Source organism: Cytobacillus sp. GQ23 (assembly GCF_059758675.1).
Genome location: NZ_JCAXER010000002.1, coordinates 57,499 through 172,841, shown reverse-complemented (window position 1 = coordinate 172,841; position 115,343 = coordinate 57,499). Strand labels below are relative to the sequence as shown.

Annotated in this window: 109 protein-coding genes, 1 tRNA gene, 1 riboswitch and 6 other annotated features (1 of these 117 running past the window's edge); of the genes, 101 read left to right on the top strand and 9 right to left on the bottom strand. The window is 42.0% G+C overall.

The genetic code is table 11. The annotated features are described in order from the left end of the window. Positions 1 to 24: 24 nt before the first annotated feature. From ytxC to AC6CHU_RS02525, 7 genes are all read left to right on the top strand, one after another. A complete protein-coding gene (ytxC, locus tag AC6CHU_RS02555) occupies positions 25 to 909 on the top strand; it encodes a putative sporulation protein YtxC (RefSeq protein WP_159863388.1) in 885 nt (294 codons plus the stop codon). 48 nt (positions 910 to 957) lie between these two features. After that, positions 958 to 1,177, top strand: a binding site (T-box leader). Between the two features lie 90 nt (positions 1,178 to 1,267). Beyond that, entirely contained in the window at positions 1,268 to 3,199 is a 1,932-nt protein-coding gene (thrS, locus tag AC6CHU_RS02550; protein ID WP_251283942.1) for a threonine--tRNA ligase, read from the top strand. Positions 3,200 to 3,448: 249 nt separating this feature from the next. Next, positions 3,449 to 3,572, top strand: a sequence feature (ribosomal protein L20 leader region). Between the two features lie 176 nt (positions 3,573 to 3,748). Next, a complete protein-coding gene (infC, locus tag AC6CHU_RS02545) occupies positions 3,749 to 4,252 on the top strand; it encodes a translation initiation factor IF-3 (RefSeq protein WP_159863386.1) in 504 nt (167 codons plus the stop codon). A 15-nt stretch (positions 4,253 to 4,267) separates the two neighbouring features. After that, positions 4,268 to 4,468 (top strand): 50S ribosomal protein L35, encoded by a 201-nt coding sequence (gene rpmI, locus AC6CHU_RS02540; RefSeq protein WP_009333215.1) that lies wholly within the window; start codon positions 4,268 to 4,270, stop codon positions 4,466 to 4,468. 26 nt (positions 4,469 to 4,494) lie between these two features. Next, positions 4,495 to 4,854: a 50S ribosomal protein L20 gene (gene rplT / locus AC6CHU_RS02535; RefSeq protein WP_009333214.1), complete on the top strand. Its 360-nt coding sequence runs from the start codon at positions 4,495 to 4,497 to the stop codon at positions 4,852 to 4,854. Positions 4,855 to 4,971: 117 nt separating this feature from the next. Next, positions 4,972 to 5,244 (top strand): DUF1294 domain-containing protein, encoded by a 273-nt coding sequence (locus AC6CHU_RS02530; RefSeq protein WP_159863385.1) that lies wholly within the window; start codon positions 4,972 to 4,974, stop codon positions 5,242 to 5,244. A gap of 62 nt (positions 5,245 to 5,306) precedes the next feature. After that, complete coding sequence (locus AC6CHU_RS02525) at positions 5,307 to 5,876, top strand: TVP38/TMEM64 family protein (protein ID WP_159863384.1); 570 nt, start codon at positions 5,307 to 5,309, stop codon at positions 5,874 to 5,876. 141 nt (positions 5,877 to 6,017) lie between these two features. Here AC6CHU_RS02525 and AC6CHU_RS02520 read toward each other — a convergent pair whose 3' ends face one another. Beyond that, on the bottom strand, positions 6,018 to 6,461 hold the full coding sequence (locus AC6CHU_RS02520; RefSeq protein WP_251283943.1) for a sigma-w pathway protein ysdB: 444 nt from the start codon (positions 6,459 to 6,461) through the stop codon (positions 6,018 to 6,020). 110 nt (positions 6,462 to 6,571) lie between these two features. Between AC6CHU_RS02520 and AC6CHU_RS02515 the strand changes: the two genes are divergently transcribed. Together AC6CHU_RS02515 and AC6CHU_RS02510 are read left to right on the top strand one after the other, a co-directional pair. Beyond that, entirely contained in the window at positions 6,572 to 7,063 is a 492-nt protein-coding gene (locus AC6CHU_RS02515) for a dUTP diphosphatase (RefSeq protein ID WP_159863382.1), read from the top strand. 107 nt (positions 7,064 to 7,170) lie between these two features. Continuing rightward, positions 7,171 to 8,256, top strand: a complete 1,086-nt coding sequence (locus AC6CHU_RS02510) for a M42 family metallopeptidase (protein ID WP_159863454.1) — start codon at positions 7,171 to 7,173, stop codon at positions 8,254 to 8,256. Between the two features lie 37 nt (positions 8,257 to 8,293). On the opposite strand, the gene sspI is transcribed toward AC6CHU_RS02510, so the two are convergent. Then, positions 8,294 to 8,500: a small acid-soluble spore protein SspI gene (sspI, locus tag AC6CHU_RS02505; RefSeq protein ID WP_035330267.1), complete on the bottom strand. Its 207-nt coding sequence runs from the start codon at positions 8,498 to 8,500 to the stop codon at positions 8,294 to 8,296. Positions 8,501 to 8,640: 140 nt separating this feature from the next. Here sspI and AC6CHU_RS02500 point away from each other — a divergent pair, with 140 nt between their 5' ends. From AC6CHU_RS02500 to pheT, 3 genes are all read left to right on the top strand, one after another. Further along, on the top strand, positions 8,641 to 9,390 hold the full coding sequence (locus tag AC6CHU_RS02500) for a TrmH family RNA methyltransferase (protein WP_498119945.1): 750 nt from the start codon (positions 8,641 to 8,643) through the stop codon (positions 9,388 to 9,390). Positions 9,391 to 9,466: 76 nt separating this feature from the next. Next, positions 9,467 to 9,740 (top strand) — a binding site (T-box leader). Positions 9,741 to 9,805: 65 nt separating this feature from the next. Then, a complete protein-coding gene (gene pheS, locus AC6CHU_RS02495) occupies positions 9,806 to 10,843 on the top strand; it encodes a phenylalanine--tRNA ligase subunit alpha (RefSeq protein WP_159863380.1) in 1,038 nt (345 codons plus the stop codon). Between the two features lie 98 nt (positions 10,844 to 10,941). Beyond that, positions 10,942 to 13,356: a phenylalanine--tRNA ligase subunit beta gene (pheT, locus tag AC6CHU_RS02490; RefSeq protein ID WP_159863379.1), complete on the top strand. Its 2,415-nt coding sequence runs from the start codon at positions 10,942 to 10,944 to the stop codon at positions 13,354 to 13,356. A 168-nt stretch (positions 13,357 to 13,524) separates the two neighbouring features. Here pheT and rnhC read toward each other — a convergent pair whose 3' ends face one another. After that, on the bottom strand, positions 13,525 to 14,463 hold the full coding sequence (rnhC, locus tag AC6CHU_RS02485; protein ID WP_498119943.1) for a ribonuclease HIII: 939 nt from the start codon (positions 14,461 to 14,463) through the stop codon (positions 13,525 to 13,527). Positions 14,464 to 14,619: 156 nt separating this feature from the next. Here rnhC and zapA point away from each other — a divergent pair, with 156 nt between their 5' ends. The 13 genes from zapA to AC6CHU_RS02420 all read left to right on the top strand — a co-directional run bounded on the left by zapA (position 14,620) and on the right by AC6CHU_RS02420 (position 30,380). Next, complete coding sequence (gene zapA / locus AC6CHU_RS02480; protein WP_159863377.1) at positions 14,620 to 14,886, top strand: cell division protein ZapA; 267 nt, start codon at positions 14,620 to 14,622, stop codon at positions 14,884 to 14,886. Positions 14,887 to 14,888: 2 nt separating this feature from the next. After that, positions 14,889 to 15,431 carry a CvpA family protein gene (locus AC6CHU_RS02475; protein ID WP_159863376.1) on the top strand — a complete coding sequence of 181 codons (543 nt, stop codon included), beginning with the start codon at positions 14,889 to 14,891 and terminating at the stop codon, positions 15,429 to 15,431. Between the two features lie 277 nt (positions 15,432 to 15,708). Beyond that, a complete protein-coding gene (gene polX / locus AC6CHU_RS02470) occupies positions 15,709 to 17,427 on the top strand; it encodes a DNA polymerase/3'-5' exonuclease PolX (RefSeq protein ID WP_498119941.1) in 1,719 nt (572 codons plus the stop codon). Positions 17,428 to 17,457: 30 nt separating this feature from the next. Then, positions 17,458 to 19,815 (top strand): endonuclease MutS2, encoded by a 2,358-nt coding sequence (locus AC6CHU_RS02465; RefSeq protein WP_498119940.1) that lies wholly within the window; start codon positions 17,458 to 17,460, stop codon positions 19,813 to 19,815. Positions 19,816 to 19,879: 64 nt separating this feature from the next. Next, positions 19,880 to 20,287, top strand: coding sequence for a DUF350 domain-containing protein (locus tag AC6CHU_RS02460; protein ID WP_159863373.1), 408 nt, complete (start codon positions 19,880 to 19,882; stop codon positions 20,285 to 20,287). 347 nt (positions 20,288 to 20,634) lie between these two features. Then, positions 20,635 to 22,338, top strand: a complete 1,704-nt coding sequence (locus tag AC6CHU_RS02455) for a long-chain-fatty-acid--CoA ligase (protein ID WP_159863372.1) — start codon at positions 20,635 to 20,637, stop codon at positions 22,336 to 22,338. A 276-nt stretch (positions 22,339 to 22,614) separates the two neighbouring features. Then, positions 22,615 to 23,199: a fatty acid metabolism transcriptional regulator FadR gene (gene fadR / locus AC6CHU_RS02450; protein WP_159863371.1), complete on the top strand. Its 585-nt coding sequence runs from the start codon at positions 22,615 to 22,617 to the stop codon at positions 23,197 to 23,199. A 37-nt stretch (positions 23,200 to 23,236) separates the two neighbouring features. Then, on the top strand, positions 23,237 to 24,010 hold the full coding sequence (locus AC6CHU_RS02445; protein WP_498119937.1) for an enoyl-CoA hydratase: 774 nt from the start codon (positions 23,237 to 23,239) through the stop codon (positions 24,008 to 24,010). 257 nt (positions 24,011 to 24,267) lie between these two features. Further along, the gene (locus tag AC6CHU_RS02440) at positions 24,268 to 25,041 is read left to right on the top strand and encodes an electron transfer flavoprotein subunit beta/FixA family protein (protein WP_159863369.1); all 774 of its coding nucleotides are present in this window, start codon (positions 24,268 to 24,270) and stop codon (positions 25,039 to 25,041) included. A gap of 41 nt (positions 25,042 to 25,082) precedes the next feature. Further along, entirely contained in the window at positions 25,083 to 26,060 is a 978-nt protein-coding gene (locus AC6CHU_RS02435) for an electron transfer flavoprotein subunit alpha/FixB family protein (RefSeq protein ID WP_159863368.1), read from the top strand. Between the two features lie 177 nt (positions 26,061 to 26,237). After that, positions 26,238 to 26,552 (top strand): thioredoxin, encoded by a 315-nt coding sequence (trxA, locus tag AC6CHU_RS02430; protein ID WP_159863367.1) that lies wholly within the window; start codon positions 26,238 to 26,240, stop codon positions 26,550 to 26,552. A gap of 303 nt (positions 26,553 to 26,855) precedes the next feature. Then, positions 26,856 to 28,649 (top strand): excinuclease ABC subunit UvrC, encoded by a 1,794-nt coding sequence (gene uvrC, locus AC6CHU_RS02425; RefSeq protein WP_251283951.1) that lies wholly within the window; start codon positions 26,856 to 26,858, stop codon positions 28,647 to 28,649. A 130-nt stretch (positions 28,650 to 28,779) separates the two neighbouring features. Next, positions 28,780 to 28,959, top strand: a riboswitch (Lysine riboswitch). A gap of 191 nt (positions 28,960 to 29,150) precedes the next feature. Next, positions 29,151 to 30,380: an aspartate kinase gene (locus AC6CHU_RS02420; protein ID WP_159863365.1), complete on the top strand. Its 1,230-nt coding sequence runs from the start codon at positions 29,151 to 29,153 to the stop codon at positions 30,378 to 30,380. A 63-nt stretch (positions 30,381 to 30,443) separates the two neighbouring features. Here the strand turns inward: AC6CHU_RS02420 and AC6CHU_RS02415 are convergent, their stop codons facing one another. Beyond that, positions 30,444 to 30,896 (bottom strand): YslB family protein, encoded by a 453-nt coding sequence (locus AC6CHU_RS02415; protein ID WP_159863364.1) that lies wholly within the window; start codon positions 30,894 to 30,896, stop codon positions 30,444 to 30,446. 349 nt (positions 30,897 to 31,245) lie between these two features. On the opposite strand from AC6CHU_RS02415, the gene AC6CHU_RS02410 reads away from it, so the two are divergent. The 29 genes from AC6CHU_RS02410 to AC6CHU_RS02270 all read left to right on the top strand — a co-directional run bounded on the left by AC6CHU_RS02410 (position 31,246) and on the right by AC6CHU_RS02270 (position 64,309). Further along, positions 31,246 to 31,854 (top strand): succinate dehydrogenase cytochrome b558 subunit, encoded by a 609-nt coding sequence (locus AC6CHU_RS02410; protein WP_159863363.1) that lies wholly within the window; start codon positions 31,246 to 31,248, stop codon positions 31,852 to 31,854. Positions 31,855 to 32,039: 185 nt separating this feature from the next. Further along, entirely contained in the window at positions 32,040 to 33,800 is a 1,761-nt protein-coding gene (gene sdhA, locus AC6CHU_RS02405) for a succinate dehydrogenase flavoprotein subunit (RefSeq protein WP_035330247.1), read from the top strand. Between the two features lie 3 nt (positions 33,801 to 33,803). Next, a complete protein-coding gene (gene sdhB, locus AC6CHU_RS02400; protein ID WP_159863362.1) occupies positions 33,804 to 34,571 on the top strand; it encodes a succinate dehydrogenase iron-sulfur subunit in 768 nt (255 codons plus the stop codon). Positions 34,572 to 34,790: 219 nt separating this feature from the next. Beyond that, positions 34,791 to 35,255, top strand: a complete 465-nt coding sequence (locus tag AC6CHU_RS02395; protein WP_159863361.1) for an acyl-CoA thioesterase — start codon at positions 34,791 to 34,793, stop codon at positions 35,253 to 35,255. 147 nt (positions 35,256 to 35,402) lie between these two features. Continuing rightward, positions 35,403 to 35,627: a helix-turn-helix domain-containing protein gene (locus AC6CHU_RS02390; RefSeq protein WP_009333184.1), complete on the top strand. Its 225-nt coding sequence runs from the start codon at positions 35,403 to 35,405 to the stop codon at positions 35,625 to 35,627. Positions 35,628 to 35,786: 159 nt separating this feature from the next. Then, positions 35,787 to 36,245, top strand: a complete 459-nt coding sequence (locus tag AC6CHU_RS02385; RefSeq protein WP_159863360.1) for a MarR family winged helix-turn-helix transcriptional regulator — start codon at positions 35,787 to 35,789, stop codon at positions 36,243 to 36,245. A 10-nt stretch (positions 36,246 to 36,255) separates the two neighbouring features. Further along, on the top strand, positions 36,256 to 37,050 hold the full coding sequence (gene racE / locus AC6CHU_RS02380; protein WP_159863359.1) for a glutamate racemase: 795 nt from the start codon (positions 36,256 to 36,258) through the stop codon (positions 37,048 to 37,050). Positions 37,051 to 37,387: 337 nt separating this feature from the next. Continuing rightward, a complete protein-coding gene (gene recQ / locus AC6CHU_RS02375; RefSeq protein ID WP_498119932.1) occupies positions 37,388 to 39,574 on the top strand; it encodes a DNA helicase RecQ in 2,187 nt (728 codons plus the stop codon). 299 nt (positions 39,575 to 39,873) lie between these two features. Next, on the top strand, positions 39,874 to 40,941 hold the full coding sequence (locus AC6CHU_RS02370; RefSeq protein WP_498119930.1) for a GerMN domain-containing protein: 1,068 nt from the start codon (positions 39,874 to 39,876) through the stop codon (positions 40,939 to 40,941). A 137-nt stretch (positions 40,942 to 41,078) separates the two neighbouring features. Then, a complete protein-coding gene (gene rph, locus AC6CHU_RS02365) occupies positions 41,079 to 41,849 on the top strand; it encodes a ribonuclease PH (RefSeq protein ID WP_159863357.1) in 771 nt (256 codons plus the stop codon). 1 nt (position 41,850) lies between these two features. Beyond that, on the top strand, positions 41,851 to 42,462 hold the full coding sequence (locus AC6CHU_RS02360) for an XTP/dITP diphosphatase (protein WP_159863356.1): 612 nt from the start codon (positions 41,851 to 41,853) through the stop codon (positions 42,460 to 42,462). Beyond that, entirely contained in the window at positions 42,459 to 42,965 is a 507-nt protein-coding gene (locus tag AC6CHU_RS02355; protein ID WP_251284739.1) for a metallophosphoesterase family protein, read from the top strand. The genes AC6CHU_RS02360 and AC6CHU_RS02355 overlap by 4 nt, the downstream gene beginning before the upstream one ends. 155 nt (positions 42,966 to 43,120) lie before the next feature. Continuing rightward, positions 43,121 to 43,197: transfer RNA gene (locus tag AC6CHU_RS02350), tRNA-Arg, on the top strand. 431 nt (positions 43,198 to 43,628) lie between these two features. After that, positions 43,629 to 43,884: a binding site (T-box leader), on the top strand. 79 nt (positions 43,885 to 43,963) lie between these two features. Next, the gene (gene ilvB, locus AC6CHU_RS02345; RefSeq protein WP_159863354.1) at positions 43,964 to 45,685 is read left to right on the top strand and encodes an acetolactate synthase large subunit; all 1,722 of its coding nucleotides are present in this window, start codon (positions 43,964 to 43,966) and stop codon (positions 45,683 to 45,685) included. Continuing rightward, positions 45,682 to 46,200 (top strand): acetolactate synthase small subunit, encoded by a 519-nt coding sequence (ilvN, locus tag AC6CHU_RS02340; protein WP_061791486.1) that lies wholly within the window; start codon positions 45,682 to 45,684, stop codon positions 46,198 to 46,200. The genes ilvB and ilvN overlap by 4 nt, the downstream gene beginning before the upstream one ends. Positions 46,201 to 46,243: 43 nt before the next feature. Further along, positions 46,244 to 47,266 (top strand): ketol-acid reductoisomerase, encoded by a 1,023-nt coding sequence (gene ilvC, locus AC6CHU_RS02335; protein WP_159863353.1) that lies wholly within the window; start codon positions 46,244 to 46,246, stop codon positions 47,264 to 47,266. Next, positions 47,253 to 48,797 carry a 2-isopropylmalate synthase gene (locus AC6CHU_RS02330; protein WP_159863352.1) on the top strand — a complete coding sequence of 515 codons (1,545 nt, stop codon included), beginning with the start codon at positions 47,253 to 47,255 and terminating at the stop codon, positions 48,795 to 48,797. The genes ilvC and AC6CHU_RS02330 overlap by 14 nt, the downstream gene beginning before the upstream one ends. An 87-nt stretch (positions 48,798 to 48,884) precedes the next feature. Further along, positions 48,885 to 49,997, top strand: a complete 1,113-nt coding sequence (gene leuB, locus AC6CHU_RS02325; protein WP_251284717.1) for a 3-isopropylmalate dehydrogenase — start codon at positions 48,885 to 48,887, stop codon at positions 49,995 to 49,997. Between the two features lie 98 nt (positions 49,998 to 50,095). Continuing rightward, positions 50,096 to 51,511, top strand: a complete 1,416-nt coding sequence (gene leuC / locus AC6CHU_RS02320) for a 3-isopropylmalate dehydratase large subunit (RefSeq protein ID WP_498119926.1) — start codon at positions 50,096 to 50,098, stop codon at positions 51,509 to 51,511. Between the two features lie 16 nt (positions 51,512 to 51,527). After that, on the top strand, positions 51,528 to 52,121 hold the full coding sequence (gene leuD / locus AC6CHU_RS02315) for a 3-isopropylmalate dehydratase small subunit (RefSeq protein ID WP_251284716.1): 594 nt from the start codon (positions 51,528 to 51,530) through the stop codon (positions 52,119 to 52,121). 101 nt (positions 52,122 to 52,222) lie between these two features. After that, entirely contained in the window at positions 52,223 to 53,251 is a 1,029-nt protein-coding gene (locus tag AC6CHU_RS02310) for a tetratricopeptide repeat protein (RefSeq protein WP_498119924.1), read from the top strand. A gap of 159 nt (positions 53,252 to 53,410) precedes the next feature. Further along, positions 53,411 to 54,697, top strand: coding sequence for a trigger factor (gene tig / locus AC6CHU_RS02305; protein ID WP_159863347.1), 1,287 nt, complete (start codon positions 53,411 to 53,413; stop codon positions 54,695 to 54,697). 520 nt (positions 54,698 to 55,217) lie between these two features. Then, positions 55,218 to 56,483 carry an ATP-dependent protease ATP-binding subunit ClpX gene (clpX, locus tag AC6CHU_RS02300; RefSeq protein ID WP_076257323.1) on the top strand — a complete coding sequence of 422 codons (1,266 nt, stop codon included), beginning with the start codon at positions 55,218 to 55,220 and terminating at the stop codon, positions 56,481 to 56,483. A gap of 157 nt (positions 56,484 to 56,640) precedes the next feature. Next, a complete protein-coding gene (gene lonB / locus AC6CHU_RS02295; RefSeq protein ID WP_498119922.1) occupies positions 56,641 to 58,308 on the top strand; it encodes an ATP-dependent protease LonB in 1,668 nt (555 codons plus the stop codon). A gap of 269 nt (positions 58,309 to 58,577) precedes the next feature. After that, the gene (gene lon, locus AC6CHU_RS02290; protein WP_159863345.1) at positions 58,578 to 60,905 is read left to right on the top strand and encodes an endopeptidase La; all 2,328 of its coding nucleotides are present in this window, start codon (positions 58,578 to 58,580) and stop codon (positions 60,903 to 60,905) included. Beyond that, entirely contained in the window at positions 60,902 to 61,483 is a 582-nt protein-coding gene (gene yihA, locus AC6CHU_RS02285) for a ribosome biogenesis GTP-binding protein YihA/YsxC (RefSeq protein WP_251284713.1), read from the top strand. The genes lon and yihA overlap by 4 nt, the downstream gene beginning before the upstream one ends. 563 nt (positions 61,484 to 62,046) lie before the next feature. After that, positions 62,047 to 62,829 carry a transporter substrate-binding domain-containing protein gene (locus AC6CHU_RS02280; RefSeq protein ID WP_159863343.1) on the top strand — a complete coding sequence of 261 codons (783 nt, stop codon included), beginning with the start codon at positions 62,047 to 62,049 and terminating at the stop codon, positions 62,827 to 62,829. Between the two features lie 81 nt (positions 62,830 to 62,910). After that, the gene (locus AC6CHU_RS02275) at positions 62,911 to 63,558 is read left to right on the top strand and encodes an amino acid ABC transporter permease (RefSeq protein WP_251284712.1); all 648 of its coding nucleotides are present in this window, start codon (positions 62,911 to 62,913) and stop codon (positions 63,556 to 63,558) included. A gap of 13 nt (positions 63,559 to 63,571) precedes the next feature. Then, the gene (locus AC6CHU_RS02270; RefSeq protein ID WP_159863341.1) at positions 63,572 to 64,309 is read left to right on the top strand and encodes an amino acid ABC transporter ATP-binding protein; all 738 of its coding nucleotides are present in this window, start codon (positions 63,572 to 63,574) and stop codon (positions 64,307 to 64,309) included. Between the two features lie 47 nt (positions 64,310 to 64,356). Here AC6CHU_RS02270 and AC6CHU_RS02265 read toward each other — a convergent pair whose 3' ends face one another. Further along, entirely contained in the window at positions 64,357 to 64,842 is a 486-nt protein-coding gene (locus tag AC6CHU_RS02265; protein ID WP_159863340.1) for a LiaI-LiaF-like domain-containing protein, read from the bottom strand. Between the two features lie 227 nt (positions 64,843 to 65,069). Here AC6CHU_RS02265 and hemA point away from each other — a divergent pair, with 227 nt between their 5' ends. The 8 genes from hemA to ysxE all read left to right on the top strand — a co-directional run bounded on the left by hemA (position 65,070) and on the right by ysxE (position 74,325). Next, positions 65,070 to 66,419 (top strand): glutamyl-tRNA reductase, encoded by a 1,350-nt coding sequence (hemA, locus tag AC6CHU_RS02260; protein WP_159863339.1) that lies wholly within the window; start codon positions 65,070 to 65,072, stop codon positions 66,417 to 66,419. A gap of 14 nt (positions 66,420 to 66,433) precedes the next feature. Beyond that, the gene (locus tag AC6CHU_RS02255) at positions 66,434 to 67,267 is read left to right on the top strand and encodes a cytochrome c biogenesis protein (RefSeq protein ID WP_159863338.1); all 834 of its coding nucleotides are present in this window, start codon (positions 66,434 to 66,436) and stop codon (positions 67,265 to 67,267) included. A gap of 172 nt (positions 67,268 to 67,439) precedes the next feature. Then, positions 67,440 to 68,375 (top strand): hydroxymethylbilane synthase, encoded by a 936-nt coding sequence (gene hemC, locus AC6CHU_RS02250; protein WP_159863337.1) that lies wholly within the window; start codon positions 67,440 to 67,442, stop codon positions 68,373 to 68,375. Further along, on the top strand, positions 68,372 to 69,154 hold the full coding sequence (locus AC6CHU_RS02245) for a uroporphyrinogen-III synthase (RefSeq protein WP_498119918.1): 783 nt from the start codon (positions 68,372 to 68,374) through the stop codon (positions 69,152 to 69,154). The genes hemC and AC6CHU_RS02245 overlap by 4 nt, the downstream gene beginning before the upstream one ends. Beyond that, positions 69,154 to 70,134 (top strand): porphobilinogen synthase, encoded by a 981-nt coding sequence (hemB, locus tag AC6CHU_RS02240; RefSeq protein ID WP_498119917.1) that lies wholly within the window; start codon positions 69,154 to 69,156, stop codon positions 70,132 to 70,134. The genes AC6CHU_RS02245 and hemB overlap by 1 nt, the downstream gene beginning before the upstream one ends. A gap of 54 nt (positions 70,135 to 70,188) precedes the next feature. Next, the gene (gene hemL / locus AC6CHU_RS02235; protein WP_498119915.1) at positions 70,189 to 71,475 is read left to right on the top strand and encodes a glutamate-1-semialdehyde 2,1-aminomutase; all 1,287 of its coding nucleotides are present in this window, start codon (positions 70,189 to 70,191) and stop codon (positions 71,473 to 71,475) included. Positions 71,476 to 71,929: 454 nt separating this feature from the next. Further along, positions 71,930 to 73,174 carry a stage VI sporulation protein D gene (gene spoVID / locus AC6CHU_RS02230; protein ID WP_251284495.1) on the top strand — a complete coding sequence of 415 codons (1,245 nt, stop codon included), beginning with the start codon at positions 71,930 to 71,932 and terminating at the stop codon, positions 73,172 to 73,174. A 92-nt stretch (positions 73,175 to 73,266) separates the two neighbouring features. Then, entirely contained in the window at positions 73,267 to 74,325 is a 1,059-nt protein-coding gene (gene ysxE, locus AC6CHU_RS02225) for a spore coat protein YsxE (RefSeq protein WP_498119913.1), read from the top strand. A gap of 13 nt (positions 74,326 to 74,338) precedes the next feature. Here ysxE and AC6CHU_RS02220 read toward each other — a convergent pair whose 3' ends face one another. Next, positions 74,339 to 74,530 carry a YszA family small membrane protein gene (locus AC6CHU_RS02220; RefSeq protein WP_236566176.1) on the bottom strand — a complete coding sequence of 64 codons (192 nt, stop codon included), beginning with the start codon at positions 74,528 to 74,530 and terminating at the stop codon, positions 74,339 to 74,341. Between the two features lie 218 nt (positions 74,531 to 74,748). Then, positions 74,749 to 75,006, top strand: a binding site (T-box leader). 47 nt (positions 75,007 to 75,053) lie between these two features. Between AC6CHU_RS02220 and AC6CHU_RS02215 the strand changes: the two genes are divergently transcribed. The 25 genes from AC6CHU_RS02215 to pheA all read left to right on the top strand — a co-directional run bounded on the left by AC6CHU_RS02215 (position 75,054) and on the right by pheA (position 97,946). Next, complete coding sequence (locus AC6CHU_RS02215; RefSeq protein ID WP_498119911.1) at positions 75,054 to 77,699, top strand: valine--tRNA ligase; 2,646 nt, start codon at positions 75,054 to 75,056, stop codon at positions 77,697 to 77,699. 70 nt (positions 77,700 to 77,769) lie between these two features. After that, positions 77,770 to 79,092 carry a bifunctional folylpolyglutamate synthase/dihydrofolate synthase gene (locus tag AC6CHU_RS02210; protein WP_498119909.1) on the top strand — a complete coding sequence of 441 codons (1,323 nt, stop codon included), beginning with the start codon at positions 77,770 to 77,772 and terminating at the stop codon, positions 79,090 to 79,092. Positions 79,093 to 79,304: 212 nt separating this feature from the next. Then, positions 79,305 to 79,523 carry a hypothetical protein gene (locus AC6CHU_RS02205; RefSeq protein WP_251284492.1) on the top strand — a complete coding sequence of 73 codons (219 nt, stop codon included), beginning with the start codon at positions 79,305 to 79,307 and terminating at the stop codon, positions 79,521 to 79,523. Positions 79,524 to 79,934: 411 nt separating this feature from the next. Then, positions 79,935 to 80,099 carry a hypothetical protein gene (locus AC6CHU_RS02200; protein WP_498119907.1) on the top strand — a complete coding sequence of 55 codons (165 nt, stop codon included), beginning with the start codon at positions 79,935 to 79,937 and terminating at the stop codon, positions 80,097 to 80,099. A gap of 54 nt (positions 80,100 to 80,153) precedes the next feature. Next, the gene (locus AC6CHU_RS02195) at positions 80,154 to 80,372 is read left to right on the top strand and encodes a hypothetical protein (RefSeq protein WP_498119905.1); all 219 of its coding nucleotides are present in this window, start codon (positions 80,154 to 80,156) and stop codon (positions 80,370 to 80,372) included. Further along, positions 80,369 to 80,746, top strand: a complete 378-nt coding sequence (locus tag AC6CHU_RS02190; RefSeq protein ID WP_498119903.1) for a GGDEF domain-containing protein — start codon at positions 80,369 to 80,371, stop codon at positions 80,744 to 80,746. Before AC6CHU_RS02195 ends, AC6CHU_RS02190 begins: the two co-directional genes overlap by 4 nt. A 515-nt stretch (positions 80,747 to 81,261) precedes the next feature. After that, positions 81,262 to 82,014: a prepilin peptidase gene (locus AC6CHU_RS02185; protein WP_498119901.1), complete on the top strand. Its 753-nt coding sequence runs from the start codon at positions 81,262 to 81,264 to the stop codon at positions 82,012 to 82,014. Between the two features lie 605 nt (positions 82,015 to 82,619). Continuing rightward, a complete protein-coding gene (locus AC6CHU_RS02180) occupies positions 82,620 to 83,699 on the top strand; it encodes a hypothetical protein (protein WP_159863329.1) in 1,080 nt (359 codons plus the stop codon). Between the two features lie 232 nt (positions 83,700 to 83,931). Next, positions 83,932 to 84,504: a Maf family protein gene (locus AC6CHU_RS02175; protein ID WP_159863328.1), complete on the top strand. Its 573-nt coding sequence runs from the start codon at positions 83,932 to 83,934 to the stop codon at positions 84,502 to 84,504. Positions 84,505 to 84,556: 52 nt separating this feature from the next. Further along, entirely contained in the window at positions 84,557 to 85,246 is a 690-nt protein-coding gene (gene radC, locus AC6CHU_RS02170) for a RadC family protein (RefSeq protein ID WP_159863327.1), read from the top strand. Positions 85,247 to 85,406: 160 nt separating this feature from the next. Next, the gene (locus AC6CHU_RS02165) at positions 85,407 to 86,429 is read left to right on the top strand and encodes a rod shape-determining protein (RefSeq protein WP_035331317.1); all 1,023 of its coding nucleotides are present in this window, start codon (positions 85,407 to 85,409) and stop codon (positions 86,427 to 86,429) included. A gap of 177 nt (positions 86,430 to 86,606) precedes the next feature. Further along, positions 86,607 to 87,491 (top strand): rod shape-determining protein MreC, encoded by an 885-nt coding sequence (gene mreC, locus AC6CHU_RS02160; protein ID WP_159863326.1) that lies wholly within the window; start codon positions 86,607 to 86,609, stop codon positions 87,489 to 87,491. After that, entirely contained in the window at positions 87,488 to 88,003 is a 516-nt protein-coding gene (gene mreD, locus AC6CHU_RS02155; RefSeq protein ID WP_498119897.1) for a rod shape-determining protein MreD, read from the top strand. The genes mreC and mreD overlap by 4 nt, the downstream gene beginning before the upstream one ends. A gap of 249 nt (positions 88,004 to 88,252) precedes the next feature. Next, entirely contained in the window at positions 88,253 to 88,930 is a 678-nt protein-coding gene (gene minC / locus AC6CHU_RS02150) for a septum site-determining protein MinC (RefSeq protein WP_159863324.1), read from the top strand. 1 nt (position 88,931) lies between these two features. Beyond that, complete coding sequence (gene minD, locus AC6CHU_RS02145; RefSeq protein ID WP_159863323.1) at positions 88,932 to 89,735, top strand: septum site-determining protein MinD; 804 nt, start codon at positions 88,932 to 88,934, stop codon at positions 89,733 to 89,735. A 135-nt stretch (positions 89,736 to 89,870) separates the two neighbouring features. Further along, positions 89,871 to 90,647 (top strand): M23 family metallopeptidase, encoded by a 777-nt coding sequence (locus AC6CHU_RS02140; RefSeq protein WP_159863322.1) that lies wholly within the window; start codon positions 89,871 to 89,873, stop codon positions 90,645 to 90,647. After that, entirely contained in the window at positions 90,640 to 91,506 is an 867-nt protein-coding gene (locus AC6CHU_RS02135; protein ID WP_159863321.1) for a M50 family metallopeptidase, read from the top strand. The genes AC6CHU_RS02140 and AC6CHU_RS02135 overlap by 8 nt, the downstream gene beginning before the upstream one ends. Positions 91,507 to 91,560: 54 nt before the next feature. Then, on the top strand, positions 91,561 to 93,009 hold the full coding sequence (locus AC6CHU_RS02130) for an Rne/Rng family ribonuclease (RefSeq protein ID WP_498119894.1): 1,449 nt from the start codon (positions 91,561 to 91,563) through the stop codon (positions 93,007 to 93,009). A gap of 189 nt (positions 93,010 to 93,198) precedes the next feature. Beyond that, positions 93,199 to 93,278 (top strand) — a sequence feature (ribosomal protein L21 leader region). Between the two features lie 13 nt (positions 93,279 to 93,291). Next, positions 93,292 to 93,600, top strand: a complete 309-nt coding sequence (gene rplU, locus AC6CHU_RS02125; RefSeq protein ID WP_159863320.1) for a 50S ribosomal protein L21 — start codon at positions 93,292 to 93,294, stop codon at positions 93,598 to 93,600. A gap of 14 nt (positions 93,601 to 93,614) precedes the next feature. After that, the gene (locus AC6CHU_RS02120) at positions 93,615 to 93,953 is read left to right on the top strand and encodes a ribosomal-processing cysteine protease Prp (RefSeq protein WP_251284487.1); all 339 of its coding nucleotides are present in this window, start codon (positions 93,615 to 93,617) and stop codon (positions 93,951 to 93,953) included. Next, the gene (gene rpmA, locus AC6CHU_RS02115) at positions 93,954 to 94,247 is read left to right on the top strand and encodes a 50S ribosomal protein L27 (protein ID WP_009333115.1); all 294 of its coding nucleotides are present in this window, start codon (positions 93,954 to 93,956) and stop codon (positions 94,245 to 94,247) included. Positions 94,248 to 94,470: 223 nt separating this feature from the next. Continuing rightward, positions 94,471 to 95,022 carry a sporulation initiation phosphotransferase B gene (locus tag AC6CHU_RS02110; protein WP_159863319.1) on the top strand — a complete coding sequence of 184 codons (552 nt, stop codon included), beginning with the start codon at positions 94,471 to 94,473 and terminating at the stop codon, positions 95,020 to 95,022. A gap of 139 nt (positions 95,023 to 95,161) precedes the next feature. After that, positions 95,162 to 96,454 carry a GTPase ObgE gene (gene obgE / locus AC6CHU_RS02105; protein WP_159863318.1) on the top strand — a complete coding sequence of 431 codons (1,293 nt, stop codon included), beginning with the start codon at positions 95,162 to 95,164 and terminating at the stop codon, positions 96,452 to 96,454. A 25-nt stretch (positions 96,455 to 96,479) separates the two neighbouring features. Further along, positions 96,480 to 96,935, top strand: coding sequence for a transcriptional regulator ThrR (gene thrR, locus AC6CHU_RS02100; RefSeq protein ID WP_159863317.1), 456 nt, complete (start codon positions 96,480 to 96,482; stop codon positions 96,933 to 96,935). 132 nt (positions 96,936 to 97,067) lie between these two features. Continuing rightward, positions 97,068 to 97,946 (top strand): prephenate dehydratase, encoded by an 879-nt coding sequence (gene pheA, locus AC6CHU_RS02095; protein WP_251284486.1) that lies wholly within the window; start codon positions 97,068 to 97,070, stop codon positions 97,944 to 97,946. A gap of 56 nt (positions 97,947 to 98,002) precedes the next feature. Here the strand turns inward: pheA and AC6CHU_RS02090 are convergent, their stop codons facing one another. Then, positions 98,003 to 98,545, bottom strand: coding sequence for a transcription repressor NadR (locus AC6CHU_RS02090; RefSeq protein WP_159863315.1), 543 nt, complete (start codon positions 98,543 to 98,545; stop codon positions 98,003 to 98,005). Positions 98,546 to 98,608: 63 nt separating this feature from the next. After that, positions 98,609 to 99,760 carry an IscS subfamily cysteine desulfurase gene (locus tag AC6CHU_RS02085; protein ID WP_251284485.1) on the bottom strand — a complete coding sequence of 384 codons (1,152 nt, stop codon included), beginning with the start codon at positions 99,758 to 99,760 and terminating at the stop codon, positions 98,609 to 98,611. A gap of 134 nt (positions 99,761 to 99,894) precedes the next feature. Here AC6CHU_RS02085 and nadB point away from each other — a divergent pair, with 134 nt between their 5' ends. From nadB to AC6CHU_RS02045, 8 genes are all read left to right on the top strand, one after another. After that, complete coding sequence (gene nadB / locus AC6CHU_RS02080; RefSeq protein ID WP_498119890.1) at positions 99,895 to 101,478, top strand: L-aspartate oxidase; 1,584 nt, start codon at positions 99,895 to 99,897, stop codon at positions 101,476 to 101,478. Then, positions 101,447 to 102,283: a carboxylating nicotinate-nucleotide diphosphorylase gene (gene nadC / locus AC6CHU_RS02075; protein ID WP_251284483.1), complete on the top strand. Its 837-nt coding sequence runs from the start codon at positions 101,447 to 101,449 to the stop codon at positions 102,281 to 102,283. Before nadB ends, nadC begins: the two co-directional genes overlap by 32 nt. A gap of 27 nt (positions 102,284 to 102,310) precedes the next feature. Continuing rightward, on the top strand, positions 102,311 to 103,417 hold the full coding sequence (gene nadA / locus AC6CHU_RS02070) for a quinolinate synthase NadA (RefSeq protein ID WP_159863312.1): 1,107 nt from the start codon (positions 102,311 to 102,313) through the stop codon (positions 103,415 to 103,417). Positions 103,418 to 103,841: 424 nt separating this feature from the next. Beyond that, the gene (gene safA / locus AC6CHU_RS02065) at positions 103,842 to 105,794 is read left to right on the top strand and encodes a SafA/ExsA family spore coat assembly protein (protein WP_159863311.1); all 1,953 of its coding nucleotides are present in this window, start codon (positions 103,842 to 103,844) and stop codon (positions 105,792 to 105,794) included. Next, complete coding sequence (locus AC6CHU_RS02060; RefSeq protein ID WP_159863448.1) at positions 105,778 to 106,770, top strand: phosphotransferase; 993 nt, start codon at positions 105,778 to 105,780, stop codon at positions 106,768 to 106,770. Before safA ends, AC6CHU_RS02060 begins: the two co-directional genes overlap by 17 nt. Before the next feature lie 113 nt (positions 106,771 to 106,883). Then, positions 106,884 to 107,621 carry a YhcN/YlaJ family sporulation lipoprotein gene (locus tag AC6CHU_RS02055; protein ID WP_159863310.1) on the top strand — a complete coding sequence of 246 codons (738 nt, stop codon included), beginning with the start codon at positions 106,884 to 106,886 and terminating at the stop codon, positions 107,619 to 107,621. Positions 107,622 to 107,789: 168 nt separating this feature from the next. Further along, on the top strand, positions 107,790 to 108,338 hold the full coding sequence (locus AC6CHU_RS02050) for an intercompartmental signaling factor BofC (RefSeq protein ID WP_159863309.1): 549 nt from the start codon (positions 107,790 to 107,792) through the stop codon (positions 108,336 to 108,338). A 133-nt stretch (positions 108,339 to 108,471) separates the two neighbouring features. After that, entirely contained in the window at positions 108,472 to 109,056 is a 585-nt protein-coding gene (locus tag AC6CHU_RS02045; protein ID WP_498119887.1) for a tyrosine-type recombinase/integrase, read from the top strand. Between the two features lie 54 nt (positions 109,057 to 109,110). On the opposite strand, the gene AC6CHU_RS02040 is transcribed toward AC6CHU_RS02045, so the two are convergent. Then, a complete protein-coding gene (locus tag AC6CHU_RS02040) occupies positions 109,111 to 109,797 on the bottom strand; it encodes a universal stress protein (RefSeq protein ID WP_236566174.1) in 687 nt (228 codons plus the stop codon). A gap of 243 nt (positions 109,798 to 110,040) precedes the next feature. On the opposite strand from AC6CHU_RS02040, the gene AC6CHU_RS02035 reads away from it, so the two are divergent. The 6 genes in view from AC6CHU_RS02035 to AC6CHU_RS02010 are tightly spaced (at most 41 nt apart) and all read left to right on the top strand, a layout consistent with a single transcriptional unit that may run on beyond the window. After that, a complete protein-coding gene (locus AC6CHU_RS02035; protein ID WP_498119884.1) occupies positions 110,041 to 112,440 on the top strand; it encodes a Na+/H+ antiporter subunit A in 2,400 nt (799 codons plus the stop codon). Next, on the top strand, positions 112,424 to 112,849 hold the full coding sequence (locus AC6CHU_RS02030; protein WP_159863305.1) for a Na(+)/H(+) antiporter subunit B: 426 nt from the start codon (positions 112,424 to 112,426) through the stop codon (positions 112,847 to 112,849). The genes AC6CHU_RS02035 and AC6CHU_RS02030 overlap by 17 nt, the downstream gene beginning before the upstream one ends. A 2-nt stretch (positions 112,850 to 112,851) precedes the next feature. Next, positions 112,852 to 113,190: a Na(+)/H(+) antiporter subunit C gene (locus tag AC6CHU_RS02025; RefSeq protein WP_048011602.1), complete on the top strand. Its 339-nt coding sequence runs from the start codon at positions 112,852 to 112,854 to the stop codon at positions 113,188 to 113,190. After that, positions 113,183 to 114,673, top strand: a complete 1,491-nt coding sequence (locus AC6CHU_RS02020) for a Na+/H+ antiporter subunit D (RefSeq protein WP_159863447.1) — start codon at positions 113,183 to 113,185, stop codon at positions 114,671 to 114,673. Before AC6CHU_RS02025 ends, AC6CHU_RS02020 begins: the two co-directional genes overlap by 8 nt. A gap of 41 nt (positions 114,674 to 114,714) precedes the next feature. Next, positions 114,715 to 115,194 carry a Na+/H+ antiporter subunit E gene (locus tag AC6CHU_RS02015; protein WP_159863304.1) on the top strand — a complete coding sequence of 160 codons (480 nt, stop codon included), beginning with the start codon at positions 114,715 to 114,717 and terminating at the stop codon, positions 115,192 to 115,194. After that, on the top strand, positions 115,191 to 115,343 hold the 5' portion of the coding sequence (locus AC6CHU_RS02010; RefSeq protein WP_159863303.1) for a Na(+)/H(+) antiporter subunit F1. 132 nt of this gene lie beyond the right edge of the window; the window shows 153 of its 285 coding nt (coding positions 1-153); the start codon lies at positions 115,191 to 115,193; the stop codon falls past the right edge of the window. The genes AC6CHU_RS02015 and AC6CHU_RS02010 overlap by 4 nt, the downstream gene beginning before the upstream one ends.

Genomic DNA, 115,343 nt, shown 5'->3' with positions numbered 1-115,343 from the left:
GATTTGTATAAAGGGGGGATTTGGTTGATCGAAATCATTTTCCAGAGCAGCACAGATGCTCGAAATTTTCATGAGCATCTTTCAGAACAGCTGCAGTCTTTTTGTCAAAGTGATAATAATATTCTTCATTTTGAAGATCAACATATAGTCAGAGTTTCTGCTGAAAATAGCGGCAATATCCTGAATACTGTTAAGACAGCATTTTTTCAATTTATCGTGAACCAAAAGCAGGATGATTGGTTTAAACGGATACTGATGGAGCATTATTATTATGAGGATGAAGGCGAGCAGCAGCAAATTCTAGAAATTATTCACTCTATCCTGGAAGGAAACCGCGAGGATCTTGCTGCGTTTGTCAGTGGCCTGGATGTTAAAGAAAATTTAAAAAGTGCAATTGATCAGTTGTTTCAAGATCATATTTCCTTTTCTTTTGATTCATTCGTAAAATTCCGGATGCGCCCGCTCATGAATGAAATGACCAAATATGTGGAAGTTTCCATCGATGAGTACAAAATGGAACAGGAATATCAGATGTTCATCCATACTTTGAGGGATTTCCTGTCAGGCAGGCAGCCCAAAATCGATACAATCCATGTCTTAATGGATGAAGGTGTTTATTTTTATGATGAGCAATTGCGTGAAATTAAACGCGGAGAGCTCTTAAGAATGATTGACCGCAAGCTATTATCCAATCATCCAGTATATGTGGATTCTGGTACGATTGCACCGCTGCTCTCAATCGCACCTTCAGCTATTTATCTCTATTCAGATGATTTTGACCAGCCTCTGGTCAGAACAATCCGCAATATTTTTGAAGAAAGGCTTCAATTAAGCTCTCTTACTGCTTTTTATCATGATCGAAACACCCATTCTTATGCTGATGATGAAAAATGTAAAAGATACCCTTGATTTTCCTGAAATAACAAACTATAATAACGTACATATTACAATAACCAAGCAAAAGTTGCGATGAGGATAAGGGTATTCTAATACGGTTTAAAGAGAGGGAAGGCAAGGCTGAAACCTTCCTAACACGATTTGAATGCTTACCGCCTCTGAACTCCAGCCAGGAAATGGGCTGGCGGGAAAAGACCGTTATCTTACTACAGAGTCGTTTGTCTTTTTTGAAAACGAGAAGTAGGGTGGAACCGCGTGTTAATAATAACTCGTCCCTTTTTTAGGGACGGGTTTTTTTATTTTTTAAGTGTAAAGCGCAGCAGCATCTGATTCAGATGTCTTGCGTTAACATAAAAAGGGAGGAAATATCATGTCAGAAGTTGTTAAAGTTTCGTTTCCAGATGGGGCTGTAAAGGAGTTTCCAAAGGGAACGACAACAGAAGATATTGCAGCTTCGATCAGCCCGGGCCTGAAGAAAAAGGCGATTGCCGGCAAGCTGGATGGAGAAATGTATGATCTTCGACGTCCAATCGAAAACAATGGTGCGATTGAAATTGTCACAGCGGACTCAAGCGATGCGCTGGAGGTTCTTCGCCATAGCACCGCCCATTTGATGGCTCAGGCGATCAAGCGTTTATATAAAAATGTAAAGCTTGGGGTAGGACCCGTTATTGAAGGCGGATTCTATTATGACATCGATCTGGAAGAATCACTTTCACCAGAAGATCTTTCAGTGATTGAAAAAGAAATGAAAAAGATTATTAATGAAAATCTTGATATTGTTCGCAAAGAAGTCAGCCGCAATGAAGCAGTTCAGATGTACAAGGAAATTGATGATGAATATAAGCTTGAACTGATCGAGGCAATTCCTGAAGATGAAACAGTGACTATTTACGAGCAGGGCGAATTTTTTGACCTCTGCCGCGGTGTCCATGTACCTTCTACTGGCAAATTGAAGGAGTTCAAACTATTAAGCATTGCCGGAGCCTATTGGAGAGGCGACAGTGATAACAAGATGCTTCAGCGTATTTATGGAACAGCTTTCTTCAAGAAAGAGGACCTGGCTGAGCATTTGCGTCTCCTTGAAGAGGCAAAAGAGCGAGACCACCGCAAAATCGGCAAAGAGCTTAACCTGTTCATGAATTCGCAAAAAGTAGGCCAGGGGCTCCCAATGTGGCTTCCAAAAGGGGCAACAATCCGCCGCAATATCGAGCGATACATCGTCGATAAGGAAGAAAGACTGGGCTATGACCATGTGTATACTCCGATCATGGGAAGCGTGGATCTTTATAAAACATCCGGCCACTGGGATCATTATCAGGAAGACATGTTCCCTGTCATGGAGATGGATAACGAACAGCTTGTCCTTCGTCCAATGAACTGCCCGCATCATATGATGATCTATAAGAATGGCATCCACAGCTACCGCGAATTGCCTATCCGTATTGCAGAGCTTGGAACAATGCACCGCTATGAAATGTCAGGAGCCCTATCCGGCCTTCAGCGTGTGCGGGGCATGACTCTGAATGATGCACATATTTTTGTTCGTCCTGACCAGATCAAGGAAGAATTTAAGCGTGTAGTGCATCTAATTCTTGAAGTATATAAAGACTTCGATATCAATGACTACTCATTCCGCCTTTCTTACAGAGATCCTCAGGATACTGAGAAGTACTTTGATGATGATGAAATGTGGGAAAAAGCACAGGCCATGCTTAAAGAAGCGATGGATGAAATCGGCCTCGATTATTTTGAGGCAGAAGGCGAAGCAGCTTTTTATGGTCCTAAATTGGATGTCCAAGTTAAAACTGCGCTTGGCAAGGATGAGACTTTATCAACTGTCCAGCTGGACTTCCTGCTTCCTGAGCGATTTGATCTGACTTATGTAGGGGAAGATGGAAAGCCTCATCGCCCGGTAGTAATCCACCGAGGTGTCGTTTCTACTATGGAGCGTTTTGTAGCATTCCTGATTGAGGAATATAAGGGAGCATTTCCAACTTGGCTTGCACCAGTTCAAGTCCAGGTTATTCCGGTATCCCCTGATATCCACTTTGATTATGCAAAAAAAGTGCAGGAGCAGCTTCAGGCAGAGGGCTTCCGTGTTGAGCTCGATGACCGCAATGAAAAAATCGGGTATAAGATCCGTGAAGCCCAAATGCAAAAAACTCCATATATGCTTGTTGTAGGAGACAACGAAGTAGCTGAAAAAGCTGTCAATGTCCGCAAGTATGGAGAGCAAAAATCTGAAACTGTTTCATTTGAGGACTTCATCTCTGCACTAAAAACTGAAGTAAAACGCTAATAATGAAAAAGGGCTGCACGTGCTGCAGCCCTTTTTATGGTCATTTGTAAATCAAGTAAAACTATAATTTTATGAGCAGGAAGGAAAAAATGAAAAAGTTGGGATTAAATTCATTTCGAAAAAATATTAAAATCATATTGCCAAAAGCAATTAATTTTGTTATGCTTTTCTTCGTTGTGATAAAAGTTATTCGTTTGACACGGAGTCATTCTTTGTGATATAGTTGCTAAGGTAAATTGAATACAGTTTGAGGAAAAGAAGAAGCACCCGCTTCTCACCTGATTGACGCAAAGTGCAGTTGGCAGGTTTTACGTGAACATTTTCTGTTTATATACGTAAGTGTGGGTGTTTTCATCCGCACTTTTTTATTTGGTTAAAAACAGCTCTGATTCCGTCACGGAAGAGAAATGTTGCATAACTTGCGATTCAGCTTTGGTCCGGTGCAGCTGACAGCTTTTAAGTTGTCTGCTAAGCAGGCGCTTGCGCTTTTCTTGACCCAAACGTTGTGTTCGCATTAAACCTTGGAGGTGTCTAGCTATTAGCAAAGATATGTTGTTAAACGAGGGCATTCGCGCCCGCGAAGTCCGTCTTATTGACCAAAACGGCGAGCAGTTAGGGATTAAATCAAAATTCGACGCACTTGAAATTGCTTCTCGTGCCAATCTTGATCTTGTTCTGGTTGCACCGAGTGCGAAGCCTCCTGTAGCCCGTATCATGGACTACGGAAAGTTCAAATTCGAGCAGCAGAAGAAAGAAAAAGAAGCTCGCAAAAACCAGAAGATTATCAGTATTAAAGAAGTTCGTCTTAGCCCGACTATTGAAGAACATGACTTTAATACAAAACTTCGCAATGCTATTAAATTCCTTGAAAAAGGCGATAAAGTAAAAGCATCGATCCGATTTAAAGGACGTGCCATTACGCATAAGGAAATCGGCCAGCGCGTATTAATCCGCTTTGCACAAGCATGCAATGAAGTTGCAACAGTGGAATCACATCCGAAAATGGATGGCCGAAGCATGTTTATGGTCTTAGCACCGAAAAACGACAAGTAAGAGGAGGAATTCCCAATGCCAAAAATGAAAACTCACCGCGGCGCTGCTAAGCGTTTCAAAAGAACAGGTTCTGGTAAACTGAAGCGTTCTCATGCTTACAGAAGCCATATGTTCGCGAACAAATCTCAAAAGCAAAAGCGTAAGCTTCGCAAAGGAACTCTTGTTTCTTCAGGCGATTACAAGCGCATCCGTAACTTATTAGTAAATCTTAAGTAATATCTCGAAATTAGGAGGGAAATAATATGCCACGTGTAAAAGGCGGTACAGTTACTCGCAAACGTCGTAAAAAAGTCATCAAATTAGCTAAAGGTTATTTCGGTTCAAAACATACATTATACAAAGTTGCTAACCAGCAGGTTATGAAATCCCTAATGTATGCTTACCGCGATCGTCGCCAGAAAAAGCGCGACTTCCGCAAACTTTGGGTTACTCGTATTAACGCAGCAGCTCGCATGAACGGTCTTTCTTACAGCCGTTTAATGCACGGTTTAAAGCTTGCTGGCATCGAAGTTAACCGTAAAATGCTTGCTGAATTAGCAATCGCTGACGAAAAAGCATTTGCTGAATTAGCATCAGTTGCAAAGCAGCAGCTTAGCAAGTAATAATTCCTGCAATAGCCATTCCCTAAGGGGATGGCTTTTTATTTTGCTTTTGATGGACAGAAAGCTTCCATTTCATTTAAGCTCAATAGTGACTTAAAACATAAAAGGAGAAAGCTCATGATTAAAACAATAGCTCTTATCTATCTGATCATGAATGTGATTGGTTTCTGCCTGATGCGGCTTGATAAAGAAAAAGCAAAACGGAATGAATTCCGTATAAGCGAGAAGAACCTCTGGATCACAGCCTTCTTGAGCGGGGCAGCGGGAATGACTCTTGGTATGAAGACTTTCAGGCATAAAACGAAGCATGTTCAGTTTAAATGGGGGCTGCCACTTTTGGCGTTGCTTGAGACTGGCTTGCTTTTGTACCTTGTTATTCAATTGTCATAAACAGTCAGCGGCTTCCATAAGCTTTAGAGAACAGCAGGAACGTCATCGGGAGAGGTGAAGGCATGAATGAACAATTGACTTTATTGTTTGCTATGGCAGAGACTGCTGGAATTCTTGCTCCCTTTGCTTTTATCTTTTTTCATATCATCCGGCAGTTTCTATTTATTCCGGTACCGCTTGTCTGCATAACCGGTGGAGTTCTCTTTGGCAGTTTTTTTGGCTCTGTTTTCTCGCTTGCAGGGTTAATGATCAGCAGTATTCTTTTTTATTTTCTAATCACCAAAATGCCGGGGACACATGAAAAACTCTCTTTATTAAAAAAGCGGTGGTTTGGAGAGTATCGGAATTTAACTGTCGGCCAGGTTGCAGTATTAAGGCTTATCCCTTTTATTCATTATCATTTATTGAGTTTTTGTCTGATGGAGAGAAATAAGGGGTTCAATCAATATCTGAAAAATTCATGGATCACCAATTTGCCGCTGGCTGTTTTTTATACCGTTTTTGGAGAGTTCATCAGCAGATTTACGCCTTCTATGATTGTTCTGATTTTGCTGTCACTTTCTGTTTTAGTTTTTGTATTGAGGGAGAAGGTGACGGTTATAAAATGGAAGGAATTCTTCAAAGCAGCATAAAAAAACGTTCGGAGCTGCCGAACGTTTTTTTAGAGAGGGTGTTTTGTAAATTCTGTTGCTTTTCGTAACTTGACTTAATTTACTGAGTTGATTTTCGCTGCAATCAACGGACAAAAACAACAAGCTTTTAGAAAAGAGCCTTTAGAGATGATCTTTAATTTCCTCGCCTGGAGAAGCTGTTTTATGCATGAACTCCTTAACAGGGCTTTTCCAGTCTATTTTTGCAGTAGGATATGTCTCGGTTATCTTTTTTTCAATAAAAAGAAAATCCTCCCTTACCATCCCCTTAAGGGCCGATAAATTGTGCGGCCAGATAAATATAGAGACCACATCAAAAGAATTGTCAGTCGTTCCCAGGTACTTTTCGCCTTCAAATAAAACCCCTTTATACGTAATCAGGAAGTTCTTCCTGACATTTTCCTGATCATCCCAAAAATAATATCGTTTCTGTTCGTGGGCAAGTTCCAGCTTTCTCTTGGAATTCAAAAGGTATTTTACCGCGGTGTATATGAGAAAAAGAATCAGTGCAAACAATAGCATTCTAAGGAGCCACATAATAACCAGCCCTCCATTATTATTTTCCATACTATACGGATGAGCTTTAAAAAAGTTTCAACTTTTTTTCGATTTGTTATAATTTTTTTTGATGAGATTTATAATGAAGTTAATCTTTAAATATTATAGGATGGTGGAAAATGAATTATCAGCAATTGTTCCAAATGCAAAAAGGGCTGGACAGGCATATAGAATCAAACCATGGTTTAGAGGAAGAAGATTTATTTGACCGTAAGATACTGGCGCTGCTTGTTGAATTGGGGGAGCTTGCAAATGAGACAAGATGCTTTAAGTTTTGGAGCCTTAAGCCTTCCTCCCCTCAGGAAACAGTATTGGAAGAGTTTGTAGACGGTATACATTTCATTTTATCAATTGGAATTGAATGTGGATTTGATGGGGAAAAGGACTTTGCTGTTCCGGTGGAAAAGGCGGTTTCATTGAATGGCCAGTTCTTATCGGTTTATGAAGCGATTGGAAAGTTTCGGACTAGCCGTTCTTTAACGGATTATAAAGAGCTTATCGCAGTTTACTTGCATTTGGGAGAAATGCTTGGATTTAACTCTTCTCATATAGAAAAAGCATATATAGACAAGAATGAAGTAAATTATAAAAGGCAGGCTGAAGGATACTGATTATTTCTTCCGCCTTCCGCCTTAGGGAATATCCGTCTGATAATTCTTTATATTGAATCGGATGTTCGGTATAATATGTTTAAATAAATATTAAGGGAGTCGAAATGATGGCTAAATTAGATGAAACGTTAACGATGCTCAAAGACTTAACAGATGCAAAAGGGATTCCGGGAAATGAGCGCGAACCGCGCGAGGTTATGAAAAAATACATAACAGCCTATGCTGATGAAGTGACAACAGATGGATTAGGAAGCCTGATTGCAAAAAAAATGGGCAAAGAAGGCGGCCCTAAAATCATGGTGGCCGGCCACTTGGATGAAGTTGGATTTATGGTAACAAGCATTGATGATAAAGGTTTCATCCGCTTCCAGACGGTTGGCGGCTGGTGGTCGCAGGTTATGCTGGCACAGCGGGTGACGATTGTAACATCGAAAGGAGATGTTACCGGAGTAATTGGCTCAAAGCCGCCGCATATCTTATCACCGGAGGCTCGCAAAAAGCCTGTTGAAATTAAAGATATGTTCATTGATATTGGTGCTTCAAGCCGTGAAGAGGCGAAAGAATGGGGAGTAAAGCCTGGTGACATGGTGGTTCCATATTTTGAGTTTACGGTGATGAATAATGAAAAAATGCTTTTGGCAAAAGCCTGGGATAATCGCATTGGCTGCGCAATTGCAATAGATGTGCTTAAGCAATTGAAAGATGCAGAACATCCGAATGAAGTTTATGGTGTGGGAACCGTTCAGGAAGAGGTTGGTCTTCGCGGAGCCCGTACTTCTGCACAAAAAATCGCACCGGATATCGCATTTGGTGTAGATGTGGGAATTGCAGGCGACACACCTGGGATCTCTGAAAAAGAAGCCATGAGTAAAATGGGTAAAGGGCCGCAAATCATCCTTTATGACGCATCAATGGTTTCTCATAAAGGCCTGCGTGACCTTGTAACAGACACGGCAGATGAACTGAATATCCCTTATCAATTTGATGCCATTGCTGGCGGAGGAACAGATTCAGGAGCCATTCATGTTTCACATAATGGAGTACCATCTCTTTCCATCACGATTGCAACACGGTATATCCATTCCCATGCAGCCATGCTTCACCGCGATGACTATGAAAATGCTGTAAAGCTGATCGTTGAAGTGATTAAGAAGCTGGACAGGGAAACAGTTGATAAGATTACATTTGAATAAAATAAAAAAACTCCGGGCTTTTCCGGAGTTCTTCATTTTATTTAAGACTGCTCTCCAAGGTTTGAAGCATTTCAAGCTTGTCTTCTTCAGAGGAGTTTTTCCAAATTACCTCAAATAAAACACCCAAGCCAGGCAGCATTTTTTCTTCCCCATTTTGAATGGCATCCACGATTGTATCTTTCAATTCATCTTGAGAGTTGCCTGATACATTGTGTAAAATGGCATTGCGCAGGTTTAAATTCACCTTGATGCACTCCTTCCAGATTTAATTCGTTATTATCTTCTCTAATTTTGCTTTTATTATGTATTTCTAATAGGCTATAATGAAAAAACTGCACAGAAAAATTCCGGTAGTTCCGGATTTCTTTTAAAGGAGAGACGTTGTTGAAGCACATACAGTCTGCAAAAAACCAAAAAGTTAAAGAATGGAAAAAACTTCTGTCCAGGAAAGAGCGTGACAAAACAGAAACCTTTTTAGTTGAAGGATTCCATCTGGTGGAAGAAGCACTTAATGCCAATAAAATAACAGAAATAATTATTAGTGAGAATAAAGACATGCCTCCCGTATGGGATTATGGAGACATCCCTGTGACGATGGTAACAGATGAAATCATCGGGCTGCTGGCGGATACGGAAACACCGCAGGGGATCTTTGCAGTATGTCATCAGGAACCGTCCACTGGGGAAGTAAATGGAAAACGGTTTTTATTAATTGATGCCGTACAGGATCCCGGCAATCTGGGGACAATGATCAGGACGGCTGATGCTGCTGGTATCGATGCTGTTATTATAGGTGAAGGCAGCGTAGACGCCTATAATCCAAAGGTGCTCCGCTCTGCACAGGGGAGTCACTTTCATCTGCCGGTTTTAAGAGGAAACCTGTCTGACTGGGTCGGCAGACTTTCAGACATAAATGTTCCAGTCTATGGAACCGCGCTGGAAAATGCCCGTGAATACACACAATATGAAGCCTCTGATTCCTTCGCCCTGCTGGTTGGAAATGAAGGGAACGGGGTGAACAAAGATCTTCTGGCTAAAACAGCAGCAAACCTGTATATACCGATTTTCGGAGAAAGCGAATCGCTTAATGTGGCGGTGGCTGCCGGAATTCTTCTGTATCATCTAAGAAAGTAGAAAATGGGCTGCTATTTTTTGAAAACCGTTTGAAACAGTCTCGAGAATATAATATAATTAACAGCAAAATTATAAAAACAAAACGATGACGGAGACCAGTACCTTGCAGTAAGCCTTACCAGGGAGAAAATGCCTAAGACTGAAAGCATTTTTAAAGGAAATGCAAGAGAAACTTCACCTCCTGAGTTGGCATCGGGACCATTGAAAAGCTATGGCTTCACTAAACGGGCCACTTCCGCTTTTCGATGTAAAGATGTACCGGCATCAGCCGTTATCCCAATGAAGTGAACACGTGCATGAAGTACATATATGTGTTAAAAAGGGTGGTACCGCGAAACCTCGTCCCTTTATGGGGATAGAGGTTTTTTATTTTGGCCAAAAAAGTAAAAGGATTAATTTCAAGGAGGATTTTTTGATGCAAGAGCGTTTAAAAGAACTGCAAACAGAAGCGTTAGAAAAGATCAGCGCGGCAGCTGAATTGAAAGAGCTAAATGATATTCGAGTATCCTATTTAGGTAAAAAAGGCCCAATTACTGAAGTTCTTAAAGGAATGGGTAAATTGTCTGCGGAAGAGCGTCCAAAAATGGGGGCCCTTGCAAATGAAGTAAGAGACAGCATTGCTGCCGGGATTGAGGAAAAGCAAAAACATCTGGAGGAAGCAGCTGTTCAGGAAAAACTGGCTGCAGAAAAAATTGATGTCACTCTTCCAGGAAGACCTGTTAAATCAGGTAATCACCACCCGCTGACACGCATTATCGAAGAAATTGAAGACATGTTCATTGGAATGGGCTATACAGTAGCTGAAGGCCCTGAAGTTGAAAAGGATTACTATAATTTTGAAGCATTGAATCTTCCTAAAGGCCATCCTGCGCGGGATATGCAGGATTCCTTCTATATTACAGAAGACATTCTCCTTCGTACCCATACTTCACCGGTACAGGCAAGAACAATGGAGAAGCATGAAGGCAAAGGGCCAGTTAAAATCATCTGTCCAGGTAAAGTATACCGACGTGATAATGACGATGCTACACACTCCCACCAGTTCATGCAAATAGAGGGGCTTGTGGTAGATGAAAACATCCGAATGACTGATTTAAAGGGAACATTGGAGGTTTTTGCGAAGAAAATGTTCGGTGATGACAGGGAAATCCGCCTTCGCCCAAGCTTCTTCCCATTTACAGAGCCATCAGTGGAAATGGATATTTCCTGTAAAATCTGCGGCGGAAAAGGCTGCAGTGTATGTAAAGGGACCGGCTGGATTGAAATTCTTGGTGCCGGGATGGTACATCCAAATGTTCTTGAGATGGCGGGCTTCGACTCTAAGAAATATACAGGCTTCGCATTCGGAATGGGTCCTGAGCGAATTGCCATGCTGAAGTATGGTGTAGATGATATTCGCCACTTCTATACAAATGATGTGCGTTTCTTGAAGCAATTTTCAATTCATGAATAAAAGCTGTCAGCAAGGCTGTTCTTTAACCTTTATGGCAGAATGGCTTATGGCCTGGAGGGGTTAGGAGCCGGCTGGACAATTATTAAGGAGGATCACAAATGTTCGTTTCATATAAATGGCTGCAGGAATATGTTGATTTATCAGGAGTTACACCTGAAGATCTTGCAGAAAAGATTACGAAGAGCGGTATTGAAGTTGAAGGTGTAGAGGTTTTAAATGAAGGCATCAAAGGTGTGGTTGTAGGGCATGTCCTTGAAAGGGAACAGCACCCTAATGCTGATAAACTGAATAAATGTTTAGTTGATACTGGGGCTGGTGAGCCTGTACAAATCATTTGCGGTGCCCCGAATGTGGATAAGGGACAGAAAGTGGCCGTGGCTACAGTAGGAGCTGTGCTTCCAGGCAATTTTAAAATAAAGCGTGCCAAGCTTCGCGGCGAGGAATCGAATGGAATGATCTGTTCGCTGCAAGAGCTCGGCATTGAAAGCAAGCTGATTGCAAAGGAATACTCTGAAGGCATTTATGTTTTTCCTAATGATACAGAGGTTGGCCAGGATGCCCTTGAGCAGCTTAATCGTGATGATCAGATTCTGGAGCTTGGATTGACACCAAACCGTTCAGATTGCTTAAGCATGCTGGGTGTTGCTTATGAAGTAGCGGCTATCTTAGGAAGGGAAGTAAAGCTTCCTGAGCCGCAGGCTGAGACCACTTCTGAACGTGCTTCTGATTACATTGACGTTCAGGTGGACGCAAAAGAAGATAATCCTCTTTACGTTGCAAAGGTTGTAAAAAATGTAAAGATTGGCCCATCTCCTGTATGGATGCAGGCCCGTTTGATGGCAGCAGGCATTCGTCCTCACAATAATGTGGTGGATATCACAAACTATATTTTACTTGAATACGGCCAGCCTCTTCACGCTTTCGATTATGACCGGCTGGGATCGAAGCAAATTCTTGTCCGCAGAGCAAATGGTGGCGAAGTGATTGTCACTCTTGATGATGCAAAGCGTGAGTTAACAACAGACCATCTTTTGATAACAAATGGGACAGAGCCAATTGCACTTGCCGGTGTGATGGGGGGAGCAAATTCTGAAGTGCAGTCTGATACGAAAAATGTGATTATCGAATCAGCTTATTTTAAAGGTGCAACGGTAAGAAAAGCATCAAAAGACCATGGATTAAGAAGTGAAGCGAGTGCCCGCTTTGAAAAAGGGGTGGATCCAAACAGAGTGAAAGCTGCTGCAGAAAGAGCTGTTCAGCTGCTTTCGCAATATGCAGGCGGGGAAGTGCTTGAAGGTTCAGTGGAAGCAGATGCACTGCAAGTGGAGCCAGCGGTGGTGTCTGTAACGCTTGAAAAAATAAACCGCGTTCTAGGCACGGAATTATCTATGAATGAAGTAGAGGCTATTTTTGCCCGCCTTCAATTTGAAACAAATACTGATAACGATACGATTACCGTTACAGTTCCAACACGAAGAGGCGACATCACGATTGAAGAAGACCTGATTGAAGAAGTTGGCCGCCTATTTGGCTACGATAACCTGGCATCAACTTTACCGGTTGGATCGTCTACACCAGGGCATCTTACCCAATACCAGAACAAACGCAGATTGGTCCGCCGCTACCTTGAAGGTGCGGGACTTTATCAGGCAGTAACATATTCCTTAACAAGTGAAGCAAAAGCGACTCAGTATGCACTGGAAGAGCGCAAACCCGTGCAGCTGGCAATGCCTATGAGTGAGGATCGCCGCCTCCTTCGTTTGAGCATTGTTCCCCAGCTTCTGGAGGTATTAAAATATAACTCTGCACGCCAGAACGACAGCCTGGCTGTTTATGAAACAGGAGCAGTGTTCCTTTCAAATGGGGAAGAGGAACTGCCTGAAGAGCGTGAGCATCTTGCCGGTGCGGTTACTGGCCTATGGCACAGCCATCCATGGCAGGGAGAAAAGAAGCCGGTTGATTTTTATACTGTTAAAGGAATTCTCGAGGGATTATTTGATAAGCTGGGAGTTTTAGATAAAGTTGAATTCCGCCAGGCACAGAAGGATGGAATGCATCCTGGCAGAACAGCAGAAGTATTGCTTACAGGGGAGTCAGTGGGATTTGTCGGACAAATCCATCCGACTGTCGAAAAAGAGCTTGATCTGAAAGAAACATATGCATTTGAGCTTTCATTAAAAGCCATTCTGGAGGAAGAAGTTTCACCATTGCAGTATGAAGCTATTCCTCGTTTCCCATCAATTACAAGGGATATTGCACTTGTAGCAGATCAGGAAACAGCTGCGGGTCAGCTTAAAGACATTATTAAAGAAGCTGGCGGCAAATTATTGAAAGACGTGCATGTTTTTGATCTGTACGAAGGCGAAAGGATGGAGCCAGGCAAAAAATCGCTGGCTTTCTCCCTAAAATACTTCGACCCTGAACGTACTCTTACCGATGAAGATGTAACAAAAGCGCATGACAAAGTATTGGAAGCTGTGAAGGAAAAAGCCGGAGCAGTATTGAGAGGATAAAAATGAGGAGAAGGCAGTCCCGGGGCTGCCTTCTCTTTGTTTGGCCGGTAAATAAACAAAAATGGCCGGTAACAACGGATTATTGGAAGATAAATACATATTCATAAGGATTAAACTCTTTTAAACAGTAAAAAAGCAGCCAATTTTCCCCAATTGGCTGCTTTATTATCATTTATACTTCCTGTTATAAAGTTTCATTGCCTTTTCAGTATTTGCAAAGTGCAGTTTTACAAAAAGAGGCAATGCCTCACGCCCTTTTTCCCTGATAAGCCTGGCAGCTGCCTCATCAACCTTCGGGCCAGCGCCTTTAGTGAGCCTGAAACCTGCTTTTGTGCTTAGGTTTTCAAAGTGGCGCACAAACGCATAGCGTGCCAGAATGGATGCTGCTGCAACTGCCAGATGGATTCCTTCAGCTTTTGTGCTGAAAAAGACCCGCTCCCTTTGTATGGTCTTCTGGTTTTTCAAATAATTGTAGTAAATCTCTTCTTTGGCAAATTGATCAATCAGAATGGCTTCAGGCTTTTCAGGAGAAATTTTACCTAAAACATGCCCAATGGCCTGATTGTGCAGCAATGCTTTGATTTTACCCTGTGACATCCCTGCTTGCTGAAGCTTATTGTATTTTTCATTATGCAATGTTAACAGGCTGTGGGGAACGATATTTTTAATCTGTTTTGCAATTTCAATGATTCTTTCATCCCCCAGATTTTTTGAATCCTTCACACCAAGCTCCTTCAGCAAAGGGATTTGATCTTTTTTCACATAAGCTGCAACCACTGTAATGGGGCCAAAATAATCCCCGGTACCTACTTCATCGGAACCTATGACAGAAAGGGAACTTATATTTTCGGGAAGACCGGCAGCAGTGGGGCTGGTTTTCTTGCTGGGCTGTCGACTGCGTGAGGTATCTCCCCATTTTTTAGCCTCAGCTTCACATCCGCTTCCTTGGAAGAGAACCTTGCCTGAGTTATAGGCAGTGATCGAACATCCTGGAACTTTTGCAGCAAAAACACTTCCTGGAGGCTGCTTATCATTTAGGCTGCCAGAATAATGATCCTTCATTTTAGCGATTTCACTTGTTTTTTTTAAGAGTACTACCTGGCTCATATTCATTCTCCTCATCGTAGTGTATTGTTGGTTTTGTTTCCTCTATTTGGAATCGATTTACATTAACTGAGCTATTCTGACATGCTTTGGCTTCCCACCAATATGTGTTCATGTTATGATATTGATTAGGATTCTTTAAAGAAGGGGGCATGGACGTTGTCAGAGATACAAAGAAACCGAACAAGTGTAGATATTTATGGACAGCAGTATGTAATAGTTGGCACAGAAAGCTCCAGCCATGTTCGCCTTGTCGCTTCGCTGGTTGACGATAAAATGCGTGAGATCAGTTCGAAGAATCCATCACTCGACATTAGTAAGTTAGCCGTGCTAACCGCAGTCAATGCTGTTAATGATTATATAAAGCTAACAGACCGTCTGGAACGGCTGGAAAACGAATTAAATAGAGTAAAGGACGGAAAGTAGTCATGCTGGATCTTGCAATTATTATTATTTTGGTTTTTGGTTTTTTAATAGGCCTGAAAAGAGGATTTATCCTGCAATTAATTCATTTGACCGGATTCATTATTGCTTTCATTGTAGCCCGTATGTATTACAGTGAGCTGGCGCCTAAGCTGACCTTATGGGTTCCATATCCAAGCTTTAGCAGTGACTCGGCGATAAAGACGTTATTTGAGAATGCAGATCTTGAAGATGCTTACTATCGCGCCATTGCATTTGTCGTGATTTTTTTTGCCGTAAAAATATTACTGCAGATTATTGGAAGCATGCTCGATTTTGTTGCCCATCTTCCGGTACTAAAACAGCTGAATGTTTGGGCTGGAGGAATTCTCGGATTTATCGAAGTCTATCTTATCATGTTTATTGTATTATACATAGCAGCACTCGTTCCAATCGAAGTCCTGCAGGGACCGATCAATAATTCCTTTATGGCAGAATTAATGGTTAAGAACACGCCTGTTCTCTCTAACCAGTTCAAAGAAATGTGGGTTGAATATATAGGTGCGTAACTTCTCTATCTTAGAGAAGTTTTCTTTTTGAAAGACAGTTTAAAAGCTTTGCGGATATTAAATCTTTATACCAGTGATTTCACTTAGTGGGGTGAAGGAGCTGCGGACATGCAGGGGAAGACGAGGAGTCCTGGGAGCTCTGTGTTTTTTGCGGATAGCCGTATAATGGGTACTTTTACTTTTTAAGTAAGGTGCTTTAAATATCCATGATTTGAAGTTATACAGCAAAATAAGAGATAATACGTTTACGAATATTGTTACGGACAGGTGGGGTTTCATGAGTATAAATAAAAAAGATGTCGTCAGACTTTTAGAGACTATTGCTGTTTATATGGAGTTAAAAGGAGAGAACCCATTCAAAACAGCTGCGTTCCGAAAAGCGGCACTCGCACTTGAATCAAATGATGAGAGCTTGACTGAAATTGATGACTTTACAAAGCTATCCGGCATCGGTAAAGGCACTGCTGCTGTAATTGAGGAGTACATTAAAGAAGGAATGTCTTCTGTTCTTGATGAGCTGAAAGAAGAAGTCCCTGCTGGTTTAATTCCCCTGCTTCAGCTCCCGGGACTTGGCGGCAAGAAAATCGCCAAGCTATATAAAGAGCTTGGCGTCGAAAATGCTATAGATCTTGAAGCGGCTTGCCGCAATAAGAAGGTCCGGGGACTGGCAGGCTTCGGGGAAAAATCTGAAGAGAAGATACTCGCTGCACTTGAAAATGCAGGAACCAGACCGGAACGGCTCCCGCTTGCATTCATGCTGCCAATTGCAGAAGGCATAGAAGCTGCGCTTTCAGAAATGAAGGATATTGAAAAGTACTCAAGGGCAGGTAGCTTAAGGAGAATGAGGGAAACCATCAAAGACCTCGACTTTATTATAGCTACTGACAATCCTGCTTCTGTCAAAGAGCAGTTATTAAGCCTGGCCGGCATCAAAGAAGTAATTGCCGCAGGAGATACAAAGGTTTCGGTTGTGTTTCAGCATTCTTATGATATATCTGCTGACTTCCGACTAGTTGAGACGCATGAATTTGCCACAACACTCCATCATTTTACTGGATCAAAGGATCATAATGTCAGAATGCGCCAGCTTGCCAAAGAGCGCGGGGAAAAAATCAGTGAGTATGGAGTCGAAAATACAGAAACAGGGGAAATCCTTACATTTAATAATGAAGAAGAATTTTACGCCCATTTTGGGCTTCCATTCTTTCCTCCTGAAATTAGGGAAGATGGGAAAGAAGTAGATGAATACACGCAAGGCATGGAACTTATCTCTCTAGAAGATATTAAGGGTGATCTTCATATGCACTCAACCTGGAGTGATGGCGCCTATTCCATAGAGGAAATGATCGAAGCGTGCCGTGCCCGTGGCTATAAATACATGGCGATTACAGACCATTCCCAATACCTGAGAGTGGCGAACGGTTTGACAGCCGAAAGGCTTCGCAGTCAAAAGGAAGAAATAAAGCGGCTAAATGAGCAGTTTGATGACTTCACGATTTTATCAGGGGTGGAGATGGATATTCTGCCTGACGGATCGCTGGATTATGACGATGAACTCCTCGAAGAGCTGGACATCGTCATTGCTTCCATTCATTCTTCTTTTTCACAGCCGAAGGAAAAAATCATGGCACGCTTGAAAACGGCGCTGCAGAATGCTCATGTTGACATTATCGCCCACCCCACCGGAAGATTGATCGGTCGCAGGGAAGGCTATGATGTAGACATGGAAATGCTTATCGAGCTAGCCAAGGAAACAAATACAGCCCTTGAGCTGAATGCGAATCCGAACCGGCTTGATCTTGCTTCCGACCATATCAGACAAGCTCAGGAAGCAGGTGTGAAAATAGTGATTAACACAGATGCACATAAAATAGACACTTTAAATCACATGGAAATCGGTGTTTCTGCGGCAAAGAAAGGATGGATCAAGAAAGAATCCGTTCTAAATGCCATGGAAACAGAAGATTTGCTCAAATTTCTTAAAGAACGCCAATAGGAAAATTGGGCATGAAAGGGGAAAGTCCTCATGCAAGATAGAGTATTAAAGATACTTGAGTTCAATAAAGTGAAGGAACAGCTGCTGGAACATGTTTCTTCATCCTTGGGTAGAAAAAAGGCCTTAAATATTCTTCCTTCAACTGAGTATGAAGAGGTAATCCGCAGGCAGGAAGAAACAGATGAAGCCGTTAAAGTGCTTAGAATTAAAGGGAATGTACCGCTTGGCGGCATTTTTGATATTCGTCCTCATGTGAAGCGGGCGGTTATTGGCGGAATGCTAAGTCCCCAGGAACTTAACCAAATATCCAGCACAATTCATGCAAGCAGGCAGATGAAAAGATTCATCGAGGAATTTGCTGAGGAAGAAAGCAGTTTGCCTATCTTATCTGGATATACTGATAAAATTATTGTCTTGGCAGACTTGGAGACCTCTATCCGCAATGCGGTTGATGACAATGGAGAAGTACTTGACAGTGCAAGCGAGACTCTCCGTTCGCTTCGAAATCAGCTTCGTACCAAAGAATCGCGTGTAAGGGAGCGGCTGGAGAGCATGATTCGGTCTTCCAGCGCACAAAAAATGCTTTCCGATGCAATTATTACAATAAGAAATGACCGATTTGTCATCCCTGTAAAGCAGGAGTACCGGGGACATTATGGCGGCATTATCCATGACCAAAGCTCATCCGGCCAGACATTATTCATTGAGCCTGCGTCCATAGTCCAGTTGAACAATGAATTACAGGGCATAAGGGTGAAAGAACAGCAGGAAATCGAACGGATCCTCATAGTGCTCTCGGGACAGACAGCTGAGAGCAGCAGTGAACTGGAAACCATTGTAGATGTGCTCGGAGAAATCGATTTTACTTTTGCAAAAGCCAGATACAGTAAACGAATAAAAGGATCTAAGCCGAAAATTAATAATCAAGGGAAAATATCATTATTCAAAGCCCGGCATCCGCTTATTCCAATTGATGAAGTAGTGGCAAATGATGTTAAGCTTGGTGATGATTATTCAACCATAGTCATTACGGGACCGAATACAGGCGGGAAGACAGTAACTTTAAAAACAGTAGGACTCTGCACTTTAATGGCACAGGCAGGTCTGCAAATCCCGGCGCTTGATGGGTCTGAAACGGCTGTCTTCGGAAATGTTTATGCTGATATCGGAGATGAACAATCAATTGAACAAAGCTTAAGTACCTTCTCTTCACACATGGTGAATATCGTGGAAATTCTTAACGAGGTTGATTTCAATAGCCTGGTATTATTCGATGAGCTTGGTGCAGGCACAGATCCGCAGGAAGGTGCTGCCCTGGCAATTTCCATTCTTGATGAAGTATACAAGCGGGGGGCAAAAGTTATTGCCACCACTCATTATCCTGAACTTAAAGCGTACGGCTATAACAGAGAAGGAGTAATCAATGCCAGTGTAGAATTTGATATTGAAACGCTAAGTCCAACCTATAAGCTGTTGATTGGAGTTCCTGGCCGAAGCAATGCCTTTGAAATATCCAAACGGCTTGGGCTTAATGATCAAGTGATTGAGACCGCACGATCCTATATCGGAGCAGATACCAATCAGGTTGAAAATATGATTGCTTCCCTGGAGGAAAGCCGCAGACAAGCAGAAGCTGACATGTCAGAAGCCAATGACTTTTTGAAAAGTGCAGAAAAACTTCATAAAGATCTGCAAAAGCAAATGGCTGAGTTTTATGAGCAAAAAGATGCGATGCATGAGAAGGCTGCAGAGAAGGCCGGCGATATCGTTGAGAAAGCCAAGGCTGAAGCAGAAGAGATTATCCGTGACTTAAGAAAGATGCGGCTGGAAAAACATGCTGAGGTAAAGGAGCATGAGCTGATAGAAGCGAAGAAACGCCTGTCCGAAGCTGCACCTCAGATGAGCACAGCCAAAAATAAACTAAAGCCAAAGAATAATAAACACGTTTTTGAAGCAGGTGATGAGGTAAAAGTTCTGAGTTTTGGGCAAAAAGGGCACCTGCTTGAAAAGGTGTCTGAGAACGAATGGCAGGTTCAGATTGGTATCCTGAAAATGAAAGTGGCCGAAAAGGATCTGGAATACATTAAAAGCACTAAACCTGTGGAAACAAAACCAGTGGCAACGGTGAAAGGAAGGGACTTTCATGTAAGCCTTGAGCTTGATTTACGGGGCGAGCGCTATGAAAACGCACTCTTAAGAGTGGAGAAATATATCGATGATGCCCTGCTGGCTGCATATCCCCGTGTCTCCATTATTCATGGTAAAGGGACTGGTGCATTGAGGCAGGGGGTTCAGGAATATTTAAGGAATCACAGATCTGTAAAGAAAATCCGGTTTGGTGAAGCTGGAGAAGGCGGCACAGGGGTTACGATCGTTGAATTCAAATAAGCTTCCCTTCCCCTAGGTCTACTCTGAGGGGGAGGGGATTCTAATAACGGCGGGGAGAGTCTAAATGAGAGAATTTTGGGAAAATGAGTTTATCCAAACAGCTGCCTATTACAGTGTTGTCATTTTATGTATGATTGTTTTTTTAGCAGTCTTTGAACTGGTCACCAAGTATCGCAATTGGGAAGAAATAAAAAACGGCAATGTTGCTGTAGCGATGGCGACCGGCGGGAAAATTTTTGGGATTGCTAATATCTTCAGGCACTCCATCATGCATAATGATACCTTGCTGACAATGATTACCTGGGGAGTATTTGGCTTCTTTCTTTTGTTAATCGGCTATTTCATATTTGAATTTTTAACACCAAAGTTTAAAATTGACGAAGAAATTGAGAATAATAACAAAGCTGTCGGCTTTATTTCCATGGTGCTGTCAATCGGTTTGTCTTATGTCATTGGTGCAGGTTTAATATAAGGAGAGAATTTACATTGGAAAAGTTAGCAAAGGTTCTGCTGGTTCTTAGCGGAGTGTTTCTTCTTATAGGGGCCATTTATATATTCTTTATTGCATAACATTTTTGTGAAATAGGGAAATAAGAAAATCGCCAATTCAAATGGCGATTTTTTTTATTTTTATCCTGTGCTGTATTATACAAAATAGACTGGACAACCCTCGAAAAAAATCTGCCTAAGTGTAAGGTCTTATTCTAATTGTCATAGAACCAGCATTATATTATAATAAGGTCGAACAGTTAGAATGTTCTAAAAATTTTGAGGCTGCTCATAGTTTTTCAAATGGGCTTGAAACAAAGGAGGGACAAAATGGCAGAAGCAAAACCATGGCTTAAGCAATACCCGGCAGAAATCCCCTCAACCTTGTCATATCCAAAACAGCCGGTACAGGATTATTTAAAGAATGCTGCAGAAGAATTTCCGGAGAAAACAGCCATTCATTTTATGGGAAAGGAATTCACATATAAATATATATATGAATCTTCCCTGAAGCTTGCTGCATATCTGCAGAGTCTGGGAATTGAAAAGGGAGACCGAGTGGCGATTATGCTCCCGAATACGCCGCAGTCTGTTATCAGCTATTATGGAATTCTGATGGCTGGCGGGATCGTTGTCCAGACAAATCCGCTATACATGGAACGGGAATTGGAATATCAAATGAAGGATTCAGAAGCAAAAGCGATCATTACAATGGATATCTTATTTCCCAGAGTGACCAAAGTGATGCCGCAGACAGAATTGAAGCATATTATTGTAACGGCAATCAAAGATGCCCTTCCATTCCCTAAAAATCTTATATATCCTTTTATCCAGAAAAAACAGTATGGCATTGTTGTAAATGTAAAACATGATGGTCATAATCATTTATTGACAGAAATACTAAAAAGCCCTGCTGAGCCTCTTAAAATCCATGACTTCGATTTTGAAGAAGACTTGGCGTTATTGCAGTATACGGGCGGCACTACCGGTTTTCCGAAGGGTGTCATGCTATCGCACAGCAACCTGGTATCCAATACAGCAATGTGCAAGGCCTGGCTTTATAAGTGCAGGCGCGGCGAGGAGGTAGTGCTTGGCATACTGCCATTCTTTCATGTATATGGAATGACAACAGTCATGATTTTATCAGTAATGGATGCGCATAAAATGGTCCTTCTCCCGAAGTTTGATCCCGAAACAACCTTGAAAACCATTCATAAACAAAGGCCGACCTTATTTCCCGGAGCGCCTACGATTTACATCGGCTTATTGAACCATCCGGATATAAAAAAATATAATCTATCCTCTATAGACTCCTGCATTAGCGGGTCTGCCGCGCTGCCAGTTGAAGTCCAGCAGAAATTTGAGGAAATAACAGGAGGCAAACTTGTCGAGGGTTACGGTTTGACTGAATCATCACCTGTGACTCATGCAAATTTCTTATGGGATCGCCCCCGCGTCAAAGGCAGTATAGGCGTGCCCTGGCCTGATACAGATGCAGCTATTTTTTCACTGGAGACAGGAGAAGAACTTCCGGCAGGAGAAGTTGGCGAAATTGCAGTTAAAGGGCCTCAGGTAATGAAAGGATATTGGAAACGCCCTGAAGAAACGGAGCAAACTTTAAAGGGTGGCTGGCTGCTCACCGGTGATCTGGGCTATATGGATGAAAATGGGTATTTCTATGTGGTGGACAGGAAGAAAGATATGATTATTGCAGGAGGATTTAATATTTACCCCCGTGAAATAGAAGAAGTACTATATGAGCATCCAGCTGTACAGGAAGTGGTTGCCGCCGGAATACCCGACCCGTATCGAGGAGAAACAGTCAAGGCTTATATTGTGCTGAAGGAGGGAAAAGAGGCAACAGAAGAAGAACTTGATCAATTTGCGAGAAAACATCTGGCAGCCTATAAAGTTCCAAGGCTATATGAATTCCGTGAAGAGCTTCCTAAGACAGCGGTTGGAAAAATACTGAGAAGGGCATTAGTTGATGAAGAAAAAAAGAAATTTAAAGAAGAAGAGGAAAAGCGGGCTTAACTTCAGGGACCGATTTTCAATCGGCTCTTTATTTTTGATGCAATAGGCTTGTCCAGGGATAAAGGAAATGCAATAATAAAATATATTTACAGGGAATTTCTTGACACAAATGAATTGTCCTACTATTATAAAAATACGAATGATGATTCATTCATTATTAGTGGTCCAAAAATAAATCAAGTGAATTGGCTAATCCCTGCTGCAGGTAAATAATTTTTTCCCCCTGCGGCTCTTTAAAAATTAATGCCCCCGTTTTTTCTGAAAGGAGGGAGCCACATGAAAAAAACAAAGCCTAAATACCGGCAGATTATTGATGCAGCTGTAGTCGTGATCGCAGAAAATGGCTATCACCAGGCTCAGGTATCAAAAATCGCCAAACAGGCTGGTGTCGCAGATGGCACCATCTACTTATATTTTAAAAACAAAGAAGATATATTAATATCCCTCTTTCAGGATAAAATGGGCTACTTTGTTGAGAAAATTGAAGAAAAAATTGCAGGAAAAGAGAAAGCTGCAGAGAAACTATTAATGATGGTAGAATCGCACTTTAGAATGCTCTCGGAAGACAGGCACCTGGCAATTGTAACCCAGCTCGAATTGAGGCAGTCCAATAAAGACCTTCGCCATAAGATCAATGAAGTGCTCAAAGGTTACCTCACTTTAGTGGAAAGGATTCTTGATGACGGCAGGAAGAGCGGTGAGTTTCCAGCTGACCTGGACATCAGGCTGGCGCGCCAGATGATTTTTGGCACAATGGACGAAACAGTGACCACATGGGTAATGAACGAGCAGAAATATGATCTTACTGCATTGGCAGAGCCTGTTCATAAACTTTTAATCAGCGGGTGCGGAAGGCCTTGAAATGATAAAGTGCTAATAAAATGGTAGGAGGGATAGGATGGAATACCTGAAATGGTCCCATAATGACTTTATAGCAACGATTACAATTGAACGTCCGCCTGCGAATGCTCTTTCATCAGGTGTATTAAAAGAGCTTTCAGCTGTCCTGGACGAAGTTAAAGATAATAATGATGTCAGAGTTATCCTAATTCACGGAGAAGGCAGATTCTTTTCAGCAGGTGCTGATATAAAAGAATTTACAACTATTGAAAGCGGAGAGGATTTCTCAAGCTTAGCGACCTATGGACAGAATCTTTTTGAGCGAATGGAAAAGTTCCCTAAGCCAATTATTGCAGCCATTCATGGTGCGGCGCTTGGCGGCGGCCTGGAGCTTGCAATGGGCTGTCATTTCCGACTTGTAGCTGATAACGCAAAGCTCGGTCTGCCGGAGCTTCAGCTTGGATTGATTCCCGGATTTGCGGGAACTCAGCGGCTTCCCCGCTATGTAGGTGCAGCCCGTGCAGCGGAAATGCTTTTCACAAGTGACCCAATTACCGGGCTGGAAGCAGTGCAATACGGCTTGGCTAACCATTCTTATCCTGAAGAGCAGCTTTTGGAAAATGCCTATAACTTGGCAAAGAAAATTGCCAAGAAAAGCCCTGGCTCCATTAAGGCAGCCATTGAGCTATTAAACTATGGAAAAACGGGACAATTCTACGAGGGTGTAAAAAAAGAAGCGGAATTATTCGGAGCAGTATTCGTATCTGAAGATGGGAAGGAAGGTATATCAGCGTTTATTAATAAGCGGGAGCCAAACTTTGCCGGAAAATAGTGCTTAAAAGATTTGAGCTGAAAGATTACATTCATCCTAATAATCTATTATAATAGATATGTAAGCGTTTTATTTAATTTTTCACAAGTTTTGTTATGGTCTGTGAGCGAGCGCCCGCTCAATTCTAAAATAAGCGGGCAGTTCCAGGCAGATCAGCCTTTCTGTACGCTTTAAATTTTTTTAATCTTTTGAAGTGAAGAAATGTTTTAATTAATGGCTTTGTTTTCTGACACTGCCTAATTACTAGGAGGGAAATCATGAACATCTACGTATTAATGAAGAGAACATTTGATACTGAAGAAAAAATTACAATCTCCGGCGGCAAAATCAATGAAGATGGCGCTGAGTTTATCATTAATCCATATGATGAATATGCAATTGAAGAAGCAATCCAGGTTCGTGATGCGAATGGCGGAGAAGTAACAGTTGTTTCTGTGGGAACAGAAGAAGCTGAAAAGCAGCTCCGTACCGCTCTTGCGATGGGTGCAGATAAAGCAGTTTTAATAAATACAGAAGATGATATTGAAAATGGGGATCAGTTCACGACGGCAAAAATCTTATCCGAATACTTGAAGGACAAAGATGCTGACTTAATCATTGCTGGAAATGTAGCAATTGATGGTGGATCTGGACAGGTTGGACCGCGTGTAGCAGAGATTTTGGGCATTTCCTATGTAACAACGATTACTAAGCTTGATATTAATGGCAGTTCTGCCACAGTAGTGCGTGATGTTGAAGGGGATTCAGAAGTAATTGAGACATCTCTTCCATTATTGGTCACTGCCCAGCAGGGTCTGAATGAGCCTCGCTATCCATCCTTGCCGGGAATTATGAAGGCGAAAAAGAAACCTCTTGATGAGCTTGAGCTTGACGATCTTGATCTTGAAGAGGACGATGTTGAAGCTAAGACAAAGACAATTGAAATCTATTTGCCGCCTAAAAAAGAAGCGGGAAAAGTTCTTGAAGGCGAATTGGAAGATCAAGTTAAGGAACTGGTGAAGCTTCTTCATACTGAAGCTAAAGTTGTCTGATCATCAATAACTGATTAATAATAACGCAGGGGGTAAAACATATGGCTAGAAAAGTATTAGTGTTAGGTGAAGTCCGTGACGGTTCATTGCGTAATGTATCCTTCGAAGCTGTTGCAGCCGGAAAGACTGCATCAGAAGGCGGAGAAGTTGTAGGTGTTTTAATTGGTGACTCTGTAAGCGCTTTAGCTAATGAAATGATCCACTATGGTGCTGACCGTGTTGTAACAGTTGAAGATGAGAAGCTGAAGCAGTATACTCCAGATGGTTTTTCACAGGCGATAATGGCTGTGATTGATTCCGAGAGTCCGGATGGCCTGATTTTTGGACATACAGCATTGGGAAAAGACCTTGCTCCTAAAATTGCTGCCAAGCTTGAGTCTGGTTTAATCTCTGACGTAACAAGCCTTGAAGAAGCAGGAGGCAACCTGGTCTTTACACGCCCGATTTATTCAGGCAAAGCATTTGAGAAGAAAATTGTGACAGATGGCCTTCTGTTTGCAACCATTCGTCCAAATAATATAGCTCCTTTGGAAAAGGATGAATCAAGATCAGGAGATGTTGCTTCTGTTGCTGCTGAAATCAAAGATCTTCGCACAATCATTAAGGAAGTTGTCCGCAAAGCGAGTGAAGGTGTTGATTTATCTGAAGCTAAGGTTATTATTGCTGGCGGCCGCGGTGTTAAGAGTGAGGAAGGTTTTGAGCCATTAAAAGAGCTTGCTGCTGTTTTAAACGGAGCTGTAGGGGCTTCACGCGGTGCCTGCGATGCAGATTATTGCGACTATTCATTGCAAATTGGACAGACAGGTAAGGTGGTAACACCAGATCTGTATATTGCATGCGGTATCTCTGGAGCTATTCAGCATTTAGCAGGGATGTCCAATTCCAAAGTAATCGTAGCCATTAACAAGGATCCGGAAGCCAATATTTTTAAAGTAGCTGATTACGGTATTGTCGGAGACCTGTTCGAGGTTGTTCCGATGCTGACAGAAGAGTTCAAAAAGCTAAAAGTAAACGCATAAGATAGTTGAACCAATGGGCGGCAATTGGCCGCCCATTATACATAATGTCATGCTGAAAGAAAGAGAATAATCTCCATTAAACAGGGTAAATTACGATCGAGCAGATTATTCGCAACATAGTATAAACGATGATATACTGTCGTTAGTATTTGAGTTAAATTTTAGGAGGCATATCAAATGGCTATTACACACGCAACTGACCAAAACTTCACTGCCGAAACTGGTTCGGGATTAGTATTGGCAGATTTCTGGGCTCCTTGGTGCGGCCCTTGTAAAATGATCGCTCCTGTATTAGAAGAACTTGATTCTGAAATGGGCGATAAAGTGAAAATTGTAAAACTCGATGTCGACGAAAATCAGGAAACAGCCGGCAAGTTTGGCGTAATGAGCATCCCAACTCTAATCGTTTTTAAAGACGGTGAAGTGGTTGATAAAGCGGTTGGATTCCAGCCCAAAGAAGCTCTTGCTGAATTACTTTCAAAGCATGCTTAATCTATAAAGAAAATCCCGGTGTCCCATGCGGACATCGGGATTTTTTTATCATGTGTGCTTAGCTGTTATGCTGCAGGTCCCCGAGCTGATATAATAAGTATGCAGCCTTTCTATGCAAACTAATCTTCATGGCCAGCTTGTAAATCAAGTTGTGACGAAGTTTTTTAATAAGGTAAATTTAATCTTTGCCCAAGGCTGTTTTTGCAACTGACAACATTGATAATTGGAAAACCACAAATTATATAAAAAAACCTTGCTAAAAGGCTTGTAATAGAAATTTTTAATCCGGGGAGGTGGAGAGCCATGAATGAAACGATAAAAAATAAGCTGATGCTGCTTCCTGCTCAGCCAGGCTGCTATTTAATGAAGGACAGGCAGGGAACCATTATCTATGTGGGGAAAGCTAAAATCCTCAAAAACCGGGTCAGATCCTATTTTACAGGCTCACATGACGGTAAAACACTGAGACTTGTTAATGAGATTGTAGACTTTGAGTACATTGTCACTTCTTCAGACATGGAAGCACTAATACTTGAGATGAATCTGATTAAGAAATATGATCCCAAATATAATGTAATGCTGAAGGACGATAAAAGCTACCCTTTTATTAAATTGACGGCAGAGCGCCATCCCCGTCTGATTACAACCAGAAAAGTAAAAAAGGACAGGGGAAAGTATTTCGGCCCTTATCCCAATGTGCAGGCTGCCAATGAAACAAAAAAGCTGCTTGACCGTATTTATCCCCTCCGCAAATGTTCAACTCTTCCGGACAGAGTTTGCCTTTATTATCACTTAGGCCAATGTCTTGCACCGTGTATAAAGGAAGTAAGTGAGGATCAATACAAGCTAATGACAGATGAAATTGCGAAATTTTTAAATGGCGGATACAAAGAGATTAAAAAAGACCTTACTGCAAAAATGACAGCTGCGGCTGAAGAACTTGACTTTGAAAGAGCAACTGAACTCAGGGATAAAATTGCCCATATAGATGCAACGATGGAAAAGCAAAAAATGACAATGACGGATTTTACCGACCGGGATGTATTTGGATATGCGGTTGATAAAGGGTGGATGTGTGTACAGGTCTTCTTCATCAGACAGGGCAAGCTCATCGAACGGGATGTATCTATGTTCCCGATTTATAATGAGCCGGAAGAAGAAATTTTAACGTTCCTCGGCCAGTTTTATACTAAAGCGAATCACTTTAAACCACGTGAAATATTGGCACCCGATTCTGTTGATTCAGTCATGGCAGAGCAGCTTCTAGACGTAAAAGTACTAAAGCCCCAGCGCGGGCAAAAAAAAGACCTGGTGAAGCTTGCATATAAGAATGCAAAAATTGCTCTTCAGGAGAAGTTCTCATTAATAGAGCGTGATGAAGAACGGACTATTAAAGCTGTGGAAAATCTGGGGGAACAGCTTGGAATTTATACTCCTCACCGGATTGAAGCATTTGATAATTCAAATATACAGGGAACAGACCCTGTTTCAGCCATGATTGTCTTTATTGATGGGAAACCGGAGAAAAGAGAGTACCGTAAATATAAAATAAAGTCCGTCAAAGGTCCTGATGATTATGAATCCATGAGAGAAGTAGTCCGGCGCAGATATACACGGGTGCTGAAAGAAGAACTGCCGCTTCCGGACTTAATCTTAATTGATGGAGGAAAGGGGCATGTTGAAGCCGTACGGGATGTTCTAGAAAATGAGCTTGGTCTGGATATTCCGATTTCAGGCCTGGTGAAGGATGAGAAGCACCGAACTTCACAGCTTTTATATGGTAACCCTTTACAAATTATTCCGCTCGCAAGGAACAGCCAGGAATTTTACCTGCTGCAGAGAATTCAGGATGAAGTGCATCGCTTTGCGATTACTTTTCATCGCCAGCTTCGCGGAAAAAGCGCCTTTCAGTCTATTTTGGATGAAATTCCAGGCATAGGCGAAAAGCGAAAAAAACAGCTGCTGAAGGCCTTTGGATCTGTAAAGAAAATGAAAGAGGCGTCAATTGAGGAGTTTAGAAAAATAGGTATACCCGCGAATGTAGCTGAAGAGTTAAAGCAGAGGCTTGAGGAACAAAATGGAAATACTAAGTCTTAAATGGATATAGACAGAAAAATTCAGACATGTTATACTAATTGAAACTTTATATCAATATCACTTTATAGCGATAAAGCACATGTCCTTTTAGTTTGAATAATAAAATCAAAACTATTGGACTTAATCGTTAAGTGAAGGTAGAGGTGCGAACTTCATCAGTAAAAGCTTGGAGAAGAATGAGCTTCCATGAAAAGCTTTGAAAGGGTATGTTTGCCGAAGTGGGGAAAATCTCATCATTTTTTCTGCTGGTTCTGCATTGAATAAATGCAGGATTGTCAGGACATTGCCGTCCTGGAGAGCTATCTCACTGTGTTTGCTCACTTATACATTTTGGCTGCACAGCAATGGGATAGTTTATCTATTCCATTGCTTTTTTTATTGCCAAAAAGGGCAGGTTACATTTTAGGCCATTGTCAAATACAGCAGAGTCAATTGTCATGCTTCACTTACATAGGACGGCAAATCAACAAATTACGAGTTCTTCAGAAAGAAGGGAAAGCTGTGGGTATCATTGTGCAGAAATTTGGAGGCACGTCCGTAGGGACTGTAGACAGAATTCAAAATGTCGCCAATCGGGTAATTGAAGAAAAAAAACGGGGAAACGATGTGGTTGTGGTAGTTTCAGCAATGGGCAAAACAACTGATCAGCTCGTTGGCATGGCAAGGGAGATCTCTCCCTCACCAGATAAACGGGAAATGGACATGCTGCTTACAACGGGTGAACAGGTAACCATCTCTTTATTAGCGATGGCATTAAATGCAAAAGGACATCCAGCCGTTTCTTTTACAGGATGGCAGGCAGGTATTAAGACAGAAGCCGTTCATGGCAATGCGAGAATAGTGAATATTGAACCAGAGATCATTCAGGGGGAATTAAACCAGGGGAAAATTGTAATTGTAGCAGGCTTCCAGGGGATGACTGAAAATGGTTCCATCACAACACTTGGCCGCGGCGGGTCTGATACAACAGCTGTTGCACTGGCGGCAGCACTTAAAGCTGATAAATGTGATATTTATACAGATGTTACCGGCGTGTTTACAACCGACCCCCGCTTTATAAAGAATGCCCGAAAGCTGCATTCTGTTTCCTATGATGAAATGCTTGAGCTGGCTAATTTGGGTGCTGGTGTACTTCATCCAAGAGCAGTTGAATTTGCTAAAAACTATGGCCTTCCGCTTGAAGTGCGTTCAAGCCTTGAGAAGGAAGCAGGAACAATCATTGAGGAGGAAGTAAAAATGGAACAAAATTTAGTCGTGCGCGGTGTAGCTTTTGAAGATGACATAACAAGGGTAACGATTATCGGTCTTCCGAACTCACTGACTGGGCTGTCTACTATTTTCTCGGCGCTTGCCAAAAATCACATTAATGTTGATATCATTATCCAGAGCATGACAGAAGCCCAGACAACTAACCTATCATTCTCAATTAAGAATGAAGATTTGACAGATACAGTGAAAGTTATGGAAAAGCACAGAGAACAATTAAATTATGAACGCATTGAGTGGGAATCCGGACTTGCCAAAGTTTCGATTGTCGGCTCAGGCATGATTTCCAACCCGGGTGTGGCTGCAGAAATGTTCGAAGTGCTTTCAGCGAACGAAATTCAGGTGAAAATGGTAAGCACGTCAGAAATTAAAGTGTCGGCGGTTGTGGAGAACGGCAGAATGATTGATGCGGTTGATGCTTTACATGAAGCATTCAACCTGACTGTTTCTGCAGTTAAGGCGTAATTCAGAAGATATGAACAATAAGCTATCATAACTTGATAGCTTATTGTTTGTACATATGAGGTGTTAATCAGCAGGGTCCTTTTTATCCCATTTCACCGTAATAAGAATTTTGCCGGTTTTCTTGCGGGGATGTTCGAATGCCTCACAAACAACTTCTTTTTGAAATTCAATCTGCTGGGCAATAAAACCAGCCTCAAGCTGAAATGTGCTGTTATTGTTTTTTTGCAGGCGGTCAGCAATCAGCGGGCTTGATAATATCATTTCAAGTTCATGTTTAGTTTCGTTTGCGATTAAAAGGCTGCCCCAGCCGGCATTTATAAAAAACTCGGCAATCTGTTCAGCTGTTTCCAGAGGATACATGCGTGCAAGCCTTTTGCCGGCCCAATATAAAATTTCCGGTGCTTCATTTCCTAAAAGGTCATGCAAAAGCACTTCCCGGATTAGTTCATAGCCAAATGCCGGTACTGACTGTATAGGATCTTCATTAGTGGATTTCGCAGATGCTAATTCGCTCAATAGTCTCCCCTCTTTCTATGTTTCTATTATATACAATATGCATGGGGAGTTAATATCAATTCGGGAAAAAATAGAACGATTTGCATAGAAATAATTACTATTTCAGTATACTGGAGAGCAGCATTTAGGTCATATAGAACCTCAGAGATTTATATGTTTTTCAGCTGCTTCTATTTTTTAAAAATTTTATTAATATGGAACATTTTATGTATCCGTTTTCTTGACGCTCTATTATCTTGGGAGTAAAATGGACATGTCACATAATTGTAAGAAAATGAATAACATTTTCGAGATGATGTCCTGAGCGGGGGCTCAGCATCGTTTTTTTAAAATCAGGGGGGGAAAGTTTATGGCAGGTAATCGTGAGTTTTTTAATCGCAGATTGCATTCATTACTTGGAGTAATACCGGTTGGATTGTTTTTGATGCAGCACCTTGTAGTGAACCATTTTGCAACAGGGGGAGAGGAATCTTTTAATAATGCGGCGCATTTTATGGAAAGTCTTCCATTTAGAATTTTCCTTGAAACGTTTGTAATCTATTTACCACTGCTGTTCCACGCAATCTATGGCCTTTATATTGCTTTTACTGCGAAAAACAACACAAGCAGATATGGATATTTCCGCAACTGGATGTTTATGCTTCAGCGTGTTTCAGGTGTCATTACGCTGGTATTTGTTGCATGGCATGTTTGGGAAACACGTGTGCAGGCTGCCTTTGGAGCAGAAGTTAACTTTCAGATGATGGAGAATATCCTGTCTAATCCATTTATGTTCTGGTTCTATATTATTGGAGTTATTTCTGCAATTTTCCACTTTGCTAATGGGCTTTGGTCATTCTTTGTCAGCTGGGGAATTACAGTATCTCCTCGTTCACAAGTTATTTCCACTTACGTAACAATCGGAATTTTCATTGCACTATCTATTGTTGGTGTACGTGCTTTGACAGCATTTATTTAATTGACTTGAGAGATTATTAGACTTGATCGGATAAAAAGGGAATTGGGCATTTGCCCGGCTCCGCATCATTGAAAGCGCAAAGCAAAATGCATCACTTATGGCAGATTAAACGATCGGCCAGCCATTGAAGTGCCGTCAAGCGGGTGCTTGCGCTTTTTTTACAAGTATTAAGGGAGTGAGTCACGATGGGTAAAGGAAAAGTTATAGTTGTCGGCGGCGGACTAGCCGGTTTGATGGCGACAATTAAAGTAGCAGAATCTGGGACTCCGGTTGAGTTGTTTTCTCTGGTACCGGTTAAACGTTCTCACTCTGTTTGTGCCCAGGGCGGCATCAACGGAGCGGTAAATACAAAAGGGGAAGGCGATTCTCCTTGGATTCATTTTGACGATACAATCTATGGCGGAGACTTCCTGGCAAACCAGCCGCCTGTAAAAGCAATGGCAGAGGCTGCACCTGGCATTATTCATTTATTTGACCGGATGGGTGTAATGTTTAACCGCACACCTGAAGGACTGCTCGACTTCCGCCGCTTTGGGGGAACGCAGCATCACCGTACTGCGTTTGCAGGTGCTACAACTGGACAGCAGCTGCTTTATGCAATGGACGAGCAGGTCCGCCGCCATGAAGTAGCTGGATTAGTGACAAAGTATGAGGGATGGGAATTCTTAGGGGTTGTTATTGATGATGACGGAGCTTGTAAAGGCGTCGTTGCCCAGAACCTGACTTCTATGGAAATTAAGTCTTTCGCCGCAGATGCCGTTATTATGGCTTCCGGCGGACCGGGAATTATTTTCGGAAAATCCACTAACTCTGTCATTAACACAGGCTCAGCGGCTTCCATCGTTTATCAGCAAGGTGCTTATTATGCAAATGGGGAATTTATTCAGATTCATCCAACAGCTATTCCTGGTGATGATAAACTTCGCCTTATGAGTGAATCTGCACGTGGTGAAGGCGGACGAGTATGGACATATAAGGATGGAAAACCATGGTACTTCCTTGAAGAGAAGTATCCTGCATATGGAAACCTGGTGCCTCGTGATATTGCAACCCGTGAAATTTTTGACGTGTGTGTTAATCAGAAGCTTGGTATAAATGGGGAGAACATGGTATACCTTGATCTTTCTCATAAAGACCCGAAAGAGCTTGATATTAAGCTTGGCGGAATCATCGAAATCTATGAGAAATTCCAGGGCGAAGACCCGCGTAAAGTTCCAATGAAAATCTTCCCTGCTGTCCATTATTCAATGGGCGGATTATGGGTTGACTATGATCAGATGACAAATATTCCTGGCTTGTTTGCAGCGGGTGAATGTGATTATTCACAGCACGGTGCTAACCGTCTTGGAGCCAACTCTCTTCTATCAGCGATTTATGGAGGTATGGTAGCAGGACCGAATGCGGTCAAGTATATCAGCGGCTTAGATAAGAGTGCTGAAGATCTGCCATCATCATTATTTGATCGCCATGTAAAACAGGAAGAAGAAAAATGGAATAATATCATGTCACTTGACGGCACAGAGAATGCATATGTCCTTCATAAAGAGCTTGGTGAGTGGATGACAGACAATGTAACGGTTGTCCGCCATAACGACAGGCTTTTGAAAACAGATGAGAAGATTGTTGAACTTATGGAGCGCTATAAAAACATTAATATTAATGATACTGCAAAGTGGAGCAATCAGGGTGCAAGCTTTACGCGCCAGCTGCAGAATATGCTTCAATTGGCACGTGTTATTACAATTGGTGCCTATAACCGTAATGAAAGCCGCGGTGCACACTATAAGCCGGACTTCCCTGAACGTAATGATGAGGAATTCATGAAAACAACAATGGCGAAGTTTGTTGATGCCAACTCTGCTCCTGCATTCCATTATGAAGACATTGATGTAAGCTTAATTCCACCGCGTAAGCGTGACTATTCCAAAAAGAAAGGGGAGAACTAAACCATGCAAGAAACAAAAACTAAAACAGTCCGTTTTGTAATCAGCCGCCAGGATACTCCTGATTCAGCCCCTTATCAGGAAGAGTTTGAAATTGAATATCGTCCGAACATGAACGTTATTTCAGCCCTTATGGAAATCCGCCGTAATCCGGTTAACGTGAAGGGTGAAGAAACGACTCCAATCGCGTGGGATATGAACTGCCTTGAAGAAGTATGCGGTGCTTGTTCTATGATTATTAACGGAAAGCCGCGCCAGTCATGTACAGCACTTGTAGATCAGCTCGAACAGCCGATCCGTCTTGAGCCGATGCGCACGTTCCCTGTAGTCCGTGACCTGCAGGTCGACAGAAGCCGTATGTTTGATTCCCTGAAAAAGGTTAAAGCATGGATTCCGATCGATGGCACGTATGATTTGGGACCGGGACCGCGTATGCCTGAGAGAAAGCGCCAATGGGCATATGAACTTTCAAAGTGTATGACATGCGGTGTTTGCCTGGAAGCATGTCCGAACGTTAACAGCAAATCTGACTTTATTGGACCAGCTCCTTTATCACAGGTTCGCTTGTTCAATGCTCATCCAACTGGTGAGATGAATAAAGCTGAACGTCTGGAGCAAATCATGGGTGATGGCGGACTTGCCAATTGTGGAAACTCTCAAAACTGCGTACAGTCCTGCCCGAAAGGAATTCCTTTAACAACATCCATTGCGGCACTAAACCGCGATACAACATTCCAGTCTTTCAAAAACTTCTTTGGAAGCGACCAAATCTAAACATGATAAAGCCCCTTTCCTTTTGGAGAGGGGTTTTTGGTCTATATCCATATACTTTGTTTCTTGCAAAAATGCAATCTTCGTGTGGTGTATACTCAAGGAAGCATAAGAAAAGAGTTATTATTTATATATGATCCAAGGTTTTCAAATAATTCAAAAAACATTATAATTAGTACAGCAGAGTGAATGCTCATTCATAGTTAATCGGGAGGAATCAGCATGAAAAAATTGAGCTATATAAACGATTTTAAAAAATGGGAGGAAGAATTCATTTTCTTTCATCCGGTAAAAGTCAGATTTTCTGAAACTGATATGTTCGGACATTTGAACAATACCGTTCCATTTACATATTATGAAGAAGCACGGATAGAATTCTTCAAAAGCAAGGGCTTGATGCAGGACTGGGTAAAGCCAAACAATGAAACCATACCAGTCGTAGCAGACCTTCAATGCGATTTTATCAGCCAGGTTTTCTTTGATGAAGAGATACAGATTTATGTAAAAGCTGCTTCAATAGGGAATTCCTCTGTTGATCTTCATTATATGGGCAAAAAATCAGATGGTTCAGTCTGCTTCACCGGCAGGGGGACGATGGTGCAGATATCAAAGGTGACAGGCAAGGGTGTGCCTTGGACAGAAAATGTGAAAGAAATGCTGAATAGCGGGGTTAAAGTACGAGCCTAGCGTCACATTGGCACATTTCCTGAAAATAACTTTCTCCTTTCACTAAATATAGTCACTTCGGCTGTTTTGCTGACATATGATATGGTGACTAAATATATACCCATCCCGCGGTTCATAGCTGGCGAAAGGCAAGGAGGGTTACAATACTTGAAGGAGAATGAATATACTCACAAGCCGTTACTCACCAAACGAGAAAGAGAAGTATTCGAATTGTTAGTACAAGATAAAACAACAAGGGAAATCGCTGGTGAATTGTTTATTAGTGAAAAAACGGTTCGAAACCACATTTCTAATGCCATGCAAAAGCTTGGTGTAAAGGGGCGATCACAAGCTGTTGTAGAGCTCCTTCGAATGGGAGAGCTAGAACTTTAATTTTAGACCGGCTATCCTTCTGGGAGGCCGGTTATCACATTTATACAGGGATCATTTCATTATTGGATTTATTTCTATCTTGAAATTTATACGGAAAAAGGTGAAAATAAATGCACAAGGGCAGAAACATCGTAAAAGCTTAAATGGGAGTGTTTATGAATGAAGCTGGAAGATCCTAAAACAAATGAAATTAATGATGTTGTAGCTGAAATTGAAAAAGACTTGAGATACATATCTGGAATTATCAAGCAAAAGGGAAGGGAAATTCTTAGTGATTTTACCATTACCCCTCCTCAGTTTGTGGCATTGCAATGGCTGTTTGAAGAAGGCGATATGACCATCGGAGAGCTGTCCAATAAAATGTATCTTGCGTGCAGCACGACAACAGATCTTGTTGACCGAATGGAGAAAAACAGCCTTGTAAAAAGAGTGAAGGATCCTAATGACCGAAGAGTAGTCCGGATTCACCTGCTTGATGAAGGAGAACGGATTATTGAAGAAGTGATTAAAAAACGCCAGGATTACTTAAAAGAGGTTCTTAAAGATTTTTCACATAATGAGGTCTTGTTCTTAAAAGACAACCTAATGAAATTACACCATGATATGCGCGGAGAATGAGGCGGTATTTTTGAAACAACCAATAGGAATAATTGACTCCGGAGTGGGAGGCTTAACGGTCGCAAAAGAAATCATGAGGCAGCTTCCAAATGAAGATATTGTATACGTCGGAGATACAGCACGCTGCCCGTACGGACCGCGGCCTGGGGAAGAGGTGAAATCCTTTACCTGGCAAATGACGGAGTACCTGCTTAAAAAGAACATTAAAATGCTGGTTATAGCATGTAATACAGCTACTGCTGTTGCTCTGGAGGAAATACGCAGGGAATTGCCGATACCGGTTATCGGTGTCATTTTTCCCGGCGCAAGAACAGCTATTAAAGTGACAAAAAATCATATAATTGGTGTCATTGGTACAGAGGGCACAGTCAAAAGCAAGGCATATGAAAATGCGCTGATTCAAATCAACAGCAGGTCTGCCGTGCATAGTCTGGCATGTCCAAAATTCGTTCCCCTTGTAGAGAGCGGGGAGTATGAAGGCTCAGTTGCCAAAAAAATAGTGGCTGAGACTCTTCAGCCTTTAAAAGGAAAAGGAATGGATACACTCATTCTTGGATGTACTCATTATCCTTTATTAGAACAGATTATTAAAAAAGTAATGGGTAAAGATGTAAAGGTGATCAGCTCCGGAGAGGAAACAGCAAGGGAAGCAAGTACCATTCTGCACCACTACGGCCTTCTTAAAGCTGTGAATGAGAGTCCTGAATATAAGTTCTGTACAACTGGCTCCACGGCCATTTTTTCTAAAATTGCTTCCAAGTGGCTGGGGTTCTCTGTTGATGCTGTAGAAAAAATTTCGCTTTAATAATAGCAGACACCTTCTGAACTTTTTCAGAAGGTGTTCTTTTAGATAGGCTGTTTGGTAAAGTTTATTGCTTTTTCATAAGCCAGTTTAATTTACTGAGTTGATTGTAGCGGAAGGTGCGAGACTACAGCGGGAGTAGCGGGACATGTGAGACCCCTCAGACGCGCAGCGTCGAGGTGACTCAACGCTTGCCCCGCGGAACGCTTGAGCCTCCCTACGCTGCAATCAACGGACAACATCGATATCGAAAAACAACAATCTCTACAAAAAGAGTCTTTAGATATAAGTGAAATTTGTACCCTTCTTTTAGATTACTTTTAAAAAAAGCTTTGGTATCATGGTACTGAAAGGCAAACTATACTTAATTGAGTTGGTGATCAATTTGCTGGCACAAGCCGAAAACTATTTAAAAAAATATTTTGGATATACTTCTTTCCGTCCCGGCCAACAGGAGATTATTCAGAATATCCTCTCACAGACCAATACTCTTGGCATTCTCCCAACTGGAGGCGGAAAGTCAATCTGCTTTCAAATCCCCGCTCTTGTACTCCCCGGAACGGCCATTGTGATTTCTCCCTTAATTTCCCTGATGAAGGATCAAGTAGATGCCCTCAGAACTGCAGGCATTCCGGCTGCTTATATTAACAGTACATTGTCGTCTGAAGAATATCAGCACATTTCAGCTGGAATACGCAATGGAAAATATAAGCTCGTGTATGTGGCTCCGGAACGGTTCGGGTCCATGGCCTTTTTGGAGTTGTTAAACAATATTTCAATAAATGCCATTATATTTGATGAAGCACATTGCATTTCGCAATGGGGGCATGACTTCCGGCCAAGTTATCGTTCCGTTGTTTCAGAGCTGGGCAATTTGAATCAGGAACCTGTGATCGCTGCTTTGACCGCAACAGCAACACAGAATGTCGCAGAAGATATTCGCAGGCTACTGAACATTAGCGAGGACAATACGTTTGTTACTGGTTTTGCAAGGGATAACCTATCCTTTCAAGTGCTGAAAGGTGTTAACAAAAGAGATTTCATACTGCAGACCCTAAATAAACATAAAAACGAAGCTGGAATTATTTATACTTCAAGCCGTAGAGAGACAGACCAGCTGTACCAGTTTTTAAAAGGCAGGAACTGCTCAGTTGCCAAATATCATGCAGGCTTAAAGGAAGAAGAACGAAAAAAAGCACAGGATGCCTTTGTCTTCGATGAATCAAATATTATGGTCGCAACAAATGCTTTTGGAATGGGGATTGATAAATCCAATGTCAGATATGTTATCCACTATAATCTTCCGCGGAATATTGAAGCTTATTATCAGGAAGCGGGAAGGGCGGGAAGAGATGGAGAGGATAGCATATGTTATTTGCTGTTTGCCCCTCAGGATATCCAGCTGCAGAAATTTTTGATAGAGGAAAGCAGTCTTGACCCACGTAAGATGGAGCAGGAATATAGTAAGTTAAAGGATATGATTAATTACTGCTATACTGAAAAATGTCTTCAATCCTATATCATTGATTACTTTGATGAGAATGCTGAAGCTATCCGCTGCGGCAAATGCAGCAGCTGCATGGATGAACGGACAAGCATTGATATTACTCAGGAAGCTTTAATGATTTTTTCGTGCATAAAACGGATGGGAGAAAGATTTGGTGTTTCAATGACAGCCCAGGTTTTGAAAGGCTCTGGCAATAAAAGAATCCGTGAACTTAATTTTAATAAACTATCAACATTTGGGCTGATGAAAAACCGCAAAGAAAAAGAGATTGCTGATATGATCAATTATTTGCTTGCTGAGGGTTATCTTGTATTAACAGATGGGAAATATCCGACAGTAAGGCTTTCAGAAAATGCCATACCTGTCTTAAAAGGACAGAAAAAACTGTCCATGAAAATTAGTAAGCCTGTACTGGTTCAGGAAGCAGATGAAAACATTGAACTTTTTGAGATGCTGAGAAGGCTCAGGAAAGAGATTGCAGATAAAGAAAATGTGCCTCCTTTTGTTGTGTTTGCTGATACCGCATTAAAAGAAATGTGCCGTTATTTTCCTGTGACTAGAGATATGATGTTGAATATAAAAGGTGTAGGACAAATGAAGTTTGATAAGTATGGGGAGTATTTTATTCAGGCAATCAAAGAATTTGCCGAAGAACATGATATTTCTCCCATGCCTTCAGCAGAGCCGCCATCAATGACAGAGGAATCACAGGATGACCGTCCAAGCTACCAGATTTCCTATGAATATTATATGGATGGGATGTCCATAAGAGAAATAGCCAAAAAACGAAACTTTTCACCCATAACGATTCAGGAGCATATCTTCCGGTCGGTCAAAGAAGGCAACGCAATTGACTGGTCTGATATTTTTAACGAAACGGAAGAAAAGCTTGTTTTGCAGGCAGCTGAGAAAGCTGGAAAAGACAAGCTTAAGCCAATTAAAGAAGAACTTCCGGATGAAATAGATTATTTTAAAATCAAAGCAGTCCTCGTAAAAGACGAACTACAGAAACAAAATTGACCATGAAGCTCCTTTTTGGGGCTTCTTTTTTATATGTTTCATAACTTGGTTTGAGCTGCTGAGCTGATCCTCGCTTTGTGCCTTTCGCTGCAATTAACGGACAGAATTCATAAACCAAAACAACAATTCTTTAGAAATGAGCCTTGAAAAATGAGTCTTTTTAAATGGCTGTATTGCAGGATTTTCTCGGTTTGTCCAAATTTGTCAAAAATCTATTCACACTTTTATCCCAAAAGACGGTCTAAATTACAGATAGGCTCGTATACATGTAGTACAAACTGTCTCAGGGGGGATTATGTATGTCTATAAATAAAAAAACGTCTATAGTGTCAGCTGTGCTGGTATCATCTGTATTATTATCAGGCTGCGGATTGTTCGGAAGCCAGGGGAAAGAAAAGGTCGATCCGCCAAAAGCAGTATCTTATACCGATGAAGGCGAAAGTGTTACTGAAGAAACAACCGGGAAAGAAACAGCTGAAAAAGAAGAGGGCGTAACGGCAAACCTTAAAACAGAGCTTTACTTGATAGATAAAAATGGGTATGTTGTTCCCCAGACAATCGATCTTCCGAAAACGAACTCAGTGGCTACACAGGCGTTAGAGTATCTGGTGGAAAACGGACCTGTTACTGAGTATCTTCCTAATGATTTCCGTGCAGTCCTTCCGGCTGATACAAAAGTCTCTGTAAATATTAAAGATAAAGTGGCAACCGTAGACTTTTCAAAAGAATTTAAAGAATATGCAGCTGAAGATGAAAAGAGGATTCTCCAATCAGTTACCTGGACACTTACACAATTTGATTCCATTGATAAAGTTAAGCTGACATTAAATGGACATGAATTAAAAGAGATGCCTGTGGATGGAACGCCTGTCAGCTCGGCGTTAACAAGAGCCAATGGAATTAACCTGGATACAAAGGAAGTAGTGGATATCACGAATACAAAACCGGTTACCGTTTATTATCTTGGCGGGGATGAAGAAAACTATTATTATGTGCCTGTTACGAAGCGTATCAGCAATAATTCGGACAACAAGGTTGAAGCGGTGGTTTCCGAATTGATAAAAGGGCCGAATTATGCATCCAATCTGGTGACAGATTTTCTTCCGGATGTAGAGCTGCTTGAAGCTCCAAAAGTTGAAGATGGAAAAGTTACTTTAAACTTCAATGAAAATGTTTTCAGCAGCTTAGAAGAGAAAATGATTTCCAAGCACTTGCTGAACGCACTTGTTCTTTCACTTACTGAACAAAAGGACATCAAAAGCGTAGCAGTTACAGTTGATGGAAAAGCAGAGATTGTTAGTGAAGATGGCGAAAAATTATCTGAGCCTGTAACACGCCCTGAAAATGTGAATACAGGAAGTTTTTAATATAGCAGATTTTGTTATACTATATAGTAGCAGGAATAAGAGGTTGGCATTTAATGCCGCCTCTTCTTTGTTGGTAAGATAGGCATAACTGGGCAAATGCCCAGGTTCAATATAAGCTAAAAAGGGGGAATCAGCTTATGCGCGCAGATGGACGTGAACCAAAGCAGCTTAGGCCAATACATATTGAAACTGATTATTTAAAGCATCCTGAGGGCTCTGTGCTCATTACAGTAGGAGATACAAAGGTGATTTGTACAGCAAGCATTGACGAAAGAGTCCCTCCTTTTATGAGGGGACAGGGGAAAGGCTGGATAACAGCAGAATATTCCATGCTTCCGAGGGCTACAGAACAGAGAAATATAAGGGAATCAGCAAAAGGAAAAATCACAGGACGAACGATGGAAATTCAGCGCCTGATCGGCCGTGCACTCCGCGCAGTAGTGGATCTTGATGCGCTTGGCGAAAGAACAGTATGGCTTGATTGCGACGTAATACAGGCTGATGGGGGAACAAGGACAGCTTCCATTACAGGAGCCTTTATTGCAATGGCACAGGCGATGGATAAGCTGAACAGCAGCAAAAAGCTTTCAAGCTATCCAATCAATGATTTCCTTGCGGCTACAAGTGTGGGAATTCTTGCTGACAAGCAGGCTGTAGTGGACTTGAATTATATTGAAGACTCTTCTGCTGAAGTGGATATGAATGTCGTCATGACTGGCAGCGGTGAGTTTGTAGAGCTTCAGGGAACTGGAGAAGAAGCTACTTTTTCATATGCACAGCTGCAGGTAATGCTTGGTGCTGCCCAGGAAGGGATATCAGAGCTTATCAGACATCAGAAGTCAGCACTTGGAGAGAGTATCTCGGAAAGCATTCAAAGCAAAAGAGAAAAGCTTACGGGGAGGGCATAGCATGCGGGAAGTCATAATCGCTACTAAAAACGCAGGCAAAGCGAGAGAATTTGAACGGATGTTCAAGCCTCTTGGATATGAAGTAAAAACGCTGCTGGATTTTCCGGATTTTAAGGATGTTGATGAGACAGGCAGCACGTTTGAAGAGAATGCTATACTTAAAGCGGAAGCTGTTTCCAGAGCTTTTGAAAGAATGGTTATTGCCGATGATTCAGGATTAATCATTGATGCGCTTGGAGGGAAGCCGGGCATCTATTCCGCTCGCTATGCTGGCGAGGAAAAAAATGATCAGAAAAATATGGACAAAGTTCTCGATGAGCTAGAAAGCATTCCGGATCATCAACGGCAGGCGCGGTTCTACTGTGCTCTTGCAATCGCTGCTCCCGGAAAACCGACTGAAACAGTTGCAGGAACTTGTGAAGGCCATATCTTAAGAGAAAAAAGAGGAACTTATGGATTTGGCTATGACCCTATTTTCTTTGCTGAAGAAAAAAACAAAGCAATGGCTGAATTAATGCCCGAGGAGAAAAGCCAGATCAGCCATAGAGCGAATGCTCTCCAAAAGCTGGAGGAGCTGCTCCCTTCTTTCGTGGCCGGAGCTGAAAACTCATGAAGGTTTTGATTGTCAGTGATAGTCATGGGTTAACCACCGAACTCAGCCAAATACGCGAAAAACATCCTGATATGGATATAATGATTCACTGCGGGGATTCGGAGCTTTCGTCTGATCATGAATCATTAAAAGGATACGCTGCTGTAAGAGGGAATTGTGATTTTGACGAAGCATTTCCTGAGGATAGATTAGAAGAGGCCGGAGGGTTCCGCTTTTTCGTCACACACGGTCATAAATATTTCGTTAAATCGACTTTGATGAACCTTTCATACAAGGCACGTGAAACAAATGCAGATATCGTATGTTTTGGCCATTCACATAGTCTTGGAGCTGAAATGGCTGACGGGATATTATTTATCAATCCTGGAAGCATAAGGCTTCCCAGAGGCAGACACGAAAAAACATATGTGATACTGGAAAAGCGGGGAAAAGATGTTACACTGGATGTGTATGACGTTTCAGATGGGAAGATTCCTGATCTGACAAGAAATTTTCACTGGTAAAAAGCTATTAATTTGAATATAATAAATGAGGGAAGCCTGTCTTCCCTCATTAAATAAAAAAATATTTACAAAGTGTTGACTTCTTATCATTTGTTTAATATAATAAATCTTGTCGTTGAGTTATTAAATCTCAATCAAGTAAATAATTTCAAAATGTCCCAGTAGCTCAGCTGGATAGAGCAACGGCCTTCTAAGCCGTCGGTCGGGAGTTCGAATCTCTCCTGGGACGCCATTTACACATCTGGAAACACTACATATCTTACCGAACTTTTACTCACCTTTTTGGTGGGTTTTTTTGTTTTTATCAAGTTTGTACGTCGGAAACCTCTTAGTGTGTTTTTAATAGCCTCTATAATCCTCATCAAATCTGTTATCTCCCTTATTAAAAATATAAAAATTTTTTGTCCCAAGGAATGTGAATATATCAACAATGTAAGCGTATACACAAAAACAGATTAATCAAAATTATCTAACAATTCGTTAAAAGGGTGTTGACGGCAGGTGAAAATGGGCGTAAGATAGTCCTCAATATAAGAAATTCACATCATCAATTAAACAAACTTCATCTTAGTGAAATCTATCTAGCTATGAAATTTCGAGTTTTTTTAACTGTAAAATTCAATGGTTTAAAGCGTTGTTGTGTTGAAGTTGAATCACAGAATAGGAAAAGCGTAGAAGAGGATAAGTAGTTTTATGACAGGCATTCACAGAGAGCCGGATCTGCTGAAACCCGGTAATGCCTTCATAAAATGAACTCACCTCTGAGCGCAGTCCTGAAAGATGACCGACTAGGGGCTGCCGGGTGTTCTTCACCCGTTATCAAAACGAACAGCATATTGCTGTTCATGAGTGCACGCATCATAAGCGTGAATCAGGGTGGTACCGTGGAACAGGTGATCAAAGCCTTTTCATCCCTTATACCTACAATCGTTGGGTTTCTTTAGGGGTGGAAGGGCTTTTTATATTGGAGTTTTAAAACAAGGGGAGGTTATCAACAAATGCTGCAGGAAGCTGCCTTAACAGAAACAAAAACGGAGACACATCCTGTCACCGGCGCTGATCTGTTATTAAAAGCCTTGGAGAAAGAAAATGTTGAAGTGATTTTTGGTTATCCTGGAGGAGCGGTCCTTCCGCTTTATGACAAACTGTATCATTCAAAGATTCTTCATGTGCTGCCGCGTCATGAACAGGGAGGAATTCATGCTGCTGAAGGGTATGCCAGGATATCTGGAAAGCCGGGTGTCGTGATTGCCACTTCGGGGCCGGGAGCCACTAATATTGTTACCGGTCTTGCAGACGCAATGATGGATTCACTGCCGCTGATTGTTTTTACAGGCCAGGTGGCAACGGGAGTCATTGGATCAGACGCCTTTCAGGAGGCTGATATCCTGGGGATAACCACTCCAATTACAAAATACAATTATCAGGTCCGCAGCATTGAAGATATCCCGAGAATCGTTAAAGAAGCTTTTTATATAGCTTCCACCGGCAGGCCGGGTCCAGTTCTTATCGATATTCCCAAGGATATCGCTGCAGGAATTACAGCTCAGCCTGAGGACGAAAAGGAAGTGAATCTGCCGGGATATCAGCCAACATTAAAACCAAATTACCTGCAAATAAGGAAATTAACTGAAGCAGTCAGCAGATCGAAGAAGCCCGTCATTTTGGCTGGTGCCGGTGTGCTTCATGGCAGAGCATCCAAAGAGTTAAAAGAGTATGCAGAGCAGCAGCAGATTCCTGTTATCCACACTCTTCTGGGCCTCGGCGGATTTCCTGCTAACCATCCATTATTCATCGGTATGGCAGGAATGCATGGCTGTTATGCGGCCAATATGGGACTTACGGAATGTGATTTGCTGATAAATATCGGAGCCCGGTTTGATGATAGACTAACAGGGAATTTACAGCATTTCGCACCACATGCAACAGTCGCCCATATTGATATTGACCCAGCAGAAATCGGCAAAAATGTTCCTACGTCCATTCCAATCGTTGCAGATGCAAAAGAAGCACTTGAAGAGCTGATTCTGCAGGTTGGAAAACCTCCGGCCCATAAAGAATGGATGGAAACCATCCAAAGGTGGCAGGAGGAATATCCATATTACTATGATAAAGAATCAGAACTGCTGAAACCCCAGAAGGTCATGGAAATGCTTCATTCAAAAACGGAAGGGAATGCCATCGTCGTAACAGATGTAGGACAGCATCAAATGTGGGCAGCCCAATACTATCGCTTTAATAATGCTGACAGATGGGTGACTTCAGGAGGGCTTGGGACAATGGGATTTGGTTTTCCGGCAAGCATTGGAGCGCAGCTGGCTGACCCGGAAGCATGCGTCCTCGCCATTTGCGGTGACGGAGGATTCCAAATGTCAACACAGGAGCTTGCTATTATCCAGGAACTGAATCTGCCGGTAAAAATCATAATATTCAATAATATGGCCCTTGGCATGGTCCGGCAATGGCAGGAGATCTTTTATGAATCACGTTTCTCACACAGCAAAATCCCTGTACAGCCATCTTTCGTAAAATTGGCAGAAGCTTACGGGATAAAAGGATATGTCGTTCAATCTGAAGGTGAAGCTGAAGAGGTGCTGGATGAAGTGCTTCATAACCGTGAACCGGTGCTAATCGATTTCAGGGTTGATTCGGATGAAAATGTGTATCCGATGATTGCACCAGGAAAAGGACTTCATGAAATGGCAGGTGTAAAACCATGAAACGAATCATATGCCTGACTGTGATGAATCGGCCAGGTGTTCTAAACAGAATTACTAATCTATTTTCCAAAAGAAACTTTAATATTGAGAGCATTTCAGTTGGCTTGTCAGAACATGAAGGGATGTCGCGCATCACTTGTGTGGTCCATGTTGAAGACTCCGGTGCCAGTGAGCAAATTACAAAACAACTGAACAAGCAAATCGATGTAATAAAGGTCACTGATATCACGGATCAGTCGATTGTCGCAAGAGAGCTTGCCCTTATTAAAGTTCAGGCAGTCCCATATACAAGAAATGAAATTTACTCTTTAATTGAACCTTTCAGAGCTTCTGTTATAGATGTCAGCAAGGATAGCATGACTGTTCAGATTACAGGTGAATCTGATAAAGTAGAAGCTTTCATTGATCTCATTAAACCATATGGCATCAAAGAGCTAGCCCGGACGGGAACAACAGCATTCCCTAGAGGAACACAGCGTCCATCCCAGCAGTCCAAATCATATTCTATAGTTTAATTTCGCTAAAAATAAAAACTTTAATCGGAGAGGGAGATAAAACATGGCAAAAATGTACTATAACGGAGATTCAAATGCAGCATACTTAAACGGAAAGAAAGTAGCGGTTATCGGTTATGGATCACAGGGACATGCGCATGCGTTAAACATGAGGGACAGCGGAGTTGAGGTTGTAATCGGTCTTAGAAAAGGGAAGTCTTGGGAAAAGGCAGTGGAAGACGGCTTCCAGGTATATTCTGTAGCTGAGGCAGCTGCACAGTCTGATGTAGTGATGATCTTATTGCCGGATGAACTCCAGCCAAAAGTATACAAGGAAGAAATTGAACCAAATCTATCAAACCAGGCATTGATGTTTGCACATGGATTTAATATTCATTTTAACCAGATTGTGCCTCCAAAAGAGTGTGATGTGCTACTTGTAGCTCCTAAAGGACCAGGGCATTTGGTCAGAAGAACATATGAACAGGATGCAGGTGTTCCGGCACTGTTTGCAGTCCATCAGGACGTAACGGGGGAAGCGAAGGAACTGGCCCTTGCTTATGCGAAAGCCATTGGATCTCTTCGAGCCGGTGCATTGGAAACAACGTTCAAAGAAGAAACCGAGACAGATCTGTTTGGAGAACAGGCAGTGTTGTGCGGCGGGCTGACTTCTTTGGTGAAAGCAGGATTTGAAACTCTTACGGAAGCTGGCTATCAGCCGGAACTGGCATACTTTGAATGTCTGCATGAGCTGAAGCTCATCGTTGACCTTATGTATGAAGGCGGTCTGGAAGGAATGCGTTATTCAATCTCAGATACTGCTCAATGGGGAGACTTTGTCAGCGGACCACGGGTAGTTGATGCAAGAGTGAAAGAGGAAATGAAGGCAGTATTGAAAGACATTCAGGAAGGCAATTTTGCAAAAGGATGGATTTTGGAGAACCAGGCAAATCGCCCGGTATTCAATGCGGTGAATCAAAGAGAAAATGAGCATCCGATCGAGCAGGTTGGAAGGGAACTTCGCAAAATGATGCCTTTTGTTAATAGCAGCAAGAAAAAGGAAGTGGTTGTAAGTGCCAACAATTAAGATATTCGATACTACATTAAGAGATGGCGAACAATCGGCCGGTGTAAATCTTAATTTTTCTGAAAAATTAGAGATTGCAAGACAGCTGGAGCGTTTGAACGTTGATATTATTGAGGCGGGTTTTCCTGCAGCTTCGAAAGGGGATTTTGCATCAGTACAGAATATTGCCCAGACGATTAAAAATTGCTCGGTCACAGGATTGGCAAGAGCAGTTATCTCTGATATAGACGCTGCATGGGGAGCGCTAAAGGACGGAGCTGAGCCGAGGATACATACATTCCTGGCAACCTCTCCGATTCACAGGCAATATAAGCTGAAGAAAACGAAAGAAGAAGTGGTTGAAACAGCAGTGGAAACAGTTAAGTATGCTGCTTCAAAATTCCCAATCGTCCAATGGTCTGCAGAGGATGCTACCCGGACAGAATTACCATTTCTTGCAGAGATTATTGAGAAGGTCATCCAAGCTGGTGCGAGAATTATCAACATACCGGATACAGTCGGTTACACAACCCCACAGGAGTATGGCGAAATTTTTCAGTACTTAAGAAATCATGTTCCTTCTATTGATAAGGTAGCCCTGTCAGCTCATTGCCATGATGACTTGGGAATGGCAATAGCAAATTCGCTTTCAGCTATAGAAAATGGAGCAACACAGATTGAGGGCACAATTAATGGAATTGGTGAAAGAGCCGGGAATGCGGCGCTTGAGGAGCTTGCAGTAGCTCTACACATCCGGAATGAACATTATCAGGCTTCGACACGTCTGAATCTTCAGGAAATAAGCAGAACGAGCAGTCTGATCTCAAAGCTGACAGGTATGGTGGTGCCAGCCAATAAAGCGATTGTCGGCAGGAATGCTTTTGCACATGAATCAGGCATTCATCAGGACGGAGTATTGAAAGAAAAAACAACGTATGAAATCATTTCCCCTGATCTAGTCGGATTCCAATCCAACTCCATGGTATTGGGAAAACATTCCGGGCGCCATGCCTTTAAGAACCGGCTTAAGGAACTGGGTCTGGAAGTTGCAGATGAAGAAGCGAATCGGCTGTTCACAGTTTTTAAAGATTTAGCCGACCGCAAAAAAGAAATGACAGACGAGGACCTTGCAGCGATCGTTCTTGAAGAGAAGCTCTCAAGGGAGCAGCGGTTCTATGATTTAATCGGAATCCAAATTCAATATGGAACAAATTCTGTTCCGACAGCAACAGTTACTCTTTCAGGATCAAACAACGAAGTGATCCAGGAAGCAGGTACCGGAGCAGGAAGCATCGAAGCGCTGTATAACACATTGGAAAAATGTTTAAATGGAACAGCTAATCTGCTTGATTACCGTATACAATCCGTAGGTGCAGGAAGAGATGCTTTAGCGCAGGTTTATGTGAAACTGAATTATGACGGAATGGAAAGCAGCGGGCGCGGTTTGGCCCAGGATGTACTCGAAGCATCCTCGAAAGCTTACTTGAACGCAGTTAATAGAGTGATATATATGAAAGAAAAAGTACAGGCGCAGACGGTAGAGGCGAATTGATCGTCCTCTGAACAGGGAATGCGCTGCAGAAAAACTGAAAACTAAAATTCTAAAATCATAAACAAATAATCAGACGGAGGGATTAAAATGAAAAAACGTATCGCAGTACTTCCAGGAGATGGGATCGGCAAAGAAGTGGTAAAGGGTGCAATTGAAGTCCTGCAGGCTGTTGGTGAACGGTTCGGACATCAATTCCAATTTTCATATGGCAACATCGGCGGTTCAGCTATTGATGCCACTGGAACTCCGCTGCCTAATGAAACACTCGCGCTTTGCAAAGAAAGCGATGCGGTCATGCTGGGTGCAGTTGGCGGTCCTAAATGGGACCGGCAGCCTCCCCACCTTCGTCCGGAAAAGGGTCTCTTAGGGATCCGCAAGGAATTAAACCTATATGCTAATTTGCGGCCAACTCAATATTATCCAAGCCTTTCCGATACTTCTCCGTTAAAAAATGAAGTAATTGAAGGCGTGGATATGCTGATGGTCAGAGAATTAACCGGCGGGCTTTATTTTGGAAAGCCAAGCGAAAGGACACAGCAAAACGGAAAAGACGCTGTAGTGGACACTTTGTACTATCAAAAAGAAGAAATGCGCCGTGTCATTAAACTGGCGTTTGAACTTGCCTCAAAACGGCGTGCAAAAGTGACTTCCGTTGATAAGGCAAATGTCCTGGAATCAAGCCGAATGTGGAGAGAAGTTGCAGAGGACATCGCAAAGGAATACCCGGATGTCGTTCTTGAGCATATGCTTGTTGATAACGCGGCTATGCAAATGATTAAAAACCCGAAAAGGTTTGATGTTGTCGTAACAGAGAATATGTTCGGTGACATTCTTAGCGATGAAGCCTCTGTATTGACCGGTTCTTTAGGGATGCTTCCTTCTGCCAGCATTTCGGAGAATGGGCCATACTTATACGAGCCAATTCATGGGTCAGCACCAGATATTCAAGGGATGAATGCGGCTAATCCAATTGCCATGATTTTATCAGCAGCCATGATGCTCCGTTTATCTTTCGGAATGGAAGAGGAAGCGGAAGCGGTTGAAAATGCAGTTAACCAAGTGCTTGAAGCCGGCTATCGTACGAAAGATATTGTTTCATTTGGAAAGAAGGTTGTCACTACTTCAGAAATGATTGAAGAGGTGAAGGCTACCCTTTTGGATAACGAAGCAATTCTAAATATTATGGGGGCTTATGCATAAAAGCTGTGAGAGACTCTGGACACTAGTTCAGCTGATTTAAAAAACTGGGACACGGCCAACCTCGGCCGTGTTTCTTTTAAAAAGGGAGTGCAGCAGGAATGGGAAAATCAATAATAGATAAGATTTGGGAAAAGCATGTAGTCCATAGGGAAGAAGGGAAGCCGGATCTTATGTACATAGACCTCCACTTAGTGCATGAAGTAACTTCCCCTCAGGCATTTTCCGGCTTAAGAATGAAAAACAGGAAAGTGAGAAGGCCTGATAAAACATTTGCCACAGTTGATCACAATATACCAACTGATAACAGGACAGTTATCAGCGATCCTGTCGCCTTAAACCAAATGACCACCTTGGAAAAAAACTGCCATGAATTCGACATCCCACTTGCTGGACTGGATAGTCCTGAACAAGGGATTGTCCATGTCATAGGGCCGGAGCTGGGGCTTACTCAGCCAGGCATGACGATTGTTTGCGGGGACAGCCATACATCCACCCATGGAGCTTTTGGATCAATCGCCTTCGGAATTGGAACAAGTGAAGTTGAGCATGTCCTGGCTACCCAAACTTTATGGCAGAGCAAACCAAAAACATTAAAACTGGAGATAAACGGCGAGCTGAAAAAAGGTGTTACGGCTAAAGATGTCATCCTTTATATTATTGCCAGGAATGGAATTGGTTTTGGTACTGGCCATATTATTGAATATTGCGGGGAGACAATTGCAAACATGTCAATGGAAGAAAGAATGACGATTTGCAATATGTCCATTGAGGGAGGAGCAAGAGCGGGTCTGGTTAATCCTGATGAGACGACATTTGCGTATCTTCAAGATCGAAAGTATGCACCAAAAGGAGCAGATTTTGCGCATGCAGTCGAGAAGTGGAAGGAGCTAGTATCCGATCCTGATGCACAATATGATAAAACGATTCAAATTGATGCCGCTGATATTGCACCAATGGTCAGCTGGGGCACGAATCCATCTATGACTTCCAAGGTGAATGATCAAATTCCAAAACTTGAGGAATGCAAAAACGAGCTTGAAAAGAAATCATTATCAAGAGCGTTAGAATATATGGCATTGCAGGAAGGTCAAAGAATTGAAGACATTCAAATACAGCATGTTTTTATAGGATCCTGCACAAATTCGCGGCTGGAAGACCTAAAACAGGCCGCTGAAATTATAAGAGGGAAAAAGGTTCATCCTCAAGTCCGTGCACTTGTCGTTCCAGGATCACAGCAGGTCAAGAAGCAGGCAGAGGCAGAGGGACTGGACCTTATCTTTCAGCAGGCTGGATTTGAATGGAGAGAATCAGGCTGCAGCATGTGCTTGAGCATGAATAATGATATTGTGCCAAACGGCGAGCATTGTGCGTCAACCTCAAACCGTAATTTTGAAGGACGTCAGGGTTCAGGGGCAAGAACGCATCTTGTCAGCCCGTTAATGGCTGCCGCAGCAGCTTTATACGGACACTTTGTGGACGTAGGTGCTTTGCTGAGTAAAGAAACTGTCCATTAAGAAGGAGGAGAACAAAATGAGCGGATTTAAAACACTTCAGGGAAAAGCTGCTGCAATGGATAGAGCCAATGTGGATACTGATCAGATTATCCCGAAGCAATTTCTAAAAAGAATTGAGAAAACGGGGTTTGGGCAATATCTTTTTTATGATTGGAGATATACTAAAGAAGGACAGCCTAACCCGGAGTTTGAATTGAATAAGCCGGAGAATCAAGATGCTTCCATCCTCATTGCAAATGAAAATTTTGGATGCGGATCTTCCAGGGAGCACGCGCCATGGGCTTTAGGGGATTATGGTTTCAAGGTAATCATTGCACCTTCATTTGCCGATATTTTTCATCAAAATTGCTTAAAAAATGGACTTTTGCCAATCACTCTGCCGGCTGAAACAGTCGATTATTTGCTCGGACGTGCCAAAAATCAGCCATATGATCTGAAGATTGATTTGCAAAATGAAGTCATTGAAGATGACTATAATTTTTCAGCATCATTTACAATTAATGAATACTGGAAAAAAATGCTTATTAACGGATGGGATGAAGTAGAGATCACTCTTCAATTGGAAAGCAGCATTTCAAGTTACGAAGAAAAACAGAATACGGTACAGTAGGTACCTATAAAAGATTCATGGCATGAAACCATGAATCTTTTTGTTTTTGTGCTATTTCATGCTACACTAACTTCAAAAATACAAGTTGAGGCGATTTTAGCATGGGAAAGCGGGATCAGAAAAAACAAAAAAATAAAATCATTCTATTTCCCGGCCTTGAGAAACGGTTGCTGGAAAAGGGGCTTGAGTCCTTTCAGCAGAAAAGGTATAAGGAATCAATCCGGTTCTTTGAAGAAGCACTGGAGATGGAGCCTGAGAATACGGATGTCCATATTGGGCTCGTTCTGGCATATTTTGAAGCCGGAGCTCTGGAAAAGGCAAAAGAACTGGCAAATAAAATGCTTCAGACAGGCATGGGGGATTACATACAAGTAATGGATCTTTATTTAATGATCCTTGTGCAGCTGCACCAATACAATGAGATTGCAGCAACAATTGAGGTTTTGCTTGAAGAAAGGGAGATTCCAAAGGAGAAATTTGAGCATTTTAGCAGAATGCTTGAGTTTAGCAGAAAGATGGCTGCTTCACCTTCTGAAACCGAGATCGAAGTACCCGATCTGGATGAATTCAGCAGCAGGAAGCTCAATCTGTTTTCCTACCAGGACCAGCATGAACAAATGCAGATTGCTGCACAGCTGGCAGAACATAACATCAGGCCCTATGCAGAAGATATTAAAGCCTATTTGGAAGCGAAGGAAGGAAATCCATTTTTTAAAACGATACTGTTAAATGTCCTTTCTGAGCATGGGTATGAAAAATATGTAAAGATCCGTAAGTTTGATAAAAGCATTCAGGTGAATCCTGCCGAACTGCCCCCGGTACATCAGCAGCCTATGCTATTAAAAATAGTCAATAAACTGGAGATTCAGCTTGAGCAGGAAGATCCGGTGCTATTTGAAAATACAAAGAGCATTGCAGAAAGGCACTTTTTCCTGCTATATCCGCTTGAAGTTCCCCCGGAAAATGCTGCGTCCTGGGCAGCGGCATACCATATGCTCTCAAATGAGTATCATGGCTTAAACAGTTCGCTAAGAAAGATTGCTGATATATATGATGCTCCTGAACAAGAAATAGCAGAGGCTCTTGGCTTTATAAGAAAGATAGAAGAAATTTCTTATCCCAATATTTAGCCTTCAATGTTGAAAGACGGAGAGTGTATGTTATAATATAATGGTTGTATTATGTGTATATATACATTGTTATTAAATGAATATGGCTTGAAAACAAGAGATATTCATAACATTCTGTCATGAATGAAATGATAATAGATTTTTGGAGGGAAAGATTGTATGTCTGCTAAATTTGAAAAGTTAGAAGGGAACCGCGGGGTTCTTACAATTGAAGTAGATGCAGAGAAAGTAACTGAAGGTTTGGACGCTGCATTCAAAAAAGTAGTAAAGCAAGTAAATGTACCTGGGTTCCGTAAAGGGAAAATGCCTCGCGGAATGTTTGAAAAGCGTTTCGGAGTAGAATCTTTATACCAGGATGCAGTGGATTATCTTCTTCCTGAAGCTTATGCTAATGCAATCGATGAGACTGGCATTGAGCCTGTGGATCGCCCTGAAATCGATGTTGAACAGATTGAAAAAGGAAAAAGCCTTATTTTCAAAGCTACAGTTACTGTTAAGCCTGAAGTAAAGCTTGGCGAATACAAAGCTCTTGAAGTAAAGCCACTTGAAACAGAAGTAACAGAAGAAGATGTGAACAAAGAGCTTGCTTCACTTCAGGAAAGACAAGCTGAACTTGCCGTTAAAGAAGATGGAAAAGCTGAAAATGGCGACACAGTTGTTATGGACTTTGAAGGATTCGTTGATGGCGAAGCGTTCGAAGGCGGAAAAGCTGAAAACTATTCTTTAGAACTTGGTTCAGGACAATTCATCCCTGGATTTGAAGAGCAGCTGATTGGTGCTGCTGCCGGAGAATCTAAGGATGTTGAAGTTTCTTTCCCTGAGGAATACCATGCTGCTGAGCTTGCTGGCAAGCCTGCAACTTTCAAAGTAACTGTACATGAAATCAAAACAAAACAGCTTCCTGAGCTGGATGATGAGTTTGCTAAAGATGCTGACGAAGAAGTGGAAACTTTGGATGCACTAAAAGAAAAAATTAAAACTCGCTTAGAAGAAAGCAAGAAGCATGAAGCTGAGCACCATGTCCGCGACACTGTTGTTGAAGCAGCAGCTGCTAATGCAGAAATGGAAATCCCGGCTGCAATGGTTGAAACTGAAGTTAACCGCATGATGCAGGAGTTCGAACAGCGTCTGCAAATGCAAGGTATGAACCTTGAACTATACTTCCAGTTCTCCGGACAGGATGAAGCGGCCCTTCGCGAGCAAATGAAAGAGGAAGCTGAAAAGCGCGTCCGCGTTAATTTGACTCTTGAAGCAATCGCAAAAGCTGAAAACATCGAAGTAAGCGATGAAGAAGTTACAGAAGAACTTAACAAAATGGCAGAAATGTACAACATGTCTGCTGACCAGATCACACAAGCTCTTGGAAGCCTTGAAGGCCTAAAAGCAGATCTTCAAATTAAAAAAGCAGTAGATTTCCTTGTGGAAAACAGCAAAACTGTTGCATAATAGAAGTAGTAGTAAACAAGGCGCGAGTTTATCGTGCCTTGTTTTATACCATCAAGACCATACATAATGAAAATCTCCCTTGTATCTTTTGCCTGGTGAAAAAGTTTTACTGCATAATGGACATGGACAGGAATACAAATACATATAAATAGATAATTTAATAATCGGTCCAGGGGACCGACTTAATTTAGCCATTTTTGGTTAAGCTTATGAAAGTACATATACAATTCAGCCTGTTTTTCTTTGCGGAAATTTATTACATGCTGCTCCATACATAATTGAAATGTTTTAAGAGTTATCATTTCCTGTCCACTGTAAAAATGTGTTACAATGCAATACATAACTGCTGAAGGTTTTGATTTTTACGAAAGTGTAAATGATTAAAGCGGCCTGTGCGCACGTGCAATGACATAGTGCCCGCCTTAATTCACAACCTTTCTATGGCTGAATAAAGAACTATTTGCATGTGATTCCGCAAGCTTAATATATCGTTTTGAAGTTTTTTCAAGGGGTGAAGGATTTGTTTAAATTTAATGACGAAAAAGGGCAATTGAAGTGTTCTTTCTGTGGCAAGACACAGGATCAGGTCCGTAAACTTGTTGCTGGACCTGGAGTATATATATGTGATGAGTGTATTGAGCTTTGCACTGAAATTGTGGAAGAAGAACTTGGTACAGAAGAAGAAGTGGAGTTTAAAGATGTGCCAAAGCCGGCTGAAATCCGAGATATTCTGGATGAGTACGTAATTGGCCAGGAGCAGGCAAAGAAATCGCTGTCAGTTGCGGTATACAATCATTATAAGCGCATCAATTCCAATAGCAAGATTGATGAAGTAGAACTATCAAAAAGTAATATTGCCATGATCGGTCCGACAGGAAGCGGTAAAACCTTACTGGCGCAGACATTGGCCCGTATTCTTAATGTTCCATTTGCAATTGCAGACGCAACATCATTGACTGAAGCAGGATATGTCGGAGAAGATGTGGAAAATATCCTCCTAAAGCTTATTCAGGCAGCAGATTATGATGTGGAAAAGGCAGAAAAAGGAATCATTTATATTGATGAGATTGATAAAGTTGCGCGTAAGTCGGAAAATCCGTCCATCACTCGTGATGTATCAGGTGAAGGTGTACAGCAGGCACTGTTGAAAATTCTTGAAGGAACAGTTGCAAGTGTACCGCCACAAGGCGGCCGCAAACATCCTCATCAGGAATTTATCCAAATAGACACGACTAATATCCTATTTATTTGCGGCGGTGCCTTCGATGGCATTGAGCAAATTATTAAACGCCGTCTGGGCCAAAAGGTAATTGGCTTTGGTTCCGACCAGAACCAAAAAGAAATCGAACCAAAGGATCTTCTTGCAAAAGTACTTCCTGAAGACTTGCTGAAATTTGGCTTAATCCCTGAATTTATTGGACGTCTTCCAGTTATTGCAAGCCTTTCCCAGCTTGATGAAGCGGCGTTAATTGAGATTTTAACCAAACCTAAAAATGCTCTTGTCAAACAATACCAGAAAATGCTTGAACTCGATGATGTTGAGCTTGAGTTCGAAGAAGGCGCACTTGAGGAAATTGCTAAAAAAGCAATTGAAAGAAAAACTGGTGCCCGCGGACTGCGCTCTATTATTGAAGGAATTATGCTGGATGTAATGTTTGATCTTCCTTCTCGCGAAGATATTAAAAAGTGCATTATTACGAAAGAAACGGTTATAGATAACGGTTCTCCTAAGCTTGTACTGGAGGACGGAACAGTTGTAGAAGAAGAGCGCAAGACTTCGGCGTAAGTGAAAAATGGCCAGTCCCCAGGGGGCATGGCCATTTTTTTGCGCCTTTCGGCCCCTATTACTTGCCTTACTTTTAAATGAATTCCTTGTTTATTCCAACTCACTCAGGGAGATACTAGCATTATTAAGGAGAACAATTAATGCAGGAGGGAACACAATGAGTTGGACGGGGATCGCTTTATTTATCCAATTATTTTTTGGAATTGTCATTGGGCTTTACTTTTGGAATTTGCTTAAGAGCCAGCGGACACAAAAAGTTTCTATTGACCGTGAATCAAGGAAGGAAATGGATGTATTAAAAAAGATGCGTTCTATTTCTTTAACTGAACCTTTATCAGAAAAAGTTCGTCCATCCAGCTTTGCGGACATTGTGGGGCAGGAAGACGGAATTAAGTCTCTGAAAGCAGCATTGTGCGGACCCAATCCTCAGCATGTTATTATTTATGGTCCACCGGGCGTCGGAAAAACGGCAGCAGCCAGATTGGTTCTGGAAGAAGCCAAGAAAAATGCAAAATCACCTTTTAAGGCAGCTTCTGTCTTTGTCGAACTGGATGCCACTACGGCGAGGTTTGATGAGAGGGGTATTGCCGATCCTTTGATAGGTTCTGTGCATGATCCTATCTATCAGGGAGCAGGGGCAATGGGACAGGCAGGAATTCCGCAGCCTAAACAGGGGGCTGTTACAAATGCACATGGAGGCGTGCTTTTTATTGATGAAATCGGTGAGCTTCATCCCATTCAGATGAATAAGCTTCTGAAAGTGCTTGAAGACAGGAAAGTATTTTTGGAGAGCGCTTATTATAATGAAGAAAACACTCAAATACCAACCCATATTCATGATATTTTTAAAAATGGTCTGCCGGCTGACTTCCGCCTGATCGGAGCAACTACCAGAACTCCTAATGAAATTCCTCCTGCCATTCGTTCCAGGTGCATGGAGGTATTTTTCAGGGAGTTATCGGAAGAAGAAATAATAGCTGTAGCTGGAAAGGCTGCGGAAAAGGTCAATCTTACTATTAGTGAGAATGGGCTTGGCATACTTGCTAATTATGCGAGAAATGGGCGCGAAGCGGTCAATATGATTCAAATCTCTGCTGGTTTAGCCATCACTGAGGACCGTGATTACATAAAGGATGAAGATATTGAGTGGGTCGTCCAATCGAGTCAGCTTTCACCGAGAATGGAGAGGAAAATCAATTCCCATGCTGCTGTAGGCCTTGTTAACGGGCTTGCGGTATACGGGCCTAACACAGGTGCCTTGCTTGATATCGAAGTGACTGTGATTCCTGCAAAAGAGAAGGGCAGCATTAATATAACAGGCATAGTGGAAGAAGAGAGCATCGGCGGACAAGGAAAGTCAATTCGAAGGAAAAGTATGGCAAGGGGTTCCATTGAGAATGTTATAACAGTTCTGAGATCAATGGGCGTCCCGGCTGACGAATATGATATTCATGTCAACTTCCCTGGCGGAGTTCCAATTGACGGTCCTTCTGCAGGCATTGCCATGGCGACAGGAATTTACTCTGCCATTTATAAACGGCCAGTTGACAATACTGTAGCTATGACAGGGGAAATCAGCATTCATGGGTATGTAAAGCCAATTGGAGGCGTATATCCAAAGGTAAAGGCCGCCAAAAAGGCTGGAGCAAAGACAGTGATTATCCCAAAAGAAAATATGCAATCCATCTTAAAGGAGATAACAGGAATCAAGATTATCCCTGTATCTCATTTGAATGAAGTATTTGAGGCAGCGCTGCAAAAAGAGTATCTCAAAGAGCAGGCTATAACTGCGTCAATCGAATTACAGAAAAAAGAAAGCATATGATGTGTGGCCCGGTTTGCAGTCTCTGGAAACCTGCTGTATAAACGCCTCCCGCTAATCGCGGTCAGAAACTTCGGTTTGCAGTTTAGGCTACAAACCGAAGTTTTATTTGCGTAAAGAAGGATAAAGTGTAATTATAAATGAATATCATTGAAAGACGGCTTTCGGCTGTTTCTCTTTAATAGACACTGCTATTTAAATACGATAGAATTGTACAAAGAAATTATTAGCAATAATGGGGCTAAAAAGATGCATTTTGGAGGTGCAATGGAATGGCGAAAAAGAAAGAAATCATCGTCCCCCTCCTGCCGCTTCGGGGCTTGCTTGTATATCCGACCATGGTTCTGCACTTGGATGTAGGCCGTGAGAAATCGGTTCAGGCTCTGGAAAAAGCAATGGTAGATGACCATTTAATATTCTTAACAACACAAAAGGATATATCTATAGATGAACCATCAGAAGATGATCTATATGGAATGGGCACGCTAACACGTGTCAAGCAGATGCTCAAGCTTCCAAACGGTACGATCCGTGTTCTTGTTGAAGGGCTAAAGAGAGCGGAAATCATTGATTTTCAGGACGAAACTGAACATTATTCTGTTAGTGTGAAGGCTTTTGATGATCCTGAGACAAAGGACGTTGAGGATCAGGCACTGATGAGGACTATGCTAGAGTATTTTGAGCAATACATAAAGGTATCGAAGAAAATATCAGCCGAAACGTACTCTTCTGTAGCAGATATAGAAGAGCCGGGGCGCATGGCCGATATTATTTCTTCCCACTTGCCTTTAAAGCTGAAGGAAAAACAGGAGATTCTTGAAACCATTGATGTAAAAGAGCGCATGAATCAGGTTATTGAAATCATCCATAATGAAAAAGAAGTATTGAACCTTGAGAAAAAGATCGGCCAGCGTGTGAAAAAATCAATGGAACGGACGCAGAAGGAATATTATTTGCGTGAACAAATGAAGGCAATCCAAAAAGAACTGGGAGATAAGGAAGGCAAGACAGGAGAAATTGCCGAGCTGACGGAAAAAATTGAAAATGCCGGCATGCCTGAGCATGTCCAGCTTACCGCATTAAAAGAACTTGACCGCTATGAAAAGGTTCCATCCAGTTCAGCTGAAAGCGCGGTAATCCGCAATTATATTGAGTGGCTTGTCACATTGCCATGGTCGAAGTCAACAGAAGATGATCTGGATATTCTGAAGGCTGAGAGAATCCTGAATGAAGACCATTATGGCCTGGAAAAAGTAAAGGAACGGGTTTTAGAGTACCTTGCAGTGCAAAAGCTGACGAATTCCCTTAAAGGCCCAATCCTATGTCTTTCAGGGCCTCCTGGTGTTGGTAAAACAAGTCTTGCACGTTCGATTGCATCATCGCTAAACAGGAATTTCGTCCGTGTATCCCTCGGCGGAGTCCGGGATGAGTCTGAGATTCGGGGACATAGAAGGACATATGTTGGGGCCATGCCTGGCCGCATCATTCAGGGCATGAAAAAGGCAGGGACAATCAACCCTGTATTCCTGCTAGATGAAATCGATAAAATGTCCTCAGACTTCCGAGGGGATCCTTCATCTGCAATGCTGGAGGTTTTAGACCCTGAGCAAAACCATAATTTTAGTGATCATTATATTGAAGAAACCTATGATCTGTCGAAGGTCATGTTTATAGCAACTGCCAATAATCTTAGCACGATCCCTGGACCGCTGCTGGACAGAATGGAAGTTATCACGATAGCAGGTTATACAGAGCAGGAGAAGATTCATATAGCTAAAGACCACCTTCTGCCAAAGCAAATCAAAGAACATGGACTTTCCAAATCCCAGCTGCAGATTCGGGAGGACGGGCTGCAGAAAGTTGTCCGCTATTATACTCGCGAAGCAGGAGTACGGGGCTTGGAGCGCCAGCTGGCTACTATCTGCAGAAAAACGGCTAAAATTATCGTATCCGGCGAAAAGAAGAAGGTAATTGTAAATGGTAAAAATACTGAAGAGTTTCTTGGAAAGCCAAAATACCGATACGGTCAGGCGGAGCTTGAAGACCAGGTTGGTGTTGCGACAGGACTGGCTTATACAACAGTTGGCGGGGATACCCTTCAAATTGAAGTATCCCTTTCTCCCGGAAAAGGAAAGCTCGTTCTTACAGGCAAACTGGGGGATGTGATGAAAGAGTCTGCTCAAGCGGCATTCAGTTATGTTCGTTCAAAAGCGAAAGAACTGGGCATTGATGAGAATTTCCATGAAAAGCATGACATTCATATTCATGTTCCAGAAGGGGCTGTCCCGAAAGACGGCCCATCTGCCGGAATAACCATTACAACTGCCCTAGTTTCTGCTCTGTCAGGAAAACCAATCCGTAAAGAAGTGGGGATGACAGGGGAAATTACATTAAGAGGCCGGGTGCTTCCGATTGGCGGTTTGAAAGAGAAATCTTTAAGTGCCCATCGTGCAGGATTGACGAAGATCATCCTCCCTAAAGATAATGAAAAGGACATTGAAGATATCCCTGAAAGCATCAGGGAAGAGCTTGATTTCGTTCTGGTATCACATGTGGACGAAGTCTTGAAACATGCCCTGAATGGCGGTGCACAAGCATGAAAGTAGTAAGCTCAGAAATAGTCATCAGTGCAGTCAAGCCTGATCAGTATCCCGAAAGCGATTTGCCGGAATTTGCCCTTGCCGGCCGTTCCAATGTCGGCAAATCTTCTTTCATTAATAAAATGCTTAATCGAAGAGGACTTGCCAGAATATCCTCTAAACCGGGGAAGACACAAACCCTGAACTTTTACCTTATTAACGAGATTCTTCACTTTGTTGATGTTCCGGGCTATGGGTATGCAAAGGTATCTAAAAAGGAACGTGAAGCATGGGGGAAGATGATAGAAACATACTTAACAAGCAGAGAACAGTTAAAAGCTGTTGTGCTGATTGTTGATTTGCGCCATCCTCCTACAAGTGACGATGTTATGATGTACAACTTTTTAAAGCATTATGATATCCCTTGTGTAGTGATTGCCACAAAAGCGGATAAAATTCCGAAGTCCAAATGGCAAAAACATATGAAAATTACAAAGGAAACATTAGATATTGATCCGAATGATCAGATCATTATGTTTTCCTCGGAAACAGGTTATGGAAAAGACAAGGCCTGGTCGGCATTAAAAAGCTATATGTAAATAAAAAATCCCGCAGCATTTGCAGCGGGATTTTTATTTTGGCTGTTTTCCAGGGATTGTTGTTTTTTGTAAATTAAGTACTGTGCTGACTGCAGCGGAACGTAAGGGACCCTTAGAAACGAATTGTCATTTTCCTCCTGAGGAGTTACCCATGGAAGCTTATTCAAAATCCTGCGTCCCAGAGGCTTACCCCGACTGCCCCGGTTCGCTGAACAGCCTGGAGTGGAAATCAACCGACAAGATGAACAGGGATTAATCAAAAGCACACATTAAATTATCTTCAATTAGGCCTATTGTACCGGTAACCGCAGAATGACAATCCTGCAGTACGTTATACATATGGTGATAAATGGATATAGCGTTTGTCGAAAGATAAGGAATTTAAAGGATAGTGAAGGATATGGAGTTATGTTGGAGTTAAAAGACGGTCAGTTAATGAGAATAGCATATATACAATTATACAATGAATTATCATAAAATATGAATTTTGAGAATATTCCTAATCAATGATAGAGTTAAAGAGCAAATATTATAGAGAGCTACTGAAGGGGGAATTTAGACTAGTGAGACATTGGTTAAAAGGAATCATAGCAGCTGCTTTTGTATTAGTACTGGCAGCGTGCGGATCAGAGGAAGCGTCTAAAAACGGAATGGATCTTGTAGATGAAGACAAATTTACATACGCGGCTTCGGGAGAGTTTAAACCTTTTAGTTATACAAATGATGATGGAAGCATGAGCGGGTTTGATATTGATGTTGCCGAGGCTGTAGCAAAAGAACTCGGGCTTGAGCCGGTTCAGAATAAATTTAAGTTCGGCGGTATTGTGGAGGGAGTTAAATCAGGCCGTTTTGATGCAGCGGTAGCCAGCCACACCATTACTGAAGAACGTCTGAAGGCAGTCAATTTTTCAACGCCATATTACTATTCCGGCCCGCAGATTTATGTGCGTCCGGACAGCAGTGTTGAGACACTGGCCGACTTAGAAGGCTTGGAGATAGCAGTATCTAAGGGTTCTACATACACATCAAATGCTGAGGAGGTTACAGATAACATACAATTCTATGATAGTGATGTTGTCGCCTTGGAAGCCTTAAGCAAGGGAAAACATGATGCAGTCATCACAGATTTTGTTACAGGCAAAGAAGCCATTGGCGCCGGAATGAAAATTGAAGGCAAAGAGCTGCTTGGCCGCAGTGAGCAGGCAATTGCAGTTGCAAAGGATAATAAAGAGCTGCTCGAAAAAGTGAATGAAGCTCTTGAAACACTTCGCGAGAATGGAACACTCACAGAAATCAGCAAAAAATATATCGGTGAAGATATAACAGTTGATCCTGAGAAGGAATAACATTGCGGGCGGATGTGTATCAGACATTCGCCTGTTTTGTTTTTTACACAAATTGAAATAGCCATCTGAAGGGGGATTTTTGTGGATTTATTTACAAAGTTTATTGATACATATCCCGTATTTTTAAAGGGGATGCTCTTAACCTTTCAATTAACCATTGTATCGGTGTTTATTGCTATTTTTATAGGACTGTTTTTTGCCTTTCTTAAGATATCAAGAGTGAAAGTTCTGGAATGGATTGCTGACATCTATATTTTTCTTGTAAGGGGAACACCTCTTGTTGTACAGATATTCATCTTCTATTTCGGATTGACAGCGCTGGATATTTCACAGTTTTGGTCAGTTGTCCTGGGACTTGCTTTTCACAACGGTGCCTATATAGCCGAGATTTTCAGGGGCTCCATTCAATCCATCGACAAGGGGCAAATGGAAGCGGGACGTTCACTGGGGATGACTGCAGGCCTTGCGATGAGAAGAATCATTCTCCCTCAGGCATTCCGCCGTGCTATGCCGCCTCTTGGAAATCAGTTTATCATTGCACTGAAGGATTCATCACTTGCATCCTTCATTGGCATGTACGAGCTCTTTAACGTGGCAACAACATATGGTTCCAATGAATATGACTACATGAGCTATTTGCTGATCGTAGCTGTTTACTATTTAGTACTTGTACTTATTTTCTCCATCCTTGTAAATATGATTGAGAAAAAAATGGCAAGCAGTGATTAAGGGGGAATGAGGAATGAGTGAATCGTACATGATCAAAGTAGAAAAATTGAACAAATCATTCGGGGATCTCCATGTCCTGAAAGACATTGATATAACAGTAAAGGAAAACGATGTTGTTTGCCTGATTGGTGCCAGCGGATCCGGAAAAAGCACACTGCTCCGCTGCTTGAACTTTCTTGAATTAAAGGACAGCGGCAATATCATTTTTGAGGGGGACAAGGTTGAAAAAGAAACCCATGATCTCAATAAAGTAAGAGAAAAAGTTGGAATGGTTTTTCAGCACTTTCATTTATTCCCCCATATGACTGTTCTGGAAAATGTGATGGAAGCACCTTTACATGTGAAAAAGCTTCCTAAGGATCAAGTGAAAAAAGATGCCCAGGAACTATTAAAAAAAGTTGGGCTTTCTGACAAAGAGAATGTATATCCATCAAAACTTTCAGGCGGACAAAAACAGCGTGTAGCCATTGCAAGGGCGCTTGCAATGAAGCCTGATATCATGCTTTTCGATGAACCGACATCAGCACTGGATCCGGAGCTTGTGGGGGAAGTGCTTTCCACTATGAAGGAGCTGGCACTTGAAGGCATGACAATGGTCGTCGTCACCCATGAAATGGGCTTTGCAAGAGAAGTGGCAGACTGGGCTGTCTACATGCATGATGGCAGAATTGTTGAAGTGGGACACCCGGAGGATTTGTTTAACAATCCAAAAGAGCAGAGAACCAAAAATTTTCTTGATTCGGTTCTCTAAACAGTTTGAATGGTAAAAGACAGGGAAAAGCTAAATATCCCTGTCTTTTATTTTTTCTTTGATAATAAAAAATATAATCCAATTAGCATTAATAAGATAGGCCATAATTGCCAAACATCAGAGATGCCATTTTCAAGAAGTCCCATCCACTCAGCTACTCTGTCATAAAACAAGAGCAATGCGGCAAGAATTAAGAATAATAGGCCCTGAAATAATCCTGCTCCAGTTTTCTGATGCCTAAGGAGGAAGCCAAGAGCCATTATCAGGATGAATGTCCCAATATGATCCGGCCAAATTTCGAGGCGGTTCACCACATGAAAATGCAGGCCAAATCCTGTTAAGATGACCCCTGGCAGTATGGAGTCATAATCCCTTGCGCCATATCCCTGAATTAAAAAGGCTGCTCCGACGATAATGAGGAGAGTCGGCCAGGAATAGAAAGACTGCAAGGCAGTAAATCCGCTCTGCTGGAGAAAAAAGTAGGCTCCAAATCCGAGTAAAATAATTCCGGGGAAAATACGCTGATTTTTCATAAAAAACACCACTTCCAATAAGGTTCACTTGAATCCGGCAAGTTTTTTTGTTACTGTACATAAGGGAGTATTTGTCTATTTTAAGATAACCTTATACAAGGCTCCTGTTTAAAATATAGTATCATATGTGTTCATTATCTGTTCACAATTAAGCATTAATTGAAAAAATAGACATGATATAATTAATATTAACGAACTAGGCAATAATTCTGGGGGTGTCAATTTCAATGCATATCTTAGTCGTCGGTCTTAACTATAAAACTGCCCCTGTTGAAATCCGTGAACGTCTAACCTTTAATCCTTCACAATTGGGCGAGGCAATGAAGACTTTAAATGACAAAAAAAGTATTTTAGAGAATGTCATTCTGTCTACTTGCAATCGGACCGAAATTTATGCAGTTGTGGACCAGCTTCATACTGGCCGCTATTATATAAAGGAATTTTTGGCTGAATATTTCAATATGGATCAGAAGGAATTTTCTCCATTCCTATTTATTTATGAAGAGGATGGGGCTATAGAGCATCTATTCAATGTCGCGTGCGGCCTAAATTCCATGATCCTTGGCGAGACACAGATTTTGGGACAGGTAAGATCAAGTTTTCTGGAAGCTCAATCGAAAAGCACAACCGGTACTGTCTTTAACCACTTGTTTAAGCAGGCAGTAACATTAGCTAAGCGGGCACATTCCGAAACGGAAATAGGTGCAAATGCAGTCTCTGTCAGCTATGCAGCAGTGGAACTGGCTAAGAAGATTTTTGGATCACTTGAAAATAAACATGTTCTTATTTTAGGAGCAGGTAAAATGGGTGAGCTGGCAATCCAAAACCTTCATGCCAATGGCGCCAGCAAAGTAACGGTTATTAACCGGACATTTGAAAAAGCACAGAACCTTGCAAGCCGATATGCCGGCCAGGCAAAAACGCTGCATGAGCTTCAATGTGCTCTTGTTGAAGCAGATATTTTAATCAGTTCTACCGGGGCCAAAGAATTTGTTGTTACAAAGGATATGATGGCTCACGCAGAAAGAATGCGAAAAGGCAAACCTCTATTCATGGTAGATATTGCTGTTCCAAGAGATCTGGATCCGAAGCTGGCAGACCTGGACAGTGTTTTCCTATATGATATTGATGATCTTGAAGGGATTGTTGAAGCCAACCTTCAGGAACGTAAAAAGGCAGCCGAAAAGATTCAGCTGATGATTGAAGGGGAGATTGTTGAATTCAAGCAATGGCTGAACCTGCTTGGTGTTGTTCCGGTCATTTCCGCCTTGCGTGACAAAGCACTGGCTATACAGAGTGAAACAATGACAAGCATTGAAAGAAAGCTGCCGCATTTGAGTGATCGTGATAAAAAAGTGCTGAACAAGCATACAAAGAGCATCATCAATCAGCTATTAAAAGATCCAATTTTACAAGCTAAAGAAATGGCTGGACAGAAGGATTCCGAACAGGCATTAGATTTATTTGTAAAAATCTTTAATATAGAAGAACTTGTTTCAGATCAGCAGAACGTGCACGCAGCAGCCAAACCAAAGCACGCATTCGCTCAATCACAGCAGACTTCCTTTCAATCATAAAAGGGGTCCTGTCAATGTCTGATTTCTATATGACACGGCTGCACGAATTTACGGTGGTTCTGTATGCCTTATGTGTCTTATTATATTTTATTGATTTTCTTCACCATAACCGGAAGGCGAATAGAATTGCCTTCTGGTTACTTGCATTTGTATGGGTGCTTCAGACGGTTTTCCTGGTACTATATATGATGAATACAGGAAGGTTCCCTGTACTGACCATTTTTGAGGGCTTATATTTTTATGCCTGGGTGCTTATCACTCTTTCTTTGGGAATTAACAGGCTGCTCAGAGTCGATTTTATCGTCTTTTTTACAAATGTTCTTGGCTTTATCATAATGGCGATTCATACATTCGCACCTGTGCAGATTGATTCGGCTGTACAGGCCCAGCAGCTCATATCAGAACTCCTGCTGATTCATATAACAGTTGCGATTCTTTCATATGGAGCCTTCTCGCTCTCCTTCGTTTTTTCATTGCTGTATCTAATTCAATACGATTTGCTGAAAAGGAAAAAGTGGGGAACAAGGCTGCTCCGGATAACGGATCTGTCAAAGCTTGAACATATGTCCTATGTATTAAATGTTATCGGTGTACCTATGCTGATGATAAGTTTAATTTTAGGCATCCAGTGGGCATACATAAAATTGCCGCATATGGTCTGGTATGACTCCAAGGTAATCGGCTCATTCATTGTCCTGGCTTTATATAGTATTTATCTCTATATGAAAGTTGGAAAGGGCTTATATGGAAAATCTTTAGCACTCTGGAATTTAGCTTCATTTTTAATTGTATTAATTAATTTCTTTTTATTTGGCAAACTTTCATCATTCCATTTTTGGTATTCATAAAAAAGCGGAGGCGACTGATCAGTCCCGACAAGCATAAGATGGTCTGCGGCGCGGCGCAGTTTGCCGCAGAGCAGAACAGCTTATGACCTCGAGGGGCTAGGAGCCGGAGCTAGACAAAGAAAAGCGGAAGCGGCGGTTAAGCCGCTGCCAGACACAATTGCAGGAGGCTGTAATGAGAAAAATTATCGTAGGTTCAAGACGAAGCAAGCTTGCATTAACTCAGACAAATTGGGTGATCAGCCAATTGAAAAACCTCGATCCATCCTTTGAGTTTGAAGTGAAGGAAATAGTCACCAAAGGTGATAAAATTCTTGATGTTACCCTTTCAAAAGTCGGAGGAAAAGGTTTATTCGTAAAGGAAATAGAACAGGCCATGCTTGATGAAGAAATTGATTTGGCTGTACATAGCATGAAGGATATGCCCGCTGTACTTCCTGAAGGCCTGACAATCGGAAGCATTCCAGAAAGAGAAGACCACAGGGATGCACTCATCTCAAAAGGGCATATCAAATTGAATGACTTAAAGCCGGGTTCTATTATTGGAACAAGCAGCCTGCGCAGAGGGGCTCAGCTGCTGGCGCAGCGTCCGGATTTGGAGATTAAGTGGATCAGAGGAAACATAGATACCAGATTATCCAAATTGGAAACGGAAGAATATGATGCGATCATTCTTGCTGCAGCGGGTCTATCCAGAATGGGCTGGGCATCGGATGTTGTTACGGAATTCATGGAGCCGGAAATCTGTGTGCCGGCTGTTGGCCAGGGAGCACTTTCTATAGAGTGCCGTGAAAGTGATAAGGAGCTTCGGGCATTGCTGGATAAATTCACATGCCCAAAGACGAACCAGACTGTACGTGCAGAGCGTGCTTTCCTTCATAAGATGGAAGGCGGCTGCCAGGTTCCGATTGCTGGGTATGCAACAATGAATGAAACAGGGGAAATGGAGTTAACAGGACTTGTAGGTTCTCCTGATGGAAAAGTGATTTACAAGGAAACACTAACCGGTTCAAATCCAGAAGAGCTTGGTGTTAAGATGGCTGTTAAGTTAACCGAGCAGGGTGCTAAAGAGCTTATCGACAGAGTAAAAGAGGAGCTTGACGGGCAATGAAACGGCCTTCCCCTTTAGAAGGCATGAATGTTCTGGTGCCAAGAGGGAAAAAGCAGGCACAGTCCTTTTCAGATCTTATCTGCAGCTATGGGGGGATACCAGTTGAGATCCCCCTGATTGCTTTCGAGCCTTTGCGGAATAATGAAGCTTTAATTCAAGCACATAAACAAATTCAATCTTATGACTGGGTGATTTTCACCAGCAAAACGGCAGTGGATGCTTTTTTTGAGAATTTTAGTCAAGTCAGCCCTTTTCCTAAGATAGCGGTTATCGGTGAGAAAACAAAACAAACGCTTGCAGATAAGGGATTAAAGGTCCAGTTTGTGCCAGGAGAGTATGTAGCTGAAGGGTTTGTAGAGGATTTTTTGCCGTTTGTAGAAAAAGGGATGAAGGTACTAATCCCTAAAGGAAATTTGGCACGTGACTATATCGCAGCTTCTCTCACAGAATATGGTGCAAATGTTGATGAAATTATTGCTTATAAAACTACGTTTCCACGCGAGAGCCTCAGCCTGTTAAGAGACCAGCTTTCAGGAAAAGGGTTAGATATACTTCCTTTTACCAGTCCCTCCACAGTGGACCATTTTATGGAGGCTGTTAAGGAGCTTGGGTTTCAGAATGCGGTGAAAGACAGTGTGGTTGGCTGCATCGGCCCTGTAACAAAAGAACGTGCAGAGGCATATGGCCTGCAGGTTCATGCATTTCCGAAAGTATATACAGTACATAGCATGCTTAAGGGCATTATTAGATACTTAGCAGAAACCAGGAGGGAAAATTAATGGATCTTCAATTTAACAGGCATAGACGCCTTCGCAAAAGTCCGAATATGAGAGCGCTTATCCGTGAAAACTTCTTGCGAACAGAGGATTTAATTTATCCGCTTTTCGTGGCGGAAGGAGAAGGCATTAAAAGAGAAATACCTTCAATGCCGGGTATCTTTAACTTATCACTGGATCACCTGGAAGAGGAGATGAACGAAGTTTTTTCTCTTGGAATTAAGTCCGTCCTTTTATTTGGAATTCCTAAGGAGAAAGATGCATGCGGGCAGCAGGCTTATCATGATCATGGAATCGTACAGGAAGCTACCAGATTTATTAAAGCTAAATATCCGGAAATCATCATTATTGCTGATACTTGCCTTTGCGAGTATACGGACCATGGCCATTGCGGTCTGATTGAAAATGGTGAAGTGCTGAATGACGCTTCTCTGGAACTGCTAGTACAGACTGCTGTCAGCCAGGCGAAAGCAGGAGCAGACATTATCGCTCCGTCCAACATGATGGATGGATTTACAGCAGCTATCCGGGCAGGTCTTGATGAAGCGGGATTTGAAGATATTCCTGTTATGTCTTATGCAGTTAAATACGCATCTGCATTCTACGGTCCTTTCCGTGATGCTGCTGACAGCACACCGCAATTTGGCGACAGGAAAGCATACCAGATGGATCCTGCCAACCGCATGGAAGCCATGCGCGAAGCTGAATCGGATTTAATGGAAGGTGCTGACTTCCTGATTGTTAAACCGGGAATGCCTTATTTGGACATTGTACGTGATGTTAAGAACAACATCAACCTGCCAATTGTCATTTATAATGTGAGCGGTGAATATTCAATGGTTAAAGCTGCGGCACAGAACGGCTGGATTGATGAACAAAAAATAGTTATGGAAATGCTTACAGGCATGAAGCGTGCAGGAAGTGATTTAATTATTACTTACCATGCCAAAGATGCGGCAAGGTGGATTAAGGAACAAGGCTAAAATCGCAGGCCGATAGTTATTGGAACTTCTTATAAAATAGAAAAGAGGGATGACATGCGCTCTTATGAAAAATCTAACAGGGCTTTTAAAGAGGCAAGCGAATTGATGCCCGGAGGAGTAAACTCTCCTGTACGTGCATTTAAATCAGTTAATATGGATCCCATTTTTATGGAACGCGGACGCGGCTCGAAAATTTACGATATTGATGGCAATGAATATATCGATTACGTATTGTCGTGGGGACCTTTAATTCTGGGCCATACTAATGAACGTGTGGTCGAGGGTATTAAGAAAGTAGCTGAAATGGGAACAAGCTTCGGAGCTCCTACTGAAATTGAAAACGAACTCGCAAAGCTTGTTATTGAACGAGTTCCTTCCATCGAAGTGGTACGGATGGTTTCTTCCGGAACAGAAGCTACCATGAGTGCTTTAAGACTTGCCCGAGGATATACCGGCCGAAATAAAATTATGAAATTTGAAGGCTGCTATCATGGCCACGGCGATTCCCTGTTAATTAAAGCTGGCTCTGGTGTGGCAACTCTGGGACTGCCTGACAGTCCGGGAGTTCCTGAAGGTGTTGCTAAAAACACCATCACAGTTCCTTACAATGACCTTGAAAGCGTAAGGTATGCCTTTGAGCAATTCGGAGATGATATTGCCGGTGTGATTGTGGAGCCGGTAGCTGGAAATATGGGAGTCGTTCCTCCTCAGCCGGGCTTCCTTGAAGGCTTAAGGGAAATCACAGAACAAAACGGATCCTTGCTCATTTTTGATGAAGTTATGACCGGATTCCGTGTCGGCTATAATTGTGCGCAGGGCTATTTTGGGGTGACACCGGACATTACATGTCTTGGCAAGGTTATTGGCGGCGGTCTCCCAGTCGGTGCATATGGCGGAAAAGCGGAGATTATGAAGCAGATTGCACCAAGCGGTCCAATATACCAGGCAGGAACATTATCAGGAAATCCTCTTGCCATGACAGCAGGTTTTGAGACTTTAAGCCAGCTGACACCGGAATCATATAAAGAATTTGAAAGAAAAGCTGACAGGCTGGAAGAAGGGCTTCAAGCAGCGGCTGAAAAATATGATATCCCGCACACCATTAACCGTGCCGGATCTATGATTGGTATTTTCTTTACAAATGAAGACGTTGTTAACTATGAAAAAGCTAAATCATCCAACCTGGAATTCTTTGCAGAATACTACAGGGAAATGGCAAACCAGGGAGTCTTTCTGCCGCCATCCCAATTCGAAGGACTTTTCCTCTCAACTGCACACACAGATGAGGACATCGAAAAAACAATTAGTGCTGCTGAGCAGGCTTTCTCCAAATTAAAATAATAAAAACCTGACACTCATCATATTTGATGAGTGTTTTTTCAATTTTATCTTGTCATTCTGGATCATAGAAAGATGTTTCCCTTAGCTGGTATAAGGGAGCATCAGGCTCGTCCTCTGATTAAAGCCAGTTCCGTTCGATGAACTTCAGACTCAATCCCTTGGAATTTGGCTATCTGTGTCCGAAGTTGGATCAACTTCAGACTCAAGGCCTTGAAAATTTGCTTTCTCTGTCCAAAGGTGCACCTAACTTAGGCACACAAACTCGGTTCTAATCTTTTCTTGTCTCCAGGCATATCAACCTACCACTCACCAAATTTAAATATTTCAAAGATCTATATCAAATGAGCCAGATTCCCCCAAAGCGTTATTTTTCTAATCATAAAGTATCCCCATCCCTCATAGGATTGTTAATGACATAGTGATTAAACGCAAAGATTCGAAGGGAGGAGTCGCTTTGTCTCAGGGGAATCCATCGTGCTTACGATTTTCTTTAGAAGAATCAGTATGGTTTCAAAAAGGACAGGAAGTATCTGACCTGATTTCCATCTCGCTAGACCCCAATATAACAATTCAGGAAAGCGATCAATATGTAACAATCCAGGGAGCATTGGAACTGGCAGGTGAATATAGACGCAGCGATGAAGAAGCATCAGGGGAAGAACAAGAGGATTTTGCAGCAACCAAATTCGTTCAGACTATCGAAGAACGGGGAGAAGGAATTTGTGAATTTAAGCACTATTTTCCAGTTGATATCACCATTCCAAATAATAGAATCCAAAGCTTAGACGATATTGACGTTGCAGTGGAGTCCTTCGATTATGTTCTTCCGGAAAGAAGCTGTATGAAGCTGACAGCTAATTTAACCATAACAGGATTATATGGTGATCAGCAGCATGTGCCTGTCCAGGTATGGGAGGAAGAAGCTGAAACTGAAACTGAAACTGAAGAATTAGAGCCTCTGTACAGATCTCCTGAAGCGGTGGAGGAGACAGAGGAAGAAGAGCCTATTCTCCAGGAATGGCCGTCTTTTCAGCAGGAAGAGCAGAAGCTGGAGGTAGAAAGAGAGGAACAAGTAGCCGCTCGTACCGCGGAAGATATATGGGACGAGGAACAGCAGGAAGAGCAATTAGAAACTGCAGAGGTTTATACCCCGTTCGAGGCTGAAGCAAGGAAGCAGCCTGAAAAGGAAGAGCAGGAAGTTATTAAACCGGCAATACCTGCAGCGCTTGAAGTAACACAAGAACAGCCGCAAGAAGAACAGACGCAGAAAACTGCGCCGGAAATATCCTTCTCTTCTCAGCGCAGTGAAGAGGAAACACCGCCAACTGCACAGGAAATTTATCAAATGACAGAAGCATCCGAATCAGATAGCCCTTCTTTTGAAAAGAAGCCTGTTCAGGCGGCTGCACAGGAAACTGAGGAATCTTCATCTTCTCCAGAACAAGAACAGGAAGCAAAGAAAAAGAAACTTTCCAAAAAGAAAAGCATGTCGTTAACGGAATTTTTTGCCCGCAGGGAAGAGTCAGAAGAACATGTGAAGCTCAAGGTTTGCATTGTGCAGAACGGCGATACAATTGATGTCATTGCTGAAAGGTATGATATACCGGCTCAGCAGCTGTTAAGGGTAAATCATCTGGAAATTAATCAGGATATTTATGAAGGGCAAGTGCTGTACATTCCTGTTGCGGTAGCCCACTAAAAGGTTAAAAGGCTGAGCAGGTATTCGTAACCCGCTCAGCTATTTTCGTTTAACTTATATATTTTGTCAGTTTTGGAAAGTGAGTGGTTAAGGTGGAAGAAAAAAATCGGCTGCAGAAAGTCTCTCCCATTTTAAAGCATTATTCATTAGAGCCGCATTTTGTAGAGGATTTTGGGAGGGTACAGAAGGTATACAGCAGCAAAGGTGTTTTTGCTTTAAAGAAAATAAAGCCTCAGCACGGAGCGGATTTTATAAGACATGTACAAACACTTTTTCAAAAAGGCTTCAACAGAATAGTTCCTATTTACCCAACGGTGGACGGAAGATATGCTGTACTCCATCAGAATGAATTATTTTATTTAATGCCCTGGATGTCCAATGAGGAAAAGGAGGATAGATTTGAGCGGCATCAGCAGATGCTGCGGGAATTGGCAAGACTGCACACATTGTCCTCGAGGGAGGTTCCGATAAAAAAAGAAGACCGTACCGAGCATTACGAAAATACCTTACAGGAATGGGAAAAAGAAAATGAGTTTCTGGAGGGATTCATTGAAGCGTGCGAAAGAAAAGAGTATATGTCCCCTTTTGAGCTAATGTTTTCCCTATATTACAATGATATCAGCCAGGCACTTAAATTCTCCACAAACAAATTTAAAGATTGGTTCGAAAAAACAAAGGAAGATGAAAAAGCACGAACGGTCATTATTCATGGGAAAGTTTCAACCGAACATTTTCTATACGATGATAGGGGGTATGGCTACTTTACTAATTTCGAAAAGGCAAGACAGGGGTCGCCGCTCCATGATTTATTGCCGTTTTTATCAAGGACACTAAAAACATATCCCAAAAGATCTGAGGAATGTGTAGAATGGCTTTACACTTATATGAAGTACTTTCCCTTCAGGGATGACGAGATGCTGCTGTTTCAAAGCTACTTTGCTCATCCGGGTCCTATTATCAGAGCAGCTGAGCAATATTATAAAGGGGAAGGAAAAAGGGGAGAGAGGAAGGCTGTCCAGCATCTGCAAAGGCAGTTTTGGCTGTTAAAAAATATTGAATATGCCGTTATGAGAATCGATGAGATTGAGAGACAAAAACAAGAAGCAAAAGCGGCAGCAGAAGCTCAAGCACAGGAAGGAGCCCAAAGCTGAAGGTTGAGGGCTCCTATACTAATTGAAGATGAAAGGCGATAGCGATCAGAATGAACAGCGAAAGCAGCAGCACATCGAAGGTAGTAGGCAATAATATTGTTCTAATGCCTTGAAAAACACAGAACGGGATAATGAATTGTGCACATATATTCCTGAAAGTTCTTAACCAGGGAGGCAGTTTGTAGGGATTATATTTTTTTCTCATTCGCGCATACCCCTTTCCCCAATGTTCTTATTTTACATCCTATGATTCTATTTTCCGTAAAGTGCCTATTTTCGTTTTTTTGACATAAAAAGGTGTTCCTGCCGGGTGTAACTCATCAGCACTTTCAAGGATGCTGTGAATAATATATAAAAAACTGGGGTATCCTTATTGACTATAACCGTCTATTTTCGGTACTATATTTTATATATAAATTTAATATCGTTGCTAAGACAGGGAAGAGTACAATGGCTATTTGCCTTTTTAGAGAGGAAAACCAGCAGCTGAAAGGTTATCCAGGCAGAACCGTTGGAAGGTCGCCCTAGAGCATCTTTTGCGAAAGGCAGCAGCCAAGTAGTAAAAGACGGGAAATCCGTTATCTGCTTAAGTGTCAATCACTATAAGAATGTCTTTTGCTGATTTTCTTTTTTGGTTGAAAAAAAGGTGGTACCGCGAAGCAAACTCCATTCGTCCTTTTATGGCGAGCGGAGTTTTTTTATTTGCTTTTAGAAAGGAAGAATGAAATATGGATAACAATGAAATATCAATGCCGACGAAGTATGATCCGCAGGCGATTGAAAAAGGGAGATATCACTGGTGGCTGGAAGGAAAGTTCTTTGAAGCAAAAGATGATGAAACAAAGCAGCCGTATACAATTGTGATTCCGCCTCCAAACGTAACCGGAAGACTTCATCTTGGCCACGCATGGGATACGACTCTGCAGGATATCCTCACACGAATGAAGCGTATGCAGGGGTACGATGTTTTATGGCTTCCGGGAATGGACCATGCGGGTATTGCCACTCAGGCAAAGGTGGAAGAAAAGCTCCGAAATGAAGGCAAAAGCCGCTATGATCTAGGCCGCGAGAAATTCGTAGAAGAAACCTGGAAATGGAAAGAGGAGTATGCGAGCCATATCCGCCAGCAATGGTCAAAGCTTGGATTAGGGCTTGATTACAGCCGTGAACGCTTCACGCTGGATGAAGGGCTTTCAAAGGCTGTTAGAGAGGTTTTTGTTTCACTTTATAATAAAGGCCTTATTTACCGCGGCGAGTACATCATCAACTGGGATCCGTCTACAAAAACAGCCCTATCTGATATCGAAGTTATTTATAAGGATGTTCAAGGTGCCTTCTACCACATGAGATATCCTCTGGCAGATGGATCGGGTCATATCGAAATTGCTACTACACGCCCAGAAACAATGCTTGGCGATACTGCTGTAGCGGTACACCCTGAAGATGAACGCTATAAGCATTTAATCGGCAAGACAGTTAAACTGCCGATTACAGGAAGGGAAATTCCGATTGTTGCTGATGATTATGTAGAAATGGATTTTGGATCTGGTGCTGTAAAAATTACGCCTGCTCATGACCCAAATGATTTCGAAATCGGAAACCGCCACAATCTTGAAAGAATTCTTGTTATGAATGAAGACGGCACGATGAATAGCAGAGCTGGTAAGTATCAGGGGATGGACCGGTTTGAATGCCGCAAGCAGATTGTAAAGGACCTTCAGGAAGAAGGCGTTCTTTTCAAAATTGAAGAGCATATGCATTCTGTGGGCCATTCAGAGCGAAGCGGTGCAGTAGTTGAACCATACCTTTCAACGCAGTGGTTTGTTAAAATGCAGCCTCTTGCGGATGAAGCCATTGCTCTTCAAAATAAAGAGGAAAAAGTAAACTTTGTTCCGGACCGATTTGAAAAAACGTATCTGCGCTGGATGGAAAATATACGTGACTGGTGCATTTCACGCCAGCTCTGGTGGGGACACCGCATACCGGCGTGGTATCACAGGGAGACCGGCGAGGTTTATGTAGGTCAGGAAGCTCCTGTGGACAGCGAAAACTGGGAACAGGATAAAGATGTATTAGATACTTGGTTCAGTTCAGCATTATGGCCGTTTTCCACAATGGGCTGGCCGGATACTGATTCCGCTGACTTTAAGAGATACTATCCGACTGCTGCCCTTGTAACAGGCTATGACATCATTTTCTTCTGGGTATCCCGGATGATCTTCCAGGGTCTCGAATTTACAGGGGAGCGCCCATTCGAGGATGTATTAATTCATGGTCTTGTTCGAGATTCACAGGGACGCAAGATGAGTAAATCACTTGGAAATGGCGTTGATCCGATGGATGTTATCGACCAGTATGGTGCCGACTCACTCCGATACTTCCTTTCTACGGGAAGCTCGCCGGGGCAAGATCTTCGTTTTAGCATGGAAAAGGTAGAGGCAACCTGGAACTTTGCCAATAAAATCTGGAACGCATCACGTTTTGCTTTAATGAATATGGATGGATTAAAGTTCGAAGAAATCGATTTAAGCGGCGAAAAGTCTGTTGCTGATAAATGGATTCTGACCCGTTTAAATGAAACAATCGAGACTGTTACAAGATTATCTGACCGCTATGAGTTTGGTGAGGTTGGCCGAGTTCTGTACAACTTCATCTGGGATGATTTCTGCGACTGGTATATAGAAATGGCGAAGATTCCGCTGTATGGAGAAGATGAAGCTGCCAAGAAAACAACCCTCTCCATCCTGGCATATGTACTGGATAACACAATGCGTCTCCTTCATCCATTTATGCCATTTATTACAGAGGAAATTTGGCAGAACCTTCCTCACTCAGGCGACTCCATTACGGTTGCCCAGTGGCCGGAAGTACAGGTTGAATATACAGACAATCAGGCTGCAAATGAAATGAAGCTGCTTGTTGAAATTATCCGTTCTGTCCGCAACAGCCGTGCTGAAGTAAACACGCCGATGAGCAAGAAGATTAAAATGATGGTAAGGGCTAAAGACCGTGAAATTCTTGCTACACTGGAAAATAACCGTGCCTATGTTGAACGCTTCTGTAATCCTGAGGAACTGGTGCTGGCTTTAGAGGTTGAAACACCTGATAAGGCGATGACAGCCGTAGTGACTGGGGCAGAAATTATCCTCCCGCTTGAAGGCTTGATTAATATCGAAGAAGAAGTGGCCAGACTGCAAAAAGAGTGGGATAAATTAAATAAAGAAGTTGAACGTGTTCAAAAGAAACTTTCAAATGAAGGCTTTATTAAAAAAGCGCCGGAAAAAGTAATTGAGGAAGAAAAAGCAAAAGAACAAGACTACAGCGAAAAGAGAGCAGCTGTGGAAGCTCGGATCAAAGAGCTAAAAGGGGAATAAATAGTTGCTGCGGAAGGCGGATCCGAATCTGGGATTCGTCTTCCTTCCTGTATAACGGAGGTGTAAATATATGTTTTCAGCTTATGAAGAAGCATTGGCATGGATTCATTCAAGACTGAGACTGGGAATGAAGCCTGGTCTGGAAAGAATGGTATGGATGATGGAAAAATTTGGGCATCCTGAGAGAAGGATTAAGGCTGTTCATATTGGCGGAACGAATGGAAAGGGCTCAACGGTTACGTTTTTAAGATCCATTCTTCAGGAAGCAGGGTATTCTGTCGGGACCTTTACATCGCCATATTTTGAGAAATTTAATGAACGTATTTCTCTAAACGGAACTCCAATTGCGGATGAAGATCTCGTTCAGCTTGCCAATGATATATATCCGCTGGCAGTTGAGCTGGAAGAGACGGAACTTGGCGGTCCAACTGAGTTTGAAATCATTACCGCCATGGCTTTTCAATATTTTGGCCATGTAAGACCGGTGGATCTTGTGCTGTTTGAAGTGGGGCTTGGAGGCAGATATGACTCTACTAACATCATCTATCCAGTGTTATCAATCATCACCAGCATCGGACTTGATCATACAGCCATACTTGGGAATACATATGAGAAAATCGCTTTTGAAAAAGCGGGGATAATCAAACCTGGAATCAGTGTAATTACTGCTGTCAAACAGGAAGAAGCCCTGGCTGTTATTCAAGATAAAGCTCTAGCGTTAAAGTCCCCGGTTTATCAGCTGGGAAAAGAATTTACCATTACCGATCATAAACCCCTGGGCAAGGGTGAGTTTTTCTCCCTTAAGACTGTCTTTAAAGATTTCCCTGAACTTCAGACAGGTATGAGCGGGAAACACCAGACTGAAAATGCATCCCTGGCTGTAGTGGCAGCAGAGCTTTTAAATAAGTTTTATTCATTCTTAATAGAGGAACAGCATATTAGAGCCGGATTGAAAACAGCATTTTGGCCCGGCAGATTTGAAATTGTATCTCATGACCCACTGGTGGTAATAGATGGAGCCCATAATGAAGAAGGTATTTCTGCTTTAACTGCTGAGCTTGCAAATCGTTTTGGGGATAGAAGCAAAAGAATTGTATTCGCTGCGCTGGCTGATAAAAAGCTTGATAAAATGATCAGTAAGCTTGATGAGGCTGCAGACCGCATCACCTTTACAGAGTTTAACTTTCCTAGAGCATCATCAGCTGAAAATTTATATAATCTCAGCAGCAACAGCAGGAAACAATCTCATAAGGATTGGAAACAGTTATTAAAGTGTGAACTTTGCGAATCAGAAAATAACAGCGTTCTTGTCATCACCGGGTCCCTTTACTTCCTCTCAGAAGTGAAGCCTGTTCTTTTGAAACTATTGGAAAATAATATAAGAAAAATATGACAAAAGTTAGAAAATTCGATAAAATGTATCTGTTATCCGACTATTTTCCTAATTAAACGTAGGAGGGGGAAAAGATAGTTAGTTCACGCACCAAAAAAATAATATGGTTTTTATGGCTGCTGTTATTTCCGGCAGGCTCCATGCTAACCTATCATTTTTACCCTCCCGACCTATTAGGACAGGGAACCAGTTTATTTGCCTTTTTTATATTAATGTTTCTCGTTTCTTCCATGCCGATGGTCGTCAATAATACGCCCATCTTTTTGATTCAATGGGTTTCAATGGCCGTCTTTTTAACCTTTGGTCTTGTTGCTGAGGTGATCATGGTCCAGCTCGGGATCCTGGTACTTCTAATAAGGCTTAAAATACAAAAAGATCAGCTGTTTCGTCTGCCGCTTAATTCACTTTACACTAAATCAGATATTAATTAGCATAATTCAGGCAGCATTGTACGGCAGGAAAATATCCTTTCTCGAAAAAGACCTGATATGGGAAACGGTCACTTCACTCATAACATTCCCGATTGGACTTATCCTTTACACACTTTATTCTGAAGTGGGAATTCTTGCAATCCTGTTTGCTGGTGTGCCATTTGTAAGTCTTTCAATCATACTGCATCTTTACTACTCAAGAAAAAGGTGAATGATTACCTTCAGAAAGCCTCAGAAATAAGTCTTCAAATGGCCGAGCGCCTAGATGTTAATGAGGTTAGGGAGCTTTTCATTTTGAAATTGAGCGACATGATTCCTGTTGATTATGCCTATATCTTTGATATTAAGAATAATGATGAACTGCATTCCATATTCAGGATAGAGCATGGCCAAATTTAGCCGAATGTTCTGATGCCAGCCAAAAAAAATGAGGGAATCAGCGGATTGGTACTAGGCAGCAGAAAATCTGCCCTTTTTCACTTGAAAAAGAAATGGAAAGGCATTGCTGAGGAATTTCTGCCTGAAGATGCTGAGAGCATCATTAGTATTCCGATAGTCCGAAGTAATGAAATATAGGGTACCCTGCTGCTTTCCTCCATGAAATAGAGGGCCTATGAAAAGTCCCAGCTCATGATTGTCGATATTCTAAGCTCTCATTTTGCAATAGCCTTTGAGAATGCCAGGCACTACGAGGAAACAAAAGCCAAAAGTGAGCGCTGTGCGTTAACGAATCTATACAATTACCGTTATATTGAGGCGAAACTAAGTGAGGAATTTAGCAGATTGCAAAATGGTCAAGGGATCACCTATCACTCATCATACTCGATATCGATCATTTTAAAAAAGTGAACGATACTTATGGTCATCAGTGCGGAAATGAAATTCTCTGTGAACTGGCTGATCGTCTGGCAAATTTAATTGATAAGGCTGGAATTGCTGCTCGATATGGCGGCGAGGAATTTATCGTCCTAATGCCTGATACCGGCAAGGAAGATGCAATAGGCTGGGCCGAGCTTATCAGGCAGACCATTGCCAATCGGCCATTTATTCTGAAGCAGAACATTGATGGAAGAAGCAGCAGCACAAAAGTATATATAACCGCTTCTATCGGGGTAGCTGCTGCACCAGAAGATGCCGATGATTCACTGGCCCTCATACGCCATGCTGACAGAGCCTTATATGTAGGAGCTAAGCGAACTGGAAGGAATAGGGTTGCGGAATGAAGTAAAAGCCTTTTGCCTGTCAAAAGGCTTTTTAGTGTGTAAAAACAAATCTTTGGGCCTGTTAAACATATAGTTTTTATAGATAAATTGATATAATGGAAGTAATGGATAATACAGGTAAAGGGGGAGTTTGGCAATATGACTATGAGGTAGCTTTGTTTATGAACCGCTCATAATATTGCTACCTGTCTGTTCAATGGCACCTGGACTAATTGATGCACTGTCGAGTCTTCCAAGAATATATTCATTAAACCAGCGGGCAAGCAGCAGGAAGGGCTGAAGCAAACCAAGTTCTTAACTCAGCCGAGACTTTTGTAGCATCTGTAAGAGGACTTGAAAATGGTGATATGACGAGGATCTTCTAGAAAACGTTGATATGATAATAGTATATTTTAATTGAAAATGAAGCGGGGAATGAAGCCGATATTAATGGAAGTCTAACAAAAAAATCTTTAATCAAAACTTTACCAGTACAACTATTGAAGATATTAATATTTATTAGAATCTGACTGTAGGTGATTAATTTAAATTTACTAATATTTGTTATAGGTACAATCCTAGGATCTTTCTACAACGTAGTAGGCCTAAGAATTCCTCAAAATCAATCTATTAGTGCACCGCGGTCCCATTGTCCGCACTGTATGCATACTCTATCACCGCTGGAGCTTATACCGATACTATCGTATATATTTCTGGGCGGAAAATGCCGATGCTGCAAGGCGTCGGTTTCAGCCTTATATCCGACTGTTGAACTTTCGACAGGTATCTTGTTTGCCGCAGCTCCGTTGATTATGGGATGGACTGTTGAATTATTTGTTGCCTGGACGGTAATTTCTCTAGTAATCGTTGTGTTTGTTTCGGATTTTAAATATATGATTATTCCAGATAAGGTTTTGCTGTTTTTTGGTACTGTCTTAATAGCCGAACGCATTTTCATACCGCTCTCTCCATGGTGGGACAGCTTAGCAGGTGCAGCACTCGGTTTCTTCCTTCTGCTGCTGATAGCTGTCATCAGCAAAGGCGGTATGGGTGGAGGCGATATCAAGCTGTATGCCGTCATCGGCGTTGCTTTGGGTGTAAAGCTTGTATTACTTTCATTTTTCCTGGCTACATTATCTGGAGCCGCCATTGGTGGTCTTGGCATGATTTTGGGTCTTGTTCAAAAAGGCAAGCCCATCCCCTTTGGCCCATACATAGGTATTGGTACTCTACTGGCTTATTTTTACGGAAGAGAAATAATTGAATGGTATTTTCATTCATTCCTATAAAGGTCTGATACTTTGAAATATGCTGTTTTCATAAAGTCTATTGTTTTTTCATAACTTAGTTAAAACCTTAGTTGATTTCGCTGTGGGCACTTGCTACTGAATTTGCGACGCATTTTCTTTGTATGATATTCAGTCAAGGAAGCGTATTCAATGCCCTGCGGGAGGGAAAGAAAGTATGAGATACTGCATGCAATGCAGTAAGACTCTTTTCTCTCCTGTGGTTCGCTGCGTGCCTGTAGTGGAAATAAACGAGCAGATTTCATAACAAAAACAACAATTTTTGAAAAACATGTCTTATAAAGGACCCTGATACAAAGAGTCTTCTGCAGCCTTCAGACAATATTTTCGCTGTTGTCAGCGGAAAATCCATTGCGGCTGTTTGTTTAATAGGAGAAAAGCGGAGTTTATGCTATACAAATGGAAATGAAGGTATTCCCATAAATAAGCTTGAGCCAGAATGTCATTACTGAGAATTAGCCAAAAATACAAATGAAAAATTTGACGAAATCCTTCCTTAACAAGACGACAAAAGTCTTGTTATTTTTTTTTTTCATTATGTTAGGATGAAAACAATTCAGGAAACGGTGCGGAAGGGAGGATGAGATGTGGACAAGCCTAAAAGTGAAAAAACAATCACGATTAAGATTAATGGCAAGGACCGTCCGTTTCAGGAGAAAAAAGAAGAAATGAAGGAAAAATCATGGGACCCGAGCCAGCTGGATAGGCAGAAAAAACAGGAACCCACAGAATTTTTCGCTTCTATACAAACAGCGGCTGGCAAAGAGGCGGATGACAGCTTTGATTGGATTTTGCCTGAGGAAACGGAAGATACGGAAATCAAAGAATATAAAATTGCAGCTCCTCCTAAATCACCAGCTAAAAATGGACTGGGTACACTGGCCAAAAAGTTCCGGGGAAGAAATAAGCAAGGATTTTTAACATCCATTTTACTGGCTGTCTTTTTTGCTGTCCTGCTGGGGACAAGCTTCGGGTTCATCATGCTGAAGCTGGTATTTACAGATCAGGCAGCTGAAACTGTGGCGCCTCCTATTAATGAAACGCCTCCAGCAGAAAAGCAGCAGACACCTGCTGCAGCAGCAGATTTAGAAACTATTACAACATATGTAGTTCAAGGCGGCGTTTTTTCAAATAGTGAAGCAGCGCAGCAAATCCAGGAAGCCAACTCACAAAAAGGAGTTTATAGTCAATCCATAAAAATGGGAGGTCAGACTTTTCTTTTTTTAGGGGTATCAGGCAGCCTTGATGAGGCTAAGGAAATAGGCGCCGCTTTTAAAAGCGAAGGAATTGATGTATTTGCAAAGGAAGTTGCGCTTGAAGGGAAAGCAATTGAAGGGGTGAATGCCGAAGAGAAAAAACTGGCTGAAATGGTTCCTTCTTTATACCAAAGCCTTTCAGAAGGTGCAGCCAGTGCCTCTCTCGGCAGCTCCATAACCCCTGAAACGGCCGAGAAAATTGAAGGCAGCATCAAGATAATGAATGAATTGAAGGAAGATCAAATTCAAAATAAGAGCCTGATTTCCATTAGAGAAGAACTATTGAAAGCATCAAAGCAAATAGAAACATATCGCAAGTCAGGAGATGCTGCATCAGCAGGTAAAATTCAGGAGCATCTGCTGGGGTTTCTTGCAGCTTATCAGTCACTGCTTCAGTCAGGCGGGCAGTAAGGACCCGGCATATTGTGCCATAATGTTAGGCGATTCGAATATTTTCTGGGAAATATCACATATTAAGCAGAGTCTGTTCGGGAAATTTAGACAGACTCTTTCTTTTTGTCGTTATTCGATATTTAATGATAAAAATATCGTAAATACCTTCTTTAAAATTGTTTGTCTGGCATTTTTTTGATACGATTAACCTGTATCTCCCAATTTGATACAATAAAGGTAAGGTGATTACATGCAAAACCTCATTTTAGCCTCTTCTTCCCCGCGGCGAAAAGAACTTCTTGAAAATCTTCATTTGCAATTCGAAGTCTCCAGCAGTGATGTCGATGAAAGTTTTGATCCAGTGCTGAAACCAGGAGAGATCGTGAAGGAGCTTGCCCATAGAAAGGCAAAGGCTGTATTTAATAAGCATACTGATTCCTATGTAATTGGATCAGATACAGTTGTTGTTAAGGACGGCACTATTTTAGGAAAGCCAGACAGCAGCATGGAAGCCTTTAATATGCTGAAAAGTCTGTCTGGAACGACTCATTCCGTTTATACAGGTGTTTCCATCATTACGCCTGAGAAAAATGAAATTACATTTTATGAAAAAACCGATGTGGTGTTCTGGGAGTTAACAGATGAAGAAATTGACTCTTATATTGGCACCGGTGAACCCTTTGATAAGGCAGGGGCATATGGGATACAAGGCATTGGCAGCATGCTTGTAAAAAGTATAAGCGGAGATTATTTCTCTGTTGTCGGGCTTCCTGTCTCCAGAACGGTTCGTGAACTGAGGAAAGCGGGATACTCGCTTCCTTAAATATACTTCTTTCATCTTCAACTCCCTGACTCCAGAGGGCAGGGAGGAAATTATGCAAACAGATTCTCTTTTAATTAAAGATTTCCCTCAGGATGAGCGCCCTCGTGAGCGCTTTGTCCAAAATGGTCCGCAAAGCTTGTCCAATCACGAACTGATAGCGATATTGCTCAGAACAGGCACGAAAGATGAATCAGTGCTGCAATTGGCGAATAGGCTGCTTACCCATTTTGAAGGGCTCCGGCTGTTAAAGGATGCATCCCTGGATGAAATAACGGCCATTAAAGGAATAGGAGCCGCAAAGGCAATTCAAGTGCTGGCAGCAGTTGAAATAGGACGGAGGATTTCAACCCTCACCTATGATGACAGATATATTATCCGTTCTCCTGAGGATGGGGCAAACTATGTCATGCATGAAATGCGATTTTTGTCTCAGGAACATTTTGTGTGCCTTTATTTGAATACAAAAAATCAGGTGCTTCATAAGCAGACCATCTTTATAGGGAGCCTGAACGCTTCAATCGTTCATCCCCGAGAGGTTTTTAAGGAGGCGTTTCGCAGGTCGGCTGCGTCCATTATCTGCATTCATAATCATCCGAGCGGCGATCCGACTCCAAGCAGAGAAGATATTGAAGTCACTAAGAGACTTGCAGAGTCCGGAAAAATAATCGGCATCGATGTTCTGGACCATCTGATCATCGGTGAAAATAAATTTGTCAGCCTAAAGGAAAAAGGTTATTTATAACACTATGTTTTTATTTGACGTTACGCTATAATATTGGTTATGATTTTTGAGATGCCTTGCATTTTCGAGGCGGATTGTACTAGAAAAATAAAAGAAAATTCCATTAAAATACCTTACTTAGGAAAATGAGCAATTTGTATCAGAAAGGGAGATACCATTTATGTTTGGAATCGGTACTAGAGACCTTGGAATAGATTTAGGAACAGCTAATACACTTGTCTATGTAAAAGGAAAAGGAATTGTTGTCAGAGAGCCGTCGGTAGTGGCTCTGCAGACAGATACTAAAAATATTGTAGCCGTCGGTAATGATGCAAAAAATATGATCGGCCGTACTCCCGGCAATATTGTTGCGCTGCGTCCAATGAAGGATGGCGTTATTGCGGATTATGAAACCACTGCTGTCATGATGAAATATTATATTAAACAAGCCAATAAAAATAAGGGCTTCTTCTCAGGGAAGCCGTATGTAATGGTTTGTGTACCATCTGGTATTACAGCTGTTGAAGAGCGCGCTGTTGTAGATGCAACCCGTCAGGCAGGCGCCCGGGACGCTTATACCATTGAAGAGCCGTTCGCTGCAGCAATCGGTGCTAATCTTCCTGTTTGGGAACCTACAGGAAGCATGGTTGTCGATATCGGCGGAGGAACTACTGAAGTAGCTATCATTTCCCTGGGCGGAATTGTTACAAGCCAATCGATCCGCATTGCCGGTGATGAAATGGATGATGCGATTATCAATTATATCCGCAAAAATTACAACCTGATGATCGGTGACCGTACAGCAGAAACAATTAAAGTGGAAGTAGGCTCTGCCGGAGATCCGGAAGGCGTCGAAAATATGGAAATTCGCGGACGCGATCTGTTGACGGGCTTGCCAAAAACCATTGAAATTACTGCTGAAGAAATCTCCAAAGCATTAAATGATACAGTATATGCGATTGTGGATGCAGTAAAAAATACTCTTGAAAAAACCCCTCCTGAACTGGCAGCAGATATTATGGACAGAGGCATTGTCCTGACTGGCGGAGGAGCGCTTCTGCGCAATCTGGACAAGGTGATCAGCGAAGAAACAAAAATGCCTGTCCTTATTGCAGAAAATCCATTGGACTGTGTTGCCATTGGTACTGGAAAAGCTCTTGACCATATTGATTTATTCAAAACCAAAGCTAAAGAATCCAGATAAATAGAGTTCTGAATAAGCAAAATAATGAAGCCCATTCACTTCTTTATAGTGTATGGGCTCAAATTTGGTTTTTTATTGAGCATAAAATGATATCTTTGCAGATATATGTTATATTTTGTTGAGCAGTGCCTAAATGGCGCAGGCTTTCCTGAAAAAATACTATTCGAGGTGTAAAGGATGCCACAGTTCTTTCTGAACAAACGCCTGATTATTTTGCTTGTCAGCATTATTATTCTCGTGGCATTGATTGGATTTTCTTTAAAGGATAGAGAAAATTTGACCTGGCCTGAACAATTTTTAAAAGATACTACCGGGTTTATACAAAATGCTGTTTCCAGCCCAGTGAATTATGTGGCGGGATTCTTTGAAAATGTCGAAGACTTGCAAAATACATACAAAGAAAATAAAGATCTGAAGACAAGGCTGGATGAACTTGCAAGACTTGAGTCTGAGGTTCAGAGGCTGAAAAAGGATAATACAGAACTTCGTGAGATTTTGGATAAGAAGGATTCTTTAAGTGAATTTGAGCCAAAGCAGGCAACTGTAATAGGCAGAAACCCCGATAGATGGCATGAATTGCTTATTATAAATAAGGGGAAAAATGCCGGGATTGAACCCAACATGGCTGTTATTACGTCAAAAGGCCTGATTGGGAAAGTAAAAAGCAGCAATACCTTTACTTCAACTGTTCAGCTTCTTAGTTCCATGGATCCGACCAATCGCATCTCGGCTGAAATTCAGGCAGGCGAGAATAACTTTTTCGGTCTGATTGAAGGCTATGATAAAGAAAAAGGTCTTCTTTTGCTTAAGAGAATTCCTTATGATGCTAAGGTTGAAAAGGATCAAAACGTTATTACATCAGGTCTGGGCGGTGTTTTCCCTAAGAGCCTTTCGATTGGGAAGGTTGTAGATGTAGTTCCAGATGAATTTGGTCTGACTCAGACTGCATATGTTAAGCCTGGAGCAGACTTCTATGATATTGGACATGTAATGGTCGTTAAAAGAGGTGCATTACAGCCTGATCTAATGGAAATGGTTGATGAGAAGGAGGAGGAGCTGTGAGAAGATTCCTTCTTCCTCTCATACTTCTGGCCATATTTATTGGAGAAAGCATATTTGTTCAAATAACTCCGTATGACTTATTAGGCAGCGGAAAAATAGCAGCTCCCCGTTTTCTGATGGGTGCATTGCTTATTTTGACTATTTTTGGGTCGAAAAAGCACGGAATTCTTTATAGCCTATTGTTCGGGCTGCTTTTTGATATTGTGTATGTTGAAATTATCGGCATTTATTTGTTTCTATTTCCGGTCATTGCTTTTATTACAACCAAACTAATGAGAATTCTACATATGAATATAGCGGTGGCTTCCATAATCGTGCTATTGGGCATTACCCTTCTTGAGGCCGGTGTCTACCAGATGAATTTATTGATTCACCATTCAGATATGGTATTATCAGTATTTCTTTCGTCCCGTCTCTTGCCAACTCTAATATTGAATGCCATTTTCATTATATTAGCTGTTTACCCACTTAAAAGACTTTCTGAAAAATTTGCAGATAGCTTAATCGAATAATTGTTAATTTCACAACGCTGAGGAAGAAACCGGATTACTCCGGTTTCTTTTAAATGAATAATTTTCAGTAAAAAAGGAATTTAGAAGGTTTCTGTCGAATTCTACCTTTATGGGCAAATAAGGGTAGGGATAATCGACATATTTTTTTATGGATTTTCTCAGGCAGGACTGTGTTTGAAGTAACCCCTGCTTAAAAATAAAGTGCGGCAGCACGAATGTGTTTCTTATCATTGAGGTGAACATCTTGAAATGAAAAAAAACCAAAACGTTACAATAAAAGGCACCAAAGACGGACTGACTTTGCATCTTGATGATTCCTGCTCTTACGGAGACCTGAAGAAAGAACTTGACAGAAAGCTTTCAGAGAACTCCAGATCGGTTGAAGACCGGCTTCTTTCCGTAAGGGTTCAAGTAGGCAACCGTTATCTTACAGAAGAGCAGCAGGAAGAATTAAGGGAGTTAATCAGGCAAAAGAAGAACCTGATGGTTGAGTCAATAAGCTCTAATGTCATTACCAAAGAAGAAGCTGAAAAACAGAAGGAAGAGAACGAAATTGTATCGGTTGCAAAGGTGATCCGCTCGGGGCAGGTTCTCGAAACGGCTGGAGATTTGCTTCTTATCGGAGACGTAAATCCAGGCGGTACTGTTATGGCAGGGGGCAACATCTTTATTATGGGGGCACTAAAAGGCATAGCCCATGCCGGCTGCAATGGAAATAATGAAGCCGTGGTGGTAGCCTCACTTATGAAACCATCCCAATTAAGAATCAGCCATTTTATTAACCGTGCTCCTGACAATGATCAGGATGAAGAAAAAAGGGAAATGGAATGTGCTTACATTGATGAAAAAGATCAAATTACAATAGATAGATTACAAGTATTGATGCATCTGAGACCTAATATAACTAGATTGCAAGGGGGAAGCTAGGATGGGAGAAGCGATTGTCATTACATCCGGAAAAGGCGGAGTCGGAAAAACGACTACTTCCGCAAATGTAGGTACTGCCCTGGCCCTTCAGGGAAAAAAAGTGTGCCTGGTGGATACAGACATTGGCCTTCGAAATCTTGATGTGGTAATGGGGCTTGAAAACCGCATTATTTATGATCTGGTCGATGTAGTTGAAGGCCGGTGCAAAATACATCAGGCTGTAGTTAAAGACAAACGGTTTGAAGACCTGCTGTATTTGCTTCCAGCTGCTCAGACTAGTGATAAAACAGCTGTTACACCAGAACAGATGAAAAAGCTGGTCGATGAATTAAAACAGGATTATGACTATATTGTTATAGACTGTCCTGCAGGAATAGAGCAGGGGTACAAAAATGCTGTTGCCGGTGCAGACAAAGCAATTGTTGTAACCACTCCAGAAGTCTCAGCAGTGCGTGATGCCGACCGGATAATCGGCTTGCTTGAAAAAGAGGAAAATGTAGAGGCTCCTAAACTGATTATAAATAGAATTAGAAGCCATATGATGAAAAATGGCGACATGCTTGATGTTGATGAAATAACTGCGCATTTGTCGATTGATTTAATTGGAATTGTGGCAGATGATGATGAAGTAATCAAGGCATCGAATCATGGTGAGCCTATTGCTTTAAACCCTAACAGCAAGGCTTCTGTTTCTTACCGGAATATCGCCCGCAGAATTCTGGGTGAAGCAGTCCCTCTTCAGCCTCTTGAACAAGAGAATAAAGGTGTATTTTCAAAAATAAAAAAGTTTTTTGGAGTAAAATAATTGTATCATTAGAACAAAAGCCGGGGAGCCATCCTCGGCTTTATTTTTTATTCAAGACACCACTTCAAGTCATACTCCATTTGGACAACTCATAAACTTGTACAAATAGAGTTATATAGAAATGGTGGGGATAATATGAATTCAAGAGCGGATGAAATACGGAAGAGAATTGAGCGGAGAAAAAAGGACAAAGAGAGATTCACGAATAAGAAAGATTCAGCGGTTCTTTGGACAGAAGATGAAGAGCGTTACGGGTTCAACAGGCTGCCTTCATACGAGAGCAACCTTGAAGAGGGGAATCACCCTTTATTTCGCAAGGAACTGTTCCTTTTCAAATTGCTTGCTTCTGCATGTATTTTTTTAGTAGCTGCCATTCTTTTTAAAAACCAGGCAGCGACTTTTGATCCTGCAAGAGATTTTGTAAAGACTGCCATGGAGAAGGATTTTCAATTCGCCGCTGTATCCGGCTGGTATGAAGAACAATTTGGAAAACCGCTTGCCCTGCTTCCATTTTCAGATGGCAAGAGTGATGAGAAGAATGTTGATGAAAACAGCGATTATGCATTGCCTGCTTCTGCAAAGATCCTGGAAGAATTTGATGATAATGGACAGAGAATAACCATTGAAACAGGAAAGGAAGCCTCCATTGAAGCAATGAGTGAAGGACTTGTTCGGTTCGCCGGAAAGAAGGATGGCTTTGGAAATACAGTCATTATTCAGCATGGTGATAAAAGTGAGTCCTGGTATGGCAATTTGGCTGAAATTAATGTGAATTTGTATCAATACGTAGAAAAAGGAACCGGTATTGGTACGGCGGGTGACGCCGATGATGGAGAAAAAGGCACTTTTTATTTCGCGATTAAAAAAGATGATGATTTTATAGATCCGATCCAGGTGATCCCATTTGAATAAACTGACAGGATTAATTAAACATATCCATATTCACCCATTGTTATGGGCGATTATTGGACTATCTGTTGCGACTGCCCATTTTATAGAGGTATGCGTGCTGCTGCTGATTATCTTTGTTCATGAAATGGGCCATGCTGCTGCTGCATCCCTTTATTCCTGGAGAATAAAAAAGATTGCTCTACTGCCATTTGGCGGTGTAGCGGAAATGGATGAACACGGGAACCGGCCGCTGAAAGAGGAGATTATCGTCATTATAGCAGGGCCGCTTCAGCATATATGGATGATGGGGGCGGCGCTGTTATTTTATGAACTCTCCTGGATGTCTGCTGATATTTTTCATATGTTCATTCAATTCAATTTAATGATATTAATTTTTAACCTCCTTCCCATCTGGCCATTGGATGGAGGAAAGCTTGTTTTCTTATGGCTTTCTCTTAATCAGGCATTTCCGGAAGCGCACAGAAAAACACTTTTTATTTCTGCTGCGGGTCTGATAAGTTTTATTTTATTAACGCTGCTAACCTCACCGGTTAACTTGAATATATGGGTAATCCTCGCTTTTTTGGTGTTTTCGCTTTATCATGAATGGAAGCAGAGCCGGTTTGTTTTTATCCGCTTCCTTCTCGAAAGGTATTATGGGAAGCACAGTGACTTTCGGACATTGAAACCAATCGTTGTTCGGGAAGAAGAATTGGTTATTGACGTACTGGAAAGATTTCAGCGCGGATGCAAACACCCCATCATTGTTGAAAAGGACGGCAAAGAAAAGGGTGCACTGGATGAAAATGAACTGCTGCATGCATGCTTTGCGGAAAAAGTGCTTACAGCTAAAATAGGTGATTTGCTTTATGTATACTGAAGAGCAAATCTTGGTTAATAAATAATGTTTTAAAGTGAGGAAGTCGTTTTGGATATGTTAGTTGTAAATTATGCATCAAGAGAGCGCCGCTTTGTGCACTTAAAAGATAATAGGGTCGAAAAGCTAATTATTGACCAGCCGAGGCATCGTTCATCAGTTGGGGATATATACTTAGGCACTGTTGCTAAAGTAATGCCTGGATTAAATGCAGCTTTTGTAGAGATAGGGGAAGGTCAAAGCGGTTTTCTTCACCGGGACAAACTAGCATCCTATGTTTGTTCTGCCGAGAATTCGCAAGTAAAGGAAAAACGAAGCATTTCTTCCTTTGTCCATCAAGGGGAAAGAATACTTGTTCAAGTTGAAAAGGACGCTACGGGAACAAAAGGACCGAGATTGTCTGGTTTGATTGAGTTTTCAGGAGAGTCACTGATATATATGCCAAACGGCCGTTATGTTGCAGTTTCCAAAAAAATTGAGGATAGTGAGGCAAGAGAAAACTGGCGGCAATTTGGCTATCGTGCAAAAGAAGAGAATGAAGGTCTAATTTTCAGAACATCCTGCGTCAGCAGGAAAGAAAATGAACTTATGGATGAATTGGAAAAACTCAGGCAGGAGTACAGGGACCTATTAAGAGAATCAGAAACGAAAAAGAAGGCTGGAAAGGTGTACAAAGCGGATTCTTTTATAAAGGAAATTATCGAAGAGGCTAAGAAAATAGCTCACGGTGAAATTGCCGTAGACGATTTGAACCTGAAAAATGTGCTCCAGAAACACACCTGTCTGCCAATTCGGCTGCACTCCGGAAAGGAAAATATCTTCTCTGCTTTTAATGCTGAAGCCGAAATTGATAAAGCACTAAAACGAATTGTATGGCTTGATAGTGGCGCATATCTTATTTTTGATGAAACAGAAGCCTTAACAGTCATTGATGTGAATACCGGGAAGTTTGCAGGTAAACAGGACCGCAGGGACACTGTGTTAAAAACGAATGAAATGGCGGCCGAAGAAGCTGCAAGACAGATCAGGCTCCGGGATATCGGCGGCATGATCCTGATCGATTTTATCGATATGAAAGAAGCATCCGATAGAAAGCATATTCTTGCTGTTATGGAAAACGCTCTGAAAAATGATGAAAGACGTACTAAACTGGTTGGGTTCTCCCCTCTTGGGATCCTTCAGATGACCCGCAAAAAGACAAGGCCTGCCATTTTAGAAGCGCTTACCGAAAGATGTCAGGTTTGCGAGGGCACGGGTAGAGTAATGAGTGCTGAGACCATTGCCTTCAGGCTAGAAAGGGAACTGTGGGAACATCGAGGCAGTGACCATGAAGCTGTTTTGATTGAAACCACCTCAGACACAGCAGCGGTATTTTCAGGGAAAAATGATGAACATAAAAAAAGAATTGAAGACAGCGTTGGCTTAAAGATTATTTTCTCTACAAGGGAAAATGGCAAGCCATTTTATGTAATCCGCAAGTTTGGCAGTGCCGATGAGCTGGGTTAATTTTATGCAGGATGGGTTAAGCGGCCCTCCTGCCTTTTTTAGTGCAGTATTTCCCACTTCCCTATTTGCTCCATAAGCATTATAATTGTATAGGCACGCAAATTAGGTGCAAACAAAGAGAATCATATAATTCTTATTGACATGATTGATCATTATATGATAGGATTTTCATGTTATGTTTGTAGCGCACCCGTGCTACAACCGCACAGAACAGGTACATAAGCCCGCATTTCGTGTCGGCGCCTGGGATGGCGAGTCTTAGTCTAAGAGGAGGTGCAGTTCATGTACGCGATTATCGAAACTGGCGGCAAGCAAGTACGTGTAGAAGAAGGTCAAGCTATCTACATCGAAAAGCTTAACGCTGAAGCAGGCGAAACAGTTACTTTTGGAAAAGTTCTTTTCGTTGGCGGAGACAGCGTAAAAGTAGGAAGCCCTGTAGTTGAAGGTGCTACTGTTACAGCTAAAGTTGAAAAACAAGGCCGTCAAAAGAAAATCACTGTATTCAAGTACAAAGCGAAGAAAAACTATCGTAAAAAGCAAGGTCATCGTCAGCCTTACACTAAAGTTGTGATTGAAAAAATCAACGCTTAATCAGGCGATTTAAGATGATTGATGTTACGATTATTCGTAAAGATTCCGGAAATATTCATTTGTTTGAAATTAGCGGTCATGCATTCTTCGCAAACAGAGGCAAGGATATTGTCTGTGCAGGCGTATCTGCTGTTTCCATCGGTGCTATTAATGCTGTCCATGCCCTAACCGGCGTGACACCAGAGATTAGCCATGGAGAAGGCTTTCTCCGCTGTGTCCTTCCTGATCTTCAGGATGACATGAATGAGAAAGTGCAGCTTTTGCTTGAAGGCATGGTTGTTTCATTGCAGACGATTGAAGAAGACTACGGAAAGTATATAAAAATTACCTTCAAAAAGCAGGAGGTGGAATAAATGCTATTAAAATTAGATCTTCAGTTGTTCGCTTCTAAAAAGGGAGTAGGTTCTACAAAGAACGGCCGTGATTCAATCTCTAAGCGTCTTGGCGCTAAGCGTGCGGACGGACAATTCGTTACTGGCGGCTCTATCCTGTACCGTCAGCGCGGTACTAAGATCTACCCAGGTGTAAACGTGGGTAAAGGCGGCGATGACACACTTTTTGCAAAAGTTGACGGTGTTGTTAAATTCGAGCGTCTTGGACGTGACCGCAAGCAAGTGAGCGTATATCCTGCAGCTCAAGAGGCGTAAGCCTTTTCGAGAAAACCCTAGCCCACAAGGTTAGGGTTTTCTTTTTTTGGCAAAAATTCCGCCGGTGCACTTCACATTTACCTAATGAATTAATAGCAGCTCTTCATCGCATAAGCAATATTTTCTTATTTAACATAAATTTGCTTACTGTCTTTATGTTTTTTGTTATACTTACAGCAAGCACAGTCTTCTGACAGCCTAATAACCATACAGGAGTGCATATATGGAAAAAGACTGGAATATGATTGAAGTGCTGCGTCATGCCCGGCATGACTGGCTGAATAAAATACAATTAATTAAAGGTAACCTTTCTCTAAATAAGATAGACAGGGCTAAGGAAATCATAGATGAAATTGTGGTGGAATCACAGCAGGAAGCAAGACTTTCGAATTTGAATCTTCCTGGATTTGCTTCGCTTTTATTAACTTATAATTGGGAGAACCACTACTTTCAGCTTGAGTATGAAGTGCTGGATGACCCCATTGCCGGACGTTTGGATGACTCTGTCCTTTCTGAGTGGACAGGCTCTTTTTTGGCCATTTTAGACTCATCAGTCAGGCCTTACCATGATAATCATCTATCCGTATCCATCAGGCATGAAAAAGAAGGGGCTCGTTTCTTTTTTGATTTTAGCGGAATACTAACAGATGTGGATCAATTAAAAAAGTTCTTTAAAAAGAAGAACACTAACATAACTGCTGCTGTTCAGGAATTAGCTGAAGAGGAGCTTGCATTGGAATTATTTGTGCCATTCATTGCAAATGGCAGAGAGTGATTTCCGCCAAAAAAAGCAATACTAAGTGTGAAACTCTGCAGGCTGGGCACTTCTTAAGTGTAAGAAGCAGATCCAGTCAGTGCCGGTATCTGGCTGAGTGCCAGACAATGGGACATACTGCAGACGGGAGGAATAATATATGTTTGTCGATCAAGTCAAAGTTTATGTAAAGGGCGGGGACGGGGGCAACGGAATGGTTGCTTTCCGCCGGGAAAAATATGTGCCGAACGGAGGCCCGGCCGGCGGTGATGGCGGCAAGGGAGCCAATGTTGTTTTTGAAGTGAATGAGGGATTGCGGACGTTAATGGACTTCCGTTATCAGCGCCATTTTAAAGCTCCCCGTGGCGAGCATGGCATGTCCAAAAACCAGCATGGAAGAAATTCAAAAGACATGATTGTTAAAGTACCGCCGGGTACAGTCGTAACAGATGCTGATACAGGGGAAGTAATCGCTGATCTGACTGAGCACGGGCAAAGAGCTGTCATAGCACGCGGGGGCCGGGGAGGCAGGGGAAATACCCGGTTTGCGACACCGGCTAATCCAGCTCCTGAATTGTCCGAACATGGGGAACCGGGCCAGGAACGGGATGTTGTGCTGGAGCTCAAGCTTTTAGCTGATGTTGGTTTAGTGGGATTTCCAAGCGTCGGGAAATCGACTTTGCTGTCAGTTGTGTCATCGGCAAGACCGAAGATTGCGGAATACCACTTTACAACAATTGTTCCCAATCTGGGGATGGTTGAGACTGAAGATGGACGCAGCTTTGTTATGGCAGACCTGCCTGGATTAATTGAAGGTGCCCATTCAGGAGTTGGCCTCGGCCATCAGTTTTTGCGGCATATTGAAAGAACAAGGGTAATTGTTCATGTTATCGATATGGCTGCTGTTGAGGGCAGAGATCCATTTGAAGACTACCTTACCATCAATAAAGAATTAAAAGAATATAACCTGCGCCTCACAGAAAGGCCGCAAATCATTGTAGCCAATAAAATGGATATGCCTGATGCAGAGGAAAATCTTAAAAAATTTAAGGAACAGCTTGCAGAAGATTATCCGATTTTCCCTATTTCCGCTTTAACAAGACAGGGGTTAAGGGATTTACTATTTGCCGTTGCAGATAAGGTCGAAGAAACACCTGAATTCCCGCTGTCACATGAAGAAGAGGAAAACACAGGTGTCCACCGCGTTCTTTACAAGCATGAAGCTGAACAAACGGAATTTGTCATCACGAGAGATCCTGCAGGAGTGTTCGTTGTATCAGGCGATGCGATTGAGAAGCTCTTTAAGATGACTGACTTCTCAAGAGATGAATCTGTCCGCAGGTTTGCCAGACAGCTTCGCGGTATGGGTGTGGATGATGCTCTTCGTGAAAAAGGAGCAAAAGATGGTGACACTGTTAAGCTGCTTGATTATGAATTCGAGTTTATTGACTAACCTTCTCGATTGACGGGGTGGAGAAATGAGAAAAGATAGATTCGATAAGAAATTTTATTTGGTTCGCGAAGATGTTTTGCCTGAAGCCATGAAGAAAACATTGGATGCAAAGGAAATGATCGAAAGGGGAAGAGCCGAATCGGTTTGGGATGCTGTCCAAAAAGTTGATTTGAGCAGAAGTGCTTTCTATAAATATAGAGACACTGTGTTCCCTTTTCATACTGTTGTCAAAGAACGGCTGATCACTTTATTTTTTCATCTGGAAGACAGGTCGGGAACTTTATCACATTTATTGGGCGTTGTGGCTTCATCGGGGTGCAATGTCTTAACAATACATCAGACCATTCCTCTTCAGGGGAGGGCAAATGTCACGCTTTCCCTGAATGTAACTGAAATGGGCATTGAGATTGAGGAACTCTTGACAAGGCTTCGAAAATTGGAGTTTGTAGAAAAAGTAGAGGTGCTGGGAACGGGTGCATGAAAAAATGTGCTCTGTGCCCTGCCCTTTTTTCGTTTTTTATTTTGTATTTCACATACATATGTTAAAGTAATAAAGTATAAAGAAAATTTTCAGTGATTTAAAATAAGTCTGATAAAAAAGGAGGTAATTACCGTGAAGTTAGGATTTTTAGGACCTAAAGCCACTTTTACAGATATTGCAGCCAGGAGCTTATTTCCCAATGAGACTGCCGTTGCCTACCCAACGATTCCTGCCTGCTTTGATGCTTTAAATGAGAATGAAATAGAGCTGGCGGTAGTTCCTCTTGAAAACGCATTGGAAGGCTCAGTGAACATTACATTGGACTATTTAATCCATGAAGCGGATTTTCCGATTATTGGCGAACTGACAGCTCCCATTCGCCAGCATTTTATGGTTCATCCGGCTCATGCTAAGGATTGGGACAAAACCCACGCTGTTTATAGTCATTCACACGCAATTGCACAATGCCATAAATTTCTGCATAAAGAGCTGAAAGGAATTCCTTGTGAAAGCACTACTTCTACAGCTGCCGCAGCCCGATTTGTAAAAGAAAATCCGGATTTGCGGGCAGGTGCCATAGCTAATGAATTAGCTGCAGAAGTATATGGGTTGGCGATCGTTAAAGAGGATATCCATGATTTTGATTATAACCATACGAAGTTCATTGTTTTAGCCAATAAAGAACTCTCCATCAGTGAAGACCGCAAGGAATTTCAAGGGCATAAGACAACTGTTATGGTGACGCTGCCGGCTGACAGGTCAGGGGCTCTTCATCAGGTGCTTTCGGCATTTGCCTGGAGGAAGCTTAATTTGACTAAGATTGAATCCAGACCGATGAAAACAGGATTAGGTAATTATTTCTTTATCATTGATGTGGATATGAAAATGGATGACGTCCTGATCCCCGGTGCAGCTGCTGAATTGGAGGCATTAGGCTGCAATGTTAAGGTGCTGGGAAGCTATCCGTATTTTCAGCTTCAGAATAAGAACAGCAAAGTTCTGCAGGAATAAATAAAAAAATAAAAAGGATCCGGCGAGTATATTTCCGGGTCCTTTTATATTTAAAGCTATTCCAGGTTAATAAGAAATCCTGCTTCTTTTAATAATTTCTCAGCTTCATCGAGTTTCCTTTCGGTGGCTGCAGACAGAGTATGGAGGTGAATGCCATCTGTCAATTCTGATAAGAATGAAGCCTTTGTGGAATTGATTTTTTCCATGAATTGCTTAACTTCCTGGCGGGTGGATACCATAACCGATGCAGTTAAGTCACCATAGACTGGATGTTCAATTCTTACATCTTTTACGGTAACTCCATGGTCGACAAGCAGATTCAATTCTTCTTCTGTTTTCGCGGGGTCATGATGGCAGGCAATGACCCGCTCGGCTGCTGATGCAGGAGAAGCCTGGTGAAGATACAAATAACCCTGGCTTGTTGCAATGATTGGCTCGTTTCTTGCTTTTAGAAGGGTGATATCCCCAACAATTACCTGTCTGCTGACATTTGTTTTTGCGGCAAGTTCGCTTCCTGTAATGGGCTGTCCGCTTTCTTTCAGCAGCTGAAGCAGAAAGGTCCTTCGCTCTTCTCCGAGCACCTTTTTTTGTTCATTCATATTCTCTCACCCTTACAATCCGATAATATTTCATTTTAACATAAGGAAAGGAGGAAGAAAAAATTAGAGGGGTACGAGTTCACTGGCCAAGATAGCCAGCTTTTCCCCTAATGCTTTTGCATCCTCGGCAGATGTATTCCACCCAAAGGAAATCCTGATAAATTCTTTGCCTCTTTTATCTGTAACTCCCAGTGCCTCCATGGTTTTAGAAACAGTTTGCAAGCCTGTACTGCATGCACTTCCTGTAGATATGGAAAATCCGAGCCGATTGCATTCAAGCATGACATATTGTCCTTCCACACCTTTTAACCGAAGTCCCAATGTAGAAGGAAGCTGGTAAGAGCCGCTAAAATCGTATACTGTGAATTTCTCGTGTGCGGGTTCAAGCTCCTTCAGCAGTACTTCCCGCAGCATTTGGAAATGGCTGTTATGTTTGCTTAAATTTGCATAAGCTTTCTGTGCAGCCACTGTCATTCCGACAACACCCGGAAGGTTTACAGTGCCTGGCCTGAGTCCCTTTTCATGTGAAACTCCGGGTAAAAAAGAGCTCCACCGCATGTCTGGTCTTAGGTAAACCCCTCCGATTCCCTTTGGGCCGTAAAATTTATGTGCAGAAAAGGAAAGGCTATCAGCAAATCGTGCCGCTTCTTTCAAATCTGCTTTGCCAAATGTATGGACACAATCACTATGCAGCAAAATTTGCCTTTCCCTGCAAAGCTCGCTGATCTCAATGAGAGGCTGCAATGTGCCGATCTCAGGATTGCCATGCTGTATGGTAACTAAGACGGTATCTTCCCTGATGGCGGAACTTAATTTTTTCAGGTCCATGCGGCCATCTGTGCCAAAAGGAATTTTTGTAATTTCATAGCCATCCTTAAAGCGTAATTTCTCTAAAACACTATGAATAGAGGAATGTTCAGCTATTCCTGTAATAATATGCTTTCCTGCTTTTTCAGAAGCAGACAGCAAGGCAGCTATTGCAAGAAAATTACTTTCCGAACCTCCGCTGGTAAAATAGATTCCTTCACTTTTTACGCCTAAAATTCCTGCCAATTCCATCCTGCAATTTTCAAGAAGCCCTTCTGCAGCACTCCCGGTATCATGCAGGCTGCGGGTATTGCCAAAGTATTCAGTTGAGGCTTTTATATAGGCATCTGCCGCTTCTCTGTCGAGCGGACATGATGCGGCATAATCGAAATATTTAATGTTCCCCACCTGCTCTCCTCTTTCTAATTAAACCAATCAAAAAGTCAGAAGTTCCTCTTAAACTATGAAAACCTCTTGTCATAATTCTAAATCTGTGTAAATATAGGTGTCAAGACACCTGTAAAAACAGGAGGTAAAATATTATGAATGCCGACGTTTTAATAATTGGAAGCGGGGTAGCCGCTCTGCAGTTGGCAAAGAAGCTGCGCCGGGACTTGAATGTGATTATTCTCACAAAATCGACTGTAATAAATGGAAATTCATATATGGCACAGGGCGGCGTTGCAGCTGCCCTGGGAAAAAATGATCATCCAGAAAAGCACTGCATGGATACACTCGAAGCAGGAAGGTTTCATAATAATTCTGATGCAGTGCAAGCCCTGACCAGTGAAGCTCCATTCCTGATAAAAGAGCTGAATCAGGAGGGATGCCGGTTTGACATGGATTCTGGAGGATCCATCTCGTTAGGAAGAGAAGGGGCTCATTCAGAGAATAGAATTGTTCATGGGGGAGGAGATAGTACAGGAAAAACAATCATCGATTTTATGCTGTTAAATCAAAATCCGAATGTTCGAATCTTAGAAGATATTCTTGTATTTGAATTGCTTATAAATGGAACAGACGGCAAGTGCATTGGCCTAAAAGGAAAAGATTATGCTGGTGGAGTTCATCAATTCTTTTCTTCTCATGTTGTGCTCGCTACGGGTGGCTGCGGACAGCTGTATGAATATACCTCCAATGCTGAAACCGTAACTGGAGATGGGATTGCCTTAGCATACAGGGCTGGTGCGGAGATAGCTGATATGGAGTTCATTCAATTTCATCCCACACTTCTCTACAAGGACGGTAAAGCACGGGGGCTGATCTCTGAAGCTGTAAGGGGAGAAGGGGGACGCCTTATTACTGAAGACGGGAGTCCTGTCATGGAAGGGCTTCACCCACAGGGAGATTTAGCCCCAAGACACGTAGTGTCACAGGCCATTTATCATTCTGTGAAGAAAGGGAAAACCGTTTTCCTGGATATCTCATCAATAGAAAATTTTAAATCCAGATTTCCAACCATAACAAAAATATGTGAAGAAAACGGCGTAGATTTAAGTTTTGGGAAGATTCCTGTTGCTCCCGGAAGTCATTTTTTAATGGGAGGAATAAAAACTGATTTATTGGGCCGCACAAGTATTCCCGGCTTGTATGCGATTGGTGAAGCTGCATGCACGGGAGTACATGGCGCTAACCGTCTTGCAAGCAATTCCCTGCTTGAAGGGCTTTATTGCGGCAAGCAGCTTGCGGTTTGGCTTAATGAACAGCCTTTCAATGAAACTGCTGATGAATTGCATATTCATAACCCGGAATTAGGGTGGCCAGTTAAAGAAGCATTGCCATCTATTGAAGAAATTAAAATAAACATGATGAAAAATGCCGGGATTATCAAAACAAAGGAAGGGCTTCTTGCTCAGATGGCCTGGCTAAAAGGATGCAAAATTGAAGAATGGATAATGGCAGATCTTGATCATTTATCAATAGAGGAAATAACGCGGGCCTTCATGCTGATTGCAGCTTATCTGATCACAGATTCTGCATTAATGCGAACAGAAAGCCGTGGGGGACATTTCCGGCAGGATTATCCTTTCGAAAGTCCAGAATGGCTTGGAAAAAGAATTATTCACTGCCGAAAACCTGAAAGGAATGGTAAAAATGAACAAATTAAAGCTGCGATTGCAACTTGAACAATATTTTCTTGAGGACATTGGGGACCGCGACCTGACAAGTGAACTTATTTTTGGGGAGAGCCAGGCAGGAAAGGTCATTTTCCTGGCAAAAGACAATGGTATTTTTTGCGGTGAAGAAATAATCAGGTCAGGATTTAAGGTGCTGAATCCGGCGGCTGAAGTAAATATAAAGATAAAGGACGGGGAAAGGATCGAGAAGGGTCAAATCCTTGCTGAAGCTGCAGGGCCAGTATCGGATTTATTAAAAGGAGAAAGAGTTATTTTGAATCTGCTCCAAAGAATGAGCGGAATTGCAACAAAAACAAGTGAGGCTGTCCGGGTTCTTAAAAGTTCACATACAAAAATCTGCGATACAAGAAAAACCACTCCAGGCCTAAGAATGCTTGAAAAATATGCAGTCAGGTCAGGAGGGGGATTTAATCATCGATATGGTCTATATGATGCAGTCATGATTAAGGACAACCATATTTCTTTTGCCGGTTCAATTGCAAAAGCTGTGGAAGAAGTGCGCTCAAAAATTGGGCATATGGTAAAAGTTGAAGTCGAAACGGAAACAAAAGAACAAGTCGTGGAAGCAGTTAAAGCAGGTGCAGATGTAATCATGTTTGACAATAGGAGTCCGGAAGAGATAAAAGAGTGGATTAGCTGCGTGCCGAATGGAATAGTGACAGAAGCATCCGGTGGAATTACCCTTGATAACCTGCAATCATACAGTGATACGGGGGTTGATTTCATTTCCCTTGGATTTCTGACCCATTCTGTGAAATCGCTTGATATAAGTGTGAAGGTTATCGTGGAATAAATTTTGTGACAAAGGGGTTTGGAGAAGATGAATATTTTTCAGACAGCAGAAAAACAAGCAAGTATTCTTCCGGAAAAATATCGGATGATGACTGTTAAGGAACTAAAGGTTCGGGCAAGAGAAATAAAAAATGGGCTTGGCAATAAGCTGTTCATTCCGGGTCATCATTATCAAAAAGATGAGGTCATCCAGTTTGCGGACGCTACAGGTGATTCACTCAAGCTTGCCCAGCTTTCGCAGGAGAATACAGAGGCGGAATATATTGTATTTTGCGGAGTCCACTTTATGGCTGAAACGGCAGATATATTAACATCTTCACATCAAAAAGTGATTTTGCCGGATATGCGTGCAGGCTGCTCCATGGCTGATATGGCTGATATAAGCCAAACAGAAAGAGCCTGGATGAAACTGCAGAATATGTTTGGGGATACTATGCTTCCATTAACGTATGTAAACTCTACTGCTGCCATAAAGGCTTTTGTAGGACGTCACGGAGGAGCGACAGTCACTTCTTCGAATGCTGAAAAAATGGTAAGCTGGGCCTTTGAGCAGAAGCAGAGAATTCTATTTCTTCCTGATCAGCATCTTGGAAGAAATACTGCCTACAATCTTGGAATACCTCTTGCTGGAATGGCTGTATGGAATCCTACTACAGATCATCTGGAATATGAAGGGGAACTAGAGGATATAAAAGTGATACTATGGAAAGGCCATTGTTCTGTTCATGAAAACTTTACCGTTGAAAATGTTCATGAAGTCCGGGAACAATATCCTGATATGAAAATCATTGTCCATCCTGAATGCAGAAGAGAAGTGGTAGAGCTTTCCGACATGGCAGGATCAACCAATTTTATTATCGATGCAATTGAACATTCGGAGCCTGGATCTTCCTGGGCAATCGGTACTGAGATGAATTTAGTTAAAAGGATTATCGCCCGGCACCAGGATAAAACTATTATCTCACTTAACCCGCATATGTGTCCTTGCCTGACTATGAACCGAATCGATTTGCCACACCTGGTTTGGTCTCTTGAATCAATCTGGGAAGGTAATAGCCAAAATCTAATTCAAGTCGAAGAACCAACGGCAGCATATGCTAAACTGGCTCTGGATAGGATGCTTGAACGCCCATAAATGCGGTAAAAAAGTCCCCTGTCCGCTAACATTGGAACCTAGCTTACAGTGTTAAGCATATTCTGCGGAACATATATCTAATAAAAAAATTCTCCCCGCCAGGAGGATTTTTTTTTGCTTAACTGGCCATTGCGGGTAAGGGTAAAGAGAGTAACGATGAATCATAATTCCGGGAAAAAAAGCATATCTTTTTGTGTAGATTGTTAGCAATTTGCCCAATTCTTCATACACTATATGGACTCATCGAGATTAACGGGCACTAATCTGCACCTTTCACATAAATGGATGAAATGCCCGTAAATGCTGAATAGGGCACAGAATGAGAAAGCCGCATCTGCGGCAGGTTTCTGTGTGCCCCATCGTGTGGACCTCAACCATCCATCACAGATGTAAGCATCACCTTATGCATAGGAGGGAATTCAGAGTGAAAATCCATATCGTACAGAAAGGGGATACTCTTTGGAAGATTGCCAAAAAGTACGGCGTGAATTTTGAAGAGCTGAAAAAGATGAATACACAGCTCAGCAACCCTGATATGATTATGCCCGGTATGAAAATAAAAGTTCCTGCAAGTGGAGGCTCTATAAAAAAAGAAGCTCCTATTGGAGGAAAACCGGAAGCAAAAATAAATTTGGGTGCCAAAAAAGAAATGCCAAAAGCAGAACAGCCTTTTGCCAAAGAGAAACCTATTACCATGCCGAAAACGGAAGCACCCAAGGAGAAGCCGGTAAAAGAAGCACCAAAAAAGGAAATGCCAAAAGTAACAGCACCAAAGGTTGAAACTCCAAAAGAAGTGCCTAAAGCTGCGCCAAAAGCAGAAGCACCTAAGGAAGTTCCCAAAAAACCCTTTACACCAAAAATGCCAAAGCCGATTATGCCGGAAATTGATATAAATAATTATTATATGATGAATATTCAGCAGCCGGCACCGCAGCAAAAGCCGCTGCCGGCAAAAGAGGTAAAACCGCAGCAGAAGCCTCTGCCCGCAAAAGAGGTAAAAGCAAAGGAAAAACCAGTTAAGCCTGCAGAAACTAAACCACAGCAAAAACCATTGCCAATCTCAGAATCTAAGCCGCAGCCCCAGCTCCCGCCCAAACCAGTTAATATCCTTCCGCAGGTAAAGCCGTATCAGGAAAGTCCTGAATCGCCGGAAAGCGAATCACCATTTTACCCACAACAACAAGGAGGTCAATATCAGCCGATGTTTCCTTATAATCCATGTTACCCGCAAATGCCATTCCCTCAAGTACAGGGAGCAATGATGCCACAGATGCCGCACCAAATGCCCCAGGTCCAGGGGGCAATGATGCCTCAAATGCCGCACCAAATGCCATCAGGTGTGATGGGAGCGGAAGACATGGGCATGCAGATGCCGCACCAAATGCCGCAGGTCCAGGGGGCAATGATGCCACAGATGCCGCACCAAATGCCATCAGGTGTGATGGGAGCGGAGGACATGGGCATGCAGATGCCGCACCAAATGCCGCAGGTCCAGGGGGCAATGATGCCACAGATGCCGCACCAAATGCCCCAGGTCCAGGGGGCAATGATGCCTCAAATGCCGCACCAAATGCCATCAGGTGTGATGGGAGCGGAAGACATGGGCATGCAGATGCCGCACCAAATGCCACAGGTGCAGGGGGCAATGATGCCACAGATGCCTCATATGGCTGGAGTAGAAAGTCCGGATTATGATGAATCTTCACCGTTTATGCCAATGTCTCAAATGCCATCGGGTGTGATGGGAGCGGAAGATATGGGGCAGCAGATGCCGCACCAAATGCCACAGGTGCAGGGGGCAATGATGCCTCAAATGCCGCATCAAATGCCGCAGGTGCAGGGAGCAATGATGCCTCAAATGCCGCATCAAATGCCGCAGGTGCAGGGAGCAATGATGCCTCAAATGCCGCATCAAATGCCGCAGGTGCAGGGAGCGATGATGCCGCAGATGCCGCATCAAATGCCGCAGGTGCAGGGAGCAATGATGCCACAGATGCCGCACCAAATGCCACAGGTGCAGGGAGCAATGATGCCTCAAATGCCGCATCAGATGCCACAGGTGCAGGGAGCAATGATGCCGCAGATGCCGCCAGGTGTAATGGGAGCGGAAGACATGGGCATGCAAATGCCGCATCAAATGCCACAGGTACAGGGAATGGAATCTCAAAAGCCATTGATGCCTGGCTCGGTGATGGGAGCTTCCAATGATTGCGGCTGTGGAGGGCCGCAATATGCTCCTAGAGGTTTCGAACCAGGATATGGCCCAGGATTTGGCTATGGACCGGGACCAGGCTTCGGTCAAGGCTTTGGCCCAATGGGCGGAGAGGCATTTGGAATGCCAAGAAACACAGACGAAAGCAGTGAATACGACGGTTAATAATGCAGGAGACGATTTAGTACAAAATCGTCTCCTCTCCTATTTGCACGATCAGCTGCCATTTAAAATTGAAGAATTAAAGCCCATTCGAAAGAAGGTCTATTTTCTAAGAACACAGCAAAGATCCTATATATTAAAAGGGTTTTCATCCTATCACCGTCTAAAACTCCAGGAAGCATTCACATCTTCATTAATGAAGGAAGGATTCTCAAAGACCTATATTTTTTATGAAGTTGCCAAGGAACCGCCTTTGTTTTTTGACAGGACTTATTACGGCTGTATGGAGTATTTGCCGCCTTCCAAGGAAGTTTTTACTTATTACCTGAAAACAGATCGGTTAAAAGGGCTGGAACTCCTGAAGAAGTTTCACGATACAACAGAGAAGCTCGTCAGCCGTTATCGAACGGTTGTGCCAGCTTATAGGCAGGCAGACAAGTGGAGAGAGAGAGCAACCCTTTTTCTTAATAATCTCCCAGTAGTAAGGTATTTTGTCCAAAAAGAAATTATTAATGAGTTACTGGCCTGGGCAGATTGGTCCTTAAGAGGCATTGAAGAAGAAGCCTGGCTTTTTCAGTCGGGAAGGCAGGTTATTCTGCACGGTGATGTAGCACACCATAATTTTCTCAGAGCAAAAGATCAATCTTTATATTTGCTTGATTTTGACCTCGTCGCGATAGGGTCTCCTCATTCCGATTATCTGCAGTATGCAAATCGCATCCTTCCCTTTATGAACTGGTCATTTGAAGAATTGAAAGAATATCCAATCTTTAAATACAGTCTTGAAGAAAAAGGCTTTCTTCATGCATTGGCATATCCAACAGATATATTCAGGGAATGGAACCGTGTAATAAGGGATAGATCGTATCTTGATTCTGTAAAAATCCGTCCTGTATTGGATTTAACTGTAGGACAGTTTGCTGAAAGACAGTGCTTTATTAAAGCACTTAAAATGGCCGTTAATGAGACAAACCAATAATACTCTATACAAAATTGGACGTAAATGGACAGAATGAAAGCCTCTTTTCGCTCACAAGCTAAGTAAGAGCAGAAATGCTCAGGGCTTGTAATATTAGCGAGGGGGTTTTTCGCTTGCACAAGAAACTGCTTATAGTGCCGGTGGCTGCTATCTTATCAATGGGATTGACAGGCTGCGGTACGAATGAAGATGCAGCTGTTGATCGAAACAATGAGATGGGTCAGCCCATGGGATATTACTCGAATGAAAATCACGAAAATCGCGGTGGAAATGTCCGGGTGGAAGATGGTACCGATAATGATGGGCCTCTGACAGAAATGATGGATCATACGCTCGGAGCCGAGGGGGAAAATACCCGCCGTAACCATGTGGACAATAATGCACGGAGAGTCCGGGATGAAAACACCGGAAACCCTACTGTTCCTATGGCAGACAGAGATCTAAGCTTTTTTAGGAAAGATAATCGTTTTAGCCATAGCGATGCAAATTACCATGGTCATCTCGATGACAATACACGGCAAGCTAAAAATTCCTATTATCAGGCTTATGAAGGCGAGCTTGCTGAAAAAATCGGTGACATTGCAGCAGCTGTTCCAAATGTTGAGGACGTCAGATCTGTTACCTATGGCAGCAATGTTTTGATTGCTGTAGATCTGACTGATTACGATAAGGAAGAACAAACAAAAGAAGCGATTCATAAAGCTGTCGAGCCATATCTGCGGGGAAGATCTGCGAAGGTGGTAACAGACGAAGGAACATTCAGCCGGTTAAGAAACATTGATAACAATCTTCGTGATGGCGGCCCAAGAGAGCAAATTGATTGGGATTTGAAAAGCTTATTTGGCAGGTAAAATCAACAGATTAGCGATAGGGGCAAAGCATCTGGGCTTTGCCCCTTTTACATATTAAATTATTTCAGGATAAACATGAAAATTTTGGCCACACTAAACATAAAGATCTGGGAAATACAGGATCAGGCAGACAGTGAAGAAGTTACTATTTAATCGGGGTGATCGATCATGAGAACCATATGGGGCTTGCTAATAGCAGGATCTGCTTCCTTTTATCTCTTCTTCTACACGGACGCATTTAATTTTTTATCTGTTGGCGGCACTTCTCATTATGCTATGGCAGCTGAACAAATCGAAGGTCCGCTTAAGCTTGAGGTCATCTTGGAGAGAGAGTATCTGGATGGAGAAGTAAGCCAGGAAATGATAAAGGAAACCATATGGTCTCTTGAAGATTTCTGGGCTAAATATGATCAATGGCAGCTTGTTGATATGGATATAGATTATATGGTATTCCGCAGGAAAATGGATGATATATCACCGTTATTAAAAGCAAATGGGTATTTCGGTGTCACGGAAGACGGAACCCTGACCATTTTCAATGGAAAGCCGCAAAAAACGAATATTATTCAGTCATTCTTTCAAATCGATTTAGGAAAATTAGAGAGCACAAAATGTGAAGAATTAAAAAAGGGAATACCAATTGTTTCAAAGGATCGATATGTGGAAGTTCTGGAAACCTTTAAAAGCTATACTGCCGGTGAAAAGCAGGCGAATTAAAGCAGTGAAACATGCAAGGGGATGTGCTCCTCTTGCATATTTTTTTGTGCCAAAAGGAATATGTATTATTTGTAATGTTACATAGTTTCTGATAGCATATAATTAAGTAACATTAGATGCAGGAGGGAATCTAGTGGAATATGTTGATCCTATCAAGGACATCAAAAGTATTAATAAAATCAAAGAGATTTTAAGGAGACAATCACAGCGGGACCTATTGCTGTTTGTGCTGGGAATAAATACAGGCATTAGAGTCAGTGATCTGCTTTCTTTAAGAATCAGTGATGTTTCAGATGGGAAAGAAATAAAGGAATTTATTTATATTGATGATTTAAACCATGGTGCTGAACCAAAAAATAGCCATGAACAGAAAGCATATTTTTTAAATAACAGTGTGAAAAAGGAATTAAGGAAATATTTTTCCCAGCATGATTTTACTGAGTGCGATTTTCTTTTCAAATCCAAGAAGAATAATCAGCCTATAACCCGCCAGCAGGCTTATCGGATTATAAATAGTGCTGCCAAGGAGGCAGGGATACAAGGGAAAGTCGGAACACATACACTCCGTAAAACGTTTGGTTATCATGCTTACAGAAAAGGTATTGCCATTTCGATCATTATGTCCATATATAATCACCACTCATCAGCAGAAACAATGCGCTACCTGGGAATTGAGAGAGGCGAGAAGCAATTAACAAAGGTGGACGTTAATCTCTAGAAGTGAAAGGATAAAAAAACTCCTCCGCATTTCAGCAGAGGAGGAATTATTTCATTATTCATCATCATTATTCAAGGAGTCATCTAAATCAACATTAGTTAAGTCAGATATAATGTCTTCAGTTACGATGACTTGATGTGTCTTCTGGTCTTTCATAAATTTAAAAACCCCATTATTAAAGTCAGTGCCCTGATCTTTAAAGAAAATTCCTTCATATTCAGCATCCTTCGTATGTTTGAAAGTCACACGATAGTTGCTTCCATCCTTAACGAGGTAAGCACGAACGCCTTTTTCAAACTGTCCCTCCTGATCTTTCAGATATCGGGACACAGAAATGATATGAAGATCCACAAAGGGGATTTCCCGGAGAAGTACATTGATGATGGACCCCTTGGCAATTTGTTCCCAGCGGCTTTGAGCTGTTTGGCCAAGAATTATTTGTGTAATGCCTTTTTCTCTTGCCACTTCGGTGATGACTTTTGATACCGGCCGCTTTTCATTATCCTTCAGAATGAAAGCATCAGCACTATAGTGATCGGCTAATTGTTTCCATTTGGTGATGTAATGTGATTTCTCCGCATCCATTTCATCAAAAGGTTTTGGATCAATGGTCAATATATATAAAGGACAATCCAGCATACTGGCTATTTGGCATCCGCGGCGAATTAACTTTTCACCATTTGGGCCGTAATAAACACAGACAAGAATGCTTTCGTCCATTCGTCCTGTTAGTTTTTTCACTGTTAACTCACCTCGAATAGATGTGAAAATATTTGTCTTCATAATTTAAACTATGTATGACTATAGCTTATGCAACCTAAAAGGTCAATGTCATTCAAGAAAATTAATCAAGTTCAGAGTTAATGGTTTGATATATTGGGAAGCATACTTTAAAAGAACAGTAAATGCCCTTATGTTTGAAACAGTAATGTCACCTGAAAATTCATAAAAAGGGAGGGGATCGTTTTGTCCTGGCTGCACATAATGGTTTTAGTTCCATTTATATTTGCAATATTTGTTCCGTTAATTTATAGAATGGTTACACCACGCATACATACTGGCTGGTTTGTGCTAGTAGTGCCATCAGTCATTTTTCTGTATTTGCTAAGGTATATTCCAATTGTTTCAAATGGAGATTCGGTTTTTATTTCTGTACCCTGGATCCCATCGTATGGAATAAATTACACAACATATATTGATGGATTAGGCTTAGTCTTTGGATTGCTTATTACAGGCATCGGAGCTTTGGTTGTGCTGTATTCCATATATTACATGTCAAAGCTGAAAGAATCACTGCACAATTTCTATGTCTATTTACTGTTATTCATGGGAGCTATGCTTGGTTTGGTTTTCTCTGATAATATTCTTGTTTTATATGTTTTTTGGGAATTGACAAGCATCTCGTCTTTCTTACTGATTGCTTATTGGTATCAAAGGGAAAAATCTCGTTATGGGGCACAGAAATCAATGAATATCACGATTTTTGGCGGACTTGCCATGCTTGCCGGATTTATCATGCTGTCAATGATGACAGAAACATTTAGCATTCGTGAAATAATTAATCAAACTGAATCTATATATGAGCATTCCTTATTTTTGCCTGCCATGATTCTTCTTCTCATTGGGGCGTTTACAAAATCTGCACAATTCCCATTCAGCATTTGGCTTCCAGATGCAATGGAAGCTCCAACGCCAATTAGTGCTTATCTGCACTCAGCGACAATGGTTAAAGCTGGGATATATTTAGTGGCGCGTATGACGCCGATTTTTGGAGGCACTGCAGAGTGGTTTTGGCTTGTAAGCATTGCCGGACTTGTAACATTGCTGTATGGCTCTCTTAACGCTGTAAGGCAAACAGACTTAAAGGCTTTATTGGCGTACTCAACCATTAGCCAGCTTGGGCTGATCATGAGTCTGCTTGGCATGGGGTCAGCGTCCCTATATTACGGTACAGGTGATGAAGCTTCAATGTATGCAGCAGCCGTGCTTGCTGCGATCTTTCATTTAATCAATCACTCTACATTTAAGGGAAGTTTGTTTATGGTTGTGGGGATCATTGACCATGAAACTGGAACCAGGGATATTAGAAGGCTGGGCGGTTTGATGCACCTGATGCCTATTTCTTTCACCCTTGCTGTCATTGGCGGCTTTTCAATGGCAGGACTTCCACCATTTAATGGATTCCTGAGTAAAGAAATGTTTTTTACCGCTGTGTTGAATGCCTCTGATATGTCTATATTCAGCATGGAGTCCTTAGGTGTTATTTTTCCTGTTATCGCCTGGGCAGCAAGTGTGTTTACTTTTATCTATTGCATGATTATAATTTTCAAGACCTTTACCGGGAAATACAAGCCGAAAAAGCTGGAAAAAGCAGCCCGCGAAGCGCCAGTTGGGATGTTAGTCCCTCCGCTTATTTTATCTTCCCTGGTTATTATTATTTTCTTTTTCCCTAATGTGCTATCTCAATACATTCTTAAGCCCGCAATGGGAGCTGTTTTGCCAGCCTATTCTCAGCCTGGGGAAATTGAAATCAAAATCAGTGCATGGCATGGCTGGAATGCAGAATTATTTATGACTCTGGGAGTCGTCGGAGCAGGGGCTCTTCTATATTTATATTTAAAAAAGTGGATTGGCATTTATTCGATCTACCCATATAGCATGACCTTCAATAACTTCTACAACCAAGGGCTCGGCAAAATGGAAGACATGTCCTACTCTCTAACCAAAGGCTATATGACCGGATATATACGCGATTATTTTGTATATATCTTCACTTTTTTTATTATTCTGGTTGGAGGTTCCATATTGTTCCTGGATGGAGCAGTCTTTGATGCCGGCAAAAATGCACCTGTCAGCATATATGAAGGTGTGCTGATTATTAGCATGCTTACAGCAGCCTTTACCGTTCTATTCTCCAAATCAAGGCTGACGGCTATAGTTGCAGTTGGTGCACTTGGGTACCTGGTCTCACTTTTCTTTGTCATTTTCCGCGCGCCGGATTTAGCACTGACCCAGCTGGTGGTTGAAACAGTTACAACTGCCCTTTTTCTTTTATGTTTTTACCATTTGCCGGAAATGCGGAGGAAAGTGGAAAGAGTAAAATTCAGAATGATAAATTTAGTGATTTCCCTTGGTGTTGGGGCCGTAGTGGCAACTCTTGCATTATCTGCTAATGGGACAAGATTATTCGAGCCTATCGCCTATTACTATGAAAATTCATATGAACTGGCCGGGGCAAAAAATATTGTTAACGCGATACTTGTAGACTTCCGGGGTATTGATACAATGCTTGAAATATTTGTGCTTGGCATTGCTTCCTTAGGAGTGTATACACTTGTAAAACTGAGGTTATCGGGGAGGGGAAGAAGTGAAAGAACCAAATGATATCATTTTGCATGCTGTTATAAAGGTTGCAGTAGTTATCATCCTTACCTTTTCGATTAACCTATTCTTCTCAGGACATCATAACCCTGGCGGAGGATTCATCGGAGGTTTAGGATTTTCAGCTGCTCTGACGCTGCTGTTTCTGGCATTCGATATTGAAACAGTCCGTCAAAATATTCCTGTTGACTTTAAAGTGCTTACAGCGATCGGCGTATTAATTGCTGTTTTTACAGGAGTGGGGGGCATTGTTTTTGGGCAGCCATTTTTAACACAGGCATTTGATTATTTTGACATTCCGGTTTTCGGAAAGACTGAACTGGCTACTGCAGTGCTCTTCGATGTAGGGGTGGCGCTGGCAGTTATTGGGACATCGATGTCCATAATTCTGAGTATAGGTGATGATCACTAAGAATGGAAACTTTAATGTCACTGCTTGTCGGTCTATTTTTTGCTATAGGAACCTATTTAATCTTAACCAAGAGTTTGCTTAGAATCATCCTGGGAACGTCCATTATCAGCCACGGGGTCCATCTGCTTATTCTCACGATGGGCGGGTTGAAAACGGGAGGTCCCCCATTATTGGGGCTGCAGGACCTTCCATTTACCGATGCGCTCCCACAGGCACTTATATTAACAGCGATTGTTATTAATTTTGCAACGACGGCCCTTTTCTTAGTGTTAAGCTATCGGGCATATAAGGTGCTGGGCACAGACGATACGGATCAAATGAGAGGTAATCATGATGAATAATTTAATTATTATGCCCATAATCATCCCTCTGATTGCAGGTATGGTCATGGTGATATTCAGGAGGAATTTAATACTTCATAAAATATTAAGCCTCATTGCGTTATCAGGATCGGGAATTATTGCGGTCATTTTAATGAGAGAAAATAAAGATGATGGGATTCAGGCCCTGCACTTAGGAGACTGGCAGCCTCCATTTGGGGTGAGCATGGTCGCTGATATGTTTTCCTCCATGCTGCTTTTAATAACTAGTATTGTAGCTGTCTGCTGCTTGATTTATGCCTTCAAGTCAATAGGAGAAGAAAGGGAGAACCATTATTTTTATCCTTTGTTTTTATTTCTGATTACCGGAGTTAATGGCTCCTTTATTACCGGGGACTTATTTAATCTGTTTGTCTGTTTTGAAGTTATGCTCATTTCTTCTTATGTTTTGATTTCATTGGGAGGCACTAAGGTACAGCTCAGGGAGTCAATAAAATATGTACTTACCAATATTATTTCGTCATTTCTTTTTCTCGTCGCAATTTCCTTTATTTATGCTATTACCGGAACATTAAACTTTGCCCATCTTTCAGTGAGAGTTGCAGAAACAGGACAGAGCGGTCTGTTGACTATTATATCTATTTTATTACTGGTCATATTCAGCCTCAAAGCTGCTCTTTTTCTATTCTTTTGGCTTCCGGGCTCATATAGTGCACCACCGACGGCTGTAGCTGCGGTCTTTGCTGCACTATTAACAAAGGTTGGCATTTATGCGATTTTTCGGGTGTTTACCCTGGTTTTCTACCATGAGCCGCAAGTTACCCATCTCTTAATCGGCATTTTGGGAGCGGGAACCATGATTTTGGGTGCGATTGGGGCTGTTGCCCATTGGGATATTAAGAACATACTCGCTTATAACGTCATTATCGGCGTTGGTTTTATTATTGCTGGTTTAGCCTCTTTCTCAGCAGAGGGATTAACAGGCTCTGTTTACTATATCATTCATGACATCATCATTAAGGCGCTTATTTTCTTAATAGGCGGGACAATCATCAGTCTTACTGGCACCGGTAAACTAAAAGAGATGAGCGGTCTCATTCGCAATCACCCATATCTTGGATGGATGTTTTTTATTGCAGCTCTATCCCTGGCAGGAATACCTCCTTTAAGCGGTTTCCTTGGCAAGGTATTTATAACGCAAGGGACTTTTGAAGCCGGCTATTTCTGGCTTGGCGCAATAGGCCTGTTAACAAGTCTGATGGCCCTCTACTCCGTTATTAAAATTTTTATGAATTGTTTTTGGGGAGAAACGTTTTTAAGTGAAGAGATGGAGTCAGGTACTACTAAAGGGGTGATGTTCCCGATAGCCTGTCTCAGCCTGCTGACCATATTGCTGGGCTTGGGAGCTGAAGGAATCTCTGCATATACCGAACTGGCAGTCCGAACCTTAATGAATCCGGAGCTTTATATTGATGCTGTCTTTGGAGGGAAGACTGCGCCGTAACACCTGGAATAAACAGATTTTCTTCGAAAGGGGTTATCATTTTGCCCATTCAAGTGTTAATCAATCTATTTATAGCTTTTTTATGGATGTTTCTTCAAGATGACTGGAGCGTATTATCCTTTTTCAGCGGCTATCTGGTGGGGATAATTGTTTTGATCGTTTTAGAGAAATTTTTTAAAGCCCCTCTATATTTGAGATCACTTATAGCCATCCTTAAATTGTTTTTTGTGTTTATTTGGGAACTGTTTACTTCGAGCATCCTTGTCATCCGGCAGGTAATAAGGCCAAGAATTAATATCACTCCCGGGATTTTCACAATAGAAACTGAACTTGAGGGAGAGCTTGAAGTAACCTTGCTTGCTTTGCTGCTTTCACTGACTCCCGGTTCTGTTGTTGTGGAGGTATCCCACGATAATAAAGTGTTCTACATTCATGCCATGGATATTCCGGAATCAAGTGAATCTGTCATAGTATCAAAGGATCGGTTTGAAAAGGCGATAAAGAAGGTGACCCGCAAATGATCGAAATTATTTTATTGCTTTCATTGGGATTTCTGGCGCTCTCAATGATGGCAACAATCTTCCGGCTGGTTATAGGACCCACAACACCAGACAGGGTACAGGCTTTGGATGTTTTAGGAATAAATTTAATTTCAGCGGTCGCAATTTTA

What these genes read in the sequence shown, in the direction of transcription:
- thrS (WP_251283942.1), top strand. Translation starts at nt 1,268, where the DNA reads ATGTCAGAAGTTGTTAAAGTTTCGTTTCCAGATGGGGCTGTAAAGGAG.
- infC (WP_159863386.1), top strand. Translation starts at nt 3,749, where the DNA reads ATGTTGTTAAACGAGGGCATTCGCGCCCGCGAAGTCCGTCTTATTGAC.
- rpmI (WP_009333215.1), top strand. Translation starts at nt 4,268, where the DNA reads ATGCCAAAAATGAAAACTCACCGCGGCGCTGCTAAGCGTTTCAAAAGA.
- rplT (WP_009333214.1), top strand. Translation starts at nt 4,495, where the DNA reads ATGCCACGTGTAAAAGGCGGTACAGTTACTCGCAAACGTCGTAAAAAA.
- AC6CHU_RS02530 (WP_159863385.1), top strand. Translation starts at nt 4,972, where the DNA reads ATGATTAAAACAATAGCTCTTATCTATCTGATCATGAATGTGATTGGT.
- AC6CHU_RS02525 (WP_159863384.1), top strand. Translation starts at nt 5,307, where the DNA reads ATGAATGAACAATTGACTTTATTGTTTGCTATGGCAGAGACTGCTGGA.
- AC6CHU_RS02520 (WP_251283943.1), bottom strand. Translation starts at nt 6,461, where the DNA reads ATGGAAAATAATAATGGAGGGCTGGTTATTATGTGGCTCCTTAGAATG.
- AC6CHU_RS02515 (WP_159863382.1), top strand. Translation starts at nt 6,572, where the DNA reads ATGAATTATCAGCAATTGTTCCAAATGCAAAAAGGGCTGGACAGGCAT.
- AC6CHU_RS02510 (WP_159863454.1), top strand. Translation starts at nt 7,171, where the DNA reads ATGGCTAAATTAGATGAAACGTTAACGATGCTCAAAGACTTAACAGAT.
- pheS (WP_159863380.1), top strand. Translation starts at nt 9,806, where the DNA reads ATGCAAGAGCGTTTAAAAGAACTGCAAACAGAAGCGTTAGAAAAGATC.
- pheT (WP_159863379.1), top strand. Translation starts at nt 10,942, where the DNA reads ATGTTCGTTTCATATAAATGGCTGCAGGAATATGTTGATTTATCAGGA.
- rnhC (WP_498119943.1), bottom strand. Translation starts at nt 14,463, where the DNA reads ATGAGCCAGGTAGTACTCTTAAAAAAAACAAGTGAAATCGCTAAAATG.
- AC6CHU_RS02475 (WP_159863376.1), top strand. Translation starts at nt 14,889, where the DNA reads ATGCTGGATCTTGCAATTATTATTATTTTGGTTTTTGGTTTTTTAATA.
- polX (WP_498119941.1), top strand. Translation starts at nt 15,709, where the DNA reads ATGAGTATAAATAAAAAAGATGTCGTCAGACTTTTAGAGACTATTGCT.
- AC6CHU_RS02465 (WP_498119940.1), top strand. Translation starts at nt 17,458, where the DNA reads ATGCAAGATAGAGTATTAAAGATACTTGAGTTCAATAAAGTGAAGGAA.
- AC6CHU_RS02460 (WP_159863373.1), top strand. Translation starts at nt 19,880, where the DNA reads ATGAGAGAATTTTGGGAAAATGAGTTTATCCAAACAGCTGCCTATTAC.
- AC6CHU_RS02455 (WP_159863372.1), top strand. Translation starts at nt 20,635, where the DNA reads ATGGCAGAAGCAAAACCATGGCTTAAGCAATACCCGGCAGAAATCCCC.
- fadR (WP_159863371.1), top strand. Translation starts at nt 22,615, where the DNA reads ATGAAAAAAACAAAGCCTAAATACCGGCAGATTATTGATGCAGCTGTA.
- AC6CHU_RS02445 (WP_498119937.1), top strand. Translation starts at nt 23,237, where the DNA reads ATGGAATACCTGAAATGGTCCCATAATGACTTTATAGCAACGATTACA.
- AC6CHU_RS02440 (WP_159863369.1), top strand. Translation starts at nt 24,268, where the DNA reads ATGAACATCTACGTATTAATGAAGAGAACATTTGATACTGAAGAAAAA.
- AC6CHU_RS02435 (WP_159863368.1), top strand. Translation starts at nt 25,083, where the DNA reads ATGGCTAGAAAAGTATTAGTGTTAGGTGAAGTCCGTGACGGTTCATTG.
- trxA (WP_159863367.1), top strand. Translation starts at nt 26,238, where the DNA reads ATGGCTATTACACACGCAACTGACCAAAACTTCACTGCCGAAACTGGT.
- uvrC (WP_251283951.1), top strand. Translation starts at nt 26,856, where the DNA reads ATGAATGAAACGATAAAAAATAAGCTGATGCTGCTTCCTGCTCAGCCA.
- AC6CHU_RS02410 (WP_159863363.1), top strand. Translation starts at nt 31,246, where the DNA reads ATGGCAGGTAATCGTGAGTTTTTTAATCGCAGATTGCATTCATTACTT.
- sdhA (WP_035330247.1), top strand. Translation starts at nt 32,040, where the DNA reads ATGGGTAAAGGAAAAGTTATAGTTGTCGGCGGCGGACTAGCCGGTTTG.
- sdhB (WP_159863362.1), top strand. Translation starts at nt 33,804, where the DNA reads ATGCAAGAAACAAAAACTAAAACAGTCCGTTTTGTAATCAGCCGCCAG.
- AC6CHU_RS02395 (WP_159863361.1), top strand. Translation starts at nt 34,791, where the DNA reads ATGAAAAAATTGAGCTATATAAACGATTTTAAAAAATGGGAGGAAGAA.
- AC6CHU_RS02385 (WP_159863360.1), top strand. Translation starts at nt 35,787, where the DNA reads ATGAAGCTGGAAGATCCTAAAACAAATGAAATTAATGATGTTGTAGCT.
- recQ (WP_498119932.1), top strand. Translation starts at nt 37,388, where the DNA reads ATGGTACTGAAAGGCAAACTATACTTAATTGAGTTGGTGATCAATTTG.
- AC6CHU_RS02370 (WP_498119930.1), top strand. Translation starts at nt 39,874, where the DNA reads ATGTCTATAAATAAAAAAACGTCTATAGTGTCAGCTGTGCTGGTATCA.
- rph (WP_159863357.1), top strand. Translation starts at nt 41,079, where the DNA reads ATGCGCGCAGATGGACGTGAACCAAAGCAGCTTAGGCCAATACATATT.
- AC6CHU_RS02360 (WP_159863356.1), top strand. Translation starts at nt 41,851, where the DNA reads ATGCGGGAAGTCATAATCGCTACTAAAAACGCAGGCAAAGCGAGAGAA.
- AC6CHU_RS02355 (WP_251284739.1), top strand. Translation starts at nt 42,459, where the DNA reads ATGAAGGTTTTGATTGTCAGTGATAGTCATGGGTTAACCACCGAACTC.
- ilvB (WP_159863354.1), top strand. Translation starts at nt 43,964, where the DNA reads ATGCTGCAGGAAGCTGCCTTAACAGAAACAAAAACGGAGACACATCCT.
- ilvN (WP_061791486.1), top strand. Translation starts at nt 45,682, where the DNA reads ATGAAACGAATCATATGCCTGACTGTGATGAATCGGCCAGGTGTTCTA.
- ilvC (WP_159863353.1), top strand. Translation starts at nt 46,244, where the DNA reads ATGGCAAAAATGTACTATAACGGAGATTCAAATGCAGCATACTTAAAC.
- leuB (WP_251284717.1), top strand. Translation starts at nt 48,885, where the DNA reads ATGAAAAAACGTATCGCAGTACTTCCAGGAGATGGGATCGGCAAAGAA.
- leuC (WP_498119926.1), top strand. Translation starts at nt 50,096, where the DNA reads ATGGGAAAATCAATAATAGATAAGATTTGGGAAAAGCATGTAGTCCAT.
- leuD (WP_251284716.1), top strand. Translation starts at nt 51,528, where the DNA reads ATGAGCGGATTTAAAACACTTCAGGGAAAAGCTGCTGCAATGGATAGA.
- AC6CHU_RS02310 (WP_498119924.1), top strand. Translation starts at nt 52,223, where the DNA reads ATGGGAAAGCGGGATCAGAAAAAACAAAAAAATAAAATCATTCTATTT.
- tig (WP_159863347.1), top strand. Translation starts at nt 53,411, where the DNA reads ATGTCTGCTAAATTTGAAAAGTTAGAAGGGAACCGCGGGGTTCTTACA.
- lonB (WP_498119922.1), top strand. Translation starts at nt 56,641, where the DNA reads ATGAGTTGGACGGGGATCGCTTTATTTATCCAATTATTTTTTGGAATT.
- lon (WP_159863345.1), top strand. Translation starts at nt 58,578, where the DNA reads ATGGCGAAAAAGAAAGAAATCATCGTCCCCCTCCTGCCGCTTCGGGGC.
- yihA (WP_251284713.1), top strand. Translation starts at nt 60,902, where the DNA reads ATGAAAGTAGTAAGCTCAGAAATAGTCATCAGTGCAGTCAAGCCTGAT.
- AC6CHU_RS02270 (WP_159863341.1), top strand. Translation starts at nt 63,572, where the DNA reads ATGAGTGAATCGTACATGATCAAAGTAGAAAAATTGAACAAATCATTC.
- AC6CHU_RS02265 (WP_159863340.1), bottom strand. Translation starts at nt 64,842, where the DNA reads ATGAAAAATCAGCGTATTTTCCCCGGAATTATTTTACTCGGATTTGGA.
- hemA (WP_159863339.1), top strand. Translation starts at nt 65,070, where the DNA reads ATGCATATCTTAGTCGTCGGTCTTAACTATAAAACTGCCCCTGTTGAA.
- AC6CHU_RS02255 (WP_159863338.1), top strand. Translation starts at nt 66,434, where the DNA reads ATGTCTGATTTCTATATGACACGGCTGCACGAATTTACGGTGGTTCTG.
- hemC (WP_159863337.1), top strand. Translation starts at nt 67,440, where the DNA reads ATGAGAAAAATTATCGTAGGTTCAAGACGAAGCAAGCTTGCATTAACT.
- AC6CHU_RS02245 (WP_498119918.1), top strand. Translation starts at nt 68,372, where the DNA reads ATGAAACGGCCTTCCCCTTTAGAAGGCATGAATGTTCTGGTGCCAAGA.
- hemB (WP_498119917.1), top strand. Translation starts at nt 69,154, where the DNA reads ATGGATCTTCAATTTAACAGGCATAGACGCCTTCGCAAAAGTCCGAAT.
- hemL (WP_498119915.1), top strand. Translation starts at nt 70,189, where the DNA reads ATGCGCTCTTATGAAAAATCTAACAGGGCTTTTAAAGAGGCAAGCGAA.
- AC6CHU_RS02220 (WP_236566176.1), bottom strand. Translation starts at nt 74,530, where the DNA reads ATGAGAAAAAAATATAATCCCTACAAACTGCCTCCCTGGTTAAGAACT.
- AC6CHU_RS02215 (WP_498119911.1), top strand. Translation starts at nt 75,054, where the DNA reads ATGGATAACAATGAAATATCAATGCCGACGAAGTATGATCCGCAGGCG.
- AC6CHU_RS02210 (WP_498119909.1), top strand. Translation starts at nt 77,770, where the DNA reads ATGTTTTCAGCTTATGAAGAAGCATTGGCATGGATTCATTCAAGACTG.
- AC6CHU_RS02205 (WP_251284492.1), top strand. Translation starts at nt 79,305, where the DNA reads ATGTTTCTCGTTTCTTCCATGCCGATGGTCGTCAATAATACGCCCATC.
- AC6CHU_RS02200 (WP_498119907.1), top strand. Translation starts at nt 79,935, where the DNA reads ATGCCAGCCAAAAAAAATGAGGGAATCAGCGGATTGGTACTAGGCAGC.
- AC6CHU_RS02195 (WP_498119905.1), top strand. Translation starts at nt 80,154, where the DNA reads ATGATTGTCGATATTCTAAGCTCTCATTTTGCAATAGCCTTTGAGAAT.
- AC6CHU_RS02175 (WP_159863328.1), top strand. Translation starts at nt 83,932, where the DNA reads ATGCAAAACCTCATTTTAGCCTCTTCTTCCCCGCGGCGAAAAGAACTT.
- radC (WP_159863327.1), top strand. Translation starts at nt 84,557, where the DNA reads ATGCAAACAGATTCTCTTTTAATTAAAGATTTCCCTCAGGATGAGCGC.
- AC6CHU_RS02165 (WP_035331317.1), top strand. Translation starts at nt 85,407, where the DNA reads ATGTTTGGAATCGGTACTAGAGACCTTGGAATAGATTTAGGAACAGCT.
- mreC (WP_159863326.1), top strand. Translation starts at nt 86,607, where the DNA reads ATGCCACAGTTCTTTCTGAACAAACGCCTGATTATTTTGCTTGTCAGC.
- minC (WP_159863324.1), top strand. Translation starts at nt 88,253, where the DNA reads ATGAAAAAAAACCAAAACGTTACAATAAAAGGCACCAAAGACGGACTG.
- minD (WP_159863323.1), top strand. Translation starts at nt 88,932, where the DNA reads ATGGGAGAAGCGATTGTCATTACATCCGGAAAAGGCGGAGTCGGAAAA.
- AC6CHU_RS02140 (WP_159863322.1), top strand. Translation starts at nt 89,871, where the DNA reads ATGAATTCAAGAGCGGATGAAATACGGAAGAGAATTGAGCGGAGAAAA.
- AC6CHU_RS02130 (WP_498119894.1), top strand. Translation starts at nt 91,561, where the DNA reads ATGTTAGTTGTAAATTATGCATCAAGAGAGCGCCGCTTTGTGCACTTA.
- rplU (WP_159863320.1), top strand. Translation starts at nt 93,292, where the DNA reads ATGTACGCGATTATCGAAACTGGCGGCAAGCAAGTACGTGTAGAAGAA.
- AC6CHU_RS02120 (WP_251284487.1), top strand. Translation starts at nt 93,615, where the DNA reads ATGATTGATGTTACGATTATTCGTAAAGATTCCGGAAATATTCATTTG.
- rpmA (WP_009333115.1), top strand. Translation starts at nt 93,954, where the DNA reads ATGCTATTAAAATTAGATCTTCAGTTGTTCGCTTCTAAAAAGGGAGTA.
- AC6CHU_RS02110 (WP_159863319.1), top strand. Translation starts at nt 94,471, where the DNA reads ATGGAAAAAGACTGGAATATGATTGAAGTGCTGCGTCATGCCCGGCAT.
- obgE (WP_159863318.1), top strand. Translation starts at nt 95,162, where the DNA reads ATGTTTGTCGATCAAGTCAAAGTTTATGTAAAGGGCGGGGACGGGGGC.
- thrR (WP_159863317.1), top strand. Translation starts at nt 96,480, where the DNA reads ATGAGAAAAGATAGATTCGATAAGAAATTTTATTTGGTTCGCGAAGAT.
- AC6CHU_RS02090 (WP_159863315.1), bottom strand. Translation starts at nt 98,545, where the DNA reads ATGAATGAACAAAAAAAGGTGCTCGGAGAAGAGCGAAGGACCTTTCTG.
- nadB (WP_498119890.1), top strand. Translation starts at nt 99,895, where the DNA reads ATGAATGCCGACGTTTTAATAATTGGAAGCGGGGTAGCCGCTCTGCAG.
- nadC (WP_251284483.1), top strand. Translation starts at nt 101,447, where the DNA reads ATGAACAAATTAAAGCTGCGATTGCAACTTGAACAATATTTTCTTGAG.
- nadA (WP_159863312.1), top strand. Translation starts at nt 102,311, where the DNA reads ATGAATATTTTTCAGACAGCAGAAAAACAAGCAAGTATTCTTCCGGAA.
- AC6CHU_RS02050 (WP_159863309.1), top strand. Translation starts at nt 107,790, where the DNA reads ATGAGAACCATATGGGGCTTGCTAATAGCAGGATCTGCTTCCTTTTAT.
- AC6CHU_RS02035 (WP_498119884.1), top strand. Translation starts at nt 110,041, where the DNA reads ATGGTTTTAGTTCCATTTATATTTGCAATATTTGTTCCGTTAATTTAT.
- AC6CHU_RS02025 (WP_048011602.1), top strand. Translation starts at nt 112,852, where the DNA reads ATGGAAACTTTAATGTCACTGCTTGTCGGTCTATTTTTTGCTATAGGA.
- AC6CHU_RS02020 (WP_159863447.1), top strand. Translation starts at nt 113,183, where the DNA reads ATGAATAATTTAATTATTATGCCCATAATCATCCCTCTGATTGCAGGT.